This window comes from Streptomyces sp. NPDC090088 (assembly GCF_044747345.1).
Taxonomy (GTDB): Bacteria; Actinomycetota; Actinomycetes; order Streptomycetales; family Streptomycetaceae; genus Streptomyces.
On the sequence record NZ_JBIVDZ010000002.1, the window covers coordinates 389,824 to 504,402 of the forward strand.

Annotated in this window: 93 protein-coding genes, 2 pseudogenes and 1 riboswitch (1 of these 96 only partly in view); of the genes and pseudogenes, 61 read left to right on the forward strand and 34 right to left on the reverse strand. The window is 72.7% G+C overall.

The features are described from left to right. Nucleotides 1–19: 19 nt before the first annotated feature. Complete coding sequence (locus tag ACIPSJ_RS10525; RefSeq protein WP_401345030.1) at nt 20–418, forward strand: VOC family protein; 399 nt, start codon at nt 20–22, stop codon at nt 416–418. Nucleotides 419–461: 43 nt separating this feature from the next. Here ACIPSJ_RS10525 and ACIPSJ_RS10530 read toward each other — a convergent pair whose 3' ends face one another. After that, nucleotides 462–1,634: a methyltransferase domain-containing protein gene (locus ACIPSJ_RS10530; protein ID WP_401345031.1), complete on the reverse strand. Its 1,173-nt coding sequence runs from the start codon at nt 1,632–1,634 to the stop codon at nt 462–464. Between the two features lie 90 nt (nt 1,635–1,724). Here ACIPSJ_RS10530 and ACIPSJ_RS10535 point away from each other — a divergent pair, with 90 nt between their 5' ends. The 4 genes from ACIPSJ_RS10535 to groL all read left to right on the forward strand — a co-directional run bounded on the left by ACIPSJ_RS10535 (nt 1,725) and on the right by groL (nt 5,698). Then, nucleotides 1,725–2,606, forward strand: a complete 882-nt coding sequence (locus tag ACIPSJ_RS10535) for a polysaccharide deacetylase family protein (protein WP_401345033.1) — start codon at nt 1,725–1,727, stop codon at nt 2,604–2,606. After that, entirely contained in the window at nt 2,603–3,409 is an 807-nt protein-coding gene (locus ACIPSJ_RS10540; RefSeq protein ID WP_401345035.1) for a polysaccharide deacetylase family protein, read from the forward strand. Before ACIPSJ_RS10535 ends, ACIPSJ_RS10540 begins: the two co-directional genes overlap by 4 nt. Nucleotides 3,410–3,645: 236 nt before the next feature. Next, complete coding sequence (gene groES, locus ACIPSJ_RS10545) at nt 3,646–3,954, forward strand: co-chaperone GroES (RefSeq protein WP_330459340.1); 309 nt, start codon at nt 3,646–3,648, stop codon at nt 3,952–3,954. A 118-nt stretch (nt 3,955–4,072) separates the two neighbouring features. Then, nucleotides 4,073–5,698 carry a chaperonin GroEL gene (gene groL / locus ACIPSJ_RS10550; protein WP_355711237.1) on the forward strand — a complete coding sequence of 542 codons (1,626 nt, stop codon included), beginning with the start codon at nt 4,073–4,075 and terminating at the stop codon, nt 5,696–5,698. A gap of 87 nt (nt 5,699–5,785) precedes the next feature. On the opposite strand, the gene ACIPSJ_RS10555 is transcribed toward groL, so the two are convergent. From ACIPSJ_RS10555 to ACIPSJ_RS10565, 3 genes are all read right to left on the reverse strand, one after another. Beyond that, nucleotides 5,786–6,493 carry an ester cyclase gene (locus tag ACIPSJ_RS10555; RefSeq protein WP_401345037.1) on the reverse strand — a complete coding sequence of 236 codons (708 nt, stop codon included), beginning with the start codon at nt 6,491–6,493 and terminating at the stop codon, nt 5,786–5,788. Nucleotides 6,494–6,573: 80 nt separating this feature from the next. Then, a complete protein-coding gene (locus ACIPSJ_RS10560; RefSeq protein WP_359215151.1) occupies nt 6,574–7,347 on the reverse strand; it encodes an SDR family oxidoreductase in 774 nt (257 codons plus the stop codon). 97 nt (nt 7,348–7,444) lie between these two features. Beyond that, nucleotides 7,445–8,125 (reverse strand): MOSC domain-containing protein, encoded by a 681-nt coding sequence (locus tag ACIPSJ_RS10565; RefSeq protein ID WP_359215154.1) that lies wholly within the window; start codon nt 8,123–8,125, stop codon nt 7,445–7,447. 79 nt (nt 8,126–8,204) lie between these two features. Between ACIPSJ_RS10565 and ACIPSJ_RS10570 the strand changes: the two genes are divergently transcribed. Beyond that, nucleotides 8,205–9,104, forward strand: coding sequence for a LysR family transcriptional regulator (locus tag ACIPSJ_RS10570; RefSeq protein ID WP_359215157.1), 900 nt, complete (start codon nt 8,205–8,207; stop codon nt 9,102–9,104). A 68-nt stretch (nt 9,105–9,172) separates the two neighbouring features. Here ACIPSJ_RS10570 and ACIPSJ_RS10575 read toward each other — a convergent pair whose 3' ends face one another. Further along, nucleotides 9,173–9,502, reverse strand: coding sequence for a WhiB family transcriptional regulator (locus ACIPSJ_RS10575; protein ID WP_123974752.1), 330 nt, complete (start codon nt 9,500–9,502; stop codon nt 9,173–9,175). A 381-nt stretch (nt 9,503–9,883) separates the two neighbouring features. Between ACIPSJ_RS10575 and ACIPSJ_RS10580 the strand changes: the two genes are divergently transcribed. The 4 genes from ACIPSJ_RS10580 to ACIPSJ_RS10595 all read left to right on the forward strand — a co-directional run bounded on the left by ACIPSJ_RS10580 (nt 9,884) and on the right by ACIPSJ_RS10595 (nt 14,278). Further along, nucleotides 9,884–10,495, forward strand: a complete 612-nt coding sequence (locus ACIPSJ_RS10580) for a response regulator transcription factor (protein ID WP_003948568.1) — start codon at nt 9,884–9,886, stop codon at nt 10,493–10,495. 277 nt (nt 10,496–10,772) lie between these two features. Then, the gene (locus ACIPSJ_RS10585) at nt 10,773–11,360 is read left to right on the forward strand and encodes a sigma-70 family RNA polymerase sigma factor (RefSeq protein ID WP_355711232.1); all 588 of its coding nucleotides are present in this window, start codon (nt 10,773–10,775) and stop codon (nt 11,358–11,360) included. A 185-nt stretch (nt 11,361–11,545) separates the two neighbouring features. Beyond that, nucleotides 11,546–13,048, forward strand: a complete 1,503-nt coding sequence (guaB, locus tag ACIPSJ_RS10590; RefSeq protein WP_359215162.1) for an IMP dehydrogenase — start codon at nt 11,546–11,548, stop codon at nt 13,046–13,048. 105 nt (nt 13,049–13,153) lie between these two features. Further along, nucleotides 13,154–14,278, forward strand: coding sequence for a GuaB3 family IMP dehydrogenase-related protein (locus ACIPSJ_RS10595; RefSeq protein ID WP_359215165.1), 1,125 nt, complete (start codon nt 13,154–13,156; stop codon nt 14,276–14,278). Between the two features lie 67 nt (nt 14,279–14,345). On the opposite strand, the gene ACIPSJ_RS10600 is transcribed toward ACIPSJ_RS10595, so the two are convergent. Together ACIPSJ_RS10600 and ACIPSJ_RS10605 are read right to left on the reverse strand one after the other, a co-directional pair. Further along, a complete protein-coding gene (locus tag ACIPSJ_RS10600) occupies nt 14,346–14,870 on the reverse strand; it encodes a hypothetical protein (RefSeq protein WP_401345041.1) in 525 nt (174 codons plus the stop codon). A 137-nt stretch (nt 14,871–15,007) separates the two neighbouring features. Further along, nucleotides 15,008–16,216 (reverse strand): nucleotide sugar dehydrogenase, encoded by a 1,209-nt coding sequence (locus ACIPSJ_RS10605; RefSeq protein ID WP_359215171.1) that lies wholly within the window; start codon nt 16,214–16,216, stop codon nt 15,008–15,010. A 289-nt stretch (nt 16,217–16,505) separates the two neighbouring features. Between ACIPSJ_RS10605 and ACIPSJ_RS10610 the strand changes: the two genes are divergently transcribed. Beyond that, entirely contained in the window at nt 16,506–18,212 is a 1,707-nt protein-coding gene (locus ACIPSJ_RS10610; protein ID WP_359215174.1) for a glycerol-3-phosphate dehydrogenase/oxidase, read from the forward strand. Between the two features lie 54 nt (nt 18,213–18,266). Here ACIPSJ_RS10610 and ACIPSJ_RS10615 read toward each other — a convergent pair whose 3' ends face one another. Next, nucleotides 18,267–19,310, reverse strand: a complete 1,044-nt coding sequence (locus ACIPSJ_RS10615; RefSeq protein WP_401345044.1) for a serine hydrolase domain-containing protein — start codon at nt 19,308–19,310, stop codon at nt 18,267–18,269. A gap of 169 nt (nt 19,311–19,479) precedes the next feature. Between ACIPSJ_RS10615 and ACIPSJ_RS10620 the strand changes: the two genes are divergently transcribed. From ACIPSJ_RS10620 to ACIPSJ_RS10655, 8 genes are all read left to right on the forward strand, one after another. Further along, nucleotides 19,480–21,699, forward strand: a complete 2,220-nt coding sequence (locus ACIPSJ_RS10620; RefSeq protein ID WP_401345046.1) for a protein kinase — start codon at nt 19,480–19,482, stop codon at nt 21,697–21,699. Between the two features lie 136 nt (nt 21,700–21,835). Next, a complete protein-coding gene (locus ACIPSJ_RS10625) occupies nt 21,836–24,574 on the forward strand; it encodes a protein kinase (RefSeq protein WP_401345048.1) in 2,739 nt (912 codons plus the stop codon). A gap of 135 nt (nt 24,575–24,709) precedes the next feature. After that, nucleotides 24,710–26,356 (forward strand): serine/threonine-protein kinase, encoded by a 1,647-nt coding sequence (locus ACIPSJ_RS10630; protein ID WP_359215187.1) that lies wholly within the window; start codon nt 24,710–24,712, stop codon nt 26,354–26,356. A gap of 128 nt (nt 26,357–26,484) precedes the next feature. Then, nucleotides 26,485–28,089 (forward strand): serine/threonine-protein kinase, encoded by a 1,605-nt coding sequence (locus ACIPSJ_RS10635; RefSeq protein ID WP_401345050.1) that lies wholly within the window; start codon nt 26,485–26,487, stop codon nt 28,087–28,089. Between the two features lie 123 nt (nt 28,090–28,212). Further along, complete coding sequence (locus ACIPSJ_RS10640; RefSeq protein WP_401345052.1) at nt 28,213–29,922, forward strand: LamG-like jellyroll fold domain-containing protein; 1,710 nt, start codon at nt 28,213–28,215, stop codon at nt 29,920–29,922. 97 nt (nt 29,923–30,019) lie between these two features. Then, nucleotides 30,020–30,925 carry a serine/threonine-protein kinase gene (locus tag ACIPSJ_RS10645; protein WP_401345054.1) on the forward strand — a complete coding sequence of 302 codons (906 nt, stop codon included), beginning with the start codon at nt 30,020–30,022 and terminating at the stop codon, nt 30,923–30,925. A 136-nt stretch (nt 30,926–31,061) separates the two neighbouring features. Further along, nucleotides 31,062–32,690, forward strand: coding sequence for a succinic semialdehyde dehydrogenase (locus tag ACIPSJ_RS10650; RefSeq protein WP_401345056.1), 1,629 nt, complete (start codon nt 31,062–31,064; stop codon nt 32,688–32,690). Nucleotides 32,691–32,770: 80 nt separating this feature from the next. After that, entirely contained in the window at nt 32,771–34,549 is a 1,779-nt protein-coding gene (locus tag ACIPSJ_RS10655) for a GMC family oxidoreductase N-terminal domain-containing protein (protein ID WP_401345057.1), read from the forward strand. A 95-nt stretch (nt 34,550–34,644) separates the two neighbouring features. Here the strand turns inward: ACIPSJ_RS10655 and ACIPSJ_RS10660 are convergent, their stop codons facing one another. After that, entirely contained in the window at nt 34,645–35,676 is a 1,032-nt protein-coding gene (locus ACIPSJ_RS10660) for an LAETG motif-containing sortase-dependent surface protein (protein WP_401345059.1), read from the reverse strand. 217 nt (nt 35,677–35,893) lie between these two features. Here ACIPSJ_RS10660 and ACIPSJ_RS10665 point away from each other — a divergent pair, with 217 nt between their 5' ends. Then, entirely contained in the window at nt 35,894–37,045 is a 1,152-nt protein-coding gene (locus ACIPSJ_RS10665; protein WP_401345060.1) for a hypothetical protein, read from the forward strand. 601 nt (nt 37,046–37,646) lie between these two features. Here the strand turns inward: ACIPSJ_RS10665 and ACIPSJ_RS10670 are convergent. Continuing rightward, a complete protein-coding gene (locus ACIPSJ_RS10670) occupies nt 37,647–37,928 on the reverse strand; it encodes a chorismate mutase (RefSeq protein ID WP_355711214.1) in 282 nt (93 codons plus the stop codon). A 283-nt stretch (nt 37,929–38,211) separates the two neighbouring features. On the opposite strand from ACIPSJ_RS10670, the gene guaA reads away from it, so the two are divergent. Further along, complete coding sequence (gene guaA, locus ACIPSJ_RS10675; protein WP_359215215.1) at nt 38,212–39,792, forward strand: glutamine-hydrolyzing GMP synthase; 1,581 nt, start codon at nt 38,212–38,214, stop codon at nt 39,790–39,792. Nucleotides 39,793–39,817: 25 nt separating this feature from the next. Here the strand turns inward: guaA and ACIPSJ_RS10680 are convergent, their stop codons facing one another. Beyond that, a complete protein-coding gene (locus ACIPSJ_RS10680; RefSeq protein ID WP_359215218.1) occupies nt 39,818–40,327 on the reverse strand; it encodes a pyridoxamine 5'-phosphate oxidase family protein in 510 nt (169 codons plus the stop codon). A gap of 139 nt (nt 40,328–40,466) precedes the next feature. On the opposite strand from ACIPSJ_RS10680, the gene ACIPSJ_RS10685 reads away from it, so the two are divergent. After that, a complete protein-coding gene (locus ACIPSJ_RS10685; protein ID WP_355711211.1) occupies nt 40,467–41,261 on the forward strand; it encodes a class II aldolase/adducin family protein in 795 nt (264 codons plus the stop codon). A gap of 41 nt (nt 41,262–41,302) precedes the next feature. Here ACIPSJ_RS10685 and ACIPSJ_RS10690 read toward each other — a convergent pair whose 3' ends face one another. Beyond that, the gene (locus tag ACIPSJ_RS10690; RefSeq protein ID WP_401345063.1) at nt 41,303–42,190 is read right to left on the reverse strand and encodes a DUF4429 domain-containing protein; all 888 of its coding nucleotides are present in this window, start codon (nt 42,188–42,190) and stop codon (nt 41,303–41,305) included. Between the two features lie 188 nt (nt 42,191–42,378). Between ACIPSJ_RS10690 and ACIPSJ_RS10695 the strand changes: the two genes are divergently transcribed. Beyond that, the gene (locus ACIPSJ_RS10695; RefSeq protein WP_359215225.1) at nt 42,379–43,656 is read left to right on the forward strand and encodes a hypothetical protein; all 1,278 of its coding nucleotides are present in this window, start codon (nt 42,379–42,381) and stop codon (nt 43,654–43,656) included. 240 nt (nt 43,657–43,896) lie between these two features. After that, nucleotides 43,897–44,436 carry a DoxX family protein gene (locus ACIPSJ_RS10700; protein WP_355711208.1) on the forward strand — a complete coding sequence of 180 codons (540 nt, stop codon included), beginning with the start codon at nt 43,897–43,899 and terminating at the stop codon, nt 44,434–44,436. A 7-nt stretch (nt 44,437–44,443) separates the two neighbouring features. Here ACIPSJ_RS10700 and ACIPSJ_RS10705 read toward each other — a convergent pair whose 3' ends face one another. Both ACIPSJ_RS10705 and ACIPSJ_RS10710 read right to left on the reverse strand, forming a co-directional pair. After that, nucleotides 44,444–44,674, reverse strand: coding sequence for a hypothetical protein (locus ACIPSJ_RS10705; protein WP_401345065.1), 231 nt, complete (start codon nt 44,672–44,674; stop codon nt 44,444–44,446). Next, complete coding sequence (locus ACIPSJ_RS10710) at nt 44,661–46,070, reverse strand: PspC domain-containing protein (protein ID WP_401345067.1); 1,410 nt, start codon at nt 46,068–46,070, stop codon at nt 44,661–44,663. Before ACIPSJ_RS10710 ends, ACIPSJ_RS10705 begins: the two co-directional genes overlap by 14 nt. A gap of 384 nt (nt 46,071–46,454) precedes the next feature. On the opposite strand from ACIPSJ_RS10710, the gene ACIPSJ_RS10715 reads away from it, so the two are divergent. Both ACIPSJ_RS10715 and ACIPSJ_RS10720 read left to right on the forward strand, forming a co-directional pair. Beyond that, nucleotides 46,455–47,783: a PspC domain-containing protein gene (locus tag ACIPSJ_RS10715; RefSeq protein WP_401345069.1), complete on the forward strand. Its 1,329-nt coding sequence runs from the start codon at nt 46,455–46,457 to the stop codon at nt 47,781–47,783. Further along, the gene (locus ACIPSJ_RS10720; protein WP_401345071.1) at nt 47,780–48,493 is read left to right on the forward strand and encodes a LuxR C-terminal-related transcriptional regulator; all 714 of its coding nucleotides are present in this window, start codon (nt 47,780–47,782) and stop codon (nt 48,491–48,493) included. Before ACIPSJ_RS10715 ends, ACIPSJ_RS10720 begins: the two co-directional genes overlap by 4 nt. 31 nt (nt 48,494–48,524) lie before the next feature. On the opposite strand, the gene ACIPSJ_RS10725 is transcribed toward ACIPSJ_RS10720, so the two are convergent. Further along, nucleotides 48,525–49,583, reverse strand: a complete 1,059-nt coding sequence (locus ACIPSJ_RS10725) for an NlpC/P60 family protein (RefSeq protein WP_401346208.1) — start codon at nt 49,581–49,583, stop codon at nt 48,525–48,527. Between the two features lie 446 nt (nt 49,584–50,029). On the opposite strand from ACIPSJ_RS10725, the gene ACIPSJ_RS10730 reads away from it, so the two are divergent. Continuing rightward, a complete protein-coding gene (locus ACIPSJ_RS10730) occupies nt 50,030–50,383 on the forward strand; it encodes a hypothetical protein (RefSeq protein ID WP_359215238.1) in 354 nt (117 codons plus the stop codon). 23 nt (nt 50,384–50,406) lie between these two features. Here ACIPSJ_RS10730 and ACIPSJ_RS10735 read toward each other — a convergent pair whose 3' ends face one another. Next, nucleotides 50,407–51,375 (reverse strand): tellurite resistance/C4-dicarboxylate transporter family protein, encoded by a 969-nt coding sequence (locus ACIPSJ_RS10735; RefSeq protein WP_401345073.1) that lies wholly within the window; start codon nt 51,373–51,375, stop codon nt 50,407–50,409. A gap of 227 nt (nt 51,376–51,602) precedes the next feature. Further along, nucleotides 51,603–52,757 carry an NlpC/P60 family protein gene (locus ACIPSJ_RS10740; protein ID WP_401345074.1) on the reverse strand — a complete coding sequence of 385 codons (1,155 nt, stop codon included), beginning with the start codon at nt 52,755–52,757 and terminating at the stop codon, nt 51,603–51,605. Between the two features lie 8 nt (nt 52,758–52,765). Further along, nucleotides 52,766–52,938: riboswitch (cyclic di-AMP (ydaO/yuaA leader) on the reverse strand. Between the two features lie 333 nt (nt 52,939–53,271). Here ACIPSJ_RS10740 and pcrA point away from each other — a divergent pair. Continuing rightward, nucleotides 53,272–55,758: a DNA helicase PcrA gene (gene pcrA, locus ACIPSJ_RS10745; protein WP_359215247.1), complete on the forward strand. Its 2,487-nt coding sequence runs from the start codon at nt 53,272–53,274 to the stop codon at nt 55,756–55,758. Nucleotides 55,759–55,813: 55 nt separating this feature from the next. On the opposite strand, the gene ACIPSJ_RS10750 is transcribed toward pcrA, so the two are convergent. Both ACIPSJ_RS10750 and ACIPSJ_RS10755 read right to left on the reverse strand, forming a co-directional pair. Then, nucleotides 55,814–57,337 carry a M23 family metallopeptidase gene (locus ACIPSJ_RS10750; protein ID WP_401345076.1) on the reverse strand — a complete coding sequence of 508 codons (1,524 nt, stop codon included), beginning with the start codon at nt 57,335–57,337 and terminating at the stop codon, nt 55,814–55,816. Nucleotides 57,338–57,579: 242 nt separating this feature from the next. Next, nucleotides 57,580–58,443, reverse strand: coding sequence for an alpha/beta fold hydrolase (locus tag ACIPSJ_RS10755; RefSeq protein WP_355711198.1), 864 nt, complete (start codon nt 58,441–58,443; stop codon nt 57,580–57,582). A 316-nt stretch (nt 58,444–58,759) separates the two neighbouring features. On the opposite strand from ACIPSJ_RS10755, the gene ACIPSJ_RS10760 reads away from it, so the two are divergent. Continuing rightward, on the forward strand, nt 58,760–59,176 hold the full coding sequence (locus ACIPSJ_RS10760; RefSeq protein ID WP_355711197.1) for a cobalamin B12-binding domain-containing protein: 417 nt from the start codon (nt 58,760–58,762) through the stop codon (nt 59,174–59,176). A 190-nt stretch (nt 59,177–59,366) separates the two neighbouring features. Here ACIPSJ_RS10760 and ACIPSJ_RS10765 read toward each other — a convergent pair whose 3' ends face one another. Together ACIPSJ_RS10765 and ACIPSJ_RS10770 are read right to left on the reverse strand one after the other, a co-directional pair. After that, nucleotides 59,367–60,962 (reverse strand): DUF5691 domain-containing protein, encoded by a 1,596-nt coding sequence (locus ACIPSJ_RS10765; protein WP_401345078.1) that lies wholly within the window; start codon nt 60,960–60,962, stop codon nt 59,367–59,369. A gap of 38 nt (nt 60,963–61,000) precedes the next feature. After that, entirely contained in the window at nt 61,001–62,356 is a 1,356-nt protein-coding gene (locus ACIPSJ_RS10770; protein WP_401345080.1) for an SWIM zinc finger family protein, read from the reverse strand. A 132-nt stretch (nt 62,357–62,488) separates the two neighbouring features. Between ACIPSJ_RS10770 and ACIPSJ_RS10775 the strand changes: the two genes are divergently transcribed. The 7 genes from ACIPSJ_RS10775 to sucD all read left to right on the forward strand — a co-directional run bounded on the left by ACIPSJ_RS10775 (nt 62,489) and on the right by sucD (nt 73,221). Continuing rightward, nucleotides 62,489–63,607 (forward strand): AAA family ATPase, encoded by a 1,119-nt coding sequence (locus tag ACIPSJ_RS10775; RefSeq protein WP_355711194.1) that lies wholly within the window; start codon nt 62,489–62,491, stop codon nt 63,605–63,607. Beyond that, nucleotides 63,604–66,360 (forward strand): DUF5682 family protein, encoded by a 2,757-nt coding sequence (locus tag ACIPSJ_RS10780; protein ID WP_401345082.1) that lies wholly within the window; start codon nt 63,604–63,606, stop codon nt 66,358–66,360. Before ACIPSJ_RS10775 ends, ACIPSJ_RS10780 begins: the two co-directional genes overlap by 4 nt. After that, on the forward strand, nt 66,357–67,550 hold the full coding sequence (locus ACIPSJ_RS10785) for a VWA domain-containing protein (RefSeq protein ID WP_401345083.1): 1,194 nt from the start codon (nt 66,357–66,359) through the stop codon (nt 67,548–67,550). Before ACIPSJ_RS10780 ends, ACIPSJ_RS10785 begins: the two co-directional genes overlap by 4 nt. Before the next feature lie 202 nt (nt 67,551–67,752). Beyond that, nucleotides 67,753–68,703: a hypothetical protein gene (locus tag ACIPSJ_RS10790; RefSeq protein WP_401345084.1), complete on the forward strand. Its 951-nt coding sequence runs from the start codon at nt 67,753–67,755 to the stop codon at nt 68,701–68,703. A 215-nt stretch (nt 68,704–68,918) separates the two neighbouring features. After that, nucleotides 68,919–70,679, forward strand: a complete 1,761-nt coding sequence (locus ACIPSJ_RS10795; RefSeq protein ID WP_401345086.1) for a hypothetical protein — start codon at nt 68,919–68,921, stop codon at nt 70,677–70,679. A 458-nt stretch (nt 70,680–71,137) separates the two neighbouring features. Then, the gene (gene sucC / locus ACIPSJ_RS10800) at nt 71,138–72,316 is read left to right on the forward strand and encodes an ADP-forming succinate--CoA ligase subunit beta (protein WP_359215277.1); all 1,179 of its coding nucleotides are present in this window, start codon (nt 71,138–71,140) and stop codon (nt 72,314–72,316) included. Between the two features lie 20 nt (nt 72,317–72,336). Continuing rightward, the gene (gene sucD, locus ACIPSJ_RS10805; protein ID WP_401345088.1) at nt 72,337–73,221 is read left to right on the forward strand and encodes a succinate--CoA ligase subunit alpha; all 885 of its coding nucleotides are present in this window, start codon (nt 72,337–72,339) and stop codon (nt 73,219–73,221) included. Between the two features lie 120 nt (nt 73,222–73,341). Here the strand turns inward: sucD and ACIPSJ_RS10810 are convergent, their stop codons facing one another. After that, entirely contained in the window at nt 73,342–74,196 is an 855-nt protein-coding gene (locus ACIPSJ_RS10810; protein WP_401345090.1) for an RNA polymerase sigma factor, read from the reverse strand. Between the two features lie 69 nt (nt 74,197–74,265). Here ACIPSJ_RS10810 and ACIPSJ_RS10815 point away from each other — a divergent pair, with 69 nt between their 5' ends. After that, nucleotides 74,266–76,008: a DUF6350 family protein gene (locus tag ACIPSJ_RS10815; protein WP_401345092.1), complete on the forward strand. Its 1,743-nt coding sequence runs from the start codon at nt 74,266–74,268 to the stop codon at nt 76,006–76,008. A 12-nt stretch (nt 76,009–76,020) separates the two neighbouring features. Here the strand turns inward: ACIPSJ_RS10815 and ACIPSJ_RS10820 are convergent, their stop codons facing one another. Further along, the gene (locus ACIPSJ_RS10820; RefSeq protein WP_401345094.1) at nt 76,021–76,758 is read right to left on the reverse strand and encodes a hypothetical protein; all 738 of its coding nucleotides are present in this window, start codon (nt 76,756–76,758) and stop codon (nt 76,021–76,023) included. 352 nt (nt 76,759–77,110) lie between these two features. Here ACIPSJ_RS10820 and purN point away from each other — a divergent pair, with 352 nt between their 5' ends. Together purN and purH are read left to right on the forward strand one after the other, a co-directional pair. Further along, the gene (gene purN, locus ACIPSJ_RS10825; protein ID WP_355711184.1) at nt 77,111–77,740 is read left to right on the forward strand and encodes a phosphoribosylglycinamide formyltransferase; all 630 of its coding nucleotides are present in this window, start codon (nt 77,111–77,113) and stop codon (nt 77,738–77,740) included. Continuing rightward, nucleotides 77,737–79,308 carry a bifunctional phosphoribosylaminoimidazolecarboxamide formyltransferase/IMP cyclohydrolase gene (purH, locus tag ACIPSJ_RS10830; RefSeq protein ID WP_359215294.1) on the forward strand — a complete coding sequence of 524 codons (1,572 nt, stop codon included), beginning with the start codon at nt 77,737–77,739 and terminating at the stop codon, nt 79,306–79,308. The genes purN and purH overlap by 4 nt, the downstream gene beginning before the upstream one ends. A gap of 92 nt (nt 79,309–79,400) precedes the next feature. On the opposite strand, the gene ACIPSJ_RS10835 is transcribed toward purH, so the two are convergent. After that, nucleotides 79,401–80,006, reverse strand: a complete 606-nt coding sequence (locus ACIPSJ_RS10835) for an RDD family protein (protein WP_401345097.1) — start codon at nt 80,004–80,006, stop codon at nt 79,401–79,403. Nucleotides 80,007–80,235: 229 nt separating this feature from the next. Here ACIPSJ_RS10835 and ACIPSJ_RS10840 point away from each other — a divergent pair, with 229 nt between their 5' ends. The 8 genes from ACIPSJ_RS10840 to ACIPSJ_RS10875 all read left to right on the forward strand — a co-directional run bounded on the left by ACIPSJ_RS10840 (nt 80,236) and on the right by ACIPSJ_RS10875 (nt 88,438). Continuing rightward, nucleotides 80,236–81,090, forward strand: coding sequence for a bifunctional methylenetetrahydrofolate dehydrogenase/methenyltetrahydrofolate cyclohydrolase (locus tag ACIPSJ_RS10840; protein ID WP_359215298.1), 855 nt, complete (start codon nt 80,236–80,238; stop codon nt 81,088–81,090). Next, complete coding sequence (locus ACIPSJ_RS10845; RefSeq protein ID WP_355711180.1) at nt 81,080–81,487, forward strand: DUF3017 domain-containing protein; 408 nt, start codon at nt 81,080–81,082, stop codon at nt 81,485–81,487. The genes ACIPSJ_RS10840 and ACIPSJ_RS10845 overlap by 11 nt, the downstream gene beginning before the upstream one ends. 266 nt (nt 81,488–81,753) lie before the next feature. Beyond that, nucleotides 81,754–82,917, forward strand: coding sequence for a sensor histidine kinase (locus ACIPSJ_RS10850; protein WP_401345100.1), 1,164 nt, complete (start codon nt 81,754–81,756; stop codon nt 82,915–82,917). Beyond that, on the forward strand, nt 82,914–83,591 hold the full coding sequence (locus ACIPSJ_RS10855) for a response regulator transcription factor (RefSeq protein ID WP_355711178.1): 678 nt from the start codon (nt 82,914–82,916) through the stop codon (nt 83,589–83,591). Before ACIPSJ_RS10850 ends, ACIPSJ_RS10855 begins: the two co-directional genes overlap by 4 nt. A gap of 234 nt (nt 83,592–83,825) precedes the next feature. Beyond that, entirely contained in the window at nt 83,826–84,287 is a 462-nt protein-coding gene (locus ACIPSJ_RS10860) for a helix-turn-helix domain-containing protein (RefSeq protein ID WP_401345102.1), read from the forward strand. A gap of 331 nt (nt 84,288–84,618) precedes the next feature. Beyond that, nucleotides 84,619–85,659 carry a DUF2690 domain-containing protein gene (locus tag ACIPSJ_RS10865; RefSeq protein ID WP_401345104.1) on the forward strand — a complete coding sequence of 347 codons (1,041 nt, stop codon included), beginning with the start codon at nt 84,619–84,621 and terminating at the stop codon, nt 85,657–85,659. Nucleotides 85,660–85,976: 317 nt separating this feature from the next. Beyond that, a complete protein-coding gene (locus tag ACIPSJ_RS10870; protein ID WP_359215308.1) occupies nt 85,977–86,966 on the forward strand; it encodes a malate dehydrogenase in 990 nt (329 codons plus the stop codon). Between the two features lie 251 nt (nt 86,967–87,217). After that, nucleotides 87,218–88,438: a hypothetical protein gene (locus ACIPSJ_RS10875; RefSeq protein WP_401345106.1), complete on the forward strand. Its 1,221-nt coding sequence runs from the start codon at nt 87,218–87,220 to the stop codon at nt 88,436–88,438. A gap of 3 nt (nt 88,439–88,441) precedes the next feature. On the opposite strand, the gene ACIPSJ_RS10880 is transcribed toward ACIPSJ_RS10875, so the two are convergent. Further along, a complete protein-coding gene (locus ACIPSJ_RS10880; protein ID WP_398942851.1) occupies nt 88,442–89,128 on the reverse strand; it encodes a siderophore-interacting protein in 687 nt (228 codons plus the stop codon). A 38-nt stretch (nt 89,129–89,166) separates the two neighbouring features. Next, nucleotides 89,167–89,517 (reverse strand): annotated as a pseudogene (locus ACIPSJ_RS10885) (MFS transporter); the annotation flags it as partial. A 1-nt stretch (nt 89,518) separates the two neighbouring features. Here ACIPSJ_RS10885 and ACIPSJ_RS10890 point away from each other — a divergent pair. The 11 genes and pseudogenes from ACIPSJ_RS10890 to ACIPSJ_RS10940 all read left to right on the forward strand — a co-directional run. Continuing rightward, nucleotides 89,519–90,130, forward strand: a pseudogene (locus tag ACIPSJ_RS10890) (LysR substrate-binding domain-containing protein); the annotation flags it as partial. Nucleotides 90,131–90,140: 10 nt separating this feature from the next. Further along, the gene (locus tag ACIPSJ_RS10895; protein WP_401345108.1) at nt 90,141–90,701 is read left to right on the forward strand and encodes a DinB family protein; all 561 of its coding nucleotides are present in this window, start codon (nt 90,141–90,143) and stop codon (nt 90,699–90,701) included. A gap of 110 nt (nt 90,702–90,811) precedes the next feature. After that, nucleotides 90,812–92,566: a hypothetical protein gene (locus ACIPSJ_RS10900; RefSeq protein WP_401345110.1), complete on the forward strand. Its 1,755-nt coding sequence runs from the start codon at nt 90,812–90,814 to the stop codon at nt 92,564–92,566. Continuing rightward, nucleotides 92,556–92,906, forward strand: coding sequence for a hypothetical protein (locus ACIPSJ_RS10905; RefSeq protein ID WP_359215327.1), 351 nt, complete (start codon nt 92,556–92,558; stop codon nt 92,904–92,906). Before ACIPSJ_RS10900 ends, ACIPSJ_RS10905 begins: the two co-directional genes overlap by 11 nt. Before the next feature lie 565 nt (nt 92,907–93,471). Then, on the forward strand, nt 93,472–94,155 hold the full coding sequence (locus ACIPSJ_RS10910) for a hypothetical protein (protein ID WP_401345113.1): 684 nt from the start codon (nt 93,472–93,474) through the stop codon (nt 94,153–94,155). Between the two features lie 369 nt (nt 94,156–94,524). After that, nucleotides 94,525–95,247, forward strand: a complete 723-nt coding sequence (locus ACIPSJ_RS10915) for a DUF2637 domain-containing protein (RefSeq protein ID WP_398942844.1) — start codon at nt 94,525–94,527, stop codon at nt 95,245–95,247. Nucleotides 95,248–95,419: 172 nt separating this feature from the next. Then, nucleotides 95,420–96,931 carry an aldehyde dehydrogenase family protein gene (locus ACIPSJ_RS10920; protein WP_401345115.1) on the forward strand — a complete coding sequence of 504 codons (1,512 nt, stop codon included), beginning with the start codon at nt 95,420–95,422 and terminating at the stop codon, nt 96,929–96,931. A 60-nt stretch (nt 96,932–96,991) separates the two neighbouring features. Next, nucleotides 96,992–98,515 carry a GMC family oxidoreductase gene (locus ACIPSJ_RS10925; protein ID WP_401345117.1) on the forward strand — a complete coding sequence of 508 codons (1,524 nt, stop codon included), beginning with the start codon at nt 96,992–96,994 and terminating at the stop codon, nt 98,513–98,515. Beyond that, nucleotides 98,515–99,783 carry a glycine betaine/L-proline ABC transporter ATP-binding protein gene (locus ACIPSJ_RS10930; RefSeq protein WP_359215341.1) on the forward strand — a complete coding sequence of 423 codons (1,269 nt, stop codon included), beginning with the start codon at nt 98,515–98,517 and terminating at the stop codon, nt 99,781–99,783. Before ACIPSJ_RS10925 ends, ACIPSJ_RS10930 begins: the two co-directional genes overlap by 1 nt. Then, nucleotides 99,783–101,726 carry an ABC transporter permease gene (locus tag ACIPSJ_RS10935; RefSeq protein ID WP_401345120.1) on the forward strand — a complete coding sequence of 648 codons (1,944 nt, stop codon included), beginning with the start codon at nt 99,783–99,785 and terminating at the stop codon, nt 101,724–101,726. The genes ACIPSJ_RS10930 and ACIPSJ_RS10935 overlap by 1 nt, the downstream gene beginning before the upstream one ends. Nucleotides 101,727–101,728: 2 nt before the next feature. Beyond that, nucleotides 101,729–102,679 carry an ABC transporter substrate-binding protein gene (locus ACIPSJ_RS10940; RefSeq protein ID WP_401345122.1) on the forward strand — a complete coding sequence of 317 codons (951 nt, stop codon included), beginning with the start codon at nt 101,729–101,731 and terminating at the stop codon, nt 102,677–102,679. On the opposite strand, the gene ACIPSJ_RS10945 is transcribed toward ACIPSJ_RS10940, so the two are convergent. Further along, on the reverse strand, nt 102,676–103,410 hold the full coding sequence (locus tag ACIPSJ_RS10945; protein WP_401345124.1) for an isocitrate lyase/phosphoenolpyruvate mutase family protein: 735 nt from the start codon (nt 103,408–103,410) through the stop codon (nt 102,676–102,678). The genes ACIPSJ_RS10940 and ACIPSJ_RS10945 overlap by 4 nt on opposite strands. After that, complete coding sequence (locus ACIPSJ_RS10950; protein ID WP_401345126.1) at nt 103,407–103,904, reverse strand: carboxymuconolactone decarboxylase family protein; 498 nt, start codon at nt 103,902–103,904, stop codon at nt 103,407–103,409. The genes ACIPSJ_RS10945 and ACIPSJ_RS10950 overlap by 4 nt, the downstream gene beginning before the upstream one ends. Nucleotides 103,905–103,951: 47 nt before the next feature. On the opposite strand from ACIPSJ_RS10950, the gene ACIPSJ_RS10955 reads away from it, so the two are divergent. Further along, on the forward strand, nt 103,952–105,379 hold the full coding sequence (locus ACIPSJ_RS10955; RefSeq protein WP_401345128.1) for a PLP-dependent aminotransferase family protein: 1,428 nt from the start codon (nt 103,952–103,954) through the stop codon (nt 105,377–105,379). Nucleotides 105,380–105,430: 51 nt separating this feature from the next. Continuing rightward, the gene (locus ACIPSJ_RS10960; protein ID WP_401345129.1) at nt 105,431–105,916 is read left to right on the forward strand and encodes a carboxymuconolactone decarboxylase family protein; all 486 of its coding nucleotides are present in this window, start codon (nt 105,431–105,433) and stop codon (nt 105,914–105,916) included. A gap of 99 nt (nt 105,917–106,015) precedes the next feature. On the opposite strand, the gene ACIPSJ_RS10965 is transcribed toward ACIPSJ_RS10960, so the two are convergent. From ACIPSJ_RS10965 to ACIPSJ_RS10990, 6 genes are all read right to left on the reverse strand, one after another. Then, nucleotides 106,016–106,819: an aminotransferase class IV gene (locus tag ACIPSJ_RS10965; RefSeq protein WP_401345131.1), complete on the reverse strand. Its 804-nt coding sequence runs from the start codon at nt 106,817–106,819 to the stop codon at nt 106,016–106,018. A 76-nt stretch (nt 106,820–106,895) separates the two neighbouring features. Beyond that, nucleotides 106,896–108,071, reverse strand: a complete 1,176-nt coding sequence (locus tag ACIPSJ_RS10970; protein WP_401345133.1) for an FAD-dependent monooxygenase — start codon at nt 108,069–108,071, stop codon at nt 106,896–106,898. Further along, nucleotides 108,068–109,627, reverse strand: coding sequence for an AMP-binding protein (locus tag ACIPSJ_RS10975; protein ID WP_359215364.1), 1,560 nt, complete (start codon nt 109,625–109,627; stop codon nt 108,068–108,070). Before ACIPSJ_RS10975 ends, ACIPSJ_RS10970 begins: the two co-directional genes overlap by 4 nt. 29 nt (nt 109,628–109,656) lie before the next feature. After that, nucleotides 109,657–111,168, reverse strand: coding sequence for an AMP-binding protein (locus ACIPSJ_RS10980; protein WP_359215367.1), 1,512 nt, complete (start codon nt 111,166–111,168; stop codon nt 109,657–109,659). Continuing rightward, nucleotides 111,165–113,693 (reverse strand): aminodeoxychorismate synthase component I, encoded by a 2,529-nt coding sequence (gene pabB / locus ACIPSJ_RS10985; RefSeq protein ID WP_401345135.1) that lies wholly within the window; start codon nt 113,691–113,693, stop codon nt 111,165–111,167. Before pabB ends, ACIPSJ_RS10980 begins: the two co-directional genes overlap by 4 nt. 30 nt (nt 113,694–113,723) lie before the next feature. Continuing rightward, nucleotides 113,724–114,311, reverse strand: a complete 588-nt coding sequence (locus ACIPSJ_RS10990) for a hypothetical protein (protein ID WP_359215372.1) — start codon at nt 114,309–114,311, stop codon at nt 113,724–113,726. Between the two features lie 220 nt (nt 114,312–114,531). Here ACIPSJ_RS10990 and ACIPSJ_RS10995 point away from each other — a divergent pair, with 220 nt between their 5' ends. After that, nucleotides 114,532–114,579 carry the beginning of a DUF3050 domain-containing protein gene (locus ACIPSJ_RS10995; RefSeq protein ID WP_401345137.1) on the forward strand. 741 nt of this gene lie beyond the right edge of the window, so the window shows 48 of its 789 coding nt (coding positions 1–48); it begins with the start codon at nt 114,532–114,534; its stop codon lies off the right edge, out of view.

The following is a 114,579-nucleotide window of genomic DNA, read 5'->3' on the forward strand; positions in this document are numbered from 1 at the left end:
GGCACACCAGGGAGATCCCATGGACTTCGTCTCGATCCGCATCATCACCGGCGACGTGGCACGCCTCGTCGGGTTCTACGAGCGCGCCACGGGGGTGCGGGCGGCGTGGGCCACCGAGGACTTCGCCGAGTTCAGGACCGCCGGCGCCACCCTCGCGATCGCCGGCACCCGCACCGTCCCGCTGTTCGCCCCGGACTCGGCCCGCCCGGCGGCCAACCAGAGCGTGATCACGGAGTTCCTCGTCGACGACGTGGACCGCGTCCACCGCGACCTCGCCGAGTTCGTGACCGACTTCGTCGCCGGGCCCACCACGATGCCCTGGGGCAACCGTTCACTGCTCTTCCGCGACCCCGACGGCAACCTCGTCAACTTCTTCACCCCCGTCACCCCGGCGGCCGTCGAGAAGTTCGCCCGCTGAGCCCGCTGAGCCCGCTGAGCCCGCTGAGCCCGCTGACCGGTGGCTAGGGCCGGGCCGGATGGCCCACCAGCATCGTCGGTGCCCCCGCCACCCGGGTCAGGAACACGGTCGCCGAGTTCGGCCCCTGCGGCTTGACCTTGCGGCGCAGCTCCTCCGGCTCGACGGCCGAGCCCCGCTTCTTCACGGTCAGGATCCCGACCTCGCGCTCCCGCAGCAGCGCCTTCAGCTTCTTGACGTTGAACGGGAGCTGGTCGGTGATCTCGTACGACGTCGCGTAGGCGGTGGCGTGGAGCGCGTCGGCCGTGATGTAGGCGATCGTCGGGTCGATCAGGCCTCCGTCCAGTTCCTCGGCCACCTCGGCGACCAGGTGGGCGCGGATGGCGGCGCCGTCGGGTTCGTACAGGTAACGGCCCACGGCCCTGACGTGCGGATCGGGCAGGCCCCTGCCGAGCAGGGTGCGCGGGCCGGGGAGGAGGGTGGCGCGGACCGCCCCCGGTTCCGTCCCGAACCAGAGGACCGCCTCCTTCACGTCCCCCGCGTCCGAGATCCACTCCGCCTCGGCGTCCGCCGGGACCGTCTCGTGCGGGATACCGGGGGCGACCTTCAGCGCGGCGGTGTGCGTGGCCTTGCGCGCCGCCTCGACCGCCCAGGACAGCGGCGGCGAGTAGGCCTCCGGGTCGAAGACGCGGCCACGGCCGCCGCGCCGGGCCGGGTCGACGAACACGGCGTCCCAGCCCGCCGTGTCCACCTCCGTGACGTCCGCCTCCCGGACCTCGATCAGGTCGGCGAGCCCGAGCGCGTCGGCGTTCGCCCGCGCGGTCCGCGCCGTCACCGGGTCCCGGTCCACGGCGAGCACCCGGATCCCCGCCCGCGCGAGCGCGATCGCGTCGCCCCCGATCCCGCAGCACAGGTCGGCGACGGAGGAGACCCCCAGCGTCCTCAGCCGCTCGGCCCGGTAGGTGGCGACACTCGCCCGCGTCGACTGCTCGACCCCGTTCGGGGTGAAGAACATGCGGTCCGCGTCCGCCTCGCCGAACTTCGCCGCCGCCCGCTGCCGCAGCCGGGCCTGGGCGAGCGCCGCCGACACCAGCTCGGCGGGGTGGGTGCGGCGCAGCCGGGTGGCCACGGCGAGTTCGTCGGCGGGCGCGGTGCCGCGCACCTCGGCGAGGAGGGCGTGGCCCTCGGGGGTGAGGAGAGGGGCGAGGTGGTCGTTCACCGGGTCATTGTCGGCCAGTCGGTGGATGGTTCGCCTCCGGCCGAGGTGTCTGCCCCGGTTCCGGGGAGGGGCCTGGAAGGATCCGACGCCATGCGAGCAGTCGTACAAAATGACAAAAATGGGTTCAGAGCGGGTGTGGCGGGCCTGCTGGCCGTCGCCGCCCTGGTGTCCGGCTGCGCGGGACCCGACGGTTCCGCCGCCCGCCCCGCCGCCGGTCAGCAGCCGCACCGGAACGCCGCCGCCGACGCCCACGCCGCCCTGGTCGCCGCCGCCAAGCGCTGGGGGCTGAACGCGGTCCCCCTGCGGCCCCCGGCCCCGCCGACGCAGAAGCCGAGGATCACCGCTCGCGACGGGTTCGAGGTGGACGGGCAGGTGGAGGACGAGCTGCCCCCGGTCTTCACCACGGTCCCGACGAAGCAGAAGGTCGTCTTCCTGACCATCGACGACGGCTCGGAGAAGGACCCGGCGTTCCTCCGCATGATGAGCGACCTGCGGATCCCCTACACCGCGTTCCTCAGCAACTACCTGGTCAAGGACGACTACGGCTACTTCCGGAAGATGCAGGCCGAGGGCCACACCCTCAACAACCACACCCTGACCCACCCCTACCTGCCGGGCCTGACCTACGAGGAGCAGAAGCACGAGATCTGCGGCATGCAGGAGATCATGAAGAGGGAGTTCGGCAGGGCCCCGACCGTCTTCCGCCCGCCCTACGGCAACTACAACGGCGACACCCTGCGCGCCGCCAAGACCTGCGGCATCAAGTACGCGCCGATCTGGGACGAGGAGGTGTTCGTCGACCACTGGGAGTACCGCGAGTGGGACCGCGGTCTGCACCCCGGCGACATCGTGCTCACGCACTTCCGGGGCCGCAGCGACTGGGACGGCACGATGGTCGACGACATGCGCCGCTTTCTGAACAAGGTCACGCGCGAGGGCTACGCGGTGGCGCGCCTGGAGGACTACCTGTGAGCCGCGCGAGGGCGACGGCGGCGTTCCTGGCCGCCGTCGCCCTCCTGCTCGCGGGCTGCGCCCAGTCCGTGGACCCCATCGAACGGCTCGGCAGGAAGGCGGCCGCCGGGGTACGGCCGCACGGTCCGGCCGGCGAACAGGCCTACCGGCACTGGGGCCTGAGTGCGCCCCTGCCGGCCGCCCCGCGCCCGCCGTCCCACCCGCTCTCCTTCCGCTCGGCCCTCCCTCCGGTCGTCGACCACATCCCCACCGCCGACCGGGTGGTCTTCCTGACCTACGACGACGGCGCCGAGAAGGACCCCCGCTTCGTGGACATGGTCCGCGAGCTGCGCCTGCCCGTGACGATGTTCCTCACGGACAGCGTGGTCGGCCCCGGCTACGGCCACTTCGCCCGGCTCCAGGCGGTCGGCGCGAGCGTCCAGAACCACACCCTCGACCACCCGGCCATGCCCGGGCTGCCCTACGCCGGCCAGCGCGCCGAGATCTGCGGACAGCAGGAGAAGCTGAAGTCCCGCTTCGGCATCCGCCCGTACCTCTTCCGCCCGCCCTACGGCACCTACGACACCACCACGCTCCGCGCGGCGGCCGACTGCGGGGTGACGGCGGTGGTGCTCTGGCGGGCGGCGATGACGGCCGACACGCTCGCCTTCAGGAACGGCGAGAAACAGCTCCGCCCCGGCGACATCGTCCTGGTCGGCCCCGACGAGGCCATGGGCCCGGCCCTGCGGGAACGCACGGCCCGGCTGCTGCGCCGGGTACAGGCGGGCGGGCTGACGGTGGGGCGCCTCGAGGACTACCTGTAGGCAGGTCACCGGCGGGTTCTCCGGTCCGGCGACCCGGTTTTTTCGGCGCCGCGCCACGGGCAACTGGCACTCCGCTTGACCGAGTGCTAATCGCGGTCATAGTCTCGGCTCTGGCACTCGGCAGATGAGAGTGCCAACAACGCGACGGGCAGGTCCGGCACCCGCGACGACGGATCCACCTGGTCGCCACCTCAGACAGTTAACCCCGTGAGATCTCCGAAGGGGGAGGTCGGATCGTGACGACCACCAGCTCCAAGGTTGCCATCAAGCCGCTTGAGGACCGCATCGTGGTCCAGCCGCTCGACGCCGAGCAGACCACGGCCTCCGGCCTGGTCATCCCGGACACCGCGAAGGAGAAGCCCCAGGAGGGCGCCGTCCTCGCCGTGGGCCCGGGCCGGTTCGAGAACGGCGAGCGCCTGCCGCTCGACGTCAAGGTCGGCGACATCGTGCTCTACAGCAAGTACGGCGGCACCGAGGTGAAGTACAACGGCGACGAGTACCTCGTCCTCTCGGCCCGCGACGTGCTCGCGATCATCGAGAAGTAGTTCACTCGAAGCACATCCTGCTGTGAACTGCGCCCCTGGCCCCCGCGATCTCATGAAGCCGGGCGTCGGGGGCGCGGCTCGTTTCACTCACGTTTTCCGAGAGGGCTGAACCGCTCCCATGGCGAAGATCCTGAAGTTCGACGAGGACGCCCGTCGCGCCCTTGAGCGCGGCGTCAACAAGCTTGCCGACACGGTGAAGGTGACGATCGGCCCCAAGGGCCGCAACGTCGTCATCGACAAGAAGTTCGGCGCCCCCACCATCACCAACGACGGTGTCACGATCGCCCGTGAGGTCGAGATCGAGGACCCGTACGAGAACCTCGGCGCGCAGCTGGTGAAGGAGGTGGCGACCAAGACCAACGACATCGCGGGTGACGGTACGACCACCGCCACCGTGCTGGCCCAGGCGCTGGTCCGCGAGGGCCTGAAGAACGTCGCCGCGGGTGCCTCCCCGGCCGCCCTGAAGAAGGGCATCGACGCCGCCGTCGCCGCCATCTCCGAGGACCTGCTCGCCACGGCCCGCCCGATCGAGGAGAAGTCCGACATCGCCGCCGTCGCCGCGCTGTCCGCCCAGGACACGCAGGTCGGCGAGCTCATCGCCGAGGCGATGGACAAGGTCGGCAAGGACGGTGTCATCACCGTCGAGGAGTCCAACACCTTCGGTCTGGAGCTGGACTTCACCGAGGGCATGGCCTTCGACAAGGGCTACCTGTCGCCGTACTTCGTGACGGACCAGGAGCGCATGGAGGCGGTCCTGGAGGACCCCTACATCCTCATCAACCAGGGCAAGATCTCCTCCATCGCGGACCTGCTGCCGCTGCTGGAGAAGATCATCCAGGGCAACGCCTCGAAGCCGCTGCTGATCATCGCCGAGGACGTGGACGGCGAGGCCCTCTCCACCCTCGTGGTCAACAAGATCCGCGGCACCTTCAACGCGGTCGCGGTCAAGGCCCCCGGCTTCGGTGACCGCCGCAAGGCGATGCTGGAGGACCTGGCGATCCTCACCGGCGCCACGGTCATCTCCGAGGAGGTCGGCCTCAAGCTCGACCAGGTCGGCCTGGACGTGCTGGGCTCCGCCCGCCGCGTCACCGTCACCAAGGACGACACCACGGTCGTCGACGGCGCCGGTGACTCCGGTGCGGTCACCGGCCGCGTCGCCCAGATCAAGGCCGAGATCGAGAACACCGACTCCGACTGGGACCGCGAGAAGCTCCAGGAGCGCCTCGCGAAGCTGGCCGGCGGCGTGTGCGTGATCAAGGTCGGCGCCGCCACCGAGGTGGAGCTGAAGGAGAAGAAGCACCGTCTGGAGGACGCCATCTCCGCGACCCGCGCCGCGGTCGAGGAGGGCATCGTCTCCGGTGGTGGCTCCGCGCTGGTCCACGCCGCGAAGGTGCTGGAGGACGGCCTCGGCAAGACCGGCGACGAGGCGACCGGTGTCGCCGTCGTCCGCCGCGCCGTCGTCGAGCCGCTGCGCTGGATCGCCGAGAACGCCGGCCTGGAGGGTTACGTCATCACCTCCAAGGTCGCCGAGCTCGACAAGGGCCAGGGCTTCAACGCCGCCACCGGCGAGTACGGCGACCTGGTCAAGGCCGGCGTCATCGACCCGGTCAAGGTCACCCGCTCCGCCCTGGAGAACGCCGCCTCCATCGCCTCCCTCCTCCTGACGACCGAGACCCTGGTCGTCGAGAAGAAGGAAGAGGAGGAGCCCGCCGCGGCCGGCCACTCCCACGGCCACGCCCACTGAGCATCGCCTCGGCGTCGCACGAAGCCCCCGTCCCCGGTCGTCCGCCGGGTACGGGGGCTTCGCCCCTCGCGGGCTTTCACTGTGGGCTCAGTTCTCCAGCGCGTCCAGTGCGCCGAGCTGACCCATCAGGCCGAGCCGGTCGTACTCCCACCAGCCCTCGGCGATCCTTCCGCCGGAGTCGAAGCGGTGGATCGTGGTCCCGGTCATCCGCACCAGCCCCCGGGTGTTCGGCAGTCCGAGGAACTCCGCCTTCTGCCGCCCCTTCCAGATCCACCGGGTGCACACCCGGTCGTCCTGGGTGAACTGGTCCTCGACATGGAACGTGAAGTCGAAGGCGCCCCGCCACATCCCGATCTCGCGCCGTACCGCGTCCATGCCGATGGTGTCCTGCCCGTTGCCCGGGTCGTGGCCGTGGTAGTCCTCCGCGAGCAGACCGTCCAGCGGAGCCAGCGGGCCGGCCGCGCCGATCGTCTCGAAGAACCGCCGCGCGGTACCGGCGTACAACCGCTCGTCACGCACCACGTCCAGATCGGTGAACGTCGGCGTCCCGTCGCAGAGCGCGAGCAGGTCGTGGAAGACCTTGTCGGTCTCCGGGAGGGCCGAGTTCCGCATCGCCTCCTCGTACGACGGGAACTCCACGATCTCCACGACGTGCGACGCGTCGGAGCGGTCCCGGCCGACCACCGCGTGCGTCGCCGTCCGCTTCCCCTTGGTCTGCTCGACCCAGCTGTCCAGCAGCCGCTCCATCTCGGTCAGCCGGCTGGTCCTGCACTCGATGAGCTGCACGAACGTCATGACACCGCCTCCGGCCCCCCTGGGTCCGGTCCCGCCCGCCCATTTTCCCACCGGACCGGCCGCGGCTCCTGCTGTCGGGCCTACTGCGGCCCGTACTTGCGGCCCGTCTTCGAGCTGATGCCGCCCACCAGGCCGTGCGGCGCCATCTTCGCCAGGCCCGTCAGCACCTTGTAACGCGGATCCGGGATCGACAGCGTCTTGCCGCGCGCGAGGTCGGCCAGCGCGGCCGCCACCAGCTTGTCGGCGTCCAGCCACATCCAGCCCGGGATGTTGTCGGTGCCCATCCCGGCCCGCTCGTGGAACTCCGTACGGACGAACCCCGGAGCCAGCGCCATCAGCCGCACCCCGCTGTCCGCGAGATCGCGCGCCGCGCCCTGGGTGAACTGCACGACCCACGCCTTGGAGGCGCCGTACGTACCGCGCGGCACGAAGGCCGCCACCGAGGCCACGTTGACGACACCGCCGCGCCCGCGCTCCCGCATCGCCTCCGTCGCCGCCGCCGTCAGCCGCAGCACCGCCTCGCAGTGCACCTTGAGCATGCGCAGCTCGTCGGCCATCGGCACGTCGAGGAACCGGCCCTTGTTGCCGAAGCCCGCGTTGTTGATCAGCAGGTCGACCGGGTTCCTGCGGTCGCCGAGGCGGGTGGCGACCGCCTCGATGCCGGTGTCCTCGGCGAGGTCGGCGGTGAGCACCTCCGCCTCGATGCCGTGTCGGTCGTGCAGTTCGGTCGCCTGTTCGCGCAGCCGCTTGGTGTCCCGTGCCACCAGGACGAGGTTGTGCCCGTCGGCCGCCAGCCGCCGCGCGAACGCGGCACCGATCCCCGCGGTCGATCCCGTAATCAGAGCCGTTGTCATGGCCCAAGGGTAGTTACCCGGACTGACGGCGTCCGCTGTGCGCACCGGCTCTCCCGATGGGTGAAGCACGGGTGAACGGCGTGCGCGTGACGGCCGTTCAGTCCTCCGCGGTTGCCGATTGCGCCGCCACGTACTTGCGGGCCTGCGCCAGCGTCTCCGAGTGCAGCGCCTCGCCCGCCGCGAGCACCCGCGGCAGCAGCTCCCGCTCGGTGGTGACGGCGCGGAACTGCATCGCGGCGGTCACCCCGTGCTCCGGACGGCGCACGATCTCGATCGGGTCGCCGGCCCTGATCTCACCCGGTTCGATCACCCGGAGGTAGGCACCGGTCGCACCCTTCCGCGTGAACCTCTTCACCCATCCCCGTTCGCCCAGATGGCCCTGGAAAGTACGGCACGGGATGCGCCCGGAGGTGACCTCCAGTACGACCTCGGAACCGATCCGCCAGCGCTCGCCGATCAGCGCGTCCGACACGTTCAGCCCGTTTGTCGTGAGGTTCTCACCGAAACAGCCGTTCGGCAGCGGCCGGCCGAGCTCCTTCTCCCAGTCGTCGAGGTCCTCGCGCGCGTAGGCGTACACCGCCTGGTCGTAGCCGCCGTGGTGGCGCAGCTCGCACACCGTGTCCCCGGCCAGCCCGCTGCCCGCGGTCCCCTTCGGCCCGGGCGCCGCCACCCGCACCGGCCCGTCCACCGGGCGCTTGTCGATACCGGTCACGCCGTCGGCCTGGTCCGTGTGCGGTGACGGTGTCGGACGGCCGAGGTTCAGCGAGAGAAGCTCCATGCTCCGACGGTACGGGAGCGTGCTCAAAGCGTCGACGCGATATTGGGCGCCCTGTCCAAGTCCGCCTTATGCTCGGAAGATGATCGAGGCCCGTCATCTCCGCGTCCTGCGTGCCGTCGCCACCACCGGTTCCTTCTCGGCGGCGGGGCGCGAACTGGGCTGCACCCAGCCCGCCGTCAGCCAGCAGATGAAGGCACTGGAGGGCTCCGTGGGCACCCCGCTGCTGGTCCGCAACGGCCGCGAGATGCGCCTGACCCAGGCCGGCGAGGCCCTGGTCCGGCACGCCTCCGGGATCCTCGCCGGGCTCACCGCCGCCGAGGAGGAGGTCGCCGCGATCGCCGGGCTGCGCGCGGGCCGGGTCCGGCTGGTCTCCTTCCCGAGCGGCAGCTCCACCCTGGTCCCGACCGCCCTAGCCGCCCTGCGCGCGGCCCACCCCGGCACCCGGGTCTCCCTGGAGGAGGCCGAGCCGCCGAACTCCGTGGACCTGCTGCGCGCGGGCGACTGCGACATCGCGCTGGCCTTCCGGTACGAGGGCGCGGCGGACGCGGGGGAGTGGGACGACCTGGTGGTACGGCCGCTGCTGACGGACCGTCTGGTCGGCCTGGTACCGGAACGGCACCGGCTCGCCCGCGCGGAGTCCGTCGCCCTCGGCGAACTCGCCGACGAGCCCTGGATCGCGGGCTGCCCGCGCTGCCGGGGACAGCTCGTCCAGGCGTGCGAGAGCGCCGGCTTCACGCCCCGTATCGACTTCGCCACGGACGACTATCCGGCGGTGGTCGGCCTGGTCGGCGCCGGTCTGGGGGTGGCCGTGCTGCCCCGGCTGGCGATCGAGTCGGTACGCCCGAGGGGGGCCCGCACGGTGGCCCTGGAACCCGCGGTGCGCCGGGAGATCGTCGCCCTCACGCTGCCCGACCTGGCACAGGTGCCGGCCGTGGCGGCGACGCTGGAGCAGCTGGGCCGGGCCGCCCGGCGGGCGTAGGGGAGTGGCCGGGCACGCGCGCGTGCCCGATCGTCGGGGGATTGTCAACGATATGCAGAAACGTTCTTTCAGGTGTCGGAGGCGGAGCCGCCGCTGGTTGTCGATGCCGACACCAGCCTGTTGCGCGCCCGCCCCATGAGCTCTTCGCGCTCGTCCTCGGTCAGGCCGCCCCACACGCCGTACGGTTCACGGACCGCCAGCGCGTGCGCCGCGCACTCCGCGCGGACCGGGCACCTCATGCAGACCTCCTTGGCCGAGTTCTCACGGGCACTCCGAGCCGCCCCGCGCTCGCCCTCGGGATGGAAGAAGAGCGAGCTGTCGACCCCACGGCAGGCAGCCAGGAGCTGCCAGTCCCACAGGTCCGCGTTCGGTCCGGGAAGGCGGGAGAAATCTGCCATTACGTGACCCCTTGTAGCCGTTCTGGGCGGATACGGTGCCAACGACCGTACATCTCCGGTCTAGAGAGATGAAAATATGACTCATTGGCAATCTAGCCCCAGACACCGTGAAACGGGAAGAAAAAGGGCTAAATGGGGCATTGGATGTGATGAAAAGTTGAGGGTCTGACGTCCATGTCTGCACCGTGTCCGCGCCCTCACGTAGAGTGCCGAAGACGGCACGCAGCCCCGTAACTCTTTCGAGTGACCGTCGTTGAGAGTGCGGAGGCGGTTGAAACAACAAGCTCTCGGGCAGGCGTCCGAGACGGTCGACCGCACAGGTGACGATTCCGTACCAGCCTGGAGGCTCAAGGTGACGCGCATCAGCTGCGGAGGGCGGTCATGACATCCGTCCTCGTCTGCGACGACTCCCCGCTTGCCCGAGAGGCGCTGCGCCGCGCGGTCGCGACCGTGCCCGGCGTCGAGCGCGTGACGACGGCTGCCAACGGCGAGGAAGTCCTCCGCCGCTGGGGTGCCGACCGCTCCGACCTGATTCTGATGGACGTGCGCATGCCCGGACTGGGCGGCGTCGAGACCGTGCGCCGGCTGCTGTCCGCCGACCCCGGCGCGCGCATCATCATGCTCACGGTCGCCGAGGACCTGGACGGGGTGGCCCTGGCCGTCGCCGCCGGTGCCCGCGGCTACCTGCACAAGGACGCCTCGCGCGCGGAACTGCGCGCGACCGTCACCCAGGCGCTCGCCGACCCGACCTGGCGACTGGCGCCCCGCCGCCTGCGCTCGGCCGAGATGGGCGCCGCGCCCACCCTCACCGCGCGTGAGATCCAGGTGCTCGAAGGCATGAGCCACGGTCGCTCCAACGCCGAGATCGGCCGCGAGCTGTTCCTCTCCGAGGACACCGTCAAGACGCACGCCCGGCGCCTGTTCAAGAAGCTCGGCGCCTCCGACCGCGCCCACGCGGTGGCCCTCGGCTTCCGCTGGGGACTGGTTCGCTGATACGGCGGTGAGCTGCGCCGCAGCGGGGAAGCGGACCGACCGGACGCCCCCGCCTACCCCACGGTGGGCGGGGTCCGCAAGGCCGGCCGGCGCAGGCCCGCTGCTCGTTTCGGCGCCGATGCCGCATCCTTGAGGTGTGGAGTCTCTCGGGGACGAGTCGTTCGAGCGGAAGGGGAGGGCGCAGGAGATGAGTTCCGGCGCACCTGCTCATAACGCTTCGGTGCACAACGACGGACGCGGTGCCACGCAGCCGACGGCGGCAGGGCACCATGGACCGATGCGCGAGGACGAGGCGGTCACTGCCATAGGGACGATCGGTTCCCTTGTCCATCGCGCCGTAGACGGGGACGAGCAGGCCACGCACGACCTGCTCGCCCATGTCCACCCACTCGCGCTGCGCTACTGCCGCACGCGTCTGTCCCGGCTGCCGGGCGACGCCCGGCACTTCGTCGAGGACCTCGCGCAGGAGGTCTGCGTGGCGGTTCTCCTCGCGTTGCCCCGCTATCGCGACACGGGCCGCCCCTTCGAGGCCTTCGTCTTCGCCATCGCCTCCCACAAGGTCGCCGACCTGCAGCGGGCCGCGATGCGCCACCCGGGTTCCACGGTCGTCCCCTCGGACGAGATGCCGGAACGCCCCGACGACTCCCTCGGCCCCGAGGAGCGGGCGCTGCTCAGCAGCGACGCCGAATGGGCCAAGAAACTGCTGGCCAACCTCCCGGAGAACCAGCGCGAGCTGCTGCTCCTGCGGATCGCCGTGGGCCTCACGGCCGAGGAGACCGGCCAGATGTTGGGAATGTCACCGGGAGCGGTCCGGGTGGCCCAGCACCGGGCGCTGAGCCGGCTGCGGGCGCTGGCCGAGCAGTAGAGGGCAGCGGCGGAGCGGTAGACGGCAGTAGCCGAACGGGTTGCATCACCCCCGATGAACAGGCGCACGCCCAATTCCGTACGAACATACGAAGCCCGGAGCTGAGTCGTACCGTGGAATTTGGGACCCGTGCTTCCCGTTAGCATGGGCATCCGCACCGTTCAAGGCCATTTGGGGAAGGTGTCATGACTGCCAACGTCGACGGAGTGCCCGGAAAATTCGCGACACTCGGGCTGACCTACGACGACGTGCTGCTGCTGCCGGGCGCATCCGAGGTGCTCCCCAACGCGGTCGACACCTCGTCCCGCATCTCCCGCAACGTGCGGGTCAACATCCCGCTGCTCTCCGCGGCGATGGACAAGGTGACCGAGTCCCGCATGGCGATCGCGATGGCCCGGCTCGGCGGCGTCGGCGTGCTGCACCGCAACCTGTCCGTCGAGGACCAGGTCAACCAGGTCGACCTGGTCAAGCGGTCCGAGTCCGGCATGGTCACCGACCCCATCACGGTGCACCCGGAGGCGACCCTCGCCGAGGCCGACGCGCTGTGCGCCAAGTTCCGCATCAGCGGTGTGCCGGTCACCGACCCGGCCGGCAAGCTGCTCGGCATCGTCACCAACCGCGACATGGCCTTCGAGTCCGACCGCGGCCGCCAGGTGCGCGAGGTCATGACCCCGATGCCGCTGATCACCGGCAGGGTCGGCACCACCGGTGTCGAGGCCATGGAGCTGCTGCGCAAGCACAAGATCGAGAAGCTTCCGCTGGTCGACGACGCGGGTGTCCTCAAGGGCCTGATCACCGTCAAGGACTTCGTCAAGGCCGAGAAGTACCCGAACGCCGCGAAGGACTCCGAGGGCCGGCTGCTCGTCGGCGCCGCCGTGGGCGCCAGCCCCGAGGCGCTGGAGCGGGCCCAGGCGCTCGCCGACGCCGGGGTGGACTTCCTGGTCGTCGACACCTCGCACGGCCACAACAGCAACGCCCTCAGCTGGATGGCGAAGATCAAGTCCAGCGTGAACGTCGACGTGATCGGCGGCAACGTCGCCACCCGCGACGGCGCGCAGGCCCTGATCGACGCCGGTGTCGACGGCATCAAGGTCGGCGTGGGCCCCGGCTCGATCTGTACCACCCGCGTGGTCGCCGGTATCGGCGTCCCGCAGGTCACCGCCATCTACGAGGCGTCCCTCGCGGCCGGCCCGGCCGGTATCCCGCTGATCGGCGACGGCGGCCTGCAGTACTCCGGCGACATCGGCAAGGCCCTCGCGGCCGGCGCCGACACGGTGATGCTGGGCTCCCTCCTCGCGGGCTGCGAGGAGTCCCCGGGCGAGCTGCTCTTCATCAACGGCAAGCAGTTCAAGTCGTACCGCGGCATGGGCTCGCTCGGCGCCATGCAGTCGCGCGGCCAGGGCCGGTCGTACTCGAAGGACCGCTACTTCCAGGCCGAGGTCTCCTCCGACGACAAGCTCGTCCCCGAGGGCATCGAGGGCCAGGTGCCCTACCGGGGTCCGCTGGCCAACGTGCTGCACCAGCTGGTCGGCGGTCTGCGCCAGACCATGGGCTACGTGGGCGCGGCCACCGTGGACGAGATGGAGTCCAAGGGCCGCTTCGTGCGGATCACCGCCGCGGGCCTCAAGGAGAGCCACCCGCACGACATCCAGATGACGGTCGAGGCGCCGAACTACAGCCGCAAGTAGTCACCAGAGGCTTTCCAGGGCGGTCCCGGGCGCACCGGGGCCGCCCTCGCCGTACCCGTCGGCGATACTGGTAGACGCTGAAACGCAGAGGGAAAGGCCACAGACGTGACTGAGATCGAGATCGGGCGCGGCAAGCGCGGCCGCCGGGCGTACGCCTTCGACGACATCGCCGTCGTCCCCAGCCGCCGTACGCGGGACCCGAAGGAGGTCTCGATCGCCTGGCAGATCGACGCCTACCGCTTCGAGCTGCCGTTCCTGGCCGCACCCATGGACTCGGTCGTCTCGCCGGCCACCGCGATCCGCATCGGCGAGCTCGGCGGCCTGGGCGTGCTCAACCTCGAAGGCCTCTGGACGCGGTACGAGGACCCGCAGCCGCTGCTCGACGAGATCACCGGGCTGGACGCCGAGACCGCCACCCGCCGCCTCCAGGAGATCTACTCCGCCCCCATCAAGGAGGAGCTGATCGGCGCGCGCATCAAGGAGGTGCGCGACTCCGGCGTGGTCACGGCGGCCGCGCTCTCCCCGCAGCGCACCGCGCAGTTCTCCAAGGCGGTCGTGGACGCGGGCGTCGACATCTTCGTCATCCGCGGTACGACGGTCTCCGCGGAGCACGTCTCGTCCTCGCACGAGCCGCTGAACCTGAAGCAGTTCATCTACGAACTCGACGTCCCGGTGATCGTCGGCGGCTGCGCCACCTACACGGCGGCCCTGCACCTGATGCGCACCGGCGCGGCGGGCGTGCTCGTCGGCTTCGGCGGCGGCGCCGCGCACACCACGCGCAACGTGCTCGGCATCCAGGTCCCGATGGCCACCGCGGTCGCCGACGTGGCCGCCGCCCGCCGCGACTACATGGACGAGTCCGGCGGCCGCTACGTGCACGTGATCGCCGACGGCGGTGTCGGCTGGTCCGGCGACCTCCCCAAGGCGATCGCCTGCGGCGCCGACTCCGTGATGATGGGCTCCCCGCTGGCCCGCGCGACCGACGGCCCGGGCAAGGGCCACCACTGGGGCATGGAGGCGGTCAACGAGGAGCTTCCGCGCGGCAAGAAGGTCGACCTGGGCACGGTCGGCACCATCGAGGAGATCCTCACCGGCCCGTCCCACACCCCGGACGGCTCGATGAACCTCTTCGGCGCCCTGCGCCGCGCGATGGCCACCACCGGCTACAGCGAGCTGAAGGAATTCCAGCGCGTCGAGGTGACGGTGGCGGACTCGCAGCACAAGCGGTAGCCCGCGCCGTACGACGCACGGAGGGCCGGTCACCCCTGGCGGGGTCACCGGCCCTCTCGCATGTCCGTCAGCGCGCCGCCTTCTGGGCCCCCGAGAACGCCGCCCACGCCGCGATCGCGAAGAACACGAAGGTCAGCGGGTCGGCCTCTTCCTTCCACGCGTCCTGGACGACGCCGAAGTGCTGGAAGAAGACCTCGGAGAACGCCACGTCGAGCTGGTCGGCGCCGATCATCGCCTCGCCGACGAGCTGGCCGAGGTAGACCGAGCCGAGCGCGAGGACGGCCGCGGTGATCGCGAGCACCGGGTTGCGGCCGCCGAGCTTGCCGGCCGCGAGACCGATGACGAAGCCGACGCCGACGGCCGCCCAGCCGATCTCGTGCTTGGTGAGGCCGATGACCACGCCGTAGAGCGCGGCGGCGGCCACCGCCGCGACGAGCGCGGCGCCCAGGCCGAGGGCTATGTTGCCCTGCGGCGGCGCGGGCGGCGCCGGCGGCGGGGGCACGGCGCCGGGCGCCTGCTGCTGGGCGAACGGGTTGCCGTCGGCCGGCAGCGGCTGGGGCTGCGGTGGTGGTGGCGGCGCTGACTGGCTCATGACAGAAATCCCCCCTGGGAAAAGCACTGAAAGATCAGTGAAGTGAAGAGACGCGCGCACATCTGTGCGGCAGGTGAGGGGAGACTAACAGCCGCCTGTGACAACGCCCCCGGGGATTTCGCGCGGCCGGGACCCGCTCAGAGCCGGTGCGCCGCCCCCGTGGGCGTCGCGCCGCGCGTGTCCAGCAGCAGCTGCGCCTTCACCGACAGGCCCTGGAGGTCGTACGTCCGGTGCTGCTGGACCAGGATCGTCAGGTCGGCGTCGGCGGCCGCCTCGTAGAGGGAGTCCGCGCGGGGCACCGGGCGGTCCAGGACGTTCCAGGACGAGATGTGCGGGTCGTGGTAGCTGACCGAGGCGCCCAGCTCCATCAGCCGGACCGCGATCTCCCGTGCGGGGGTGCTCTGCTGGTCGGCGAGGTCGGGCTTGTAGGTGACGCCGAGCAGCAGCACGCGCGCGCCGCGCGCCGACTTGCCGTGCTCGTTGAGGAGGGCGGCGGCGCGCTGGACGACGTAACCGGGCATCCGGTCGTTGACCTGCTGGGCCAGCTCCACCATGCGCAGACCGCGGCCCGCGAGGCCGGACAGGTCCTGGGGGACGCCGTGGCCGCCGACACCGGGGCCCGGGCGGAAGGCCTGGAAGCCGAACGGCTTGGTCTCCGCGCAGCGGATCACGTCCCACAGGTCGACGCCCAGGTCGTGGCAGACGGCGGCCATCTCGTTGACCAGGGCGATGTTGACGTGCCGGAAGTTGGTCTCCAGGAGTTGCACGGTCTCGGCCTCGCGCGGTCCGCGCGCGCGGACCACCTTGTCGGTGAGCCGGCCGTAGAACGCGGCGGCCGACTCGGTGCACGCGGGCGTGAGGCCGCCGATGACCTTCGGGGTGTTGGCCGGGGTGAAGGCGCGGTTGCCGGGATCCACCCGGCTGGGGGAGTAGGCGAGGTGGAAGTCGCGGCCCGCGCGGAGGCCGGAGCCCTTCTCCAGCAGCGCGCGCAGGAAGTTCTCCGTCGTGCCCGGGTGGACCGGCGACTCCAGGATCACCGTCGTGTGCGGGCGCAGCCGCGCGGCCAGGGTGCGGGCGGCCGTCTCCACCTGGCTCAGGTCGAGTCCGCCGTCCGCGTCGCGCGGGGTGGGGGCGCAGATGACGGCCGTGCGGACCCGTCCCAGCTGTGCCGGGTCCTCGGTCGCCCGGAAGCCCCCCGAGAGCATCCGGCGCCGCTCGGCGGGGCTGAGCGAACCGGCCTCGGGGCCGGTCGCGTAGCCGATCGTGGAGATGCCGGCGGCCACCGCGGCCTGGGCGAGGGGCAGGCCGTAGGGACCGAGTCCGATGACGGCGAGGTCTGCGGGCATGGAGTGGGCCGTCCTTCCCAGTAACCGAAGCGGGACAGGTGCGCAAGCCCTGTGGACAGGACAGGTGAAGCGCACTGTCACACTAGGAGTAAATATGACCGTTATGCGGGATTGTGTTCATGTGTCTTCCGTGGGTTCGGTGACCGTTGTCCACAGGCTGGGGGCGAGTGGTGGCTGAACTCGGGCAAGCCGGTCAGAATTTGGGCAGGGACCTCGCCTGCCGGGCGCGGCCCCGCGACCGACGACGAGCGATGACCGATGACCGATGGCGGCAGAGCGGGAGGCAGCGGTGAGGACAGCGACACTGGGGCCGGAACAGCGTGCCCAGTCCCTGGCGGCGATGGCCGAGCGTGAGCTGGACGTGCTGGTCGTGGGCGGTGGGGTGGTCGGCGCGGGCACCGCGCTGGACGCGGCCACCCGGGGCCTGAACACCGGCATCGTCGAGGCCCGCGACTGGGCCTCGGGCACCTCCAGCAGGTCCAGCAAACTGATCCACGGCGGACTGCGCTATCTGGAGATGCTCGACTTCGCCCTGGTCCGCGAGGCACTCAAGGAACGCGGCCTGCTGCTGGAGCGGCTCGCCCCGCACCTGGTCAAGCCCGTCCCGTTCCTCTACCCGCTCCAGCACCAGGGCTGGGAGCGGCTGTACGCCGGTTCGGGCGTCGCGCTCTACGACGCGATGTCCATGGCCCGCGGGCACGGCCGGGGCCTGCCCCGGCACCGCCACCTGACCCGCGGTCACGCCCTGCGGGTGGCGCCCGCGCTGCGCAAGGACGCCCTGGTCGGCGCCATCCAGTACTACGACGCCCAGATGGACGACGCCCGCTATGTCGCGACCCTGGTGCGCACCGCGGTGTCCTACGGCGCGAAGGCCGCCAACCGGGCGCGGGTGACCGGCTTCCTGCGCGAGGGGGAGCGGGTCGTCGGGGCCCGGGTGCAGGACGTGGAGGGCGGCGGCGAGTACGAGATCCGCGCCCAGCAGGTCGTCAACGCGACCGGGGTGTGGACCGACGACACCCAGGCACTGGTCGGCGAGCGCGGCCAGTTCCACGTCCGCGCCTCCAAGGGCATCCACCTGGTCGTCCCCCGGGACCGGATCCACTCCACGACCGGCCTGATCCTGCGCACCGAGAAGTCGGTCCTGTTCGTCATCCCCTGGGGCCGGCACTGGATCGTCGGCACCACCGACACCGACTGGGACCTGGACAAGGCCCACCCGGCCGCCTCCAGCGCCGACATCGACTACCTGCTCAACCACGTCAACTCGGTGCTCGCGGTGCCGCTCTCGCGCGACGACGTCCAGGGCGTGTACGCGGGGCTGCGCCCGCTGCTGGCCGGCGAGTCCGACGCCACCAGCAAGCTGTCGCGCGAGCACACGGTCGCCCATCCGGTGCCGGGGCTCGTGGTCGTCGCGGGCGGCAAGTACACGACGTACCGGGTGATGGCCAAGGACGCCGTCGACGAGGCGGTGCACGGGCTCGACATGCGGGTCGCGGAGTGCGTCACCGAGGACGTCCCGCTGCTCGGCGCGGAGGGCTACCGGGCGATGTGGAACGCCCGGGCCCGGATCGCCGCCCGCACCGGCCTGCACGTGGTGCGCGTCGAGCACCTGCTCAACCGGTACGGCTCGCTGGCGGAGGAGGTGCTCGACCTCATCGCCGCCGACCCGGCCCTGGGCGAGCCGCTCTCGGCCGCCGACGACTACCTGCGCGCCGAGGTCGTCTACGCCGCCTCGCACGAGGGCGCCCGCCACCTCGACGACGTCCTCACCCGCCGTACCCGCATCTCCATCGAGACCTTCGACCGCGGCACCCGCAGCGCCCGCGAGGCCGCCGAGCTGATGGCACCGGTGCTGGGCTGGGACAAGGACCAGATCGAGCGGGAGGTCGAGCACTACGAGAAGCGGGTGGAGGCGGAACGCGAGTCCCAGCTCCAGCCGGACGACCTGACGGCGGACGCCGCACGGCTGGGGGCGCCGGACATCGTGCCGCTGTAGACGTCCGGGCCGGGTGCCGGGCAGCTGCCAGTGCCGGGCGCCCCGGCACTGGCTCTACCCGTCGCTGGGGCAGAACTCGGCGGCGAGCAGCGCGGGTTCGAGGTGCGGGTCGGTGATCGTCGTCGTGTTCACGCGGAACGTGAGGACATGCCGGCCGCCGAGCGTGGCGGCGCTGCGCACGTAGCTGCCCGCGATCCGGCCGTTGTGCCCCCACACCGTGATCCCGCACGGCAGCTTCGCCGGAAAGATCCCCAGACCGTACGCGCCGTGCGTGGCCCGGGTGTTGAGCATCGCGCGCAGCAGGCGCGGGGACAGCAGCTCGCCGCTCAGCAGCGCCGCGTAGAAGCGGTCCAGGTCGTCGAGCGTGGTCACCAGCTCACCCGCGGCGCCGGCCACGCGCGGGTCGAGGTCGGTGACGTCGGTGCCGTCGGCCGTGTAGGCGTGGCCGTGCGGGGCGGGCAGCGTGGTGCGGGCGCCCGGGAAGGACGTGCCGGTGAGCCGGAGGGGGGTGATGATGCGGCGCCGGGCCTCGGCGGCGTACGAGTGGCCGGTGACCCGCCGGACGACCATGCCGAGCACGGTGTAGTCGGTGCTGGAGTACGCGTACCGGCCCAGGCCGGTGGAAGGGAGGGCGAGCGAGACGCGCACGGCCTGAAGCGGGGTCAGGGGGACGGCGCCCCGGGTGACCCGGGTGAAGTCGGCGAGCCCGCTGGTGTGGTCGAGCAGGGCGCGCAGGGTGATCCGGCGTCCGTCGGTGCCGGGTCCGCGCAGCAGTCCCGGCAGATACCGCTCCACGGAGTCGGACAGGGACAGCCGGTGCTCCGCGGCCAGTTGCAGGACGACGGTGGCGATGAAGGTCTTGGTGACGCTGCCGGCGCGGAAGCGGTCGGCGCGGGTGATGTCCGGGCCGGCGGCCGCGTAGCGGATGTCGTCGCCGTCGTGGTCCAGGAGGGCGGCGGCCGGTGCTCCGCCTTTGGCGACGAACTGTGACAGAAGCGGGTCGGTGGACTCCGTCGAGGACGCGGAACCGGCCATCAGCGGGGCGAACAGCAGCGCGAGAGATACCGGTATGGCCACCAGTGTCCGAAGCGACGGCATCCGGGATCCTCCCTTGTCGCCGCTCATCATCCCGCTCGTGTGACGCCCTCGTCACCGGGGGTTCCGGTCGGCCGGCCCCGATGCGCGGTCAGGGGCCCCCTGGGCGTCGGGCACTTGTCGGGTGAGGGACAATGAAGGCTCTGTCAGGGCGGGTTGCATGAGGGGACGCATGTCGGAGGCGGAGCGGGCGGGGACTTCTCGTCAGGAGACTCGTCAGGACAACAGTGAGCGTCTTCTCGCCGGGCGGTACCGGCTGGGAGGTGTGCTCGGCCGCGGCGGCATGGGCACGGTGTGGCGAGCCCAGGACGAGACCCTCGGCCGGACGGTGGCGGTCAAGGAGTTGCGGTTCCCGTCGAACATCGACGAGGAGGAGAAACGGCGCCTGATCACGCGCACCCTGCGCGAGGCCAAGGCGATCGCCCGGATCCGCAACAACAGCGCGGTGACGGTCTTCGACGTGGTCGAGGAGGACGACCGGCCCTGGATCGTGATGGAGCTGGTCGAGGGCAAGTCGCTGGCCGAGGTCATCCGTGAGGACGGCCTGCTGAAGCCGAAGCGCGCGGCCGAGGTCGGGCTCGCGATCCTGGACGTGCTGCGGTCGGCGCACCGCGAGGGCATCCTGCACCGGGACGTGAAGCCGTCCAACGTGCTGATCTCCGAGGGCGACGGCCGGGTGGTGCTCACCGACTTCGGTATCGCCCAGGTCGAGGGCGACCCGTCCATCACCTCCACCGGCATGCTCGTCGGCGCCCCCTCCTACATCTCCCCGGAGCGGGCCCGCGGTCACAAGCCCGGCCCGGCGGCCGACCTGTGGTCGCTCGGCGGCCTGCTGTACGCGGCCGTCGAGGGTGCTCCGCCGTACGACAAGGGATCGGCGATCGCCACGCTCACCGCGGTGATGACCGAGCAGCTGGAGGAGCCCAAGAACGCGGGACCGCTCAAGGACGTCATCTACGGGCTGCTCACCAAGGACCCGGCCCAGCGGCTGGACGACGCGGGCGCGCGGGCGATGCTCAACGCGGTCATCGACCTGCCGGCGGAGGCGCCGCTGGACGCCACCCGCGTCGTACCGCTGCCGCCGCAGCCGGACGCTCCGCTGCCGGAGCAGGGCGCGGGGGCCAAGCGGGGCGAGGCGGCCGGGGAGAAGCGGCGGGGCGCGCTGCGGTCCGTGCGGAAGGCCGCCGCGGCGGCGGGTGTCGCGGCCGTGGCCCGGACGAAGAACGCCGAGGCGAAGAGTGCCGAGGCGAAGAACGCGGAGCTGAAGAGCGCGGAGCTGAAGAACGCCGAGGCGAAGAACGCCGAGGCGAAGAACGCCGAGGTGAAGAGCACCGAGGCGAAGAACGTGCCGCCGAAGAACGTGCCGTCGAAGGGTGCCGCGGGTCCGGTCGCCTCCGGTTCGGGCGGTTCAGGCAGTTCGGGCGGTTCGGGGTCGGCCCCGGGGCCGGTCGCGGGTGCGCGTCCGGCCGCCGCCGGTGGATCCGCTGCCGCCGCCTCGGCGGGGACCAAGCCCGCTGCCGGGAAGGCGAGTTCGGGGTGGCCCGTGGTGCCGCCGCCGGATCTGGACCTGGCGCCGCGCCCGGTGCCCCGGGCGCCGATCACCGACGTGGTCCCGAAGCGGACCCTCGTGATCATCGCCGTGGTGGTGGTGCTCGCGGTGCTCGGCACCGTGCTCGCCCTCACCCTCGGCGGCGGCGATGACGACGACAGCAAGGGAAGCGGCAAGAGCGGCGGTTCCAAGGCGGTGGCGACCTCGGGGGCGAGCGCGAGCGCCAGTGCCGGTTCGGGGTCCGGCTCCGGCGCCACCACCAAGGAGGACACGAGCGGCGACACGAAGGCGGACGGGGGTACCTCGGCGAGCGCGACCTCCGGGAGCGGCGACGACTCGGACACCTCGGGCGACGACGACGCCTCCACGTCGAACTCCAGTGGCAGCGGCAGCGGCAGTACCGGCGACAGCGCCCCGGTGGTGAAGACGTACAACGGGAGCCAGGGGTACTCGATCGGGCTGCCCAAGGGCTGGAAGTTCCAGACCAGCAGCTCCGCCGGTGACCGTTTCGTCGGCCCCGACGGGCAGAAGCTGCTGGTGGCGTGGACGAGTTCGCCCAAGGGCGATCCGGTGGCGGACTGGGAGAACCAGGAGCAGTACATGACGCGCTCCCAGTACCAGAAGATCCGCATAGCCAAGGTGAGCTACCGCGGTTGGAACACGGCCGACTGGGAGTTCACCTACGCGGAGAGCGGCACCGGGTACCGGACGATCGACCGGGGGTTCGTCGTCAGCTCGACCCAGGGCTACGCGCTGATGTACACCGCGAAGGCCGCCGACTGGAGCAGTGAGCTGCGCAAGGACACGTGGAAGACGCTGACGGGGTCCTTCGAGCCGAAGTGACAAATTCGCATCCCCACAATGCGAATTGCCTCCGGCACGTATCGTGAGTGGTTGCGGACCGTACGCATCCAGGTATGCATACAGAACGGGCCGCTCAGCGAACGGATTTGACCAACCGGCGGCCGGGGGAGGCTACGTGGACGACTATGCGGGTCGGGTACTCGCCGACCGCTACCGCCTGCCGCTGCCCCCCTCCGACGAGTACGAACTCCGGGAGACCCGGGCCTTCGACACCTACAGCGGGCAGGAGGTGTTCGTCCGGCAGGTGCCGCTGCCGGAGGTCGTCGAGGCGGAGGTGCTCGACGCGGAGGGGCTGCCCGAGGGGTTCACAGCCCGTGACGGAGGCGCGCGCCGGCCGCCGTCGGCAAGGACCGCGACACGCCGGCCCAGCGATCCCGTGGTGCGGCGCGCCGTCGAGGCCGCGCAGTCCGCCGCGCGGATACCCGACCATCCCCGCCTCGACCAGGTCTTCGACGTGTTCGCCGAGGGCGGTTCGCTGTGGATCGTCAGCGAGTCGGTCGCCGCACGGCCGCTGTCCGCGCTGCTCCTCGAACAGCCGCTGAGCCCCTACCGCGCCGCCGAGGTCGCCTCCGACGTGCTGATGGCGCTCCGGGTGCTGCACGCCCACGGCTGGGTGCACCGCAACATCACCGCCCGCACGGTCCTCGTCTGCGACGACGGCCGGGTGCTGCTGACCGGCCTCGCGGTCGGCGCGGCGGAGGAGGCGCTCTGCGGCTACGACCCGGTGCCTGCGCCGGAGGGCGAGGGCGGCGGGCAGACCGGCGGCGGGCGGCCGGGCGGGCAGGCGGAAGGTTCCGCCGCCGCGGGCACCTCGGCCCCCTCGGCCACTCCCGGCGGACAGGGCGGTTCCGGGGGCCCGGGCGGTCCGGGAGGTGTTCCCGCCGGGGGCATCGGGAGCGTTGGTGGTGCGCAGGGTGGTACACCCGGCGCGCCGGGGGCGCCCGGAGCCATGGAGGCGGACCCCGAGGCCGCCCGGCGTGCCGCCATCCAGGCGCGGGCGGCCGGCGGGCTGCCGGCGGCCGGTGCCGAGGAGGGCCAGGGCGGTGCCGGTACGGGCGCCGTGGAGCGGCGGGCGCTGGAGACCGGTGGGGACATCCGGGCCGCGCGGGCCGGGGCGATCGCCGCGTACCGGGCGGGGGCCAGGGCGGCCGCGCGGGTCCAGGAGGCCCAGCAGAACGGCCGGGCCGCGCTGCCCGGCGCCCGCCGCCCGGCCGAGCCGGACAGCACCGGGCCGACCGCCCCGCAGCAGCCGTACGGACCGGGACACGCCAACGGAGCCGCACCACCGCCGTACGCCAACGGAGCGGCACAACCGCCGTACGCCAACGGGCAGGCGCAGACACAGGCTCCCGGTGGGGATCAGCGCGCCGCCCCCGGCGGGCCGCCCGGTCAGATCGCCGATCCGTACGGGGTGCGCGGCGCGCCCTCGCCCTGGCACGGGGCCGTGCCCAGGACCCAGCCCGGGGTGCCGCCCGTACCGGCCGGCGGCCAGGAGCGCACCGCGCTGCCGGCCGCCGGGCCCGGCACCGACGCTCCGCAGGCCGTCGTGCCCGCGCAGGCGGCCGGTTCCCCCGCCCGCTGGGGCGAGCCCGCCGTCGTACCCGGGCGGCGGGGGCCCGCCACCGCGCTGGCCGCCGAGCGGGCGCGGCAGGTGCGGATGACCGTGGTGGGGCCGGTGACCGAGCGCTGGGCGCCGGAGCAGGCCGTTCCGGTGCACGAGAACTGGCAGTTGGCGGCGCCCATCGGACCGGCCACCGACCTGTGGGCGCTCGGCGCCCTGCTGTTCCGGTCGGTGCAGGGGCACGCGCCGTACCCGGAGGAGTCGACGGCCGAGCTGGTGCAGCTGGTGTGCTCGGAGCCGCCCGCCTTCGCGGAGGAGTGCGGCTCGCTGCGGCCGGTCGTGGAGTCGCTGCTGCGCCAGGACCCCACCGAGCGGCTGGACTTCGAGGAACTGCGCGGCTGGCTGCGCTCGCTGGTGCGGTCCGCGCCCGAGCCGGACGCCGGCACGCATGTCGTCGCCGCCCCGCCCACCGATCCCAAGCGGCTGCCGATCGTCCGGCGGCGCGGGCAGCTGGTGCGCTGGCGGCGGGCCGGACTCCCGGCGACCAGCCCGCACGGGCGGCACAAGCGGGCCCGGGAGCAGACCAGGTCGCCGCGCAGACTGGGCCGTACGCTGCTGTTGCTGGTGCTGCTCCTGCTGGCCGGGGCGGTCGTGTACGCCATGCTGTTCCTGCCGAAGAAGGGCAGCGCGGACGACGGCGGCGCGGGGACCGGCGACCGGACGGGCGCGGCGGGCGAGGTCAGCACCGCGCCGAGCCCGACGCCCACTCCGACCCCGTCCCCGACGTCGACCCCGTCCACCGAGACCCAGACCACCGCCGGTTCGACCGGTGGCACGGCCGCCGACGGGTTCACCCTGCGCGACGATCCCAACGGCTTCCGGATCGCCGTCGCCGACGGCTGGACCCGTACGCCGAAGAACGGCAGCGGCCAGGTGATCTACTCGCACGGGAAGTTCGAGCTGATCGTGGTGGCCGGGCGGGACAGCGCGGCGACCTACGGCGACGACCCGATGACGTACCAGCGGGACAAGGAGCCGGAGCTGCAGCCGTACCGGGACTCCAGCTGGGCCACGGCCGGCGGGCTGCGCACCATCACGGTGGGCCAGCAGGTGTCCGCCGAGGGGCAGTTCACCTGGACGGACGGCCAGGAGGGCGACCTGTTCGTGCGGAACATGGTCTTCCTGATCGACGGGCGGTACCACATCGTGCAGGTCCGCGGCCCGGAGTCACAGCGGGACGAGGTCACCGCGCTGTACGAGCAGGCGTCGACTACGTACAAGTACACGGGCTGAGCGGCGGTAAGCGGCGGTAACGCGTTCCGCGAGAACCGTCACAGTGCTGTCTCCGTGGGACCCCACCCGTTCCATGACCCGAGGCCGGTCCTTAGTCTGGCCCTGACAAGAGCATTGCGGGGCAACGTGAATCAGATGCAGGGCCTGCTCATCGCGGGCCGCTACCGGATCGCCGACACCATCGGCAGCGGCGGCATGGGCCGGGTGTGGCGTGCCCACGACGAGGTGCTGCACCGGGCGGTCGCCATCAAGGAGTTGACGGCCGCGCTCTACGTCTCCGAGAGCGAACAGTCCGTCCTGCTGGCCCGCACCCGGGCCGAGGCGCGCGCCGCCGCGCGCATCAACCACTCCGCCGTCGTCACGGTCCACGACGTCCTCGAACACGACGGCCGCCCGTGGATCGTCATGGAGCTGGTCGAGGGCCACTCGCTGGCCGACGCGGTCAAGGAGCAGGGGCGCATCGACCCGCGGGAGGCCGCGCGGATCGGGCTGTGGGTGCTGCGCGCGCTGCGTGCCGCGCACAGCGCCGGGGTGCTGCACCGGGACGTCAAGCCGGGCAACGTGCTGCTCGGCCGTGACGGCCGGGTCCTGCTCACCGACTTCGGCATCGCGCAGATCGAGGGCGACACGACCATCACCCGTACCGGGGAGGTCGTGGGATCCGTCGACTACCTCGCGCCGGAGCGCGTGCGCGGGCACGATCCGGGCCCCTCCTCCGACCTGTGGGCGCTGGGCGCCACGCTGTACACGGCGGTGGAGGGGCGCTCGCCGTTCCGCCGCACCTCACCGCTGACCACCATGCAGGCGGTCGTCGAGGACGAGGTCGGCGAGCCGCTCAACGCGGGCCCGCTGGCACCGGTCATCACCGGACTGCTCCGCAAGGAGCCGGCCGAGCGGCCCGGCCCCGAGGAACTGGAGCACATGCTCGCCGAGGCGGCGGAGGGCCGGCGGCCCAGCTCGGCGCAGGCGTATGTGCCGACGGGGCGGTCGGGGTACGACATCACGGGGATCGGGTCCGGCACCGGTACCCGGGTGCAGTCGGCCACCGGTACGCCGTATCCGCCGGTGACGATCGGGCCCGCGCCGGTGCCCGCGCCCGCACCGGCGAAGCGGTTCCGGCTGCGGACGTTCGCCCTGGTCGTCGCGCTGGCGGCGGTCGTCGGCGGGGGCGTCGCGGTGGCGCTGCAGCAGTTCGGCACGGACAGCCCCGGCGGCTCCGTCGACTCCTCGTCGACTCCGGCCGGCGGTTCCGGCGACGGCGCCAGTGCCTCGCCGAGCGGCGGGGGCGGTCAGGGGACGGCGACGGTGCCCGCCGGCTGGGAGCGGCGCAAGGACCCGGTGGGCTTCAGCATCTCCCTGCCCAAGGGGTGGAAGCGGTCCGTCTCCATCGACCAGGACGGCCTCCAGCAGGTCGACTACTCGCCCGACAAGGGCAAGCACCTCGTGCGGGTCGCCGTCGACACCGCGCCGGACTACAGCACCTCGTACGCGCACATGAAGAACCTGCAGGGGCAGGTCTCCAAGCGGCTGATCGACTACAACGAGCTGAGCCTCAAGGAGGAGCTCTTCCGCGACCAGCCGGGCGTCCGCTGGGAGTACACCTGGAACGCGCGGGCCCAGGACGCGCCCCACTACTTCCCGGGTCCGTACCACGCGATCGACGTCGGGTACATGAACAGCGCCGGCACCGAGTACGCCCTCTACGAGGCCTCGCCCGCCGACGACTGGGACACCACCAGCAAGCAGTTCGACGTGATCCTGCGGGGCTTCCAGGAAGGCTGACCCGCACGCCGAGAACGGCCGCGCCCGAAGCCGGGCGGTGGCGGGCGGTGGCGGAGGGCGGCGGAGGGCGGCGCAGTTGGCCGGTCGCCGCGCCGGAAGGGGTGCGTCCGGTGCGGCATCATGGGGCCATGGGGACCGACGGGGAAGCCGTACGTCTGGTCGCGGGGCGTTATCGCCTGGACGCGCGGCTCGGGCGGGGCGGGATGGGTGTCGTATGGCGGGCGACCGACCAGTTGCTGGGACGGCAGGTCGCCGTCAAGGAACTCACCGTCGACGACTCGCTGCCGGAGGACGACGCCCGGCTGCGCCGCGACCGCACCCTGCGTGAGGCGCAGGCCGTCGCGCAACTCCACCACCCGCACATCATCGTCGTGCACGACGTGGTGGAGGACGGCGAACGCCCGTACATCGTGATGGAGTTGATCGACGGCGGCTCGCTCGCCGACCGGATCTCCCGGAACGGGCCCGTGGACGTCGGCGAGGCCGCGCGGATCGGGATCGCCCTGCTGAGCGCCTTGGCGACCGCGCACCGGGCCGGGGTGCTGCACCGGGACATCAAGCCGGCGAACGTGCTCGTCGAGGCGGCGACCGGGCGTGTCGTGCTCACCGACTTCGGCATCGCCCAGGTCGCGGGCGCCACCACGCTCACCGAGACCGGTTCCTTCGTCGGCTCGCCCGAGTACACCGCGCCCGAGCGGATGTCCGGCACCCGGGCCGGTCCCGCGTCCGACCTGTGGTCGCTGGGCGCGCTGCTGTGCGCGGCGCTCAGCGGCGAGTCGCCGTTCCGGCGCGACTCGCTCGGCGGGATCCTGCATGCCGTGGTCTCCGACGAGATCCGGCCACCCGCCCAGGCGGAGCCGCTGCTGCCCGTCGTACGCGGGCTGCTGGAGCGGGACCCCGAGCGGCGGCTGGACGCGGCGGAGGCCGAGCGGATGCTCCGCGGGTTCCTGGAGACCGGGGCGGTGGCGGTCGTCACCACGACGGAGAGCGTCGGCGCCGCGCCGTACACGCCGACCCAGCGGGACGTGCCGCGCCCGCCGGCACCGGACCCGGCCGGACCGGCCCGGTACTCCCCGCGCGGTGTGCTGGTCGCCGCGCTGCTGGTCGCGGCGATGGCCGGGGCCGGCGTGTCGGCGGCGACGCTCCTGTTCAACGGGGGCGGGGGAGGGGGCGGCGCCCCGGGCCCCGGGAGCACCACGGCCGTCTCCGCGTCGCACACGGCGCCCTCCGCGGTCCCTTCCTCCACCGCGTCCTCCACCGCGCCGTCGGTCTCGCCCACCCGCTCTCCCACGGTCCCCTCCGGATACCGTCACGCGCAGGACCCGGCCGGCTTCTCCCTCGCCGTACCGGAGGACTTCACCCGCGACCCGCAAGGGGAACGCGTCTTCTACCTGTCGCCGGGGCAGACCTTCCGGCTCGGCATCAAGGTCTCCGACCCGCAGACCGGGGGACCGGGGGCGGTGATGCGGCGGGCGGCGGCCGAGGGGCCGAGCACCAACCCCGGCTACCACGACGGCGTGGTCAGCGACACCACGCACGCCGGACACCCGGCCGCCTTCTGGGAGTTCACCTGGAAGGGCTTCAGCGCGACGGAGGGCCCCCGGCACACCTACGACCTGTGCTGGGAGGAGGGCGGGCGGATGTACGACGTGTGGGTGTCGGCGCCGGTCGGGAAGGTGCGGGAGGCGCGCGAGTACTTCGACGTCGCCATCGACACGTTCACGGCGGGCTGAGGTCCGGCCCGGCCTCGCGTGGATCAAATGCCTTGCCCGGCGGACGAGTTGCGGTCATCCTCCTCATGATCCGATGTTGGTCCGGTATTGACCCGGACATGGGACGGACTTGGGGGAGAGACCTTGAGCAGGGCGAGACAGTACGTTCTCGGGCGGGCCGCGGGGCCGTGCGTCCTCGCGGCGCTGGCGGTGGGCGCCCTCGCGCCGACGGCGGTCGCGGCGGACGACACCGAGGCGCCGCAGGCACCGGTCGTCTCGTCGGCCGAGTACCCGGACGACGGCGACTGGCACGACGGGGTGGGGCGGTACGGGACCTTCGTGATCGACTCGGCCTCGGACGACGTTGTGTCGTACCGCTACAACTGGCTCGGTACCGCGACGAAGACCCTCGTCCCGGCGGAGCCCGGCGGCGCGGTCTCGCTGCGCTGGATGCCGGAGCGCGAGGGGGCCACGTATCTGCAGGTCCAGGCCCTCGACGCGGCGGGCCACCTCAGCGCCCGCACCACCTACGACGTCAAGGTCCGCGAGGGGCGGCCCGCGGTCACCCACTGGGACCCGGAGCAGCCGTCGGGCGCGGTCGCCGGCACCGGCACGACCCTCGACGCGTCCGGCCCGTCCGGGACCCGCCTGGCCTCCGCCGCCGCCCTGGACGGGACCGACGAGGGATACCTGAGCCTCGACACGGCCCTCGACACGAGCGACACCTTCTCCCTCGACGCGTGGGTACGGCCCGACACGCTCACCGGCGGCGCCACCGCCGTCAGCCGGTCCTCCGGGCTCGCCCTCGCGGCGGTGACCGACCCCGCCTCCGGAGCCCCCGTCTGGTCCTTCACCGTGCCCACCCGGGACGGCGGCACCGCACAGGTCACCGGCGGCGCCCCCGAACCGGGAGAGTGGGCCCACCTCGCCGGGGTGTACGACGCCGAGCAGCGGACCGTACGGCTGTACGTGAACGGCACGTCGGTCGGCACCGCGGAGAACGTCCGGGCGGCCGGCGGCACCGGGGCCCTGCGGCTCGGCGCCGACGGCAACGGCGGGCACTGGCACGGGCTGCTCACCGACGTGAACGTCTGGGACCGCGTCCTCGTCGCCCAGGAGGCCGGTGAGGCGGCCCAGCGGTCGGCGCAACGCCTCGGCTACTGGGACCTGGAGACCGCCACCGACGGCAGCAGCCCCGCCTACGCGGGCGGCGAGCCGCTCACCCTCGCCGGGGACGCGACGATCCACACCGACAGCGACGACTGCGCCTGGAACCCCGACTGCACCCCGGCCACCTACCCCCTGTGGGGAGCCGGAGACCTCCTCCTCGACGGTGACGGCGACTACGCGAGCACCCCGACCGCGGTCGTCCCGACCGACGCCGGTTTCTCCGTCACCGCGCACGCCCGCATCGACACCGCCACCGCCGACCACGACATGACCGTGCTGTCCCAGCCCGGCGCCCACACCAGCCTGTTCACCCTGCGCTATGTGGCCGCCTCGCGGACCTGGGAGGCCGTGGTGGCCCACGGGGACCGGGCCGACGCGCCGACCACGACGGTCAGCGCGCCCGCCGACTGGGCCGCGTCCAGTGACGAGTACCTCGCGCTGGTCTACGACGAGAAGGCCGACGAACTCCGGCTCTACGTGGGGTCGAGCTACCCCGCCGCCACGGCCGGCGTCGCCGGTGCGAACACCTGGACGCCCACCGGCGCCCTCCAGGTCGGCCGCACCCTCACCCCGGACGGCGGGAGGGACCACCTGGCCGGCGCGATCGACGAGGTGCACACCTACGCGGGCGTCCTGAACGCGACCCAGCTCGCCCAACTCTCCCTCGGAGGCGTCGACATCTGAGGTGCGCGCGCCCCTTCCGCCGGGAGGGGCGCGCGCTCCGCACACCGCTGACCGCGCCGCTTCGACAAGTCTGTGGTGTGCAAGGTACTCATGGGGCATGAGTGAAGACGGCGAACAGCCGGTCGAGGGACGTCTGATCGGCGGGCGCTACCGGCTCACGGAGCGCATCGGCTCCGGGCCGACCGGGACCGTGTGGCGCGCCCGCGACGAACAGGACGGGCGGCAGGTCGCCGTCAAGGAGCCGCGCCTGGCCGGCGAGCCGGACGACGAGGAACGCCGGCGCGCCGCACACCGCCTGCTGCACGAGGCCCGCGCCGCCGCCCGCGTCGACCACCCGGCCGCCGTCGCCATTCACGACGTCTGCGTCGAGGACGAACTTCCCTGGGTCGTCATGGAGTTGGTGGAGGGGGAGGCGCTGGACGCGGCCCTCGCCGCCCGTGGGCCGCTGCCCGCCCCCGAGGCCGCCCGCATCGGGCTCGCCGTCCTCGGCGCGCTGCACGCCGCGCACGGCGTCGGCATCGTGCACCGTGACCTCAAGCCCTCCAACGTCCTCCTGGCGGCCGACGGCGAGCGGGTCGTCGTCACCGACTTCGGTATCGGGGCCGGGCCGCAGGGGCAGGGCGACGGTGACTTCGCGGCGCCCGAGTGCGGTGCGGGGCACGGGGCCGGTCCCGCCTCCGACCTGTGGTCGCTGGGCGCGTTGCTCCGGGCCGCGGCCGACGGCGCGGAGGGCCCGCTCGGCCCGCTCCTCGAAGAACTCCTCGCCCCCGAACCGGAGGCCCGGCCGACGGCCCCGGAAGCCGCCGAGGCCCTCGCCGAGGCCGCCGGGGTGAGCCTGCCGGCGTGGGTGACCGAACCCCCCGCGGTCCCGGTCCCGGCCCCGGCCTCGGACTCGGCTCCGGACTCGGTCCGCACCCCGGCCGCACCGGACCCCGAACCCCGCCGCCTCACCCCCTTCGCCGCCCTCGGCCTGCTTCTCGCCAAAAAACCGGAACGCGGCTGACCGGCGCTGATCGTCCCCGTCCAACCCCCTGATCAGCGCATTCCCTGCCAGTGATCACTGGCGCCGTGTGTGCACTCGGTGAAACCGGGTTACCCACGGGTACCCAAAGGCTCCGCTCCCGAATACCCTGCGGCTCATGACGGACTCGCAGGCCACGGAGAAGACCGGTACGGACACGACCGGCACGAACCCCCTTGCCCCCGCACCCGCAGGGGCCCGAACCGCCGCCGACGTGGTCACGCCCGAGCTGGTCGCCCAGCTCACCAAGGGCGTCGCCGGCTCCGGCCGGACGGCCAACCACACGCCGTTCACCGGCGAGAAGCTGGCCGACCTGCCCGAGTCCACCCCCGAGGACGTGGCCAAGGCCTTCGACGCGGCCCGCGCCGCCCAGGCCGTGTGGGCGAAGGTGCCGGTACGGCAGCGCGCCGCCGTCCTGCTCCGCTTCCACGACCTGATCCTGGCCCGCCAGGCCGAGGTCCTCGACCTCATCCAGCTGGAGACCGGCAAGGCCCGCCTGCACGCCCACGAAGAGGTGCAGGCCGTCGCCGTCGCCGCCCGCCACTACGGCCGCAAGGCCCCCGCCTACCTCCGCCCCAAGCGGCACGCGGGCGCCATGCCCACCCTCACCAAGGTCACCGAACTGCGCCACCCGCGCGGTGTCGTCGGCCAGATCGCCCCCTGGAACTACCCCCTCGAACTCTCCGTCGGCGACGCGCTCCCCGCCTTCGTCGCGGGCAACGCGGTCGTCATGAAGCCGGACACCGAGACCTGCCTGACCGCCCTGTGGGCCCGCGACCTCCTCATCGAGGCCGGGCTCCCCGCCGAGGTCTTCCAGGTCGTCATCGGCGACGGCCCGGTGGTCGGCCCCGAGGTGGTCCGGCACGCCGACTACGTCTCCTTCACCGGCTCCACCCGCACGGGGCGCGAGGTCGCCCAGGGCGCCGCCGCCCGCCTGGTCGGCGTCTCCCTCGAACTCGGCGGCAAGAACGCCATGCTGGTCCTGGCGGACGCCGACATCGAGAAGGCGGCGGCCGGCGCGGTCCGCGCCTGCTTCTCCTCCGCCGGCCAGCTCTGCATCTCCATCGAGCGGCTCTACGTCCACGAGTCCATCGCCGGCGCCTTCGTCGAGCGCTTCGCCGCCCGCACCAAGGCCATGCGCCTGGGCCGCTCCCTCGCCTACGGCGCCGACATGGGCTCCCTGGTCGGCGAACGGCAGCTGGAGACGGTCACCCGCCACGTCGACGAGGCCGTCGAGAAGGGCGCCACCGTCGTCGCCGGCGGCACCGCCCGCCCCGACATCGGCCCCTACTTCTACGAGCCGACCATCCTCGACGGCGTCGAGGACGCGATGTCCGTCTGCACCGAGGAGACCTTCGGCCCGGTCGTCTCGATCTACCGCTTCAAGACCGAGGACGAGGCCGTCGAGCACGCCAACGGCACGCCGTACGGCCTCAACTCGTCGGTCTGGACGAAGAACGGCGCCAAGGGGCGGGAGGTCGCCGCCCGCCTGCGCACCGGCACCGTGAACGTCAACGAGGGCTACGCCCCCGCCTACGGCAGCGTCCAGTCCCCGATGGGCGGCATGAAGGACTCCGGCCTCGGCCGCCGCCACGGCTCGGAGGGCATCCTCAAGTACACCGAGGCCCAGACCGTCGCCCAGCAGCGCCTCCTGCCCATGGCCCCCTCCCTGGGCATGGACGACGAGAAGTACGCCGCCTTCATGAGCACGAGCCTGAAGGTGATGAAGGCACTGAGGCTGCGCTAGCCGACCTGCTTCTAGGGGCGCGGGGAACTGCGCGAGCAACCACGACTCACCCGCACGCGAAACTCAACGAGGAGCCCCCCGTGCCCCAGGACACCTACGATTACGACGTCATAGTCGTCGGCTCCGGCTTCGGTGGCTCGGTGACCGCCCTCCGCCTCACGGAGAAGGGCTACCGCGTCGGCGTCCTGGAAGCCGGCCGCCGCTTCACCCGCGCATCCCTCCCCAAGAACTCCTGGGACATCAAGAACTACCTCTGGGCCCCGCAGCTCGGCTGCTACGGCATCCAGCGCATCCACCTCCTCGGCAACGTCATGGTCCTGGCCGGCGCGGGCGTCGGCGGCGGCTCGCTCAACTACGCCAACACCCTCTACATCCCGCCGAAGCCCTTCTTCGACGATCCCCAGTGGCGTGACATCACGGACTGGCAGGAGGAGCTGAAGCCGTACTACGACCAGGCACAGCGCATGCTCGGCGTCCGGCTCAACCCGACCATGACCCCCTCCGACGTCCACCTGAAGGCGGCGGCGGAGAAGCTCGGCGTCGGCGACACCTTCCACCTCGCCCCGGTCGGCGTCTTCTTCGGCGACGGCAAGGACGCCGACGGCGGGTCGAAGGCGGCGCCCGGGGACCCGGTGGAGGACCCCTACTTCGGCGGCGCGGGCCCCGCCCGCAACGCCTGCACCGAGTGCGGCGAGTGCATGACCGGCTGCCGGCACGGCGCGAAGAACACCCTCAACGAGAACTACCTCCACCTCGCCGAGAAGGCGGGCGCCGAGGTGCACCCCATGACCACCGTCGTCTCCGTCACCGACGACTCCCGGGGCGGCTACGCGATCGCGACCCTCCCCACGGACGACAAGAAGAAGGCGGAGGGCCGGATCTTCACGGCCCGCCGCGTCGTCGTCGCCGCCGGCACCTACGGCACCCAGACCCTGCTGCACCGGATGAAGGCGGGCGGCCAGCTGCCGTACCTCTCCGACCGGCTCGGCGACCTCACCCGTACCAACTCCGAGGCCCTGGTAGGCGCCCAGACCGACGACCGGCGCTACCGCAAGGCCCACGGCACCCCGAAGGCCGACTTCACCCGGGGCGTCGCGATCACCTCGTCCATCCACCCGGACGCGAACACGCACATCGAGCCGGTCCGCTACGGCAAGGGCTCCAACGCGATGGGCGGCCTGTCGATCCTCCAGGTGCCGTACACGGAGGGCTCCTCCCGGGTCCTCGGCTGGCTGGCGAACGCCGCCCGCCACCCCCTCCTGGTCCTCCGCTCGCTCTCCAACCGGCGCTGGTCGGAGCGGACCATCATCGGCCTGGTGATGCAGTCGCTGGACAACTCCCTGACGACGTACCTGAAACCGGACGGCGTGGGCAAGGGCCTGCTCACCGCCCGGCAGGGGCACGGCGCCCCCAACCCCAAGCAGATCAAGGCCGCCTCGGAGGCCGCCACCGTGCTCGCCGCCGAGATCAACGGCTTCGCCGGCAGCAACGTCGGCGAGCTGATGGGCACCCCGCTCACCGCCCACTTCCTCGGCGGCTGCCCGATCGGCGACTCCCGCGAGACGGGGGTCATCGACCCGTACCACCGGGTCTACGGCCACCCGGGCATCTCGGTGGTCGACGGCGCCGCCGTCTCCGCGAACCTCGGCGTGAACCCGTCCCTCACCATCACGGCACAGGCCGAGCGCGCGATGTCGTACTGGCCGAACAAGGGCGAGGCGGACCCGCGGCCGCGGCAGGGCGAGGCGTACGCGCGGATCGAGCCGGTCGAGCCGCACAGCCCGGCGGTCCCGGCGGACGCCTTCGGCGCGCTGCGGCTGCCGTTCCTGGGCATCCCGGCCGTACCTCCCAAGAAGTAGCCGCACATCGAAGAGGGACCTGAGCCCCCCTCCGAGCCCAGGTCCCTCTTCATCCGGTGCGCGACCGCCGTGTCCCGGCGGTCGCGCGACCTTGTCTAGGAGTCCGCGCCCGCCTTCCGGCGGCGTACGACGAACACCGCGCCGGCGCCCGCCACGACCGCGGCCCCGCCGACGAGCCCGATGACCGGGAGCGCCGAGCTGGAGCCGGTGTCGGCGAGGTTGCCGGTCGGCAGGTCGGAGACGTCGCCCTGCGGCTTCTTCACGGAGTCCTTGCCGCCGTCGTCGCTCGGCGTGGCCTCGCCCGGGTCGGGGTTGGACGAACCGGCCTTGAGGACCGTGAAGTCGTACTGGGCCCAGCCCTCGGCGATGCAGTCCTGGCCGTCGACCTTGTCGAGGTAGGCGCCGGAGCCGAAGGAGTAGGCGTCCCCGGCGGGTGCCTTGGCGTCGATGGAGACCCGCAGGTCGACGGACTTGCTCGCGCCGGCCTTCAGCTTCTCCATGTAGAAGAAGTAGTCGCCGGCCCAGTCGTCGCTGCCGATCCGGTCCCAGGAGCCGGTGTCGGGGTTCTTGAACTCCAGGTCGACGTACGGGCTGAGGTACTTCGACTCGTCGAGTTCGTAGTTCTCGATCTCGGCGTAGAAGGCGACACCGTCGACGGTGGTCTTCGAGTCGTTCGTCACGACCAGCTCGAACCGGTGGAAGCCGTCGCCCGCGACGATCTTGCCGGGCAGGCCCTTGATGTCGGCGGACACCCGGGCGTTGCCGAAGTCCTCGTCGAGGTCCTCGCAGTACGGCACGTCCGGGTCGGACGGGTCCTCGCTGGGCTCGGCCGAATCGGACGGCTCCGCCGAGGTGGACGCGGAGGCGGACGCGCTCGCGCTGTCGCTGGGGGAGACGGAGGCCGACGCGGACGCCGAACCGCTGTCGCTGGGCGAGGCGGACTCGGAGGCCGACGCGGAGTCCGACGGGGAGGCCGAGGCCGTGTCGCTCGGGATCTCGCTCTGCGCGCTCTCGGACGTGGACGGCGACGCCGTGTCCTCCGCGAACGCGGCCGGCGCGGACAGCAGGGCGAGTGGCGCGATGACAGCCGTGGCGGCTGCCGCGGCCATGGCGCGACGAAGCTTCATCAGGACCCCCGTGACTCAAGGCGCGGTGAATGGATGTAACCGCTGGTTCCGCTGATGTGACCGGCGAATCCGGTGAATGGTTGCCTCCGCATTCACAGAATTCCCATGTGACGTGGGTCACTCGAATCCGAGGGTGCTGTGGCGCTTATGTGGATTGCCTGAGTAGGCATGGTCATGGCTATTCTCGGCGCGTCGAACGGCCGAACGAGAGAGTGTCATGTCTGACAGAGGGTCCGAGCAGTCGTCGGGGGACGACCCGTCCTCCATATCCGACGAGGTATGGGAGCAGTTTCTCCGCGACAGCGAGCGCGACATCCGCAAGTCCGCCCCCAAGGAGCCCTCCGCCCGGGCCCGTGAGGTGACCGAACGGCTCAAGCGGCAGCAGGGGGAGCCCGCGGGGTGGCGGGCCGGGCCCTCCCTGCGTGAGCAGGAGGGGCGGGTGGCCCGGCGCCGCAAGGTGTGGGCGGTCGTCGGGCTGCCGCTGGCGATCGCCGTGGCGGTCGTGGCGATGCGGCCCTCCCTGATCCCCGGCGACCCGTTCGGTTCGTCCTCCGGGACGGACACCGCCGCCTCGCCGCTGCCCGACGAGACCGCCGCCCCGACCGCACCGCCCTCCGCGGTCGCCGCCGACATTCCCACCCTGGCGCACCCGTTCGCCGGCTCCCCGGCGCTGCGCTGGGCCGACGGCGCGGCCGGCATCGTGCTGCCCAAGGCCACCGCGCTCGGCGCCATCCCGAAGGACCGGGTGGAGCTGGCCCTCCAGCAGACCAAGAAGCTGCTGGTCGAGGCCAATCTGAACCCCGAGGTCGTGGTCGGCGCCCACCCGGACGCCGCGCTCGCGGTGCTCGACCCGAAGCAGCCCGGCCTGCTCGACGAGCTCAACACCGGGCTGCACAAGCCGAGCAAGGCCCACGATCCGCTGTCCCTCTTCAGCCGGTTCGACCCCGAGGACGTGAAGCTGGCGGGCAAGGTCATCAAGCTCCGCGGCCGGATCACCTTCGCGAAGGGCAAGTTCGAGGGCGTGGCCGTGCACGCGGACTACACCTTCGTCTACCCGCTCGTCCGCAACGACGGCTCCACCGAGGTCGCCCGCACCATCGTGCGCCGGGTCATCGACACCGAACTCCCCGACCCCGCCCACTACCAGGTCACCCCCGGCAGGCTGACCCTCGTGAGCTACGACGAGGACGCCGGCAACTCGGCCTGCGACATCAACGACGGCTACTTCCACCCCCAGTTCCCGTCCGACGCCGCGTCCGAGGCCGCGACGGGCAGCGCCTCCCCGACCGGCCCCGCGATCGACCCGTACGACCGCAGCCGCGAACTCCGCAAGGGGCCGCAGGGCTGCGGCACGGTGAGCCGTACGTAACTCCGCGCCGGAAAAGGCGAAGGGCCCCGCGGGACGGAGCCGCGGGGCCCTTCTTCCGTCAGCACCGACGTCAGGGCAGCGCCGGTGCCTGGAAGCGGCGCCGGGGGGTTGCGCCGCTGGTCTCTGTGCCCTGTACCGCCGTCCGTGCCCCGGGTCGGCGCCCCGGCGCGCTCGGGGCGTACAGCTGGTCTCGACCTTTGGCGGACGGTCGGTACACGGCAATACCGTTGCCTGAACTGGGACTTGGGAGCTCTGAAGGCTTTACGGGCCTTCTACGCATCGTGCTGGATGTCCGCGGCCTCCGCAACCGTTTGACCCAGCCCTTGTGCATTTTTGCAATTTTCCGCCGGTCGGCCCCGGGCGTCCCCGGAGCCGGCCGTCTCTTGGGTGACCGGGCTGCTGTCCCCTGCCGTCCGGTCACTTGACTGGAGCGAGGTCCCACGACGCACGGCACGTTCCGTACGCCTCATCGCCCCAGCGAGCCACGCGTGGTTCTTCGGGCCCGCCCCTGGCTGGCACGGACACCCCACCAACGAAGCGGTTCGCGTGCCGGTCACGCGCCGTACGGGTGAGAGCCGCACCGAACTCAGGTCCGCCCGACTCAGATGCGACCCCGGCACAGCTCCAGGAGCGTCATGGCGAGGGCGGTGCCGGGCTTGCCGAGGGCCTCGCTGTAGTGGCCGAGGATCTCCATCTCCCGGGAGAGGTTCACGCGCCGGCCGCCGGAGGCGATCCGGGCCTCCTGGACGACGGCGGAGACGGCCATCCGTTCCTGGATCAGACCGATGATCCGGTCGTCGAGCGCGTCGATGCGCTCCCGCGCACCGGAGATCACATCGGCGGCCTCGGCGGTACGGGCACCGGTCACATCGAGGGCGGTCATATCGGGGCTCCTCAGCTGAAGGGAGGTGCCCCGGAGCGGCAGGATCCGGAGAAACACCAGGCGCCCCGGACCTTGTCGGCCCGGGGCGCCTGGGGAAGTCGCTTGTCAGTAGCTCAAGCAGCACGACCATGGCAGCCGGTGGGCCGGTCGCCATAGGTAAACAGGAACGTCGTCTGCGTGAGCATGGGGGCGAGTATGCCACACCCCGTCACGGAGGTGCCCCGCGCCCGCCCCGTTAGAATCGGAGGCACAGACCCCCGCCCAGACCGCCGGAAGGCACCCCGTGTCATCAGCGACTCCCGCTGCCGCCGCTCCCGACACCGTCCTGGTCGTCGACTTCGGCGCGCAGTACGCCCAGCTCATCGCCCGTCGCGTCCGCGAGGCCCGGGTCTACAGCGAGATCGTGCCCAGCACCATGCCGGTCGCCGAGATGCTCGCCAAGAACCCGGCGGCGATCATCCTCTCCGGCGGCCCCTCGTCCGTGTACGAGGAGGGCGCCCCCCGCCTGGACCGCGAGCTCTTCGAGGCCGGTGTCCCCGTCTTCGGCATGTGCTACGGCTTCCAGCTGATGGCGCAGGTCCTCGGCGGCACCGTCGACAACACCGGCGCCCGCGAGTACGGCCGTACCGACCTGCACGTCTCCAAGTCGTCCTCCACCCTCTTCGAGGGCACCCCCGCCGAGCAGCACGTGTGGATGTCGCACGGCGACGCCTGCTCCGCCGCCCCCGAGGGCTTCACCGTCAGCGCGTCCACGGACGTCGTCCCGGTCGCCGCCTTCGAGAACGACGAGAAGAAGCTCTACGGCGTCCAGTACCACCCCGAGGTCATGCACTCCACGCACGGCCAGCAGGTCCTGGAGCACTTCCTGTACCGGGGTGCGGGCCTCAAGCCGACCTGGACCACGGGCAACGTCATCGACGAGCAGGTCGCCGCGATCCGCGAGCAGGTCGGCGACAGGCGCGCCATCTGCGGCCTGTCCGGCGGCGTCGACTCCGCGGTGGCGGCGGCCCTCGTCGCACGGGCCATCGGTGACCAGCTGACCTGCGTCTACGTCGACCACGGTCTGATGCGCAAGGGCGAGACCGAGCAGGTCGAGAAGGACTTCGTGGCCGCGACCGGCGTCAAGCTGGTCGTCGTCGACGCGGAGGCCCGCTTCCTCGACGCGCTGGCCGGTGTCTCGGACCCCGAGCAGAAGCGGAAGATCATCGGCCGCGAGTTCATCCGCGTCTTCGAGCAGGCCCAGGCCGAGATCATCGCCGACGCGGGCCCGGCTGTGGAGTTCCTGGTCCAGGGCACGCTCTACCCGGACGTCGTCGAGTCCGGCGGCGGCACCGGCACCGCGAACATCAAGTCCCACCACAACGTGGGCGGGCTGCCCGAGGACCTCGAGTTCCAGCTGATCGAGCCGCTCCGCAAGCTCTTCAAGGACGAGGTCCGGATGGTCGGCCAGGAACTCGGCCTGCCGGAGGAGATCGTCCAGCGCCAGCCGTTCCCCGGCCCCGGCCTCGGCATCCGCATCGTCGGCGAGGTCACCAAGGAACGCCTCGACCTGCTCCGCGACGCCGACGCCATCGCCCGCGAGGAGCTGACCGCGGCCGGCCTCGACCGCTCCATCTGGCAGTGCCCGGTGGTCCTGCTCGCGGACGTCCGCTCCGTCGGCGTCCAGGGCGACGGCCGCACCTACGGCCACCCGATCGTGCTGCGCCCGGTCTCCTCCGAGGACGCCATGACGGCCGACTGGTCCCGCCTGCCGTACGAGGTCCTCGCGAAGATCTCCACCCGGATCACCAACGAGGTCCGTGACGTCAACCGCGTCGTCCTCGACGTCACCTCCAAGCCGCCGGGCACCATCGAGTGGGAGTAGGCCCCCTTCCCGGGGTTCTCGGGCCTCAGGTGCGCTTGACCGTGCGCACCGGCCCACCCGGCCGCCAGGCCTCGACGACCAGGTACGTGTCGTCCTCGACGTAGGTCCTCACAACCTCCGTCAGCTCGGTCCGGAAGAGGTGGAACGGCCCCTCGGGTGCCTCCACCTCTTCCCGGTACGCCCCGTGCACCGCCGGGTCCGTCACCTCGTGCGCCCGTCCGGCGATCCGTACGTCCCCGCTGCCGCCCATCCCGGTGCCGTCCCCGGGATTCGCCTGGAGCGCGAACCGCGCGTCGCGCAGCAGGTCCCGCGCCTTCAGCGAGTCCGGCATCATGCCGAGCCAGAGCTCGCCGTGCACGATGCGCACCTCCAGGCCGGAGGTGCGGGGGGAGCCGTCCTTGCGGAGGGTGGCCAGGACATGGTGGCGGTGGGCGGCGAAGCGCTCCTCGACGGTTTTCGCGAGGTCGGGCGCGGCGGCGGCGAAGGCCGCCCAGCCGGCGGCGGCTGTTCCGGTCGTACGGGTTGTGCGTGTCATACAAGCCAGTCTGGTGCCGATACCCGACATCTCCTGTCGTGTTTTGCTCGCGTGCGTCATCTTTACAGAACAGCTCTGTTTTCCTGCACTGACCGGCGGTAACTTCCGCCCGTAACACACACCCAGTGCTGGAGGACCTATGCACGGGCCGACTCCGCCCCTGCCGCTGCCCACCGATCAGCTCCAGTTCGCGATGCCGCCGATGTACGACTCGCTCGACGACGAGCGCCGGCATCGCAAGGAGCGGCTCGCGGGCGCGCTGCGGATCTTCGGCCGGTCCGGACTCGAGGACGGGGTGTCCGGCCACATCACCGCCCGCGACCCCGAGTACTCGAACTGCTTCTGGGTCAACCCCTTCGGCATGCCCTTCAAGCACGTCACCGTCAGCGACCTCGTCCTGGCCAACCAGGACGGCCAGGTGATCGAGGGCCGCTACCACGTCAACCAGGCCGCCTTCACCGTGCACGCCCAGGTGCACGCGGCCCGCCCGGACGTCGTCGCCGTCGCCCACTGCCACTCCGTGCACGGCCGCGCCCTCTCCGCCCTCGGCGACCTGCTCGACCCGATCAGCCAGGAGAGCTGCGCCTTCTACGAGGACCACGCCCTCTACGACGCCTACACCGGCGTCGCCGTCGACGCCGAGGAGGGCCGTCGCATCGCGAACGCCCTCGGCTCCCGCAAGGCGCTGGTGCTGCGCAACCACGGGCTGCTGACCGTCGGCGACTCGGTGGACGCGGCCGCCTGGTGGTTCCTGTCGATGGAGAAGTCCGCGCAGGTCCAGCTCACCGCCAGGGCCGCCGGCCGCCCGCTGCTGATCGACCACAAACTGGCCGTCGCCACCCGGGAGCAGCTCGGCGGCGACCTGGTGGCCTGGATCAACTACCAGCCCCTGTGGCAGGACATCAGCCGCAGCGAACCGGACCTGCTGAGCTAGCCCTTCGAAAGGCTCCGGAAGCCCCGGATGCTCCGGACGCTTCAGAAGCTGCGCAGCACGGCGGCCTTCGTCATCGTGAACTCCTCGTCCGTGAGCACCCCGTCCCGGTGCAGCTCGCCCAGCTCCCGCAGCCTGCGCAGCAGCACGTCGTGGTGGTCGGCCGACTGGCGCGGCACGGACGCCGGCGGCCGCTCCCGGTCGGCGTACTCCGTGTCCGCCCGGGACGACGGATGCGGCAGCCGGGCCGTGACCGCCGCCGCGACCAGCGCCGTCAGCAGGTCGCGGCGGACGCTGCCCCACAGGTCGAGGGCGTAGGGGTCGCGCTCGGCCGGCAGCTTCGAGAACACCGTCTCCCGGGTCACGAACCGCAGGAAACCGTCCTCGTAGCCGGAGTTGGGCAGCCACTCCACCTGCACCAGCTCGCCGACGCCGATGATCCGCGGCCCGGTCGCCCGCTTCACCCGGTCCGAGGTGTCCGCCCAGTCGATCCGCACCCGCGTACCGTCGAAGGACACCGTGCCGTCCGAGGACCGTACCGACACCGGCACCGGCGGCCCCGGCAGCAGATACGCCTTCGTCGGCTCCGCGGGGATCTGGTCCAGCAGCAGCGCGTGCCGGATCTCCTCCGCGACGTACTCGGCCACCCCGGACCGGTCCCCGTCCACCGTCAGCCGATACGGATCCGCCGCCTCCGGTAACCGCCCGCCCGTCGCCTGCAGCAACGGGTCCGCCCCCTCGCGCAGCCGCATCCGGAGCCGCCCCCGCCTGCGCTCCGGCTCGTACACCACCCCCGCCACCGCCTCCAGCGGTACGGCGATCTCCCCGTAGGTCTGCCGGAACAGCGGAACGGAACGGTGGCGTCCCGGCGTGATCCGGACCGTGCTGCCGTCGAAGGCCCAGGTCCCGTCCCGCTGGATGATCTCGGCCATGGGGAAATTCTCGCAGCCGGGTCAACATGTCGGCCGTACCTTCACCCGTCGTGACCAACCCACTGAACGCGAAGGGCGTGGCGTAGGGCACAATTCGCTGTCGACACAAGGGAGTTGCATGACGCCGTCCGGCCCCGGGGAGGGCCCCGCGCGTCGTGCCCCGGGCGTGGGGAAGGCAGGCGTCGGGCGTGGCGGTGCAGGAGGCGAGGCAGGGCGCCGGTTCGGGTGTCCACGGCGGCGGCTGCGCGTGCGGGGACTGCCCGCACGGGGCACGCGAGGGACACCGGCGGGCGGTCGCCGAATTCCTCCTCAAACGGGACGAGTTCGCGGCCGGGCAGGGGCTGCCCGCGGCGGTGGCCCACTCCGTCTCCGCCTCCCGCCAGTGGGTCTCCGAGGAACTGACCCAGTCCGCCGAGGTCGTCGCCGAACGCGGCCGCGCCGAGGGCGATGCCTGGCTCGCCCGCCTCTGGCTGCGCACCGTGTGCACCGTGTGGGCAGCCGTCGTGATCATGCTTCTCACCCAGGCCCTCACCGCGATCGGCACCGGCTGGACCAGCGCCCGCACCGCCGGCCTGCTCGCCGCCCTGATCATGGCCCTCACGCTCACCGCCGCCTCCTGGTTCCACCGCTCGCGCGGCGGGGTACTCGCTCCCGTCATCGGCGAGGACAACCGCATGTCCACCTCCCGCACCGTCGCCGCCTCCTGGGTTCTCCTCGTCGCCTACGCCGTCCTCGTCCTGGCCGGCCGGCTGGCCGCCGCCTCCTCTCCCGCCGAACGCGACGCCCTCATCTCCGGCCTCGACCTCGCCCGCGGCGCCGGGGTGGTGACCGTCCTCGCCGTGGTCAGCGGCATCGCCGTCCTGGTCCGCCGGGTGGTCGGCCTGCGCATCCTCGGCCAGCGCCTGCAGAAGGTGCGCGCCCACCGCCCCCGCGCCGCCGACCTGCTCACCGACGACGCCGGCCGCGGCACCTTCGCCGACATCCAGTACGTCGTCATCAGCGCCGTCGCCCTCGTCTTCGCCGCGGTACGGCTCGCCCGCCGCCCCGACCAGCTCCCCGACCTGCCCTGGGGCCTCGCGACGGTGGTCCTGATCTCCGCCGCGACCTATCTCGCCGGCAAGTACGCCGACGGCGGCCGCCCGGTGATCCTCTCCGTCGTCCGGGCCCGGGAGGCCGGCGACCTGGACGCCCCCATCCGCACCGGCGACGACATCGAGATCCGCGGCACCGGCTTCGTCCCGCCCGGCGCCCAGACCGCCGACCGCCTCTCCCGCATGGTCGTCCGCATCGGCGCCGTCAACGTCCACGTCCCCCTGGTCCCCGTCAGCGGCGGCTTCAGCAACCCCACCGACACCGTCCTCAAGGTCCCCGTCCCGGCCGACGTGGAACCCGGCTGGGTCGAGGTCCAGGTGGTGACGGCGGCCGGGGTGGCGACCAACCGGTGCGTGGTCGAGGTCACGGAGTGAGGGGACCCTCGGGAGGGTGAAGGGCCCGCTCTGTCCGCCTTCACCTCTTCGGGTCTCCCGGACCGCTGTCGGACGGCGCCCCTCCCGCCCCTGCTCCCCCTCCCGCCTCCGCCGTTCCGGGGGACGAAGACCGGCAGAAAATCGGAAAAACTTCCGGAGGAGGGTTGAGCGGGTCGCCGTTGTCGTACGTATGGTCTGTTGAGGGGCCCTGGGCACAGCGGCGAGAGGCGGCTACTGGCGATGACTCACGGCATTCGTTCGGACACGCACACCCCGTATCTCGACGGCGACCGCGGTCTGCGGGACACCGCCACCCGATACGCCCTCCTTCCTTTGCGGATCTTCCTGGGCGTCACCTTCATCTACGCCGGTCTGGACAAGCTGACCAGCAGCTCCTTCCTGAAATCCGGCGGCTCCGGGTCCATCGGCGACACCATGCGCGCCGTCCGTGACTCCGCCGCGATCCCGGCCATGATCGACCTGGCCCTGAAGAACCCCGTCGGCTTCGGCACCGCGATCGCCATCGGTGAACTCGCCGTCGGCCTCGGCACCCTCTTCGGCCTGCTGGCCCGCCTGGCCGCGCTCGGCGGCGCGCTGATCTCACTCAGCCTCTGGCTGACCATCAGCTGGGCCAACTCCCCCTACTACTACGGCAACGACCTCGCCTACCTGATGGCCTGGCTGCCCCTGGTCCTCGCGGGTGCCCCCTATCTCTCCCTGGACGCGATGCTCCGCGCCAGGCGCCGACACCGCTCCGCACGGGCCTCGCTGGGCCTCTGAGCCCGCCTTAGCTCTCCTGGCCCCGGCCCTGGTTCTCCGGTACGCGGCGGCGCCTGCGTATCGCCCGGGTCAGGGCCGCGGTCACTCCTGCCAGGAAGAGGCCCGCCACCATCACCGGGATGACCGCGAACCACTCGGTGTCCCACCAGCCGCCCGCGTCGCCGGCGTAGGCGATGCCCGCCGCCGTCAGGAAGACGCCGACGATCAGCCGTCCGGGCTGGAACTCATGCCGCAGCACGGGTCACCTCCACCTGTCCCGCGCCGACCTGGAGGTCCAGGTCGAGCGTCCCCGCGTTCTTCGTGCCGCTCGCCGGCGACAGCGTCACGTCCTTGTGCCTGCCCGGCTGCACGTCCACGTCCTTCTTGTCGTCACCGGGCAACTGGATGTCGCCCACCCCCACGTCGATGCTCATCCGCACGGTCACGTCCGCCGGCACCACGATCTTCAGCTGGCCGGCGCCCACCTCGGCCGACGTCGACACCGTCTGCCCGTGGGCGAGGCGTATGTGCGTCAGGTCCAGCGTGGCCACGCCCGTGCCGAGGTCGTACGCCGGCGCCAGCTCCGCCGCCGTGGCCGGGGTCCAGTCCGCGCGCGTCCAGTGGGTGCTGATGTCGGACGGCATCGCCGTCGCTCCCGCCAGCAGGGCCGCCGTGACGAGCGCCAGGAACAGCGAGCCGGCGCCGGTGCGCCCCAGGAACGAGCTGACCGCCGTCCCCAGGCCGAACACGATCAGCGCGCAGGCCAGACCCGTCTGGAGACTGGTGCCCAGCGGGTGCGTGTCCCAGGTCAGGCCGGTGCCCAGGCCGCCCGCCAGCAGCGCGAACAGGAAGATCCAGCCGCCGATCCAGCGCGGTCCGCGCGGCCTGGGCGGCGCGCTGCTCCGGGCGCGGACGTCCTGGCCGTGGACCCAGGGAGTGCTCAGCCGGAAGTCGAATCCGGGGGCGGTCCGGCCGCGGGCCTCGGCGGGGCCCCACAGGTAGCCGGTGCCCCCGACATGCGTGCCGTCCTTGACGATCGGGTCCCGCCACCAGGAGGGGAACGAGACGGCGACCGGCGGTGCCTGCGCCTCGGGCGGGGCGTCGGCGACGGCCTGGGCGGCCAGCGGGTCGGGGTCGGGGGCACCGCGCCGCCGCGACCAGTACCCGGCGCCCGCCAGCAGCAGGGAGAGGACGACCGCGAACGCCAGCACCTGGCCGTTCCTGATCATCGTCAGCAGCACTCCGCAGCCGACCAGCGCGAAGAGCACGGCCGCCAGGGCCTGGCCGTCGACCCGGCCGGTCAGCAGCTTGCGGACCTCGTTCTCCTCCTCGTCCTCGTACGGCACGAAGAGCCAGGCGAAGCCGTAGAAGAGGAGGCCGATGCCGCCGGTCGCGGCCAGCACGGCCAGGGTGATGCGGAAGATCACGGGGTCCAGGTCGGTGTGGCGTCCGAGTCCCGCGCACACGCCCGCGATCATCTTGTGCCGGCGATCGCGCCGGAAGCGCGGGGACGCCTCGTCGACCGTGGCCGCGTCCACGCCGGTGGCGTCGGCCCCCGCCGCGGCGGGCGCGGCATCCGACGGCCCGGTGCCCGGGGCGGGCCGCGGGCCGGGGCCGGGTCCCGGACCCGTCGCGGCGTGCTCGTGATCAGTCATGAGTCAATGGTGACGGCCGGGACGCCCCGGCGGCAGTCGGGATGACCCTGGCCCAACCCTGAAATCGGCCCCGAGTCCACGCCGGGAACCGTTCGAACGGCTCCCCGGGGGCCGGTCGCGGGGAAACAGGGGCGGCCGACCGCAGGGGAGATCCGGGTGGCCGCCGCGGGGAAACCGGGAGCCAACTGCGGGAGACCGAGGCGTGCCTCGGGAGCCCGGGGGGTGCCTCGGCACACCGAGGGAGCCGGCTGCGGGAGACCGGGGGCTTGCCACGAGAGACCGGGAGGCGTGCTCCTGGAAACCGGGCGGCTTGCCGCGGGAGGCGGCCGGGGGCCTGCTGCGGGGGAAATCCGAAGATCAGGGGAGTCTCCGGGGTCGACCCTGATGCCTCGGGACCCTGTGCGTGTGAACATCGATGGCATGCCGGAAGCCGCAGCAGTGCCTCTCGACGACCCGCGGCCACCGCGCAAGCTCTACCGCAGCAGCGACGGCCGCTGGCTCGGCGGAGTGGCGCGGGGCCTCGCCGGGCATCTCGGCCTGCCCGTGGTCTGGGTCCGGCTCGCCTTCGTCGGCCTGTTCATGGCCAACGGCCTCGGCGCGCTGCTGTACGCCGCGTTCTGGTTCTTCGTGCCGCTCGGCGTCGGCGGGGTCGGCGGCCAGAAGTCGCCCTCCCTGGTCGCCACCGAGACCTCGGCGGACGGCCGGCGCCGACTGGTCGCGCGCAAACCGGACAAGGGACAGATCGTCGCGCTGCTCCTCATGGTCGTCGTGTCCATGGTGTTCGTGGGCAGCGTCAACCTGACCAGCGGCGCCAAGGCCTACCTCCTGCCCCTGGTCCTGGTCGCCGCCGGTGTCGCCCTCGTCTGGCGCCAGGCGGACAACGCCCGTCGGGCCCGCTGGGTCGAGGTCGGCAGCCGGCGCCGTACGCTCTCGCTGCTGCGCGCGGGCTTCGGCGTGCTGCTGGTCACCGCGGGCGTCTCGGGCGTCTTCGTCATGCAGGGCTCCGCCGCCCACATCGGAGCGGTCCTGCAGGCCGCGCTCGCCGTGGTCGTCGGCATCACGCTGCTCGCCGGTCCGTACCTGGTGCGGATGACCCAGGACCTCTCCGAGGAGCGGCTGATGCGCATCCGCGCCCAGGAGCGCGCCGAGGTCGCCGCCCATGTCCACGACTCCGTGCTGCACACCCTCACCCTGATCCAGCGCAACGCGGAGAACGCGAACGAGGTGCGCCGCCTGGCCCGTGCCCAGGAGCGCGATCTGCGCACCTGGCTCTACAAACCCGAGGGCACCGGCAAGGACGAGGCCGACGAGCCCGACACCCTCGCCGACGCGGTCCGGCGCAGCGCGGCGGAGGTGGAGGACAAGCACGGTGTCCCCATCGAGGTCGTGGTGGTCGGGGACTGCCCGCTCGACGAGCGGACGGCCGCGCAGATGCAGGCCGCGCGCGAGGCGATGGTCAACGCCGCCAAGTACGGTGGCGAGGGCGGCGCCGTCCAGGTCTACGCCGAAGTCGAGGGAAAGACGGTCTTCGTGTCCGTCCGCGACCGCGGTCCCGGCTTCGACCTCGACTCGATACCCGCCGACCGCATGGGTGTCAGAGAATCGATCATCGGCCGTATGGAGCGCAACGGCGGCACGGCACGGCTGCGGTCCGTACCGGGCGGCGGCACAGAGGTCGAGCTGGAGATGGAGAGGGCGGAGAAGACGTCATGAGCGACGCGACCGAGGCGAACGGCCCGGCGGAAGGCACGGAGAACCCCGGGCGCCGGGTGCGCGTGGTCCTCGTCGACGACCACCGGATGTTCCGGACGGGCGTCCAGGCCGAGATCGGGCGGACCGAGCAGACCGGCGTCGAGGTGGTCGGGGAGGCCGCCGACGTCGACCAGGCGGTCACGGTGATCACCGCGACCCGCCCCGAGGTGGTCCTCCTCGATGTGCACCTGCCGGGCGGCGGCGGGGTCGAAGTGCTGCGCCGGTGCGCCCCGTTGATGGCGGACGCCGAGCAGCCGGTGCGCTTCCTCGCGCTGTCCGTGTCGGACGCGGCGGAGGACGTGATCGGCGTGATCCGCGGCGGCGCCCGCGGCTACGTCACCAAGACGATCACCGGCATCGACCTGGTCGACTCGGTCTTCCGGGTCCAAGAGGGCGACGCCGTCTTCTCGCCGCGGCTGGCCGGGTTCGTCCTGGACGCCTTCGCCTCCACCGACGCCCCGCCGGTCGACGAGGACCTCGACCGCCTCACCCAGCGCGAGCGCGAGGTCCTGCGCCTGATCGCGCGCGGCTACGCCTACAAGGAGATCGCCAAGCAGCTGTTCATCTCGGTGAAGACGGTCGAGTCCCATGTGTCGGCGGTGCTGCGGAAGCTGCAGCTGTCCAACCGGCACGAGCTGACCCGCTGGGCGACGGCGCGCCGCCTGGTCTGAGGCAGGAGGACGTCCGGCCGGGTGCGGTCGCTCAGACCACCCGCGTCGCCCCCGCGAACGGCATCTCGTCGATGGGGGCGATCCGCACCGGCGCCGACGGGTTGGGCGCGTGGATCATCTGGCCGTTGCCGATGTAGATGCCGACGTGGCTGATGCCCGAGTAGAAGAACACCAGGTCGCCCGGCTGGAGTTCGGAGCGCGAGACCCGACGGCCGGCGTTGATCTGGGCGTAGGTGGTGCGGGGGATGGAGACGCCGGCGGAGCGGTAGGCGGCCTGGGCGAGGCCCGAGCAGTCGAAGGCGTCGGGGCCGGTCGCCCCCCAGACGTAGGGGCTGCCGAGCTTGGCGTAGGCGTAGGAGACGGCGGCCGCGGCACGGGAGTCGGGGGCGGCGACGCTGCCCTGGCTCAGGGGGGCGCGGGCGTCCGGGGCCGAGCGGGAGGCGCGTCCGGTGCCGTCCGAGGAGGTGACCGCCGCCCGCTGCTGCGGCGACAGCCGGTCCAGCAGCTGCCGGGCCTCGCCCAGCTTGCCGTTGATGGCGGTCTTCTGCCGCTTCAGCTCGGCCTGCCGGGACCGCAGCGAGGTCAGTTCGACATGGGCCGCGCCGCGCAGCCGCTCGATCTCCCGCAGCTGCCCGCGTACCCGGGTCACCGCACCGGCCTGCCGGTCCCCGGCCCGTTCGGCGAGGGCGGCGTTCTCCAGGTACTGGTCGGGATCGCTGGACAGCGCCAGCTGCCAGGCCGGATCGATACCACCGTCGCGGTACTGCGCGGCCGCTATCGAGCCGAGGGCGTCCCGCGCGGAGTTGAGCTTCTCCTGTTTGCGGGCGGTCTCGTCCTGCAGCGACTTCAGCCGCCGCTGGGCGGCGTCGGCCTTCTCCTTGGTCCCGTCGTACTTCTCGGTGGCCACCTCGGCCTCCTGGTACAGCTGGTCCACCTTGGCCTTCACCTGCGCCGGTGTCAGTTGCGGCTCGGCGTGTCCGGTCCCTTCGAAGCCCGTCGCGGTGGCCGCGCCCGCCAGGGCGAGGGTGGCGGCCGTGCGGGCCGTATGGCCGCTGAGCGAGCGCTGTCGGGGCTTGCGGTGCACTGCCACCTGGACAGTCACGTCCTTTCGTACGACCGCCGTCTCGTCCGTGAGCACGCCAGGGGGAGCGTGCGGGGCCGCGGGGGAGCGGAGGACGCGTCCGGCGGCGGCCCGCACAGGGGGAGCGGACCGCCGCCGGACCTTCTCGGCGGTGGTGTCCGACTGCCGCCCCTGGCCCGGGCGGCGGTGGGGAGTCGGTCACCTGGGGGAGGACGCTAGGCCCGGATGTGTCGGCTTGGTAACGCGATGCGCGGAATTGGCGTGACAGGATCGTTACCGACCGGTATGTGACGGGGATTCCGGTCCGGAGCCGTCGGCTTCACGGGGCGGGATGACCGAAGCGGCGGTTCCGGGGCTGGCGGGGGCGGCGGGGTGCTATGGGGTGCATATATGCGGTCCCGGGAGAGGGGGCCGGTGGCCGGGGTGCCAGGGGGCCCTGATTAGGCTCCGGGGCCATGGACGTACTCATCCATCTCTTCGTCGGCCTGCACATCATCGGCATCGCCGCGCTGCTCGGCGGTTTCCTCACCCAGATGAAGGCGATGGGCCAGGGCACGGCCCGGTTCGTCCCCGGGATGCTGCACGGCGCGTTCACCATGCTCGCGACCGGGGTGATCCTGGTCGGCCTCAACGAGGCCGACGACCACCACGTCAACACGGTCAAGATCGGCGTCAAGCTCGCGCTGCTGATCGTGATCCTCGGCCTCGTCTACGTGAAGCGGGACGACGAGAAGGTGGAGAAGGGCGCGTTCGGCCTGGTGGGCCTGCTGACCATGGCGAACATCTTCATCGCCGTGCTGTGGACCTGATCGACGTGCTGGGGTCCTGACGGTCAGGAGCCCTTCCCGAGGGCGGCGCGCTCGGCTGCCGCCGCCCCTGCCGCCACCGTCAGCCATGCCGCCACCGCGACCCAGACCAGCACCTGTCCCGGCCCCTTCAGCCAGGGGATGTCGAGAGCGGCCTCGGTGGACAGCATCGCCACGGCCGTCATCCCCATCGGGAACACCGTCGCCCAGCGGCGCACGTCGTAACGCGGCCGGGGCCGTACCGCCTCCGCGACCAGCAGCACGGCGTACCAGGCGAGGTCCAGGACCAGCAGCGCCACCGTCACCGTGCGCAGCACGCCCCGGTCGTCGTCGTTCCACAGGTACAGCCGGGCGCTGTCGGCGGCCAGCAGCTTCGCCCCGGCCAGCGCGGAGATCGCGAGCGCCCCGCCCGCGATCCACTGGTCGCCCGGCCCCTCCAGGACCTGCCGCCGGTCGAAGCGGGCCAGCGCGAACCCGTACAGCACCAGCCCCAGCCAGAACAGCACCAGCGCGGTGTGCGCGAGCCAGGCCGCCGTCAGGGCCGCCGCCAGCGTCGCGGCCAGGACGGCCAGCCCCTGCGTGGCCACACAGTCCAGGAACACCGCACCGGGCATGCGCCGCGTCCAGTGCCGTACGACGAGGATCAGCAGCGGCGGCCACAGCACCGCCGACAGCGCCAGCAGGGCCTCGGCGAGGGTCTGCCGGCCGAGTGCCGAGAAGCGCGTCCCGAGCACCGTCGTGGCCGCCACCGCGGTGAGCGCGCCCGGCGTCCGCGCGTCCGTCAGCCAGCGTCCGCGGTCCAGCAGCAGGCGCGCGACGAAGTCCACGGCCAGCCCCGCCCACGCCACACACGCCAGCACCAGCGCGATCCGGGACAGGGTCTCGGCCCCCGTGAGATGCAGACCGACCGACACGATGCCGGTGGCCATCACGGCGGCCCCGGCCGCCGGCGGGCGCTGCGCCCACCAGGCGCGGAAGGGAGAATTGCCGGACATGTCGCCGATGCTAAGGAGCATCACCCGTGGCGTGGCCGGGGCACGCGCGCGGGGAGCGCGAAAACCGCGCGGGCGCGGGACAGAGGAACGGGCGCGGGGCGTCCGGGGGTGGTGGGGTGCGGGCGGGTGTGGAGGAGTGGTCGGGGGCGCCCGAGACCAGGCGATGTGCGCCCCCGCCCCGGCCCGGCGACATGTGCCCCCGCTCCCGGCCCCCTGCCTCCGTCACCTCAAGCCGGTCGCACCACGCTGTGGATGATCGACTCGCCGCCGTAGTAGATCGACTCCTCCCGGACGTACGCGCCGGGCTTCGGGGCGTGGATCATCATGCCGTTGCCGATGTAGATGCCGACGTGGCTGACGTCGTCGTAGAAGAAGACCAGGTCGCCGGGCCGGGCGTCGGCGAGGGAGACGGTGGTGCCGGCGTTCACCTGGTCGTAGGTGGTGCGGGGCAGGGAGACGCCCGCGGCCTTCCAGGCGGCCTGCGAGAGCCCGGAGCAGTCGTAGGAGCCGGGGCCGGTCGCTCCCCAGACGTACGGCTTGCCGATCTGCGCGCGGGCGAAGGCGATGGCCTTGTCGGCCTTCGTGGCGTAGGAGGAGTCGGAGGACGAGGAGCCGCTGGAGGACGATGTCGACGAGGAGGACGACGAGGTGTCCTGCTCGGCCGCGGCAGCGGCGGCCGCCTGCTGCTTCGCGAGTTCCGCGGCCTTGCGCGCCGCCGCCTCCTGCTTCTGCTTCTCGATCTGGGCCAGCCGCGCCTTCTCCTGCGCCGTCAGCTTGGAGAGCAGCTCCCGCGCGGAGGCCAGTTTCGTCTGGACGGTGGTCTTGGCGGTCTTGAGGTCGTCCTGCGTCTCGGTGAGCGTCTCGAGGCTCTTGGCGGCTTCCTGCCGCTTCTTCATGGTCGCGGACTGCTGGGTGGCGTAGTCGTCGACCGCGTCCTTCTGGCGCGAGGTCAGCCGGCTCATCAGCTGCGTCTGGTCGAAGTAGTCCTGCGGACTGTCCGCGAGCAGGAAGGTCGCCGTGTCGGGGGCGCTGGCGCCGGTCCGGTACTGGGCCGCGGCGAACGACCCCAGCTCCTCACGCGCCTTGTTCAGCCGGTCCGTGCGCCGGGCGACGTCGTCGAGCAGGGTGTCGACCTGCTTGCGCTGCGTGCCGGTCTTCTCCTTGGCCGCGTTGTACTTCTCGGTCGCCGACTCGGCCTGCCGGTAGAGGTCGTCGACCTTCTTCTCCACCTCCTCCATGCTCGGCTTGCCGTCCGCGGAGGGCGCGGCGTTGGCCGTCTGCGAGAGCAGGGCGACGGAGGTGAGGGCGGCGGTGGCCAGGGCGGGGGTGCGTATGCCTGCTACGCGCGTTCCCGAGGGGCGGGACTTGCGGTGCGACGCCAACGGAGGCGACTCCTTCCATGTTCCGCCTACCGAGTTAGCTGTCGGGTTCGGGCGGGTGGTTCGGAAGGGTTGCCCTACGGTCCCTCCCCGGGAGGGGAGTCGGGACCGATTCACCCCAAGGTCGGTGTGGGTCCCCGGCTCCGGACGCGCGAGGGCGTCCCGGACTCGGCGGAGGCCGTACGGCCCGGCGACGTTCGCCGGTGGGTGTCGTACGGCCTGACCGGCACGCTAGCCAACTCGTGTGGCCCGTGTGAAGGTTGATGTGCGATATGCCCGATACATTTTCGTGACCTTGGCGTTCGGGCGAGTTCGACCAGGGCGGTTCGGGGCGTTGTGGGTCATTTGCCGGGTGTTCGGTGTGGTGGCTTCCGGTCGCTCGTGGCCGCCCTTGGCCGCTCGCGGCCGCTCGTGACGTGCGCCGACCGGCCGTGACGGAGGGAAATCGTGCGGTCACCCGGGCGAGTTCTCGGGGTGGCGGCCGGTTGTCAGTGGGGCGGCCTAGACTCGGAGAGCGATGAGCAGCCTCTTTGACGACAGCTTCCTGGCGAGCCTCCAGCCCCCGCGCGGCCACGAGGAGGAACCCCCGCCGCCGCCCGAGGACGAGCACGTACCGGAGCCGATTCCGGACGACCTGTTCGGCGGGAAGTTCGACGCGCCCCCGGACCGGGACGCCCACTACCGCGACGGCGCCCCCCGCCCCGCCCTGGACGCGGCGGCGCTCCTGGACGGGCTGAACGACAACCAGCGGGCGGCGGTCGTGCACGCCGGCTCCCCGCTGCTCATCGTGGCCGGCGCCGGTTCCGGCAAGACGCGCGTGCTCACCCACCGCATCGCCCACCTCCTCGGCGAGCGCCATGTCCACCCGGGCCAGATCCTCGCGATCACCTTCACCAACAAGGCCGCGGGCGAGATGAAGGAGCGCGTCGAGCAGCTCGTCGGCCCGCGCGCGAACGCGATGTGGGTGATGACCTTCCACAGCGCGTGCGTGCGGATCCTGCGCAGGGAGAGCAAGAAGCTCGGCTTCACCTCCTCCTTCTCGATCTACGACGCGGCCGACTCCAAGCGGCTGATGGCCCTGGTCTGCCGCGACCTGGACCTCGACCCCAAGCGCTACCCGCCGAAGTCGTTCAGCGCCCAGGTCAGCAACCTGAAGAACGAGCTGGTCGACGAGGAGGACTTCGCCGCCCGCGCGAGCGACGGCTTCGAGAAGACCCTCGCCCAGGCCTACGCCCTCTACCAGTCGCGGCTGCGCGAGGCGAACGCCCTCGACTTCGACGACCTGATCATGACCACGGTCAACCTGCTGCGCGCCTTCCCGGACGTCGCCGAGCACTACCGCCGCCGCTTCCGGCACGTCCTGGTCGACGAGTACCAGGACACCAACCACGCCCAGTACACGCTCGTGCGCGAGCTGGTCGGCACCGGCGCGCCCGAGGAGACCACCCCGCCCGCCGAGCACGACCTGCCCCCGGCGGAGCTCTGCGTCGTCGGCGACGCCGACCAGTCGATCTACGCCTTCCGGGGCGCGACGATCCGCAACATCCTCCAGTTCGAGGAGGACTACCCGAACGCGACGACGATCCTCCTGGAGCAGAACTACCGCTCCACGCAGACGATCCTCTCCGCCGCCAACGCGGTCATCGAGCGCAACGAGTCCCGCCGCCCCAAGAACCTGTGGACCAACGCGGGCGCGGGCGCGCAGATCACCGGCTACGTCGCCGACACCGAGCACGACGAGGCGCAGTTCGTCGCCGACGAGATAGACCGTCTGACGGACGCGGGCGAGGCGAAGGCCGGCGATGTCGCCGTCTTCTACCGGACCAACGCCCAGTCCCGTGTCTTCGAGGAGATCTTCATCCGCGTCGGCCTGCCGTACAAGGTCGTCGGCGGTGTCCGCTTCTACGAGCGCAAGGAGGTCCGGGACGTCCTCGCCTATCTGCGGGTGCTGGCCAACCCGGAGGACTCCGTCCCGCTGCGGCGCATCCTCAACGTCCCCAAGCGCGGCATCGGCGACCGCGCGGAGGCGATGATCGACGCCCTCTCCCAGCGCGAGAAGATCAGCTTCCCGCAGGCGCTCAAGCGCGTCGACGAGGCGTACGGCATGGCCGCGCGGTCGACCAACGCGGTCAAGCGGTTCAACACGCTGATGGAGGACCTCCGTACGATCGTGGAGTCCGGCGCCGGACCGGCCACCGTCCTCGAAGCCGTCCTCGAACGCACCGGTTACCTCGCCGAGTTGCAGGCCTCCACCGACCCGCAGGACGAGACCCGGATCGAGAACCTCCAGGAACTCGCCGCCGTGGCCCTGGAGTTCGAGCAGGAGTCCGGCGAGGGCGAGCAGTCCGCCGGGCTCGCCGCCTTCCTGGAGCGGGTGGCCCTGGTCGCCGACTCCGACCAGATCCCCGACGACGACGAGAACGGCGACGGCGTCATCACCCTGATGACCCTGCACACCGCCAAGGGCCTCGAGTTCCCGGTGGTCTTCCTGACCGGTATGGAGGACGGCGTCTTCCCGCACATGCGCGCCCTCGGCCAGACCAAGGAACTGGAGGAGGAGCGGCGCCTCGCGTACGTCGGCATCACGCGCGCGCGGGAGCGGCTGTACCTCACCCGGTCGTCGATGCGCAGCGCCTGGGGCCAGCCGTCGTACAACCCGCCCTCCCGCTTCCTGGAGGAGATCCCGGGCGCGTATCTGGAGTGGAAGCGGACCGGGGCGATGGCGCCGGTGTCCTCGGGGCCCGCGTCGGGCGTGGCCGCCTCGCTCTCCTCGTCCCGTTCGCGCTCCTCGGCGTCGGGGGCGTCCGGCTTCGCCACCCGGCGGACCTCGGAGAAGCCGGTGGTCTCGCTGGCCGTCGGCGACCGGGTCACCCACGATCAGTTCGGCCTCGGCACGGTCGTCGGGGTGAAGGGCACCGGCGGGAACGCGGAGGCGACGATCGACTTCGGGGACGACAAGCCGAAGCGGCTGCTGCTGCGGTACGCGCCGGTGGAGAAGCTGTAGCCGCAGACGAATGAGCCCCGCTTCCGGGAAGCGGGGCTCATCGATCGGATCGGCATCAGGTCGGGTCGAGCCCGTGGCTCCGCAGCCACGGCAGCGGGTCTATGGCGGAGCCGCCCGCCGGCCGGACCTCGAAGTGCAGGTGCGGGCCGGTCGAGTTGCCGGAGTTGCCGGAGTACGCGATCGGGTCGCCGGCCTTCACGGTCGTACCGGAGGCGACGCGGTACGACGAGAGGTGGCAGTACCAGGTCTCCGTGCCGTCCTTCGCCGTCACGATCATCATGTTGCCGTAGGCGCTGTTCCACTTGGTGGAGACGACGCCGTCGGTCGCGGCCATGACCGTGGTGCCGTAGGAGACGGGGAAGTCGATGCCCGTGTGGACGGACATCCAGTTCACGCCGGCCTGGCCGAAGTAGGCGCTGAGCCCCCGCTGGGTGACCGGGAGGGCGTACTTGGGGCGCAGCCGCTCCTTGCGGGCCGCCTCCGCCGCCGCCTTCTTCTTCTCGGCGTTCTGCTGGGCCTTGAGGTCGATGCGCTCCTGGGTCCGGCTGGCCCGGTCGGCGAAGTCGTCGGCACCCGCGGAGAGCGTCTTCAGCTGGGCGTCCAGCTTGCTGTTGGCGGCGGACGGTTTCACCGACTGCGCGTCCGAGGCGGAGGCCGTGGTGTCCTTGCCCTCGCCGGTCAGGCTGCCCACGGAAGCGGCCGCGATCCCGGCCACGCCCATCACGCACGCGGAGGGCACGGCGATGGTCAGCAGCGCGGAGCGCTTGGGAGGCGTACGACGGCGGGAACGCGCCCCCGCGCGGGAGCCGGCGCGTGTCGTCGAGGCCGAAGCGCCCGGGGCGACCTCTTCCTGATCCTCCAGCAGTGGCGTTACTGCAGGTAGCTCACCGGTCGCGGACAACTCGCCCTCGGCCGGGAGATCCTCCGCGAACTCCTCGTGCTCCGGATGCCCCTCGTACAGCTCGTGCGCTTCGTACTGGTCGTGCTGTTCGTACTGCTCGTGCGCCTCGTACTGCTCGTGTCCCTCGTACTGCTCGTGCTGCTCCTGCGGCTCGTGGTCGGCGGGCTGCGCCGGGGTGCCGTCGGAGTTCCACTGCGTGGCGTCGTACGCGCCGGTGTCGAAGGCCTGGGTGCCCCACTCCCACTGCTGGGTGGCGCCGGCCGCGGCCGGCTGGTCGGGCTGGAGCCAGGCGTTGGCGTCCCAGTGGCCGCTGGTGTCGGCGACCGTCGGGTGGGCCGGGTGCGCGGCCTGTGCCGGGACGGTCCAGGCGGTGCTGTCGTAGGCGCCGGAGTCGTAGGCGGCGTGGTGCTGGGCCGCGTACGGGTCGTAGTTCAGCGTCTGGTCGCCGACCGTCTGCCACTGCGTGGCGTCGTACGCGCCGGTGGTCTGGGTCTGGCCCGGCAGGCTGCCGAAGAGCGGGTCGCTGTGGAACGAGGCGCCGGTAGCGGCCTGGTCGCCGTACGTGGTGAAGTCGCCGTACTGGGCTTCCTGGGTGCCGTACGGCGCGTAGTGCGCCTGGCCGGCGTCGGAAGCCGGGGCCGGGGTGGTCATGGTCCCCGACGGGTGACGGTCGTTCACCAACTTCTCTTTCGCCTCGACAACAGGGGCTGCCAGAGCAGTGCGGCGACTGTACCCGGCGGTATGCGGGCGCGACAATCTTCGGCAGGTTTCGTGGTTTCGGGAAACGGGCATTCGGCCGTGTTTCGGGGGACGGCGGGCGCGGGTTTGGCCTTGTGTTCGAGGATTGTTCGATGGCTGGGCGGTCCCACGCCCGCTCCGCCGGCCGGTCCTTGCCCGCTCCGGTCCGCCCGGACCGACCGTCAGGCCACCGTCAGACCGCCCGCCGTCCGCTCCTCCGCGTGTGTTTCGTCCAGGGCCTGTCGTATACCGGTGGCGACCGCAGGGTGGACGGGCAGGGCGAGATGGCCGATGCCGGTCACCTGGACATTGGTCGCGTCGAGGTCCGGATGGTCGATACGGGCCGTCTCCACCGGTTCCATCAGCGCGTCGAGGTCGCTCCAGAAGCTCACGAACCGGGTGCGGCAGCCGGGCGCGGGCCGGGTCAGCTCCTCGATCACCTCCGAGCCGGGGCGCATCTGGCGCACGATCGGGTGCGCGTCCGCGAGTGGCGCGACCCGTGTGCCGGCGTGCGGGGTGCCGAGCGTCACCAGGGTGCCGACGCGGAGGTCGCCGCCGAGCCGCTGCACGTAGTAACGCGCGATCAGTCCGCCGAGGCTGTGCCCGACGATGTCGACCCGGTCGCTGCCCGTGCGCTCGCAGATCTCCTCTATGTGCCGGCCGAGCAGTTCGGCGGCGGTGCGGATGTCGCAGGTCAGCGGCGAGTAGTTGAGGGACTCGACGCGCTGGCCGCCGTGCTGGGCGAGGGCGCGGCGCAGCAGGACGAAGACCGAGCGGTTGTCGATGAAACCGTGCAGCAGCACGACCGGCGGGGCCGCCCGGACCGGCAGCCGGGCCGCGCCGTCACGCCCGGTGGGCTGCGCGGGCGGCGCGGGCGGGCGGCGCTCCGGGGTGAGGCCGGTCGGGTAGAGCAGCAGATGCCCGGCGAGGATCGCGGCCTCCAGGGCGGTCGCCTTCAGGAGGGCCAGCGACAGGTCGGCGAGCCTGCCGGGCAGGAGGCGGCGGCAGAGCGGGAGAAAGGGCTCCAGTGCCCCGGTGACCTTCATCGGCCGACCTCCTGTCGGCACGCGGAGAGCGGCTCCGTCCCCCGTGTGCCCTCATGGGGGGCCGGGCGGAGACGGCGAGGGTACGACGACGGGCCGCATCGCATGCCCGTGTCGCCCCCGCGGACCACGCTGCGGCTCCCTGACGTGTCCCACTGTCTGTGATTTCCCCCTCGGTAACCTCCGTGAAACTGCCGGTTGCGGGATGCTGTAGATAACGTTCGTTCACTCGCGGCGGGTGGTAGAACGCGCCGAATGTGCGGTACTTGTCGGTACGGATGGATGTCGGCACGTTCGTTTCATGGTCATGGAGGCAGCGATGGGTGTGGCAGCCGGTCCGATCCGTGTGGTGGTGGCCAAACCGGGGCTCGACGGCCATGACCGCGGGGCCAAGGTCATCGCGCGGGCGCTGCGCGACGCCGGCATGGAGGTCATCTACACCGGGCTCCACCAGACGCCCGAGCAGATCGTCGACACGGCCATCCAGGAGGACGCCGACGCGATCGGCCTCTCCATCCTCTCCGGCGCCCACAACACCCTGTTCGCCGCGGTCATCGACCTCCTCAAGGAGCGGGACGCCGAGGACATCCTCGTCTTCGGCGGCGGCATCATCCCCGAGGACGACATCGCCCCCCTCAAGGAGAAGGGCGTCGCCGCGATCTTCACTCCGGGGGCGACGACGGGGTCGATCGTGGAGTGGGTACGGGAGAACGTCCGGCAGCCGACGGAGGCGTAGGCCGCGGTGCGGTGGGCCGACATCGGTGGTGCGGGGCGTGCGAGGTGCCGTATGCGGTGCCGCGGGTCGTGGTGGACCCGCGGCGCCGTCGTGGCTTGCCGCGCAGTTCCTCCCCCAGCCTTCGGCCGGGGGTACCCCCAGCGCCCCTGACGGGGCGCGTATTACGGGGCCGCGTATTACGGTGCGCGGTCTACGGGGCGTGTTCCAGTTCCGTCAGCATCGCCGCACGGAGTCTCAGTGTCGTCATCAGGCGCTGGAACGCTTCCGCCCAGTAGCCGCCGGCTCCCGGTGACGCGTCCTCCCGTTCGTCCGGTACCGCCAGCAGGGCGTCCAGCCGGGACGCCTCCGCCGGGTCCAGGCAGCGCTCGGCCAGGCCCATCACCCCGCTGAAGCTCCAGGGATAACTCCCCGCGTCGCGCGCGATGTCGAGGGCGTCCACCACGGCCCGGCCGAGGGGCGCGGACCACGGTACGGCGCACACGCCGAGCAGCTGGAACGCCTCCGACAGGCCGTGCGCCGCGATGAACCCGGCCACCCAGTCGGCCCGCGCCCCGCCCTCCAGCGTGCCCAGCAGCTTGGCCCGCTCGGCCAGCGACACCGCCCCCGGACCGCCCGCCTCCGGCGCCGCCGGGACCCCGAGCAGCGCCCTCGCCCACGCGGCGTCCCGCTGCCGCACGGCGGCCCGGCACCAGGCCGCGTGCAACTCGCCCTGCCAGCCGTCCGCCACCGGCAGCGCCACGATCTCCCGGGGCGTACGGCCGCCGAGCCGCGCCGGCCAGGTGGTGAGCGGGGCCGCCTCCACCAACTGGCCCAGCCACCAGGACCGTTCGCCACGGCCGGTCGGCGGCTTGGCCACCACCCCGTCGCGCTCCATGCCCGCGTCGCACTCGGGCGGCGCCTCCACCGCGATCACCGGCCCGTCCCCGGTGTGGTCGACCGCCACACACGCCGCTGCCCGCACCGCCATCCGTCCCGCCAGCGCCGAACCCGGCAGCGCGGACAGCAACTCGGCCGCCGTCGTCCGCACGTTACGGCTGCGGTCCGACAACGCCTGCTCCAGGAACGGCTCGTCCCCGGCGGCCAGGCCCATGCGCAGCGAGTCGAGGAACATCAGCCGGTCCTCGGCCCGTTCCGTGGCCCAGGTCCCGGCCAGCAACTCGCGCGCCGCCCCGGGCGTACGGGCGCGCAGCGCGGCCAGCAGCGCGACCCGTTCGGCGAACAGCCCCTCCTGCCACAGCCTCCCTGTCGCCTCGGCGTCCTCGGGATCGGGCAGGGCCGTGCCGCCGCCGGGGGCCGCGCGCAGGGCGAACCGCCAGTCCTGGTTGAGCCGGGCCAGCCACAGCGCGCGCGGTCCGGCGAAGGCCAGCGCGGCGGGCCGCAGATCGGTACGGCCCCGGGCCGCGTCCAGCAGCGCGGGCAACGTCTGCGGGGGTGCGGCGAACCCGTGCGCGTTGGCCGCCGCCAGCCACTGCGGCAGCAGTTCCATCAGGTCGGGCGAGGTGCCCCGACGGCCGCCGGTCCCGGTGCCGGGGCGGTCGGACAGCAGCATCGCCAGCCTGCGCGCCGCGGCGGCGGGCAGCGCGGGGCGCGGGTCCGCGGGCGCCGGTTCCGGGCGGCGAGCCGTCGGTGCCGTCGCCGGCCGCAGCCCGGCCCGTCGCCGTACGGTCGCCACGGCCGCCTCGTCCAGCAGGGCCGGCGGCGCCTCCCGGCCGGACCCGCCGGCCGCGGGCGGCCGCCGGTCGGTGCCCAGCAGCGCCGTGGTGACGAGCTCCTCCCAAGCGGTCACGGGGTTCCCCTCCTGTGGGTCGGTTCGGTCGCCGATGGTCAGCACAGCGGCACCGCCTGGCCCGCTGCCTGCGGCCAGGCAGCCAGCGGGGTGAAGCCGAGGTGGCCGCACTCGCCGAAGACCGTGACCGGGGCGCCGCCGGACAGCGCGACCAGCCGCCACAGACCCGGCCGGGAACGGGCGACGGGAGACAGCGGCAGCGCGCACTCGGCCGCCGCGTCGGCCAGTTGCCAGGAGTCGCCGTCCGGGACGGGCACGACCCGGTCCAGGGTCACCGGCACCGACTCCAGCCACGGGTCCTCGCGCAGCTCCTCCCCGTAACGGGCCGCCGCCTGCTCCGTCGTCAGACCCGGCGGCCGTATCGAGAGGGGAGCGGGCGCGGCGAACCGCTCGCCCAGCGCCGCCCGGTGGCCGACCGCGCCGGGGTAGTAGGACAACTCCGCCTCCAGGGCCAGGCCGATCGGCAGCGCCAGCTCGGGGGCGCGGCCGGCCGCGCCGAAGGAGAGGAGCAGCGCCGTACGGCCCGAGTCGGCGCCGTGCAGCCAGATCCGGCGGGTCGTCAGTTTCGCGTCCACCGTGTCGTACTGGGCGAGGACCAGCCAGCGGTCGCGCACCGGCGGGCCGTCCGCCGAGGCGGGCAGGCCGATTCGGGAGCGGACCGTGGCGGCGAGCGCCGCCGGCAGCCGGTCGCGGCGCAGCCAGCCCTGGTCGAGGAGGTGCAGCAGCGCGCACTCCTCAAGCAGCCGCACCGGCCAGCCCGGTCCGGAGGCCGGTATCGCCCCCAACTCGCGCACCCTGGCGGCCAGTCCGGGCGCCTGGGCGTCGACCATCCGGGCCGCCGTCTCCTCCCACAGCCCGTACCCCGCCTGCTCGGCCGCGGCCAGGCCGCCGCGCAGCAGGTCGGTCAGGCGCTGCTCCAGCTCCGTGGCTCCCGCGGTGACCCGCTCGGCCCGCTTCTCCGCCCGGCGCCGGGCCGCCTCGGGGTCGGCGGCCGCCGGGGAACTCCCGCCGCCCGCCGCCCGTTTGTTCTCCGCACGCCCGCGCCGGCCCGCGATCCACTGCTCGGCCCAGTCCGGCGGCCGGTCCGCCGCCGGCACCGTGTCGTCCTCGCCCGCCCAGAGCAGGAGCAGCCCGAGGGCGTGCTTGCAGGGGAACTTCCGGCTAGGACAGCTGCACTTGTACGCGGGCCCCGCCGGGTCCGCGATGTCCACGACCGTCTGGTACGGCTTGCTTCCGCTGCCCTTGCACAGTCCCCATACCGTCCCCTCCTCGCTGCTCCCCGCCCCGGACCACGGCCCCGCCGCTCCGAGCTTGCTTCCCGCTTTGCGTGACGCGGCGTCAGGCGCCAGTGCCAGCACCTGGTCCGCACTCCAGCGCACCCCCTGCTGAGTCATGTCATCGAAGGTAGATCCCCCCACTGACAATCGGTCCTGCGAGCGTGTTTGTGCAGGTCAGGGCGATTGTCAGTGGCGTGGTGCACGGTGGACACCAGATCCGAACCGGCCGAGCTGGAGGGGGCCTCAGCCATGACTGTGTCCGTGGAACCGACCGACCCGACGACCGTCGACAGCGCGTTGCGACCGCACGCCGAGCACGCCTTCGCCGCCGAACTCGCGGCGCTGGCCGCGCAGGACGACCGGCCGCGCCCGGCGCGCTGGAGGATGTCGCCGTGGGCGGTGGCCACCTATCTGCTCGGCGGCACCCTGCCGGACGGCACGGTGATCACACCGAAGTACGTCGGCCCGCGCCGCATCGTCGAGGTCGCCGTCACCACCCTCGCCACCGACCGCGCCCTGCTCCTGCTCGGCGTGCCCGGCACCGCCAAGACCTGGGTCTCCGAGCACCTGGCCGCCGCCGTCAGCGGCGACTCGACGCTGCTGGTGCAGGGCACGGCCGGCACCCCTGAGGAGGCGATCCGCTACGGCTGGAACTACGCGCAGCTGCTGGCCAACGGCCCGAGCCGGGACGCCCTCGTGCCCAGCCCGGTCATGCGGGCCATGGCGGAGGGCATGACGGCGCGGGTCGAGGAGCTGACCCGGATCCCGGCCGACGTCCAGGACACCCTGATCACGATCCTGTCCGAGAAGACCCTGCCGATCCCAGAGCTGGGCCAGGAGGTGCAGGCGGTCCGCGGCTTCAACCTGATCGCCACCGCCAACGACCGCGACCGGGGCGTCAACGACCTCTCCAGCGCCCTGCGCCGCCGCTTCAACACCGTGGTGCTGCCCCTGCCGGAGAGCCCGGACGCCGAGGTCGACATCGTGGCCCGCCGCGTCGACCAGATCGGCCGCTCCCTGGAACTGCCCGCCGCGCCCGACGGCATCGAGGAGATCCGCCGGGTGGTCACCGTCTTCCGCGAGCTGCGCGACGGCGTCACGGCCGACGGCCGCACCAAGCTGAAGTCGCCGAGCGGCACGCTCTCCACGGCCGAGGCGATCTCCGTCGTCACCAACGGCCTCGCCCTGGCAGCCCACTTCGGGGACGGCGTGCTGCGGGCGGGCGACGTCGCGGCCGGCATCCTCGGGGCCGTCGTCCGCGATCCGGCCGCCGACCGGGTCATCTGGCAGGAGTACCTGGAGACCGTCGTCCGTGAGCGGGACGGCTGGAAGGACTTCTACCGCGCCTGCCGGGAGGTGAGCGCGTGAGCGAGACCGAGTGGCGGTGGACCGGGCCGCTGCTGCTGGGGGTACGGCACCACGGGCCCGGCTCCGCGCGGGCGGTGCGGGCCGCCCTGGAGGCCGCCCGGCCGCGGGTGGTGCTGATCGAGGGGCCGCCCGAGGCGGACGCGCTGATCCCGCTCGCCGCCGACCCGGAGATGCGGCCGCCGGTCGCCCTCCTCGCACACGCCGTGGACGAACCCGGCCGCTCGGCCTTCTGGCCGCTGGCCGACTTCAGCCCCGAGTGGGTGGCCGTCCGCTGGGCCCTGGAACACCAGGTCCCGGCCCGCTTCATCGACCTGCCGGCCACGCACACCCTGGCGTGGGGGAAGGCGGAGGAAGCGGCGGAGGAGGCGAACGAGGGCGCGGAGGCGGGTGCGGACGCCGGAGCCGAGGAACCCGGCACCGCGCGGCAGTTGCGCGTCGATCCTCTCGCCGCCCTCGCCGAGGCCGCCGGGTACGACGACCCCGAGCGGTGGTGGGAGGACGTCGTCGAGCACCGGGGCGCGGTCGGCGAGCGGGACGTGTTCGCACCCTTCGCCGCGGTCGCGGAGGCGATGGGGGCGCTGCGGGAGACGTACGGGACCGGCGGACGCGACCGGGACCCCGTGCGGGAGGCGTACATGCGGCTCCAGCTGCGTGCCGCGCGGCGGGAGTTCGGCGAGCGGGTCGCGGTGGTGTGCGGGGCGTGGCATGTGCCGGCACTGAGCGCGAGAAGCACCGTCGCGGCCGACAAGGAGCTGCTGAAGGGGCTGCCCAAGGTCAGGACGGACATGACCTGGGTGCCGTGGACGAACCGGCGGCTGGCCCGGGCGAGCGGGTACGGCGCGGGCATCGACTCGCCGGGCTGGTACGGGCACCTGTTCCGTACCCCGGACCGGCCGGTCGAGCGGTGGCTCGTCAAGGTGGCCGGGCTGCTCCGCGAGGAGGACCGGATCGTGTCCTCGGCCCATGTCATCGAGGCGGTACGGCTGGCGGAGACCCTCGCGGTGATGCGCGGCCGCCCGCTGCCCGGCCTGGGCGAGACGACCGACGCGGTGCGCGCGGTGCTCTGCGAGGGCTCGGACGTCCCGCTGGCGCTGGTGCACGACCGGCTGGTGGTCGGGGACGTGCTGGGGGAGGTCCCGGAGGCGGCGCCCGCGGTTCCTCTGCAGCGGGACCTGGCCCGGGAGCAGCGCCGGCTCCGGCTCAAGCCGGAGGCGCTGGAGCGCGAGCTGGAGCTCGACCTGCGCAAGGACACGGACACCGGGCGCAGCCGGCTGCTGCACCGGCTGCGGCTGCTCGGCATCGGCTGGGGCGAACCGGTGCAGTCCCGGGGGAGCACCGGCACGTTCCGGGAGACCTGGCGGCTGCGCTGGGAACCGGAGCTGTCGGTGCGGGTGGCCGAGGCCGGGGTGTGGGGGACGACCGTGGAGGGTGCGGCGACGTCCAGGGCCGCCGCCGACGCGGCCGACGCCGGCGCCCTCGCCGATGTCACCGCGCTCGCCGAGCACTGCCTGCTCGCCGGGCTGCCCGACGCGCTGCCGGTGGTCATGCGGGCGCTCGCCGACCGGGCCGCGCTGGACACGGACGTCGGCCGGCTCGCCCAGGCCCTCCCGGCCCTGGTCCGTTCGCTGCGCTACGGCGACGTACGGGGCACCGACACCCGGGCGCTCGCGGAGGTCGCCGGCGGACTCGCCGAGCGCGTCTTCGTCGGACTCCCCCCGGCCTGCGCCGCACTCGACGCGGACGCGGCCGAGGAGATGCGCGGCCACGTGGACGCGGTGCACACGGCGGTGGCGTTGCTCGGGGAGACCGGGAGCGGGGCGGCGGCCGAATTCAGTGGAGCGGTGGCCGACGCCAGCCGGGTGGAGACCGACGTCAGCGGGGCGGGGGCCGACGTCAGCGGGGCGGGGGCCGACGTCAGCGGGGTGGCGGCCGACGTCAGCGGGGTGGCGGCCGACGTCGGCGGGGCGGGGGCCGACGTCGGCGGGGTGGCGGCCGACGTCGGCGGGGCGGGGGCCGACGTCGGCGGGGTGGCGGCCGACGTCGGCGGGGCGGGGGCCGACGTCAGCGGGGTGGCGGCCGACGTCAGCGGGGCGGGGGCCGACGTCGGCGGGGCGGGGGCCGACGCCACTGAGGCGGGGACCGAAGACGCAGAGACGGAGACGGCGCAGGCGTCGCAGGCGGCTGACTCCGGTCACCTCGGCCGGCGCGGCCTCCGTGGTCGCTGGCGGGCCGTGCTGCGCAGGCTGGCCGGGCGGGACACCGTGGCCGGGGTGCTGCGGGGGCGGGCCGTGCGGATCCTGCTGGACGAGGGGGAGCTGGGGGCGGAGGAGGCGGCCCGGCTGATGGGGCTGGTGCTCTCGCCGGGCACCCCGCCGGCGGACGCGGCGGCCTGGATCGAGGGGTTCGTCGGGGGGAGCGGTGGCGGCGGGATGCTGCTGGTGCACGACGAGCGGCTGCTCGGCCTGGTCGACGCCTGGCTGACCGGGGTGCCCGCGGAGGCGTTCACGGACGTACTGCCGCTGCTGCGGCGGACGTTCTCGGCGTACGAGCCGGGGGTGCGCAGAACGCTCGGCGAGCTGGTGCGGCGCGGCCCGGGGGAGCGGACGCGGGGCCCCGGGCGGACCGCCGGGACACCGGGCTTCGGCGCGGAGGCGGACGAGGAGCGGGCGGACGCCGTACTGCCGGTGCTGCGGCTGCTGCTCGGACTCGACGAGACGGAACCGGACAACGACCTTGTGGGGGCGGGGAGATGACCACGGACGTGACGGAGACAGGCACGGGAGTCGGCCCCGGCGATCCCGCGTGGGAGCGCCTGCGGCGGTGGCGGCTGGTGCTCGGGGGCGAGGCCGCCGACGGCACCGGGTGCGCGCTGTCGGGGCGGGACGCGGCGATGGACGGGACGCTGGCCGCGCTCTACGGAAAGGGGGACCGGGCGGCGCAGCCGGGGCGGGAGCGTTCGGCGGGGCTGGGAGCGTCGGCGCCGTCGGTGGCGCGCTGGCTCGGGGACATCCGGACGTACTTCCCGTCCTCCGTCGTCCAGGTCATGCAGCGGGACGCCATCGACCGGCTCGGTCTGGCCGCGCTGCTGCTCGAACCGGAGATGCTGGAGGCGGTGGAGGCCGACGTGCACCTGGTCGGCACCCTGCTCTCGCTCAACAAGGCGATGCCGGAGACGACGAAGGAGACGGCGCGGGCGGTGGTCCGCAAGGTCGTCGAGGACCTGGAGAAGCGGCTGGCCACCCGCACCCGCGCCACCCTCACCGGCGCCCTCGACCGCAGCGCCCGGATCAGCCGGCCGCGCCACCACGACGTCGACTGGAACCGCACCATCGCGGCCAACCTCAAGCACTACCTCCCGGAGTACCGGACGATCGTGCCCGAGCGGCTCATCGGGTACGGGCGGGCGTCGCAGTCGGTGAAGAAGGAAGTGGTGCTCTGCATCGACCAGTCGGGGTCGATGGCCGCGTCGGTGGTGTACGCCTCGGTGTTCGGGGCGGTGCTGGCGTCCATGCGGTCGATCGACACCCGGCTCGTCGTCTTCGACACGGCCGTGGTGGACCTCACCGACCAGCTCGACGACCCGGTGGACGTGCTGTTCGGCACCCAGCTCGGCGGCGGTACGGACATCAACAGGGCGCTGGCGTACTGCCAGTCGCAGATCACCCGGCCGGCCGAGACCGTCGTCGTCCTCATCAGTGACCTCTACGAGGGCGGGATCCGGAACGAGATGCTCAAGCGGGTCGCGGCGATGAAGGCGTCGGGGGTGCAGTTCGTGGCGCTGCTGGCGCTGTCGGACGAGGGGGCGCCGGCCTACGACCGGGAGCACGCGGCGGCGCTCGCGGCACTGGGGGCACCGGCGTTCGCGTGCACGCCGGATCTCTTCCCGGAGGTGATGGCGGCGGCGATCGAGAGGCGGCCGATACCGGTTCCGGACACCGTGTGAGGCCGGAACCAGAGGGTGACTTGTCGACTCAGTGATCCGACTTCCGCCGTCAAAACGGACATGACTACCCATCGGTAACGGGGGGCTTGCGCGACCTCGGGAGGCCCGTGCAAGGATCGAGGTCTCCACCGGTCGTTCACCGGTCTTCACGCCGTCGCGTTGCCTCTGCTCCGTTCCGCCGCACGGGAGGGTCCTCCCCGTCTTGACCTCGCCAGCAGTTCTGCCCGGTACCGCCGTGCGCGCCCCGCGCACGGCGACGGGACGACGTGCGCTGCAACTGGCGCTGCTGGTCGGCGGACTGCTGGCGCTCGGCCTGCTCTGCGGGGCACGGGCGCAGGCGGCCGAAGGGGTGTCCCCGACGCCGTCGCTGACGTCGGTCGTGGCCCAGAAGCTCCCGCTGCGGGACGTGCTGACGCCGCACAAGGCGCACAAGGCACACAAGACGCCCGAACCGCAGACGCCTGCACCGGCGCCGCGCAAGGCGACAGTGGCGGGGAAGTCCGTCACCGAGGCCGTGCCCGTGGTTCCGTCCGTGGTTCCGGTGGTCGACGAGGCGCTGAAGGCGGAGCAGGTCCACAAGGTCGTCCGGTCGGTGACCGATTCCGTGACCGCCGTGACCGAGTCGCTCGACGAGACCGTGCGGCAGGTGTCGGAGCTTCCGTCGAAGGTGTCCGTGCTGCCCGCCGTGCCGGTGGTGCAGCTGCCGGAGCTGCCGGTCGTCTCCGAGCTGCCGGGTGAGTTGCTCCCGGCGCCGGTCGTCACGGTGCCGCGCCCCGCGCAGCCCCAGCCGCGGTCGCCGGTGACGCCCGGCACCGGGCACGAGAAGTCCGGTACGCGGGCGTCGGTGACGGCGGCCGTGTCGTACGGGCCGCGGCTCACCGTCGTCACCCTCACGTCGGACAGGGCGGCGCAGGCCGGTGGCCGCGGTGCCGCCCGGCCCGTCGGCGCTCCCAGCCGTCCCGCGCCCGCCGGTGATCCGGACGGTGTGCTGGGCAAGTCGGCGGTCGACGGCGCCGCCTCCCGGCACGGTGACGCGCACGCCGTGACCTTCGTCGACCGGGCGCCGCTGCGGCTGGTGTCCGGTGCCGCCGCGCGTGTCGACGCGGCCGGGACCCGGGACAGGTACCGGGACATCCCCGTCTTCCCCGGCTAGGACCGGCGGCCACCTTCCCCGCCACAGACCTGTCGCGCGGGGGCGGAACAGGTCTGCCCGTCCGTCCGGACCCCTGCGGATCCCTCCCCCGGATCCCCCTCCGAACCTTCCGGACGGCGATGTCCCCAGCCGCGCTTCCGGCACCCACCGGAAGCCCTCCCGGCTCCGTGTCCGCGTCCTGAACGCACCGGGGCCCCGAAGGATCTGACGCACGCATGAACAAGAACATCCGCCGCTCCATCGTCATAGCCGCCGGCGTCTCCGGCGCGTGGGCGCTCGGCTCCGCCGCGGCCAGCGCCGACGAACTGTCCACCACGTCCGTCTCCGCGCCGGACGCCACCACCCCCTCCCTCACCGGCGCCCTCACCGACACGGTCGACGGAGTCGTGTCCGATGTCACCGGCACCGTCGCCTCGACGGCCGCGAACACGACGACCGACACGACGACGAAGGCGACGAGCACCGTGCAGGACGCCGAGCAGTCGACCAACACCAACACCAACACCAACACCAAGGCCAAGGCCAAGGCCAAGGCCAAGTCCGCGACCGCCGCGACCAAGATCAGGGGCGGCGAGGCCATCAAGGGCGCCCAGGCGGCCCGCGCGGCGAAGGCGAAGGCCAAGACCGAGGCCGAGACCGTGTCCCGGGCGGTGGCCGCCCACACCGCGCAGGCCGCGCACACCGCCCACCACACGGCCGCTGCGGCCACCGAGACCGTCGCCACCGCCGCGCACACCGGCTCCCCGGCCGTCCCCCGGGACGACATCGACTACCTCTTCGGTCCGCTCGCCTCCTTCGCCCCGGAGGTCGAGCAGGCGCTGGCCGCCGCCCAGACCAAGATCCAGGCGACCCAGGCCGCCCAGGCGGCCGTGCGCACGCAGGTGCGGCACACGGTGGCCGGCGCGGGCCGTACCGCAGGCCCGGTGACCGCCACGGCCGACCGGGCGACGGCCACGGCCGCCACCACCGTCTCCGACGTTCCCGGGCACGTCACCGGCACGGTCGGCGGGGTCGGGCAGCAGGTGGTCGGCACCGTGGCGGTCGTTCCGGGCGCTGTGACGCCGGTGGTCACCGGCACGGTCGCCGGGGTCGGGCAGCAGGTGGTCGGCACTGTGACTGCCGTTCCGGGTGTCGTGACGCCGGTGGTCACCGGCACGGTCGCCGGGCTTGGGCAGCAGGTGGTCGGCACTGTGACTGCCGTTCCGGGTGTCGTGACGCCGGTTGTCACGGGGACCGTCGACGGGGCGGTCCCGCCGGTTGTTGCCGACGCGGTGGACGGGGTCGGACCGGTCGTCGCGGGTGTGGCCGGAGGTGTGCACGGTGCGGCGGCCGGAGCGGTCGCGGGGGTGGTGCCGGTCGCCCGGGATGCGGTGGCCGGTGTCGGCGGTGCCGCCACCGGCACCGTCGCCGCGGTGCTGCCGGTCGCCGGGGACGCGGTGGCCGGCGTGCACGGCACCGCCACGGGGGCCGTGGACGGTGTCCGGGGTGTCGCCGCGGGTGCCGTCGGCGAGGTGTACCCGGCCGTCGCGGACGTGCCGCCGTACGCCACCGGGCTGGTCGGGGAGGTCACCCGGGACGCCGTCGGCGCCGTGCTGCCGCCCGTCGCGGCGACCGCCGTGCACGGGGTGGTGCCGGTCGCCGGGCAGGCCGTGGTGGACGCGCGGGCGCTGGCGTACGGCGTGGTCGGCGACGTCCGGCCCGTCGTCGGTGCCGTGCCGCCGCTCGCGTACGGGGTGACCGGGGAGGTCGCCACCTATGCGGAGGACCTGGTCGGACCGGTCGTCGACGGCGCCGAGGCGCTCGGGTACGGCGTGGCCGGCGACGTCCGGCCGGTCGTGGCGGCCACCGGCCCGCTCGCCCAGGACGTGACCGGCACCCCGCTGGCCGCGCACGCGGTCACCGGGGTCCAGCAGCTCGCGGAGTCGGTCACCCCGGGCCACCTGCACGGCCCGCAGGCGGCGACCTACTCCGTCTGACCCCAGATGTCCCGAGGACTCCGAGGGGTGGCCGCGCCCGGACCGACCGAACACCGTCGGTCGGTCCGGCCGGCGCCCCGCGGAAGCGGCCGGCAGATCCCCACTGGGGAGGTGATCGCCGGCCAGGATTCCAGAGCCGTTCCTTAAGGCCGGCTCAGGAGTCCGAGAGGCCTCACCGGGCCAACCCCAGCCCGGTGAGGCCTCGCACATCACCGCCAAGACGGCACGCCGTGCCAGGAAAACCAGGGATACCCGGCATCATGTGACAGGTATCACCGCTCAGGTGTGACCCTCGATTTAGGGTGCCCCCGCAACCGGCGATAACCTGCGAGACGGACATGCCGCGCGCTCGGACACCGTGTGCGCTTCCCCTGTGACCCATGCGGACGTCACGTTGCCCTTCGCGGCACGCCCACGCATCCAACGAACCGCGAGATCACTGATAGGGACGGAAGCGCGTGGACCTGTTCGAGTACCAGGCGAGGGACCTCTTCGCCAAGCACGATGTACCGGTGCTGGCCGGTGAAGTCATCGACACGCCTGAGGCGGCGCGCGAGATCACCGAGCGTCTGGGCGGCAAGTCCGTCGTCAAGGCGCAGGTGAAGGTCGGTGGTCGTGGCAAGGCCGGTGGCGTCAAGCTGGCCGCCTCCGCGGACGAGGCCGTCGCCCGTGCGACGGACATCCTCGGCATGGACATCAAGGGCCACACGGTCCACAAGGTGATGATCGCCGAGACCGCCCCGGAGATCGTCGAGGAGTACTACGTCTCCTTCCTCCTCGACCGTGCCAACCGCACCTTCCTCTCCATCGCCTCCGTCGAGGGCGGCATGGAGATCGAGGAGGTGGCGGCCACCCGCCCCGAGGCCGTCGCCAAGACGCCGATCGATGCCAACGAGGGTGTCACCGAGGAGAAGGCCCGCGAGATCGTCGCGGCCGCGAAGTTCCCGGCCGAGGTCGCGGACAAGGTCGTGAACGTCCTCGTCACCCTGTGGAAGACGTTCGTCGCGGAGGACGCCCTTCTCGTCGAGGTCAACCCGCTCGCGAAGGTCGCCTCCGGTGAGGTCATCGCCCTCGACGGCAAGGTGACCCTGGACGAGAACGCCGAGTTCCGTCACCCCGACTTCGAGGAACTCCACGACAAGGACTCGGCGAACCCGCTCGAGGCCGCGGCGAAGGCGAAGAACCTCAACTACGTCAAGCTCGACGGCGAGGTCGGCATCATCGGCAACGGCGCCGGTCTCGTGATGAGCACCCTGGACGTCGTCGCGTACGCCGGCGAGGCGCACGGCGGCGTCAAGCCCGCCAACTTCCTCGACATCGGTGGCGGCGCCTCCGCGCAGGTCATGGCGAACGGCCTGGAGATCATCCTGGGCGACCCGGACGTGAAGTCCGTCTTCGTCAACGTCTTCGGCGGCATCACCGCGTGCGACGAGGTCGCCAACGGCATCGTGCAGGCGCTGAAGCTCCTGGAGGACCGCGGCGAGGACGTCACCAAGCCGCTCGTCGTCCGTCTCGACGGCAACAACGCCGAGCTGGGCCGGCAGATCCTCACCGACGCGAACCACCCGCTGGTCCAGCGCGTCGACACCATGGACGGCGCGGCCGACAAGGCCGCCGAGCTCGCGGCTGCGAAGTAAGGGACGAGGGACACACAGCCATGGCTATCTTCCTCAACAAGGACTCCAAGGTCATCGTCCAGGGCATGACCGGCTCCACGGGCATGAAGCACACCAAGCTCATGCTCGCCGACGGCACCAACATCGTCGGTGGCGTCAACCCGCGCAAGGCGGGCACGACGGTCGACATCGACGGGACCGAGATCCCGGTGTTCGGCACGGTCGCCGAGGCGATCGAGAAGACGGGCGCGAACGTGTCCGTCCTCTTCGTGCCGCCGGCCTTCGCCAAGGCCGCCGTGGTCGAGGCGATCGACGCCGAGATCCCGCTCGCCGTGGTCATCACCGAGGGCATCGCCGTCCACGACTCGGCCGCGTTCTACGCGTACGCCGTGTCCAAGGGCAACAAGACCCGGATCATCGGCCCGAACTGCCCCGGTCTCATCACCCCGGGCCAGTCGAACGCCGGCATCATCCCGGGCGACATCACCAAGCCGGGCCGCATCGGCCTGGTCTCGAAGTCCGGCACGCTGACGTACCAGATGATGTACGAGCTGCGTGACATCGGCTTCTCCTCCGCCGTCGGCATCGGTGGCGACCCGGTCATCGGCACCACCCACATCGACGCGCTCGCCGCGTTCGAGGCGGACCCCGACACCGACCTGATCGTGATGATCGGTGAGATCGGTGGCGACGCCGAGGAGCGCGCCGCGGCCTACATCAAGGAGAACGTGACGAAGCCGGTCGTCGGCTACGTCGCGGGCTTCACCGCGCCCGAGGGCAAGACCATGGGCCACGCCGGCGCCATCGTCTCCGGCTCCTCCGGCACGGCCGCCGCGAAGAAGGAGGCCCTGGAGGCCGCGGGCGTCAAGGTCGGCAAGACCCCGACCGAGACGGCGAAGCTGGCCCGCGCCATTCTCGGCAATTAAGTACAGCCTGGCCGGCTGAACAACGCCGTAGCGGTACAGCAATACGACGGCAGGCCCGTTCCCCGAGGTGGGGACGGGCCTGCCGTCGTCGCAGGACTCCTCCGGTCCGTACCCGGCGGTCTATCTCGCCGCCGGTACCAACCGCTCCGGGCCGCTCGCGGGCTTCGTCCGCAGCTTCGTCCGCAGCGCCCGCTCACCCGCCGACAGCGGCCCCATCCCCACCTTCGCCGGCACCCCGCTGATCGCCTGCGCCGGGCCGACGGGCGCTTCGTAGTGCGTCGGCGCCGTCCGCAGGGTGAGGGTCGTGGCGGCGATGATCGCCGCCGTGAAGGCGAGCGCGGACCGGGTCCAGAAACGGGTCCGGCGTTCGGCGTACGTGCGGACCGTCGGCGGCTGGGCGGCGTGCATCCGCTCCGCCGAGGCCAGTTCGGTGAGCCGCCGGTGCAGCGCGGCGGGGTCGGCCAGCTCGGGGACGCCGGCCGCGACCGCCCGCCGCGCCTGGGTGAGCCGGCCGGCCGCGGCGGGGGTGCTGGCCTCCGTCTCCGCGGCCGTCTCCGGCAGGTCGAGGCCGACTCCGTCGTAGAGGAGGAGCGTGCGGCGGTAGGTCGGCGGGAGTGCGAGGAGCGCGTCCAGGAGGGCGCGGTCGGCCGCGTCGGCCGGCGGGGGTTCGGGGTGGCGGTGGCGCAGGCGGAACCGGTGCCAGGGGGAGAGCGCGCACTCGTGCGCCACCGCCCGGACCCAGCCGGCCGGGTCCCGGTCGCGGGCCACCTGCGGCCAGTTCTGCCAGGCGAGTTGAAAGGCTTGCTCCACGGCTTCCCGCGCCAGTTCCCGGCGCCCGGTGAGCAGATAGGTCTGCCGTACCAGGGCCGGGGCGCAGAAGGCGTAGAGCGCGTCGAAGGCCTGAGTGGGCGTCAGTGCCTCGTCGGTGCGGGCAGGGCTCTGCGTCACCGGGCGTACCTCCCTACGAAAAAGCACATAAACATATATTGGGCGACACTTCGGCGGTTGGCCTGTTACGACGGGAAAGCGCGTGTCGTTGGGAGCATGGCGGTCGTGATCCGGATGCCCGCCCGCCGACCGTCGCTGTCCCGCCGCCGACCGTCCCTGTCCCGCCGCCGACCGTCGTCACCGTCCCGACGACTGCCGTTGTCGTCCCGCCGACGGTCGTTGTCGTCCCGCCGACCGTCCCTGTCGCCGCTGTTCGACCGGGTGCGCGACCGTTCCCCAGGACTGGCCGCGAGCCTGGCGGCCGGTGCGCTCGCGGCCGGGCTCGGACTGGCCGCGTTCACCGTGCCGACGATCGCGCTGTGGGTCAGTTCGCCGTATCCCGACAGCGGGCCGGGCGGCGCGCTGCACATCGCGGTGGCGCTGTGGCTGCTCGCCCACGGGGTCGAACTGATCCGCACCGACACGCTGTCCGGGGTGCCGGCGCCGGTCGGGGTGACGCCGTTGCTGCTGCTCGTGGTGCCGGCGCTGCTGCTGTACCGGGGCACACGGGAAGCGGTGGACGCCCGGGACGGCCGCGCCGCCGACCCACCGCCGCCGGTCCGGGCCGGTACCGCCTGGACCGGGGTCGTCGCCGGCTACCTGGGCGTCGGCGGCTGTGCCGCGCTCTACGCGTCCGGCGGCCAACTGCGGCCCGCATGGGGGTGGGTGGCGGTGTGTCTGCCGCTGCTCGCCGGACTCGCGGCGGGCGCCGGGGTCTGGACGGCGTACGGCCGTCCGCGCGAACCGGTGCTGGATCTGGTGGTGGTGCTGCCCCGTGCGGTACGGCGGCTGCTGCTCGGGCGGGACACCCGGGTGCGGTGGGGTACGGCCCTGCGCGCGTCCCTGGCCGGGGTGGCCGTCTTCTTCGGGGGCGGCACGCTGCTGCTCGCGGTGTCGCTGGTCGGGCACGGCGACGCCACGCGCGCGTCGTTCCTGCAGCTGACGGAGAGCTGGACGGGCCGGTTCGCGGTGCTGCTGCTCTGTGTCTCGCTCGTCCCCAACGCGGCGGTGTGGTCCGCGTCGTACGCCGTCGGCCCCGGCTTCGCACTCGGCGCCGGACATGTCGTGAGCCCCCTGGCCTCGGACCCGGCACCCCTGCTGCCGCCCTTCCCGCTGCTGGCGGCCGTGCCGGCGCCCGGGCCGGGCACGCCGGTGACCTGGCTGGCCGGGCTGGTGCCGGTGGCGGCCGGGGTGACGGTGGCCTGGTTCGTGGTGGGCCGGGCGGTCGGGCGGGGCTGGCCGGCGGGGCGGACGGCCGGGGTGGTGACGCTGGCGGCGCTGCTCTGCGCGCTGCTGCTCGCGGCGCTCGCCGAGCTGGCCGGCGGACCCCTGGGCGTCTCGGCGCTCCACCGCTTCGGCCCGGTCTGGTGGCAGGCGGGCGCGGCGGCCGCCGCCTGGCTGCTCGGGGTGGGCGTACCGGCGGCCCTGGCGCTCAGGGCGTGGCGGACGGAGGGCGCCGCCTCGCTCGCGGCCTGGCTGGGCTTCGGGAAGAGCCCGGCCGCGGGGGAGCGGCGGGCCCCGGGCAGGCCGGGCGCGGCGCCGTGGGCCCGAGCCCGGGCCAAGGCCCCCGCTTCGGCACCCGCACCGGCCCGGGGCCCGGTCGTGGTGCTGCCCGACCAGGGCGACGGCTACACCTTCGAACCGTACGAGGCGCTGCCGCCCGAGCTCCCCGACCCCTATGGGCCGCTGCTCCCCGATCCGCCGTCCAGTCCCTGGAAGGACACGGCGGCGCGCAAGGCCCGCTGGGCCGCGCTGCGGAAGATGTCCGAGCCGCCACCGGAGGGCCCGGACGGCCTCTGACCGCCCCGGCCGCTAGCTGTTCGAGGTGCCCAGGACGGTGCGCAGTTCCTGCGGCAGCAGGTGGTCGCAGGACTGCTTCGCCTCGTTGGTGAGGGCGTCCGTGACGCAGGTGTAGTAGTCGCGGTAGACCAGCTGGGCCGTGAAGGTCGCCGCGACCAGGGCCAGCGCCAGGGAGGCCGTGACCAGACCGCTGATCGCCGCCGTCGTCTGGGGGCGGCCGGTGGTGGCCTCCTCGGGGCCGCGCGGCTTCATGCGGAGCGCGCTGACACCCCAGTAGACGGCCAGCACACCCAGCAGCAGCGCCACGTACGGCCAGCTGAACAGGGCGAAGAAGAAGGCCCACATGCCGCACAGCAGGGCGTACCGCGCCCGGCGCTGGGCCGGGTCGGTCGGGTCCCAGCGCATCCCGGGGCCGCCGGGGCCACCCTGTCCGCCGCCGCCCGGGCCGCCGTCGGGGCGCTGGCCGAAGCCGCCGCCCTCCCGGCCGGGCTGACGGTCGCTCCACTGGTTGCCCCAGGGTGAGGATCCCTGGTCACCGTCCCCGGAGGGGCGGCGCGGCCGCCACGGGCTGTCCGGCGCGCCCTCCGGCGGCGGGGCGAAGGGGTTGTCGTCCTGCTGGTCGCTCTCAGGACGGTCCGAGGGCGCGTCCGGCGGCGAGGCCGGCCGCTCCCGCAACAGCACGGCAGAACGCGGCCCTCCCTGTACCGACTGCGGGGGGAGCATGCGAAGTCCCAGGCTGCGGTCCGGCATCAAGTGAGCGTCTTCCCCTAGATGTGTACGACTAGATGTGTACGGCTGATACGTGCGACTGGTGTGTACGGCTGATACGTAGGGCCGGGTTGCGAATACGGCCGGCGAAGCGGCTGGTTACCTCGTGAACGCGTCGTGTCCCGGACGCGTTCCCGCCCCGGTACCTCCCAGACGCTACCTTCCGGCCACGCCCCCGTCCCGTGGGGGCCGCCCGGTGTGCCGGTATCGTTGCTGACGGTCGGCCGCTTCGTAGACTTCCCCGTATCCCGGGGCGCGAAGCACTCGTACGAATGTACAAGCACCGTGCGGGGCCGGCCGCCGTACCGACGCTCCCCCGAGAAAGGGCCCCGCCGTGGCCGCCAAGCCCGTGGCCAAGCGCCTCGTCGTGCTGGTCTCCGGATCCGGCACCAACCTCCAGGCGCTCCTCGACGCGATCGCCGAGCACGGCGTCGAGGCCTACGGCGCCGAGGTCGTCGCGGTCGGCGCCGACCGCGAGGGCATCGAGGGGCTCGCGCGTGCCGAGCGTGCCGGGATCCCGACCTTCGTGACCCGGGTGAAGGACTTCGGGACCCGGGAGGAGTGGGACCGCGCGCTGGCCGACGCGGTGTCGGCCCACGAGCCGGACCTCGTCGTCTCCGCCGGGTTCATGAAGATCGTGGGCAAGGAGTTCCTGGCGCGGTTCGGGGGGCGGACCGTCAACACGCACCCCGCCCTGCTGCCCAGTTTCCCCGGGGCGCACGGCGTCCGGGACGCGCTCGCGTACGGCGCCAGGGTCACCGGTTGCACCGTCCACTTCGTCGACGACGGCGTCGACACCGGGCCGATCATCGCTCAGGGCGTGGTGGAGGTCCGGGACGAGGACGACGAGAGCGCTCTGCACGAGCGCATCAAGGACGTCGAGCGAAGGCTGCTCGTCGAGGTCGTGGGGCGGATCGCCCGCAACGGCTATCGCATTGAGGGACGAAAGGTAGTTATCCAGTGACCGCCACCGCCGAGAGCAACAAGCGGCCCATCCGGCGCGCGCTCGTCAGCGTCTACGACAAGACCGGGCTCGAGGAGCTCGCGCGCGGGCTGCACGAAGCCGGTGTCGAACTCGTCTCCACCGGCTCCACCGCCGCCCGGATCGCCGCCGCCGGCGTCCCCGTCACCAAGGTCGAGGAGCTGACCGGCTTCCCGGAGTGCCTGGACGGCCGGGTCAAGACCCTGCACCCCAAGGTCCACGCCGGCATCCTCGCCGACCTGCGCCTGGACAGCCACCGCAAGCAGCTCGACGAGCTGGGCGTGGCCCCCTTCGACCTCGTCGTCGTCAACCTCTACCCGTTCCGCGAGACCGTCGCCTCGGGTGCCTCGCCCGACGAGTGCGTCGAGCAGATCGACATCGGCGGTCCCTCGATGGTGCGCGCCGCCGCCAAGAACCACCCCTCGGTCGCCGTCGTCACCAGCCCCGCGCGGTACGCCGACGTCCTCGCCGCCGTCACCGACGGCGGCTTCGACCTCGCCACCCGCAAGCGGCTCGCCGCCGAGGCCTTCCAGCACACCGCGTCGTACGACGTGGCGGTGGCCTCCTGGTTCGCCTCGGAGTACGCCCCGGTCGACGAGTCGCGGTTCCCCGACTTCCTGGGCGCCACCTGGGAGCGCGAGAACACCCTGCGCTACGGCGAGAACCCGCACCAGCCGGCCGCGCTCTACGTCGACGCCGGCGGCGCCGGCCTCGCCAAGGCCGAGCAGCTGCACGGCAAGGAGATGTCGTACAACAACTACACGGACACGGACGCCGCGCGCCGTGCCGCGTACGACCACGACGAGCCGTGCGTCGCGATCATCAAGCACGCCAACCCGTGTGGCATCGCGGTCGGCGCGGACGTCGCCGAGGCGCACCGCAAGGCGCACGCCTGTGACCCGCTGTCCGCGTTCGGCGGGGTCATCGCCGTCAACCGGCCGGTGAGCAAGGAACTGGCGGAGCAGGTCGCGGAGATCTTCACCGAGGTCATCGTCGCGCCCGACTACGAGGAGGGGGCGCTCGAAGCCCTCGCCAAGAAGAAGAACATCCGCGTCCTGAAGGCGCCGGGCGCCCCGGCCAACCCGGTCGAGGTCAAGCCCGTCGACGGCGGTGTGCTGCTCCAGGTCACCGACCGGCTGCAGGCCGACGGCGACGACCCGGCGAACTGGACCCTCGCGACCGGCGAGGCGCTGGACGCGGCGGAGCTGGCGGACCTCGCGTTCGCCTGGAAGGCCTGCCGGGCCGTGAAGTCCAACGCCATCCTGCTCGCCAAGGACGGCGCCTCGGTCGGCGTCGGCATGGGCCAGGTCAACCGCGTCGACTCCGCCAAGCTCGCCGTCGAGCGGGCGGGGGAGGAGCGGGCGCGCGGCTCGTACGCCGCCTCCGACGCGTTCTTCCCCTTCCCCGACGGCCTGGAGATCCTCACCGCGGCCGGCGTGAAGGCGGTCGTGCAGCCGGGCGGTTCGGTCCGTGACGAGCTCGTCGTCGAGGCCGCGAAGAAGGCCGGCGTGACCATGTACTTCACCGGGACGCGGCACTTCTTCCACTGAGCCGCGGACGCTCGGGCGTCCAGGTGAGAACACCAGGGCCGTGTCCCCCAGCGCGGGGGACACGGCCCTTGGAATGCGGGTGACGCGTTCGCTCAGTTGCTGCGGATGACGATGGTGCTGCAGACCTTGTCGGCGAACGTCTGGCGCTTGGCGTCCCACGCCGGCCACAGCCAGCCCAGGTAGCAGGCGATGCTGTCCAGGAAGTGGGCGATACGGCGCACGAAGGCCATGCCGACGCCGATCGGCTGGCCGGTGGCCTCCTTGACCAGGCGGATGCCCAGCGCCTTCTTGCCGACCGTCTGACCGGTGCGGCCCTCCATGATCAGCTGCCAGATCGCGAGGCCGAGCAGTGCGATACCGCCGATGGCCACCAGAGCGGGGGTGTCCTTGCCGGCGATCACCAGGATGTACGGCACCAGGAAGACGAGGCCGTCGACGAGGGTGCCGAGGACGCGCTGACCCCAGTTCGCGTACGGCGGCGTCGCGCCGTAGCCCTGGGGCGGGTAGCCGTAGCCGGGCTGGCCCTGCTGCGGGTAGCCCGGCTGCTGCGGGTAGCCGTAGCCCTGCTGCGGGGGCACGCCCTGCGGGGCCTGCTGGTAGCCGGGCTGGCCCTGCTGCGGGTAGCCGTAGCCGGGCTGGCCCTGCTGCGGGTTCTGCGGCTGCTGACCGTAGGGGTTGTTGGGCGAGCCGAAACTCATGGCGGTCTTCCTCCGTTGGACCTGCGGGGACGACGCGGACAAGCACGGAGGTACGTCATGATCTGAGCGGTTTGCCCCCCACCGGACCGCGATACTGCGCCGTTCATCGTCAAGTACGGGCGAGGTGTTGTCCAGTCCGATTAGCGAGGTGTTGTGCAAGTGCAACATCATTGATCATGACCGCACACCCGACTGGAACCGGGAGACCGGGATCCGCGAGGATGGAGCCATGACCGCCCAGATTCTCGATGGCAAGGCCACCGCAGCCGCGATCAAGTCCGATCTGACCGTCCGCGTGGCGGCGCTGAAGGAGAAGGGCGTCACGCCCGGCCTCGGCACGATCCTCGTCGGGGACGACCCCGGCAGCCAGAAGTACGTCGCGGGCAAGCACCGCGACTGCGCACAGGTCGGCATCGCCTCCATCCAGCGCGAGCTCCCGGCCACCGCGACCCAGGAGGAGATCGAGGCCGTCGTCCGCGAACTCAACGACGACCCCGCCTGCACCGGCTACATCGTCCAGCTCCCGCTGCCCAAGGGCATCGACGAGAACCGCATCCTGGAGCTGATGGACCCGCACAAGGACGCGGACGGGCTGCACCCGACGAACCTCGGCCGGCTGGTCCTCGGCGAGCCCGCGCCGCTGCCCTGCACCCCCAACGGCGTGCTCACCCTGCTGCGCCGCCACGGCGTGGAGATCAAGGGCGCCGAGGTCGTGGTCGTCGGCCGCGGTGTGACCATCGGCCGCCCGATGCCGCTGCTGCTCACCCGGCGCAGCGAGAACGCGACGGTCACGCAGTGCCACACCGGCACCCGCGACCTCGCCTCGCACCTCAAGCGCGCCGACATCATCGTCGCCGCCGCCGGCTCCCCGCACCTGATCCGCCCCGAGGACGTCAAGCCGGGCGCCGCCGTCCTCGACGTCGGTGTCTCCCGCAACGCCGACGGCAAGATCGTCGGCGACGTGCACCCCGGGGTCGCCGAGGTCGCCGGGTGGATCTCCCCGAACCCCGGCGGTGTCGGGCCGATGACCCGGGCCCAGCTGCTCGTCAACGTGGTCGAGGCGGCGGAGCGCAGTGTCGGCTGACGGGCGTCGTACGACGCGACGGTTCCCGCTGTTCACCCGGGACACGGCACGGCCCGAGGGCGGCGGCCGGGCCGCGTCCGGGGACCTCCCGGCGCCGGCGCGGCAGTGGCCCATCCTGGTGGTGCTGGGGACCGTCGCGGTGGGGTTGCTGCTGACCTCCCTGGACCAGTTCCGGGTGGGGGCGCTGCTGATCGGGGCGGCGCTGCTCGCCGGGGCGGTGATGCGGTGGATACTGCCGAGCGTGGGCATGCTGGCGGTCCGGTCGCGGTTCACGGACATCGCGACGTACGGGGTGCTGGGGCTGGCGATCGTGCTGCTGGCGTTGATGGCGCAGCCGAAGCCGTGGCTGGTGATCCCCTACTTGAAGGACACGCTGCACTTCACGATGAAGAGCTAGGGGTTCGTGGTCGGCTGCGGGCCGGTGGGGGCTGGTCGCGCCCACGCGGCGGTAGCCGCACATCAGATACAGCCCCGCGCCCCTTCGGGGCGCTGAAGATGGCGTGGCCCGCACCTCCCCCGGTGGGTGCGGGCCTGCTTCCCCCGGATCGAAGGTAGGGGGTCGGGCGCGGGGGTGAATCCCACCCGAGGTGGAAACCCGTACAACTTCCGCAGTACTCCCGGCGGTTGACTCGGTGGTCCGGAGCCCGGCGTTACGCTGCGGCGATGCGACCGCGCACTCCGCCCCCGCTCGTCGTCGACACGTTGATCGCGTGCGCGACGCTCGTGACGGCCGTGCTGCTGGGGCGGGAGTCGGCCGCGCAGGGCTGGCCGCCGCTCGACGCCCGCGGGTACGCACTGGTCGGAGTGGCGCAGCTGCCGGTGGCCCTGCGCGGGCGGTGGCCGCTCGGGGTGTTCGCCGTCGTGCAGGGGGCCGCGATCGTCTATGTCGGACTCGGCTACTGGCCCGTGGTGAGCACCTTCGGCTCCATGCTGGCGCTGTACACGGTCGCCTCGGTGCGGCCGGTACGGGTCGCCGTCGGCTGCGCGGTGTGCATGACCGGGGTGTGGGTGTACGCCGGGATCGTCACCGACCACTCCTCGATGGCGTCCGTCGTCATGCAGGCGCTGCTGTACTCCTCGGTGCTGCTCTGGTTCGGGCATCTCGCGCAGCGGTCCGCCACGCTCACCCGGCATCTGCGGGCCGAGCAGGCCGAGCGGGCACGGCGGGCGGTCGCCGAGGAACGCGGGCGGATAGCACGGGAGTTGCACGATGTCGTCGCCCACCACATGTCGGTGATCTCCGTGCAGGCGGGGCTCGCCCGGTTCGTCTTCGAGTCGGATCCGGGCAAGGCGCGCGGGGCGCTCGGCACCATCGCCGGCACCAGCGGCGAGGCACTGGAGGAGCTGCGGCGCATGCTCCAGGTGCTCAGGGACGAGGATCCGCAGGCCGCCGAGCGGGCCCCGATGCCGACCCTGGAGCGGCTGGCCGAACTCGTCGAGAGGGTGCGGTCCGGCGGACTGTCCGTGGACCTCGCGGTCGAGGGGGAGCCGCGGCCCCTGCCGCCCGGTGTCGAACTGTGCGCCTACCGCGTCGCCCAGGAGGCGCTCACCAACGTCCTCAAGCACGCCGGTCCCGCGCACGCGCGCGTGCTGCTGCGGTACGGGGCCGGCGAGCTGACCGTGTCCGTCCTCGACGACGGAGAGGGGGTGAATCCGGACAGAGTGCGAACGGGCGCCGGACACGGCTTGATTGGCATGCGGGAGCGGGCCAAGCTCTACGGCGGGACGATCAGCGTCGGCCCACGCCCCGAGGGCGGCTTCGCGGTCCAGCTGACCCTGCCGACCTCGGCCACACTCGCACGGCGGGGGGACGACCGTACCGGATGACCAGAGTGCTCGTGGTCGACGACCAGTTCCTCATCCGCGCGGGCCTGGTGGGGCTGCTGGAGGCCGCGCCCGGGTTCGAGGTGGCCGGTGAGGCCGGGGACGGGGCACAGGCCGTGCGGCTGGCCGCCGAGACCCGGCCCGACGTCGTCCTCATGGACATCCGGATGCCCGGCCTGAACGGCATCGAGGCCACCGAACGCATCCTCGCGCAGGCCGTCGCCCCCGCGCCCCGCATCCTGGTGCTCACCACCTTCGACCTCGACGAGTACGTGTACGGGGCGCTGCGCGCCGGCGCCTCGGGGTTCCTGCTCAAGGACTCCGGGCCGGAGCGGCTGCTGGCCGCCGTCAGAGCGGTGGACGGCGGTGACGCCCTGTTCGCGCCCAGTGTCACCCGGCGCCTGGTCGAGGCCTACGCCCGGCAGCGCGGCTCCCGCCCCGGCACCGGCCCGCCGCCCGACCTGGAGGTGCTGACCTCCCGCGAGGTCGAGGTCCTCAAGCTCACCGCGCGCGGACTGTCCAACCTGGAGATCGCCGACCGCCTCTACATCAGCGAGGCGACCGTGAAGACCCACCTCAACCGCACCATGACCAAGCTCGACCTGGGCAGCCGGGCCCAGGCGGTGGTGGTGGCCTACGAGACGGGGCTGGTGACCCCGGGCGGCCCGGCGGGCTGAACCGTACGGCGGCCCATCCCCTCCCCCGAGCAGGACGGACCGCCGTCGGGATTCAGCCTTCCCACCGGGCGGGACCTGTTCAACGGCTGTCCGACGGCTGTGGCACAGAGGTGACAGTTCCGCTACGGACCGCCCGCACTGCCACAACCTGCGGGAACCGTCCACCCGCCGCCCGTCGTCACCCGCTCTGAACTGGCAACGAACTGGCAACGGGCAACGCCGTGGAGGTGCGCGATGGGCGGCTGGCAGCCGCTGCCGGAGGAACTCCCGGCGGAGGTGCGGCACTTCGTGGAGCAGCTGCGGCTCCTCAAGGACGACACCGGACTCAGCCTGGTCTCGCTGGGCGCCCGGACCGCGTACAGCAAGTCCTCCTGGCAGCGCTACCTCAACGCCGTGCAGCCGCCGCCGCGCCAGGCCGTCGTCGCGCTGTGCCGGGTCGCGGGCCTGGCCGGCGCGGACGCCGAACGGCACGCGGTGCGCTGGGAACTGGCCGTCCAGGCCTGGCCGCGCCCGGCGAGCGCGGCGGAGCGGCCGCCGGGCGCGGAGGAGTACGAGGACGATCCGACCCTGCCCTGGTGGGACCGCCCGGAGCAGGAACCGGCCGCCCGCCCGCACGGGCGTCTGCTGCTCTCCGCGGTCCTGCTGCTGCTCGTGCTGCTCCTGGTGACGGTTGTCGGAGCTGTGCTTCTGGGGTGAGCTGTGCACCCTGTGACCTGCGAGGTCACGGCTCGATGACCGGTGTGTCGATGTGTTGACAAGTTCGCGGATATGTCACGAAGCCGACCCACAAGCGGGCTAACGTGTCCAATCGGGACGAGCTGAGGGCCTGTTGGACCGCACGGCGGTCGGCGTGCGACGGTGCACGCGGGCGGGTCAATGCTCCAGTGCGCCCCCTGTCCGGGGACTGGGTTCCGGGGTCGCCGCATCCCGGTGGGTAGCCAGACGGGGACCCGCGCGGGGGCACCACGCGCAAGGGGAAACGCGGGGGAACACACGGCACCGAACCGGGGGAATGAGGGGGGAAGCAATGCCTCGTTGGAAAGCCCTGCCGGACGAACTCGATCCGCAGGTCAAGGAGTTCACGACGCAGCTGCGGCGGCTCGTGGACCGCAGCGGGCTGAGCGTCGCGGCACTGTCCGACCGCACGGGCTACAGCAGGACGTCCTGGGAGCGGTACCTGGGCGGCCGCCTGCTGGCACCCAAGGGCGCGATCGTGGCGCTCGCCGAGGTCACCGGCACCGATCCCGTCCATCTGACGACCATGTGGGAGCTGGCCGAACGGGCCTGGAGCCGTTCGGAACAGCGCCACGACATGACCATGGAGGCGATCCGGATCTCCCAGGCGCGGGCCGCGCTGGGCGAGTTCGGGGCGCCGCCGGCCGCCACCGCGGCCCCCGCGGGCGGCAAGGCGCCGCGCCGGGCGGGCAGCGCCGTGGCGACACCGGGGATCGCCGGGCCCGCGGGCGTCTCGCCCACCATCCCGCCGCAGCCGACCGCGCCCGACGCGAACCGCCGGGAGGGGACGGGCTCCCGGGGGCCGGCCGCGCCCCCGCCGCCCGCCGCGCCCGGCGGCGGCAGGCGACGGCTCACCATGTTCCTCGCGGGGGTCGTCGGCGTGGCCGTCGTCGTCGCCGCGGTCTTCTTCCTCACCGGCAACGACGGCGGCGGGAAGAAGAACCAGGGCAACGGCGCCTCGGCCACCCCCTCCACCAGCGTCAGCAGCGACCTCCCGGCCGGGGTGAAGTGCGCGGGCGCCGGCTGCACCGGCAAGGACGCGGAGGCCATGGGGTGCAGCGGCGACCTCGTGACCACCGCGAAGACCGTCACGGTCGGCGCGACCACCCTGGAGGTCCGCTACAGCAGGACCTGCGGTGCCGCCTGGGGCCGGATCACCGGCGCCGCCCGGGGCGACGCGGTCCGGGTCACCGCCGGCACCACCACGGAACGCGGCGACATCACCGCCGTCGGCGACACGATCGCCTACACGCCGATGGTCGCGGTCAAGGACGCGGCGGAGGCGAAGGCCTGCGCGACGCTGGCCTCGGGACAGACGGGCTGCACGACGTAGGGACGAGAAAGTCGCGGTGTCCGGGGAATGCCGTCCCGTTTCCCGGGCACGCGAAACGTATCCCCCCACGGGAGTCCGGATACCGGCACCCCCGAGCGGCGGCCGCCTCGTCCCACCTCTCCCGGACAGGCGGCCGCCCCTTGTCCGGGGCGCGTTTGTGGGGTGAGCCACACCCACCCCTCCACATCCGGCCTCCGGAATGCGCGATAGCCTGACCGGTGGATCTCTTGATGCCAAGAGATCGATCATTTGTACGTCCGCACCCCAGGGCACCCAGGGCAAGGACGCCCACCGCCAGCTGTCATACGGAGAACGCCATGACCCGCACTCCCGTGAACGTCACCGTCACCGGCGCGGCCGGCCAGATCGGTTACGCCCTGCTCTTCCGCATCGCCTCCGGCCAGCTGCTCGGCGCGGACGTGCCGGTCCGGCTCCGCCTCCTGGAGATCACCCCCGCGCTCAAGGCCGCCGAGGGCACCGCCATGGAGCTCGACGACTGCGCCTTCCCGCTCCTGGCGGGCATCGACATCTCCGACGACCCGAACGTCGCGTTCGACGGCGCCAACGTGGCCCTCCTGGTCGGCGCCCGCCCCCGCACCAAGGGCATGGAGCGCGGTGACCTCCTGGAGGCCAACGGCGGCATCTTCAAGCCCCAGGGCAAGGCCATCAACGACCACGCCGCGGACGACATCAAGGTCCTGGTCGTCGGCAACCCCGCCAACACCAACGCGCTGATCGCCCAGGCCGCCGCGCCGGACGTACCGGCCGAGCGCTTCACCGCGATGACCCGCCTCGACCACAACCGCGCGCTGACCCAGCTCGCGAAGAAGACGGGCTCGACGGTCGCCGACATCAAGCGCCTGACCATCTGGGGCAACCACTCCGCCACCCAGTACCCCGACATCTTCCACGCGACCGTCGCCGGCAAGAACGCCGCCGAGGTCGTCAGCGACGAGAAGTGGCTGGCCGAGGAGTTCATCCCGACCGTCGCCAAGCGCGGCGCGGCCATCATCGAGGCCCGCGGCGCCTCCTCCGCGGCCTCCGCCGCCAACGCCGCCATCGACCACGTCCACACCTGGGTCAACGGCACCGCCGACGGCGACTGGACCTCCATGGGCATCCCCTCGGACGGCTCCTACGGCGTCCCGGAGGGCCTGATCTCCTCCTTCCCGGTCACCACCAAGGACGGCGTCTACGAGATCGTCCAGGGCCTGGAGATCAGCGAGTTCTCCCGCGCCCGCATCGACGCCTCGGTGCAGGAGCTGGCGGAGGAGCGCGACGCGGTCCGCGCCCTCGGCCTCATCTGAGCCACCCCGCGGCTCACGGGCCCCGATCCGGTTTCGTCCGGAACGGGGCCCGTTCCCGTTTCCGCCGCTACCGTCGAAAGAGCCATACGGTGCGGTGGATCGGGGGATTCGCGATGAGCGGACGCGGCGACGGGAACGGCGGGGAAGGCCCGGAGGGCCAAGGGCGCCCGGAGGCCACGGCGGTCCCGGGAGAACCGGAATCGGCGGGGCGCCGACAAGCCCCGGGGTCACAGGACCGGGACCGGGGCCGGGTGGATTTCTCGAAGCGGCCGGAGCCGGCGGACCACCCCGAGACGGCCCACCACCGGGAAGTCCCGCGTGGGCCGGAGGGGGCGGAGCGCCGGGAGTTCGGGAACGGGGCGGAGATGCCGGAGCCGGCGGACCGGCCCGGGGCGGACTGGCGCCGGGAGGCCGCGCGTGGGCCGGAGGGGGCGGAGGGGCGGCCGGGTGTCCCCGAGTGGCCGAGACCGTTTGAGTGGCCGAGACCGCAGGGGCGGCCGGAGATCTCCGGGGGCGGTCAGGAGGGGTACGGCGCCGGGCGTGAGCCCAGTGTGGAGGGCGGGCGGCCGGTCTGGTCGCCGACCCCGACCGAGCCCGCCGCGCTGCCGCCGCTGCCGGCCGGGTTCTCGACGCCGGCGGCGCCGGAGCGGCCGCACGGCTACACCCCGCCGCCCTGGTCGTCGGCCCCCACCTCGCCGGGCCACCGCCTCGCGCCGACGCCTCCGCCGGCCGGGCATGTTCCGGGCCGCCGCCGGACCGGTGGTCGTACGGCCGCCGCCGTACTCGCCTTCGTGCTGGTCGCCGTGGGCGCCGGGGCGGGGGTCTGGTATCTCGGCCGGGACCACGGCAGCAAGGGCAGCGGCGCCGGGGCCGTCCCGTCCGCGAGTGTCAGTGCGAAGTCCTCGGCCTCGACGGCGAGTTCGTCACCCTCGGCCTCCTCGGCCTCCTCGGCCTCCTCGTCTCCCGGGGCCACGCCGACGCCCACCACGGCCGGTTCCTCCGCCGCCGCCTCCGCCCCCTCCGGCTACCGCGTCGCGCACGACCCCGTCGGCTACACCCTCGACGTCCCCCAGGGCTGGACCCGGCGGCAGAAGCAGGGCGAGAAGGCGCCGGTGGTGTACTACGACTCCCCGTCAGACGGACGGCAGTTGCAGATCTTCGCGCTCTCGGAGGCCACCCCCGCCGAGTCCCTCGACCTCGCCGAGAACGACCCGGGGTACGGGTACGCGAAGCAGCCCGGCTACCGAGCCGAGGACCGCGCCTCGGGCGACACCTGGGCCGAGCTGTCGTATCGCTACGACGACTCGGACCGGGGCGCCCGCCAGGTCATCGACCATCGCTTCAGGGCCGCTGACGGCACGCTGTACGCGATCCGCTCCAGCGGCCCCGAGAGCCTCGCGGCCGGTCTGGTGCGGGGGCCGTCGACCATCGCGGTCGAGTCCTTCTGCCCGACGGACGCCGGGTGTTCCTGAGCGTCATTCCATCCCCTTCTTCCCCGGTGTCCAGAACGGCTTGGTGAGCACCGCCCGGCGGTCCCACCCCGCCTCCTGGACCAGTACCTTCCGTACCGCCTGCACGTCCCGGGCCTCCCCGGCGACATACGCGATCCCGCCGGGTTCGGGGGCGAGCCGTCGTACCGCCTCCGGCAGCGAGGTCTCGCCCCGGAGCACCCAGTCGAGGCGCTCGGCGTGGGCGAGGGGGAGGCGGTCCGCGGCGGTCGCCGTCTCCACGCAGCCGGAGACCGCGGCCTCCTCGGGCAGGGCCGCCAGCATCGCGCCGAAGGCGGCCGAGGCCGTCTCGTCGCCGACGAAGACATGGTGGGAGGCCTCGGGGCGGAGCGTGAAGCCGCCCTCCGGCCTGCGCAGCCGGACCTGCTCGCCCGGCCCGACGGTACGGCCCCACCGGGCGCCCGGCCCGTCCTCGGAGTGGTCCAGCACGCACAACTCGACGACACCGGACGGGTCGTAGTGCCAGACGGAGTACGTACGCAGGGTCAGCCCGGTCACCAGGACCCGGACCTGCTGGCCCGGCCGGACGTCGAGGCCGGCGAGCTGGTCGCCGTCGACGCGCAGGCGGCGCATCCGGGCGGTGATCTGTTCGGCCTCGGTGACCGTGCCGCGCAGGGTCAGCAGATCGAGGACGGGGGTCAGCAGTGCGGGCATGGGGGCTCCTCGACGGGCCGTACGGTGGAGGGAGTTGCTCAGTCGCCGATGGAACGCGATAGTACGCGTTTCTTGCCGGACGCGATAGTGCGCGTTCGGGTGTCACGACCGTATCCGGCCACCACGAGCGCCGTCGCCGCGAGCACCAGCAGCGCGACCGTGCGCAGCGCCGGGCCCATGCCGGAGGCGAGGCCGGTGTGGGCGGACAGGATGGTGCCGGTGACCGCGACCCCGAGGGCCGCGCCGGTCTCCCGGGCGGTGGTGCCGAGTCCGGAGCCGAGGCCCGCCCGGTGCGGCGGCAGCGAGGTGACCACGCCGAGAGTCAGGGCCGGCATGGACAGGCCGGTGCCGGCCGAGATGACCAGCAGCCAGCAGGCGTACGCCCAGTACGACGCGATCGCCGCCCCGCTGGGCGCCCCGCTGTTCGCGCGGGCCGCCGAGGAGGCGCCCGGCATCCGCGTCCGCTTCCTCGCCGAGAGCCACGTCGACGCGCCGTTCCTGCGGCAGGGCACCGCCGACCTGGAGATCGGGGTGATCGACACCTCCTTGCCCGAGGTGCGGGTCGAGCACCTCAAGGAGGACCTCATGCGCGGGGTCGTACGGGCCGGACACCCGCTCCTGGAAGGCGCGTTGACGCCCGAGCGGTTCGCGACCGCGGGCGGTCACCTGACCGTCTCGCGGCGCGGCAAGCTGCGCGGCCCGGTGGACGACGCCCTGGCCGGACTCGGCCTGGAACGACGGGTGGTGGGCAGCGTCGGCACCTTCCCCGCCTCCCTCTTCGTGCTCCGCGACTCCGACCTGATCGGCCTGATCAGCTCCTGGAGCGTGCCGCTGGCCACCGCGCTCGGCCTGGTCACCTTCGAGGTGCCGCTCGACCTCCCGCCGCTCCCCCTCGGCCTGGCCTGGCACCCGCGCCACGACGCCGACCCGGCGCACGCCTGGCTGCGGCGCCGCGTCCGGGAGTTGCTGCTGGGCGAGGGCGTTGTCAGTGGCGGGTCGTAGCCTTCGGGGCATGACTGACGACACCCGATCCGCCGTGTGGTGGGAACCGCCCGTCGCGGGCAGCGAGCTCGACACCCTGATCGGCTCCCTGGAGCGGCAGCGGCGCACCTTCGCCTGGAAGAGCGAGGGCCTGGACGCGGCGGCGCTCGGCCGGCGGCTGGCGCCCTCCGCCCTCACCCTCGGCGGGCTGCTGAAGCACCTCGCCCTGGTGGAGGACCAGTACTTCACCGTGCGGCTGACCGGGGAGCGACTCCCCGCGCCGTGGGACGCGGTGGACTGGGACGCCGAGCCGGACTGGGAGTGGAGGTCGGCCGCCGCCGACGGCGCCGAGGAGCTGTACGGGCTGTGGGAGGCGGCGGTGGCCCGGTCCCGCGCGCACATACGCGCCGCGGCCGCCGAGGGGGACGGCGGACTCCTGATCGCGTACACGTCCCGCAGCGGTGCGCGGCCCAGCCTGCGCCGGCTGCTGACCGACATGATCGAGGAGTACGCCCGGCACGTCGGGCAGGCCGACCTGATCCGGGAGTCGATCGACGGGCGCGTGGGGGAGGACCCGCCGGCCGACTTCTGACCAGCGGCGGCTTCGGTGAATTCCGTATCGCCGGTCACGGCCGTCCCCCTATGCTGATGGTTTGTCAACTCGACGTCCAACAACGCACTTCACACGCATCGGGGGATGGCGTGAGCACTGCTTACGTGCCGCAACAGCCACAGCCGGGGGTGCCCGCCGGGGCACCGCCCGCACAGCCGCCCACCCCGCCGTGGGCCAGCGAGGCGACCCGGCTGCTGTGCGCGGGTACCTATCTGGACTCCGGTTACCGGGACCGGGTCATCGAGGAACTCCACCTCAACGAACAGCGGATCGCGGCGCCCTCGCTGGGCTTCGACGCGGCCCGGGTCCTCGCCCACGCCCTGCGCGCCCGCCGCCAGGAGCTGCTCTGGGCCGCCGCGATCGTCGGGCTGTGGCTGGTCGGGCTGCCGCTCAGCGGCTGGCTGCTCGGGTTCTTCCTGCTGCCCGGCATCGCGCTCGCCGTCGCCCCCTGGATCCGGGGGTTCACCGTCCTTCCGCCGATGTACCGGATGATCGGCGCCTTCCTGGTCCGCTGGTGGGGCCGGGTGTTCTTCACGGCCGCCCTGGCCCTCACCCTGGTCCTCGCGTTCGGCGGCGGCTCGGACGACAGCTCGTCCTACGACCCGTACAGCTCCTCCTACGGCTCCGGCTACTCCTCCGGCTCGACCGGCGTCGGCGATCTGCTGGCCCCGGGCCTCGGCGACGTCGGCGGCCTGGCGAAGCCCTGGCACGCCTGGTTCGCGCTCGCCGTGCTGGCCGGTATAGCCCTGTGCGGACACGCGCAGCGCACCCAGTTCAGCCGGGCGCTGGCCGCCGAACTCTCATCGCAGCGCTTCCCGGACGCGGCGAACGACCCCGCCGAGAAGGTCGAGAACCCGCGCTTCCAGCGGCTCAAGCAGCGCATCCGGATCGAGCAGCACGCCCCGCTGATCATGTACAACGAGGCGGATCCGTTCTGCGGGGCCGGGGCCGCGTACAGCACCTGGGTGCTCGCCGTCGAGCTCAAGCGCGACGAGCTGAGGAAGGAGCAGCAGCCGATCGGCAACCGGGCGGTCCTGGAGAAGGTCCGCCCCCTGCTGGAACAGCTGCGCGTCCCCGCCGAGTACGCCGGACCCGGTGTCCGGGACCGGCTGCGCCAGCTGGAGATCGACGAGTGCGTGTTCCTGCCGGCCGAGGGGCTGCCCGCCCGCGACCAGGCGCCGTACACCCCGCAGGCCTTCGAGGAGCACCGGGCGCGGGCGGTGGAGGAGGGCGCCGAGAAGCGCCGGCACTTCCTGCGCATCCGCGTCGGCGGCTGGGAGGAGGAGGTCGTCGTCACGGTGTTCGTGCGGATCCACACCCAGGGCCGGATGCTCGTGCTGGAGATCGCGCCGCACGTGCTGACGCCGGTCCGCGCGGACTTCAAGGAGGCCGACCGCACCGCCCACCGCTACCGGAACAACAACTGGGCCGGGAAGACGGCCGCCGCGATCGTCCTGGTCCCCGGCTCCGTGGGCCGTTCGCTGGCCCAGCTCGGCCGGGGCGCGGTGTACCTGTGGCGGCTGCTGACCGGCGGCCACGCGGGCGCGCTGCCGGAGGGGCCGGCGCTGTCCGTGCGCGAGCTGGGCTCGGTGGAGGTCGGCTCGCACTTCCAGGAGATGGACGTCGCCCGCTATCTGCGCAGCGTCCAGGACCGGGTGGGGAACGGCGTGCGGGCCGCGCTCGCCGAAGCCGGTTACGAGACCGGCGAGTTCGTCCAGAAGATCGTCAACGTCAGCAACGACGTGAGCATCGGCCGGGTCGAGGGTTCCACGTTCGCGATCGGTACCCAGGCCTCCGCCACCAGCGTCTCGCAGCAGAAGGGGTCCGACAGCAATGGCAAGTGACGAGCCGCAGGTCACCTTGGGGAACGTCTCCGGGAGCACGTTCGCCATCGGCAGCCACGCGCACGCCGAGAGCCACCACCACGGCGCCTCCGGCTCCCAGGCCGACGCCGAACTCCTCGCCGCCGTACGGGAGTTGCGCGCCGACCTGGCGCGGGTGCGGGGCACCGAGCAGACGGCCGCGCTGGACACGGCGCTCGCCGAGACCGAGGACGAGATCACCGGCACCGGCCAGGCGGGCCCCACCCGCCGGCAACGCCTGCGCGAACTCCTCACCGACTCCCAGGCCCTGCTGAGCGTCCTCGCCTCGGCGGGCGCCCTGGCCGGCCTGCTGGGCATGTGAGAGGCAGACCATGACCAACGGGGGACCACACCACTGGAACGAGGACACCCAACGCTGGGAAACCACCACCCACCCCACCCCACGACCCCCCTCCTCCCCACAGCCTCCGCCGGACACGAGGGCTTGGCCGACACCGCCACCGGCACCGAGCGCGCCCGCTGTCCCGACCTCGGATCCGGGGTCGGCTGAGCCCGTGGCGACAGCTTCGGCCCCTGCCCCTGTGCCGGTCCCTGCCCCCTCGCCGCCCTCCGCCCCCGCATCGGGTTCGGGTTCGGGGCGGGAGTGGTGGGCGGATGCGGGGAGTGGCTGGGCGGGGGGTGGGCAGTCGGGGGCGGTGCCGATGCCTGCGGCCGGGGGATCGGTGGACGCTTCGGTGCCCGGGGCGTTCGTGCCCGCTCAGTCGGCCGGGGGAGTGTCCATAGGCCATTCGGCCGGGGTGGCGCCCATGGGGCCGGGTTGGACTCCGCCGCCCGGTGAGGCGTCTCGGGTGGTGGGGGCCGGGTGGTGGGCCGGGCGTCGGTTGTTGTGGTCCGGGGTGGTGGGGGTCGCTGTTGTCGGTGTGGCGGTGAGTCTGGTGCTGACGCTGGTGGTCGGGGACGGGGGAGACGGGGACAAGCCCGCGAGGGCTGCCGCCACCGTCAGCCCGAGTTCCAGCTCCGGCTCCGGGGCCGGCCCCGGTTCCAGTACTGGTTCGGGCTCCGGTGGGAGTTCCTCCGCGCAGCCCACGGAGAGCGGATCGCCGTCGGCCTCCGCGCCCCCTGCCGGGTACGGGCTGCGGGAGGACATCGAGGGGTTCCGGATCGCGGTTCCCGAGGGCTGGTCGCGTTCCGCGGTGAAGTCCCAGTTCGGCATGGCCGTGGTCAGTTACCGCAGCCCCGACCGGGAGCACCGGCTGCAGGTCTACCAGGTCGCGGAGGAGTCCCCGGAGGCGTCCTTCGAGCTCTACCTCTCCGACGGGACCCCCAAGCCGGACGGGTTCCAGGAGCTCGGCCTGACCCGCCTCGACGACGGCCCGTTCACCGGCTCCCGGCTGGAGTACCTGGCCGACCGGATCGACGGCGAGCCGGACGTCGGCACCTGGCATGTGATCGACGAGCGGTTCGTCGCGCAGGACGGCAGGATCTACGCCGTCGCCTCCTACGGCCCCGACGCCGACGGCCGCGACGACGAGCTGGCCCAGGTCACGACCGCGGTGGACTGGTTCTGCCCGCCGGACACGCAGTGTGACGACGATCCCGCCGTCGACTGAGTGCGGTCACATCGTCATTCCTTTAGTTTCGATATTCACGGAATGTAACCGCCCGCATATTCACAATTTCCTCAATTGTGCCCCGCCGGGTATTCAATAGCTTCTCGTGTGGGTGACCTGAATTCCCCCGAACGCCCCAAATCCTGACCCGTGTGGCCGTCGTTAGGTGACCGTGACGCGATTGGACTGGCACCCGACGGAAGATCACCCGACGACCGTGCTCCGCTGGTCCGGAAGTATGGATATCACCTCATGCTCGGACCTGCTCGATGATTTCCTGAAGAGAATCAACGTGATGGAAAATGAATATCGACGGACGCTGGCGGATCTGTACAGGGCGTTCTGAGGCGGGCTGCGGAGGTTTTACCGATGGACGGGATTCAGCATGACACCGGTCTCTACGACCCCACTGGTCTCTATGACCACACCGGTCGGTACGACCACGGCGGCCTCTACGAGCACCCGGGTCTCTACGACCACGCCTGGGGAGCCCCCGAGCCGGATGTCACGCCGAGTGACTGGGATCCGGTCGAGGAACTGGCCCAGATACTGTCCGCACCGACCGGAGTGACCGCGGCCACCACCCTGCTGGACGTGCCGGCCCGGCGCAGGAGCAACCGCCGCCGGGTCCGCCACGACTCCCATCTGCTCGACGGGGGCCGGCGCGTCACGCACATCACGCTGCTGATCGCGGCGGTCTCGCTGTGCGCGGTGTCCATGCTCGGCTGGTCCGTCTGCTACTCGTACGGGCAGCTGCGCGGGATCGCCTCGTCGATCCTGCCCCCGGGGCTGGCGCAGTACTGGCCGCTGACGGTGTACGGGCCGTGGTTCGTGGCGGCGCTCTCCGTCGTGCGGGCCACCGCTCAGCGCCGGAGCGCGCGGCGGTCCTGGTGTGTGGTGCTGGCCGCCTCCGTGATGGCGGTGGTGCTGTGCGTCAGCCACTCCGCGCATGCGCTGATCTCGTTAGTGATCTTCGGGATTCCGCCGGTCACCGCCCTGGTGTGCTTCTGGGAGCTCGTCGGCCAGATCTCGGCCAAGAGCCGCCCCCGGCACGCCACGCAGGCCGAGCCCTCGAGCGCCCCGACGCCGTGACGACCTTTCCCGAGCCTTTTGTCCTGCTTTGACCGACTGTTCAGTGATGCAGCGCACTTTCGGCCATCGATTGCGCATGCAATCCGCGGCCGAGGGCAGGCGGTGACGGTCCCCGAGTGTGACCTCAAGGTCACACAGGGGCACCGAACAGGAACGGAAGGCAATACCGATCATGGCGGACAGAGCGGAACGAGCGACCATCCATGCCGGAGGAGAGTGGCTGGCAGCCGCCTCCGGCGCGACGCGCGAGATCATCGACCCCGCGGACGGCCTGCCCTTCGCCGTGGTCGCCGAGGGCGACGAGAAGGACGCCGAGACGGCGGTGGCCGCCGCCCGGCGCGCCTTCGACACCGGTGACTGGCCCCGCACCCCCGTCGCCGAGCGCGCCGCCCTGCTCCGCCGACTGGCCGGCCTGCTCGTACGCGACCGCGAAGAGCTGGGGCTCCTGGAGAGCCGGGACGCGGGCAAGACCGCCGAGGAGGGCCGTGTCGACATCGACTGCGTCGCCGACGCCTTCCGCTACTTCGCCGACCTGGTGGCGGCGGAGGGCGCGGGCCGCGTGGTCGACGCGGGCTCGGCCGACGTCCACAGCGTCGTCGTACAGGAGCCGGTCGGTGTGTGCGCGCTCATCACGCCCTGGAACTACCCGCTGCTCCAGGCGAGCTGGAAGATCGCTCCGGCGCTCGCGGCCGGCAACACCTTCGTGGTCAAGCCGAGCGAGATCACCCCGCTGACGACGATCGCGCTGATCGAGCTGCTGGCGGAGGCCGGACTGCCCGCCGGGGTGGCGAACCTCGTCACCGGCCCCGGGCACACCGTGGGCGCCCGGCTCGCCGAACACCCCGACGTCGACCTGGTCTCCTTCACCGGCGGCCTGGTCAGCGGCGTCAAGGTCGCCCAGGCCGCCGCGCCCACCGTCAAGAAGGTCGCCCTCGAACTCGGCGGCAAGAACCCCAACGTCGTCTTCGCCGACGCCTGCGCCACCCCGGAGGGCTTCGACACCGCCGTCGACCAGGCCCTCAACGCCGCGTTCATCCACAGCGGCCAGGTCTGCTCGGCCGGTGCCCGGCTGATCGTCGAGGAGCCGCTGCGGGAGCGGTTCGTGGCCGAACTGGCCCGCCGGGCGGCGCGGATCCGCCTCGGCCGGGGCACGGCGGACGGCGTCGAGTGCGGCCCGCTGGTCTCCGAGCAGCAGCGCGCGAAGGTCGAGGCGTACGTCGCGTCGGCGCTGGCGGAGGGCGCGGTGCTGCGCTCCGGCGGCAGGCGCCCCGAGCCGTCCGCCGACCGCCCGTCCGGCGGCTACTTCTACGAGCCGACCGTCCTCGACCAGTGCCACCGGGAGATGAGGGTCGTCCGCGAGGAGGTCTTCGGCCCGGTCCTCACCGTCGAGACCTTCCGCACCGAGGACGAGGCGGTCGCCCTCGCCAACGACACCGAGTACGGCCTCGCGGGCGCGGTCTGGAGCGCCGACGCGGGACGCGCCCGCCGGGTGGCCGGCCGACTGCGGCACGGCACGGTCTGGATCAACGACTTCCACCCCTACCTCCCGCAGGCGGAGTGGGGCGGCTTCGGGAAGAGCGGGACCGGCCGCGAGCTGGGCCCCGCCGGACTCGCCGAGTACCGCGAGACCAAGCACGTCTACCAGAACCTCGCGCCGAGTCCGGTGCGCTGGTTCGCCGGCTGACCGACCGAGCCCACGCCGATCGCCGTACCCGGCAAGCCTTACGCCTTTGGAGCACCCCCCATGTCCCACCACACCTACGACTACGTCGTGATAGGCGGCGGAACCGCCGGTTCCGTCATCGCCTCCCGTCTCACCGAGAACCCCGATGTCACGGTCGCCGTCATCGAGGGCGGCCCCAGCGACGTCGGCCGCGACGACGTCCTCACCCTGCGCCGCTGGATGGGCCTGCTCGGCGGCGAGCTGGACTACGACTACCCGACCACCGAGCAGCCCCGCGGCAACTCGCACATCCGGCACAGCCGCGCCCGGGTGCTGGGCGGCTGCTCCTCGCACAACACCCTCATCTCCTTCAAGCCGCTCCCGTCCGACTGGGACGAGTGGGAGGAGGCGGGGGCCAAGGGCTGGGGCGCGGTCCCGATGGAGGCGTACTACGCCCGTCTCCTCAACAACATCGTCCCGGTCGACGAGCAGGACCGGAACGCCATCGCCCGTGACTTCGTCGACGCGGCGCGGCAGGCGCTGGGCGTGCCGCGCGTGGAGGGCTTCAACCGCAAGCCGTTCACCGAGGGCACCGGCTTCTTCGACCTCGCCTACCACCCCGAGAACAACAAGCGCTCCAGCGCCTCGGTGGCCTACCTCCACCCCGTGATGGACGAGCGCCCGAACCTGACGATCCTGCTGGAGACCTGGGCGTTCCGGCTGGAGCTGGACGGCACCCGCGCCGAGGGCGTGCACGTGCGCACCAAGGACGGCGCGGAACTGCTGATACGGGCCCGGAACGAGGTCGTCCTGTGCGCCGGCGCCGTCGACTCCCCGCGCCTGCTGCTGCACTCCGGCATCGGCCGCCGGGAGGACCTCGAAGCGCTCGGCATCCCGGTCGTCCACGACCTCCCGGGCGTCGGCGAGAACCTCCTCGACCACCCCGAGTCGGTGATCGTCTGGGAGACCCACGGCCCGATCCCCGAGAACTCCGCGATGGACTCCGACGCCGGCCTGTTCGTCCGCCGAGACCCCGAACACGCGGGCCCGGACCTGATGTTCCACTTCTACCAGGTGCCCTTCACCGACAACCCCGAGCGGCTGGGCTACGAACGCCCCGCGCACGGCGTCTCGATGACCCCGAACATCCCCAAGCCCCGCAGCCGCGGCCGCCTCCACCTCACCAGCGCCGACCCGGCCGTCAAGCCCGCGCTGGACTTCCGCTACTTCACCGACGAGGACGACTACGACGGCCGCACCCTCGTCGACGGCATCCGGATCGCCCGCGAGGTCGCGAGGACCGAGCCGCTGGCCGGCTGGCTGAAGCGCGAGGTGTGCCCCGGCCCCGAGGTCCAGGGCGACGCCGAGCTGAGCGAGTACGCCCGCAAGGTCGCGCACACCGTGTACCACCCGGCGGGCACCTGCCGGATGGGACCGTCCGACGACCGACTGGCCGTCGTCGACCCCGAGTTGCGGATCCGGGGCCTGGACGGCATCCGGATCGCCGACGCGTCCGTCTTCCCGACCATGCCGGCCGTGAACCCGATGATCGGGGTGCTGATGGTCGGTGAGCGGGCCGTGGACCTGATGAAGGGCGGTGCGTGATGAGTACGACCCCTGCCCCGGTGTTCTCCGTCGACGGCCTGTGGAAGGTGTTCGGCCCCAAGGCCGACCGCGTCCCCGCGGACCCCGAGCTGACCGCGCTCCCGCCCGCCGACCTCCGCGCCCGCACCGGCTGCACGGCCGCCGTCCGCGACGTCTCCTTCGACGTGCGCAAGGGCGAGGTCTTCGTGGTGATGGGTCTGTCGGGGTCCGGGAAGTCGACGCTGGTGCGCTGCCTCACCCGGCTCATCGAACCGACGGCCGGCACGATCGCCATCGACGGCGAGGACGTCCGGGCGATGGACAAGGGCCGGCTGCGTGAGCTGCGCCGGCACCGGGCCGCGATGGTCTTCCAGCACTTCGGGCTCCTTCCGCACCGGTCCGTGCTCGACAACGTGGCCTACGGCCTGGAGATCCAGGGCGTCGGGAAGTCCGAGCGGCGCGAGCGGGCCGCCGAGGTCGTCGCCAAGGTCGGCCTGGACGGCATGGAGCAGCGCCGCCCCGCCCAGCTCTCCGGCGGTCAGCGCCAACGCGTCGGCCTCGCACGGGCGTTGGCCGTCGACCCCGAGGTCCTGCTCTTCGACGAGCCGTTCAGCGCGCTCGATCCGCTGATCCGGCGGGACATGCAGGAGGAGGTCGTCCGCCTGCACCAGGAGGAGGGCCGCACGATGGTCTTCATCACCCACGACCTGTCGGAGGCGCTCAAGCTCGGCGACCGCATCGCGCTCATGCGCGACGGCCGGGTGGTCCAGCTGGGCACCCCGGAGGAGATCGTGGGCTCGCCCGCCGACGACTACGTCCGCGAGTTCGTGCGGGACGTGCCGCGCGAGCAGGTGATGACGGTCCGCACCGCGATGAGGCCGACGGAGGGCGGGGAGGCCGTGGCGTGGCCGGTGGTGAGCCCGGGCGCGACGGTTGCCGAAGCGATCGACGTGGTGGCGGGGGCCGGTGTCCCGGCGCGGGTCGTGGAGGGGGACCGGTGCGTCGGGGTCGTGGACGCGGACGCGTTGCTCGGCGTCGTGTCGAAGACAGATGCGGGTGGTGGTTCGGCTGCGGGCAGTCGTGGGCCGGTCGCGCCCACGCGGCGGAGCCGCATATGTCCCAGCCCCGCGCCCCTGGGTGGGGATCCGGAGCGCTCGTCGGAAAGTGCCCCGGCCGTTCCGGCTGCGGGCAGTCGTGCCGCTGGGGCGGCACGGGTGGGCGCAGCGGTACCCCGCCGGCGCGGGCGAGTGACACCCCCCGCCGCCGGCACCGACCCGGAGGGCGTCTGATGGCGACGATCACTCTCCCCACGCCGCGAGCGATGCGCACGGTTCATCCCGCCGTACGCAAGCTGCTCGTCCTCGCCGTGGTCGCCGCCGTCCTCGTCCCGCTCGCCGACTCCCGTTGGACGTCCGCCGCCTGGCCGCACGAGCTGACCGTCAGTCTCTCCGCGCCCCTGACCTCGGCCAGTGACTGGGTGATCGACAACCGGGACACGCACCCTCTGTTCCTCTACTTCTTCGGCTACATCAGCAACGCCGTCGTCCTGACCGTGCGCGCCGTCTACCTCACGCTGCTCGCGGCCGGCTGGCCCGGTGTCACCGTGCTCGCCGCCGCGGTCGCGCACCGGGTGGCCGGGGTCAGGCTGGCCGCCGGTACGGCTGTCGCGTTTCTGGCCTGTGGTGTGCTCGGTATGTGGGTGCCGACGATGCAGACGCTCGCGCTGATGGTGGTGGCCGTGGTGGCGTCCGTCGTGGTCGGGTTCGTGCTCGGGCTCGGGGCCGGGCTCTCGGAGCGGCTGCACCGCGCGCTGCGCCCGGTGCTGGACACGATGCAGGTGCTGCCCGCCTTCGCGTACCTCCTGCCCGTCGTCCTGGTCTTCGGCATCGGCGTGCCCGCGGCCGTGCTCGCCACCGTCGTCTACGCCGCACCGCCGATGGCCCGGCTCACCGCGCTCGGCCTGCGCGGCGCCGACCCCGAGGTCCTGGAGGCCGTGGAGTCGCTGGGCGCCACCGGCAGGCAGCGGCTGCTGACCGCCCGGGTCCCGCTGGCCCGCAAGGAGCTGCTCCTCGGCCTCAACCAGACGATCATGATGGCGTTGTCGATGGCGGTCATCGCCTCCGTCATCGGCGCCGGCGGCCTCGGTGACCGCGTCTACCAGGCCCTCGCGTCGGTCGACGTCGGCGCGGCCCTCGCCGCCGGGATTCCGATCGTGCTGCTCGCGGTCGTACTGGACCGGATCACTGCGGCCGCGGGCGAGCGCACCGACGCCCGGCCCCGGCCCCGGCCCCGGCCCCGCGCCTGGGCGTACGCCCTCGGCGCGACCGTGGTGGTGGCTGTGGCGGCCCGCCTCGTCGGTGTTCTGGACTGGCCCACCGCCTGGACCCTGAACTTCACCGGACCGGTCAACCGTGCCGTCGACTGGATGACCGCCCATCTGTACTCGGGCGTCCCGGTCGTCGGCGGCACCGCCGACTGGGCGGGGCACTTCACCACCTGGGTCCTCGACCCCGTCCGCGACGGGCTGCAGTGGCTGCCCTGGTGGGCGGTGCTGCTGATCGTGGCCGCCCTGGCCTGGCTGATCGGCACCTGGCGCACCGCGCTCACCGCCGTCCTCGCGATGGCCGCGATCGGGGTGCTGGGGGTGTGGGAGCCGTCGTTGGACACGCTCTCGCAGGTGCTCGCGGCCGTCGCCGTGACGCTCGTCCTCGGCTTCGTCATCGGGGTCGCGGCCGCCCGCAGCGACCGGGCGGAGCGCGGGCTCCGTCCCGTGCTGGACGTCTTCCAGACCATGCCGCAGTTCGTGTACCTGATCCCGGTCGTCGCGCTGTTCGGTGTCGGCCGCGCGCCCGCCGTGGCCGCCGCCGTGGTCTACGCGCTGCCCGCCGTCGTACGGATCACCGCGCAGGGGCTGCGCCAGGTGGACCCGGCCGCCCTGGAGTCCGCGCGGTCGCTCGGCGCTACCGGCCGGCAGCAGCTGTGGCAGGTGCAACTCCCGCTCGCAAGGCCCGCGTTGCTGCTCGCCGTGAACCAGGGTGTGGTGCTCGTCCTCGCCGTCGTCATCATCGGCGGTCTGGTCGGCGGCGGGGCGCTCGGTTACGACGTCGCCTTCGGGCTCGCGCAGGGCGACCTGGCGACCGGGCTGGTGGCCGGTGCCGCCATCGTCTGCCTGGGGCTGATGCTCGACCGGGTCACCCAGCCCACGGAGCGCCGTACGGAGAAGGGAGCGTGACCATGCGTCGTACGACACTCGTCGCCGCCGCCTCCGTGCTGGTGCTCGCCACCGGGTGCGGTGCCGCCGACATGACCAGGCAGGCCTCGCCGTTCGCCAACGCGCAGGGGGCGAAGACCCTGACGCTGTCCGTGCAGTCCTGGGTCGGCGCGCAGTCGAACGTGGCCGTCGCCCAGTACCTCCTTGAGCACAAGCTCGGCTACCGCGTCGACACCGTGCAGGTCGACGAGGTCCCGGCCTGGGACGCGCTCAGCCAGGGGCGGGTCGACGCGATCCTGGAGGACTGGGGGCACCCGGACCAGGAGAAGCGGTACGTCCAGGACAAGAAGACCATCAGCGGTGCCGGGGACCTCGGGGTCACCGGGCACATCGGGTGGTTCGTGCCGACCTATCTGGTCAAGCAGCATCCCGACATCACCGACTGGAGGAACCTGGACAAGTACGCCTCGCTGTTCCGCACCGCGGAGAGCGGCGGCAAGGGGCAGCTGCTGGACGGCTCGCCGTCGTACGTCACCAACGACAAGGCGCTGGTCAGCAACCTGAAGCTGGACTACCAGGTCGTCTTCGCCGGGTCCGAGGCCGCCCAGATCACCCAGATCAAGCAGTTCGCCAAGGAGAAGAAGCCCTTCCTGACCTACTGGTACGCACCCCAGTGGCTGTTCAAGAAGGTGCCGATGACCGAGGTGCGACTGCCGGCGTACAAGGCCGGGTGCGACGCCGACGCGGCGAAGGTCGCCTGCGCCTATCCGCACACCCCGCTGCGGAAGTACCTCAACGCGGACTTCGCGCGGACCGGCGGCAGGGCGGCGGCCTTCCTGAAGAAGTTCAGGTGGACGACCGAGGACCAGGACCAGGTCTCCCTGATGATCGCCGACCAGAAGCTGAGCCCCGAGGAGGCCGCGAAGAAGTGGGTGGACAGCCATCCCTCCGTGTGGAAGGAGTGGCTGTCCTAGGCCGACGCCTCTTGGACCACCTCTTGGACCACCTCTTGGACCGACCGCAGCGCCAGCCGCAGCAGCCCCGGTCCGAACGTGACGCGCGTGGCCCCGAGTCCGCCCAGTTCGGCGGGCGAGGGGCCCGTGCCGTCCAGGCGGGCGTACAGGTTCAGCGGGCCCTCGATGCCGGAGCGCAGGAGGGGGAGCAGGGCGGTCGGCGCCTTGATCGGGTACACGCAGTCGGCGCCGGCCGCGACGTAGAGCGCGGCCCGTTCGATGACCCGGTCGGGGTCGGTGACCCCGAGGACGAACGTGTCCACGCGGGCGTTGAGGAAGAGTTCGCCGCCTGCCGCCGAGCGGAACTCGGCCAGCCAGTCGGCGTGTCGGCGCGGGTCCTTGAGGGCGCCCCCGCTGGAGTCCTCCAGATTGCAGCCGACCGCGCCCGCCTCCAGCAGGCGTTCGGCCAGCTCCTTCGGCGCGAGGCCGTAGCCGTCCTCCACGTCCGCCGACACCGGCACGTCCACCGCCCGGGCGATCCGCGCGACCGCCGCGAACATCTCCCCGGCCGGGGTGTGCCCGTCCGGGTACCCGAGCGAGGCCGCGACCCCCGCGCTGGGCGTCGCCAGCGCCGGGAACCCGGCCGCCGCCAGGACCCGGGCGCTCGCCGCGTCCCAGGGGCCGGGCAGGAGCAGCGGGTCGCCCTGCGGGCGCCCGTGGTGCAGCGCCCGGAAGGCCTCGGCCTTGGTCACCCGTGCTGCCCCGGGGTGTAGTGCCCGGGGACCATCCGGGTGGTCACGGCGAACCGGTTCCAGGAGTTGATCACGATGATCGAGGCGATCAGCTGGGTCAGCTGCGTCTCGTCGAAGTGCTTGGCGGCCCGCTCGTAGACCTCGTCCGGCACGAAGCCGTCGGTCAGCACGGTGATGGCCTCGGTCAGCTCGATCGCGGCGAGCTCCTGAGCGGTGTAGAAGTGCTTCGACTCCTCCCACGCGCTGAGCTGGACGATCCGCTCGACGCTCTCGCCCGCCGCGAGCGCGTCCTTGGTGTGCATGTCGAGGCAGTACGCGCAGTGGTTGAGCTGCGAGGCACGGATCTTCACCAGTTCGAACAGCTTGGCGTTCAGGCCCTTACGGGCGGCTCCGTCCAGCCGGACCATCGCCTTGTACACCTCGGGGGCGTGCTGCGCCCAGGCGAGGCGGGGGGTGTGCTCCGGGACGTACTCGGCGTTCTCCTGATTGCTCATGATGTCGACTCTAGGTGTCGGGCAGCCCAGGAGTATGGTCCATTTCCATGGCAGAATCATGGGCCACTCTGGGTGTGGACCTCCATCTCGAACCGGCCGGTCCAGGGCTGCGCAGGGGGCTGACCGACGCCCTGCGCGAGGCCGTCCGCAGCGGCCGGCTGGTCCCCGGCACCCGGCTGCCCTCGTCCCGTTCCCTCGCCGCCGACCTGGGCATCGCCCGCAACACCGTCGCCGACGCCTTCGCCGACCTGGTCGCCGAGGGCTGGCTCACCGCCCGGCAGGGCTCCGGCACCAGGGTGGCGACCGGGGTACCGGCCCTGCCGCCGGGGCCGCGCCCCACGGCCCCGGCCGCCGGTACGACCGTCCACCGCCCCGCCTACGACCTGCGGGCCGGGTTCCCCGACGTCTCCGCCTTCCCGCGCGCCGAGTGGCTCAAGGCGGCCCGCCGCGCCCTCACCGCCGCCCCCCACGACGCCTTCGGCTACGGCGACCCCCGCGGCCGCGTCGAACTGCGCACCGCGCTCGCCGCCTACCTCGCCCGCGCCCGGGGGGTGCGCGCCGACCCCGAACGCATCGTGATCTGCGCCGGGTTCTCGCACGGCCTGAGCCTGCTCGGCCGGATGCTGCGGGCGCGCGGGGCGGACACGGTCGCCGTGGAGTCGTACGGCCTCGACGAGCACTGGCAGCTGCTGGCGGCGGCCGGATTCCGCATGCGCGCCCTGCCCCTGGACGAACTCGGCACGGACACCGGCAAGTTGACCCCGGGACCGGCCGCGGTGCTGCTCACCCCCTCCCACCAGTTCCCGATGGGGGTGGCGCTGCGCCACGACCGGCGGGCGGCCGTCGTGGACTGGGCGCGGCGCACCGGCGGCCTGGTCCTGGAGGACGACTACGACGGCGAGTTCCGCTACGACCGCCGGCCCGTCGGCGCCCTCCAGGGCCTCGCCCCCGACGAGGTGGTCTACCTCGGCACGGCCAGCAAGTCCCTCGCCCCCGGGCTGCGGCTGGGCTGGATGGTGCTGCCGCCGGCCGTCGCCGAAGAGGTGACGGCGGTCAAGGGCGAGGTGGACACCTGCGGGACGCCGGACCAGCTGACGCTCGCCGAGTTCCTCACCTCCGGCGCCTACGACCGTCATGTGCGCGCCTCCCGCTCCCGTTACCGGCGGCGCCGGGACGCGCTGGTCGCGGCCCTCGCCGCGCGCGCCCCGGCGATCCGGGTCACCGGCATCGCGGCCGGTCTGCACGTCGTCCTGCGGCTGCCGCCCGGCAGCCAGCACCGGGTGATCCGGGCCGCCGCCGAACGCGGCCTCGCCATCGAGGGCCTCACCCCCCGCCACCGCCACCCCGACGCCGCCGTCCAGGCGCCGGACGCCCTCGTCCTCGGCTACGGCACCCCCGCCGACCACGCCTGGTCGGGAGCGCTGGACATCCTGTGCACGGTCCTCGCGGACCCGGCCGTGACCGACGCCCGGTGAATTCCCCGGCAATGGTCCCCGAATTGAATTCCGGAGGCTAGAGTCTCCCTCATGAGCAATGGCGATCAGATATCCCGCGTGGCCCTCAAGAAAATCACCCCGGACGTCTCCTCGGCGATGGGTTCGCTGCATGCCGCCGCGGTCACCGCGGCCCAGGACGCCAAGGTCGAACCGGAAATCCTGGAACTGGTCAGAATCCGTGCCTCCCAGCTGAACGGCTGCGCGTTCTGCCTCGACATGCACACCAAGGACGCCCGGGCGCAGGGCGAGACCGAGCAGCGGATCTACGCGCTCAACGCCTGGCGGGAGACCCCCTTCTTCACCGAACGGGAGCGCGCCGCACTGGCGTTGGCGGAGGCCGTGACCTTCGTCGCCGACGGCCGGGTCCCGGACGCGGTGTACGCCGAGGCCGCCGGGGTCTTCGACGAGGCGCAGGTCGCGGCCCTCGTCTGGGCGGCCACCGTCATCAACGCCTACAACCGGATCGCGATCGCCACCCGGATGGTGCCGGGCGCTTATCAGCCCAAGCAGAAGTAGGCAGGCAGAATAATCAGGCGGAATTAATCAGGGCAGCGGAGAATGCGCCGGGTCGGATTCGATCCGGCGCATTCTCTTTCGGTCGATTTTCCGGTCGGTTCAGTTTCCCGGCAGCGGCTCCATCGCGTCGTCCAGCCAGGTCCGCCATTCCCCGGCGTGCGCCGCCCGCGGCGCCCGCAGCGGTTCGCCGATCCACTCCGTGACCGGCCGGATCCCGTGCAGCGCGTTGACCAGCCACACCTCACGGCCGTCCAGCTCGGCCAGGGTCCGCTCCCGGTGGGCCAGCCGGATCCCGGCCCGCTGGGCCCGCTCCTGGATCAGGGCGACGGTCACCCCGGGCAGGACGGGCAGCTGCGGCGAGGGCAGGCACAGGGTGCCGTCCTCCCACCACAGCACGCTGGCGGTGGCCGCCTCCAGCACGATCCCGGTGGGCGCGACCAGCACCGCCTCGTCCGCACCGGCCCCGGTGGCCCGGCCGCGCACCCGGGCCAGGACGTCCAGGTCCGGCCCCTTGCGGCGGGGGACGGTCCGCGGGTCGGACTGGCCGGCCGCCCACACCCGCACCCCGGACCCCAGCGGCGGAGCGTGCCGCAGCCGCAGCCTCAACTCATGGGAGCCGGGGGCGAGTTCGACCCGGGGGAACCACGCACCGGTGCGGGGCAGCGCGGCCGTCATGTCCTGCCAGAACTCCAGCAGCCGGCGCAGCGGCGGCCCGTCGCACGCGCCGCAGGACCGCAGGAAGCGCTCCCGGTGCCGGCCGAGGCCGCGCACCCTGCCGTCCCGGACCAGCCAGGAGTCCGCCACGAGCAGCCGCCCGCCGGGACCCGGGTCCTCGGCGGGCCGCAGCCCTCCCGCCGGCGACCAGGCCAGCAGCCCTTCCCCGAACGTCACTTGTGAGCCCACGCCCGCCTCCTCCGCAGTACGTCCGCCGTACGTCCTCGGTACTTCCTCAGCACTTCTCGGTACTTCTCGGCACTCCTCAGTACTTCCGGCCCGCCAGCGCCGGCGCCCCGTGCCGGGGACCGTAGGGCGCGTGCTCCAGCCAGGACCCGCAGGACGGCAGGACCGGCGCCAGCGCCGCCGCCGCGCGCTGCCGCAGCCGGACGATCCGGCGCCGGGGCCGCAGATGGTCCAGGGCGACCCCGGCCGCCTCGCTGTTGAACAGGCCCGCGGCCCGCCGTACCGCCGCGAACTCGGCCACCGTCCCGGTCGCGACGGCCTCCGCCGCCGCCGCCGCGTCGGCGATCCCGCTGTTCATGCCCCGCGCCCCGAACGGCGGGAACAGATGCGCGGCCTCCCCGACGAGCAGCACCCGCTCGTGCGGGTCGGTGAAGGAGGCCGCGACCTTGCGCAGGAAGCGGTACGTCGACACCCACAGGACGCGGTCCGCGTAGCCGTCGCCGACCACCCCGGGGAGCCACCCGCGGACCGCCTCCTCCGTGCCGTAATCCTCCGCCCGGTCCCCGGCATGGCACTGGAGGTCCACCTGGAAGCCCCCGGTGAAGGGCACCCGCATGACGCTGCGGCCGCCGACGCCCGGATGCTCGTAGTGGAAGACCCGCTCCAGCGGCAGCTCTGCGCCCGGCCGGTCGGCGACGTCGACGACGACATGGAAGCCCTCGCCGTGGGTGCCCTCCATGGGGATGCCGAGCCCGGCCCGGACGGCCGAGCGGGCGCCGTCCGCGGCGATCACGTACCCGGACGCCACCTCCCGCCCGTCCGCGCAGCTCAGCGAGGCGCCCGAGGCGGTGGTACGGATGCCGATCACCCGCGCGTTCCAGGCGAACTCCACCCCCGCCCGCTCGCACGCGTCCCGCAGGAAGCGTTCGGTGTCCACCTGGCGCAGGCTGGTGAAGGGCGGCCGGCCGGAAGGGGGCGGGAAGGTGCGGGAGTACACCTCCCGCCCCCGGTACAGGGTGCGCCGGGTGTGCCAGGTCCGGCCGTACGAGGTGATCTCCGCGGCCAGTCCCGGCCGCATGGCGTCGAGCAGCGCGAGGGTCTCGCGGTGCACGAACAGGGCCCGGCTGCCCGGCCGTTCGCGGTTCTCCGGGTCCGCTTCGAGGAGCAGCACCGGCAGCTCCCGCGCGCGCAGCGCCAGGGCCGCCGACAGGCCCACCGGACCGGCGCCGACCACCACGACCGGGGTCGCGGTCATGCGCGGACCCCCTCCGCGAGCATCCGGGTGATCTCCACCCGCTTCACCTTCCAGGTCGCCGTCATCGGCAGCTCCTCGAACCGCCACTGCCGGGGCTCCGCCATCGCGGGCAGGTCGGCGGTCGCCTCCTTCCACCGCCGCGGATCCAGCGGCCGTTCGCCGCGGACGCACACCACCGGCACCGGCTCGCGGTCCGCGCCCGGCACGATGACCACCTCGCGCAGCTCCTCCAGCCGGTCCATCAGGGTGTCCTCGACCTCCAGGTTGCTGTGCACCGAGTCGATCTGGTCGATCTCGCGGTCGATCAGGTACAGCGCGCCCAGCCGGCTCCGGTACCCCATGTCGCCCATCTGCCACCACTCGCCGTCCAGTTGACGCTCGTACTGGTCGCGGGCACCGAGGTAGGTGAGGATCCGGCCCCGGGTGCGGGCCTCGATCCGGCCGGGCCTCCCGGGCGCGGCGGGCAGCCCGTCGGGGCCGGTGACCCGGACGCGCGTGAACCCCGGTATCCCGATGCCGACCCGCCGCCCGTCCGCCCGGGCCACGCTCCGGCGCGTGAACCACTGGAAGGCCACCGGACCGGTCTCGCTCTGCCCGTACAGCTGGATCAGCCAGGGCGTACGGCGCTTCGAGGCGCCCAGCAGCCGCCGTACCGTGCGCGGGTGGATCGCGTCGAACGTCGAGCCGTACGACTTCACGCGCGACAGCGGGGCGCCGGGCGCGTCCGCCAGCTCCTCCCACAGGACGAAGGTGTTGGGGTGGGTCTCGACGATGCCGGGGCGGTGCCGGGCCAGCATCGGGCCGACCTTCGCCGGGTCCGGGTCGGTGATGAGCAGCAGGGGGCTGCCGAAGTGCAGCAGGACGCCCAGCAGATGGTAGAAGCGCGAGTGCACGAAGGACATGTGCAGCGCGGCCACCTCGCCGCGGGTGGGCCAGCCCATCGCCTGCTGCGGGACCAGCCGGTTCCACATGGTCTGCGGGCAGTGCACGGCGAGCTTGGGGACGCCGGTGGTGCCGGAGCTGTGGGTGATCAGGGCGGGTTCGCGCGGGTGCAGCCGGATCGGCGCCGGGACCTCGGCACCGGAGTGCTCCGCCAGGGAGACCGTGCCGGGGGCCGTGTCGACGGTCAGCGTCTGCCGTACAAGGCCCTTGACGTCCAACCCCTGGAGCTTCGCCGCGTCCGTGACCAGCCACGGCTCCCGGAGTCTGGTGAGCAGCTTGCCGACCACCTCGCCGGCCAGCATCGGGGAGAGCAGCACCGGTACCGCGCCGATCCGGGAGATCGCGCAGGTCAGCAGCACGATGTCGACGTTGTCGGTCTTGTGGACGACGACCTGCTCGGCGGGCCGTACCCCGGCCGCCCACAGCCGCCCCGACAACTCGTCGACGGCGTCGGCGAGTTCCGCGTAGCTCAGCCGCACACCGAGGTCGGGGTGGGTGTCCAGCGGCCGGTCGAGGGTGACGAACACCCCGCCGTGCCGCTGGGCCGCCCGCCGGAAGAGCGGGCCGAGGTAGAACCCGCGGTCGCCGATCAGGGACACCTGCGACTCCTGCATGGAGACGTTCCTTTCCGAAGCGGTCATGGTCACCAGGCGCCCTGGCGGACCAGATGGCGGCGCAGCTTCCCGGTCGGGGTGCGGGGCAGCGAGGACAGGAGGCTGACACTGCGCGGCACCTTGAAGGCGGCCAGGCGTTCCCGGGCCAGCCGCAGCAGCTCCTCCTGGAGCCCCTCCGGCGCCGGGGTGACGGCGGGCACCACGAAGGCGCGCAGCCGGGTGGAGCCGGTCCCGTCCGGCACCGCCGCCACCGCGACCTCCCGCACCGCCGGATGGGTGCGCAGCACGGCCTCCACCTCCAGCGGGGAGACGGTGATCCCGCCGACCATCTCCATGTCGTCGGTGCGGCCCAGGTGCCGGTAGCTGCCATCGGGTTCGCGGACCGCCCGGTCGTGGGTGGCCAGCCAGCCGCCGACCAGGGTCCGTGCGGTCTCCTCGGGCCGGTGGAGATAGCCCGGTGTCACCGTGGGCCCGCGCACCCACAGCTCGCCCTCGTGGCCGTCCGGCACCGGCCGTCCGTCGCGGTCGCGCAGCTCCACCTCGAAGCCGGGCACCGGACGGCCCACGGTGCCCGGGTGGTTGTGGTCCAGGCTGTTGGCGCAGAAGGCGTGCCCGGCCTCGGTGGAGCCGATCTGCTCCAGCACCGGCGCGCCCAGCAGCTCCGTGACCCGCGCCCCGAGCCCGGCCGGCAGTCCCTCACCGGCCGACACGGCGGCCCGTACGGAGGCGAAGCAGGCCTGGTGCTGCCCGGTGCCCCGGTCCGCGACCAGCGCCGCGTACGCCGACGGCACCGAGTACAGCAGCGTCACCCGGTGCCGGGCGATCAGCTCGTCCACGGCGGCGGGCGCCGGGCGCCGGTCCACCAGGACCGCGCTCGACCCCGAGAAGAGCGGGAAGACGAAGGCGTTGCCGAAGCCGTAGGCGAAGTACAGCTTGGACACCGACAGGGTGACGTCGTTCGGGCCGATGCCGAGCAGTGGCCAGCCGATGAGGTCGTGGTACGCGGCCGGGTGGGCGTGGGTGTGCACGACACCCTTGGGCCTGCCCGTCGTCCCCGAGGTGTACTGCACATACAGCGGGCCGTCCGCGTCGACCGGGTGGACGGGCGCCGGCTCGGCGGCGGGCGCGAGCGCGAGCAGCTGGTCGGCGCCGAAGCGGGGGTGGCCGATGAAACGATCCTCCAGGCCCGGTCCCGTCAGACACAGCGCGGCCCCGGTGTCGGCGGCCATGAACGCGTGGTCACCGGCGGGCAGTTCGGGGTTGACCAGGACGGCGACGGCCCCGAGCCGGGCGACCGCGAGAAAGGCCACCACCCAGGCGATCCCGTCCGGCAGCGCCAGCACCACCCGGTCGCCGGGGCCGACCCCCTGCGCGGCGAGGACGGTCGCGGCCCGCGCCCCGAGGTCGTGCACCTCGCCATGGGTCCAGGCGCGATGGCCCTGGTGGAAGGCGGGCCGGCCGGTCCAGCCGCTGCGCTCGGAGAGGTCCGCCAGCCGGCCGGCCAGGTTCACGGTGTCCGTGCGGTACAGGGGCAGCGTCATCGGGCCGCCTCCTGCACGGCGTCCGCCGCGGCCGTCGCGGTGTGCTCCCGCAGCGCCCGCATCTGCGCGGCCGTCTTCAGCAGCATCTCGTCGTACTCGGCGGCCGGGTCGGAGTCGAGGACGATCGCCCCGCCCGCGCCCAGCCGCAGCCGCCCGTCCGCGATCACGGCCGTACGGATCACGATGTTCAGGTCCGCGCCGCCGCTGCACCCGAGGTAGCCGAGCGCCCCGGAGTACACGCCCCGGGCCTCGGTCTCCAGCGAGTCGATGATCTCCATCGTGCGCAGCTTCGGCGCGCCCGTCATCGAGCCGCCCGGGAAGCAGGCCCGCACACAGTCCACGGCGTCCGTCCCGGCCCGCAGCCGCCCGGTCACCGTCGACACCAGCTGGTGCACGGTCGCGTACGTCTCGGTGGCCATCAGCCGGGGCACCCGGACGGATCCGGTACGGCAGACCCGGCCCAGGTCGTTGCGGAGCAGGTCGACGATCATCAGGTTCTCGGCGCGGGTCTTGGCGTCCGCCGCCAGCGCGTCCCGCAGCCGGTCGTCCTCGTACGGGGTCGCCCCGCGCGGTGCCGTCCCCTTGATGGGCCTGGCCTCGGCCACCCCGTCCCGGGTGATCCGCAGGAACCGCTCCGGCGAGGAACCGGCCACGTCCAGGTCGCCGAAGCGCAGGAAGGCCGCGTACGGCGCCGGGTTGACGCGGCGCAGCTCCCGGTAGAAGGCGTAGGGGTCGGCCGGGGCGGGCAGATGGGCCGCGTCGGTCAGACAGACCTCGTAGCTGGTGCCGGCCCGCAGCTCCCGCTGGCAGGACTCGATGTCCGCGAGGTAGGTCGCCCGGTCCCGTACCAGCCAGGGCTCGGCGGCCTCCAGGTCCGATCCCCCGGCGGCGGAGGCGGCGGGCGGGGCCGGGCGGCCGCCCGGGGCCAGGAAGGTCAGCTGGGCCAGGGTGGCCTCCAGCCACTCCTCGGCCTCCCGGGCGGCCTGCGGGGTGTCCTCCGCCAGGCAGACCGCGTAGGTGACGTCCTCCTCGTGGTCCACGGCGAGCAGCCGGTCCGCGAACAGCCAGCAGGCGTCCGGGGTCTCGGCACGGTGCCGGTTCGGGGAGCCGCAGTCGGCCTTGGTCTCGTACCCGAAGTAGCCCACATAGCCGCCGGTGAAGTCGAAGGGCAGCCCGTCGGCGTCCACCCGGCGGCTGGTCAGCTGCCGCTTCAGGTAGTCGAAGACGCTCGCCGACACCTTGCGCGCCGGCCTTCCCGCCCGCTCCACCTCGCACCGCCCGGCCGTCACGTCGTACCGCACGAACTCGGCGAGCGGACCGCTGTCGTCCCCGAGGAACGAGAACCGCGACCGGCTCCGCTCCACCAGCGAACTGTCCAGCCAGAAGGAGCGGGCCGAGCCGGCGAAGAGGCGGCTGAACGCCGCCTCCGTGTCCACGGCACCGGCGATCTGGCGGGTGTGGAGGCGGTGAGCGGGGCGGGGGCGGTCGCCTCGGAGGGGGTGGGTTCCCTGCCGGGGGCGGCCGTCCTGCCGGGAGTCCGTCCCCTGGGGGAGGTCCCCTCGGGGGCGGTCGCCCTTGCGGGGGCGCGGGATGGCCGCGGTGGGTGTGGCGTCGGGGCCGGCGGGTGCGGGTGCGGCTACGGGTGCTGCTGCGGTGGGCGGGGCCGCGGGCTCGGCGGGCACGGTCGGTGCGGCGGATGTGGCGGGTGCGGATCCCGCCCCCGGCATGGCCGCTGCGGAGCCGGAGTCGAGCGCACCGGTCCCTGCACCGACTGCACCTGTCCCTGAGTCGACTGCACCTGTCCCTGAGTCGAGCGCACCTGTCCCTGCACCGACCGCGCCTGTCCCCGGCTCGGGCCTGCCCGTCGCAGACCTGGGCCTCGGTATCACCGCCGAGGTCGGGGGGACGGCGGTGTTCTTGGTGCGGGCGCGGCGGGCTCGGCGGGCCGTGAGGTTGCGGAAGTTGACCAGCATGCGGTGGCCGTACTCGGTGAGCACCGACTCGGGGTGGAACTGCACGCCCCACAGCGGCCGTTCGCGGTGGCGCAGGCCCATCAGGACGCCGTCCTCGGCCCAGGCGGTGGCCTCCAGGGCGGCGGGCAGCGGCTCGTGCACGGCGAGGGAGTGGTAGCGCACCGCGGTGAAGTCCTGGGTCAGCCCCTCGAACAGGTCCCGCCCGTCGTGCCGGACCCGGGTCAGATGACCGTGTCTCGGCTGCGGTGCGGGCGCCACCCGGGCCTGCTCGCCGAGCGCGATGCCCTGGTGGCCCAGGCACACCCCGAGCACCGGGACGGCGGCCTCGGCGATCACCCGGGCGGCGATGCCGAAGTCACGGCCGTTTCCCGGATGCCCGGGCCCCGGGGACACCACCACGTTGTCGAACCCCGCGAGACCGGGGAGACCGGGGAGTGTGCCGGCCCCCTCGTCATTGCGGATCACCACCGGTTCCTCGCCGTTCACCTCGGCGATCAGCTGGAACAGGTTGTAGGTGTACGAGTCGTAATTGTCGATGAGCAGGGTCTTCACCCGCCCACCTCCCTCGGGTAGTTCCCGGGCCTATGCGGCCCGGCGTTTGTGCCGTCCACGCAGCGCCTGGAGCGGCGGATACAGCCATTTCTTGAAGAAACGCTGAAGCCGCGGCATGAGAATCCAGGTGACAAGCGCGGTCACGCAGAGGCAGAGCACCAGAGTGCGAATGAGTGGATTGAGGCCGCCGAGATGGGGAATCACGATGATATTGAAGAGCAGAACCGGTGGGAAAACCGCGCTCATGTTGATGAACCACAGTTTCCATTTCGCCGGAGGGGTGGGCGGCGGAGGCGGGGGAGTCGGCCCGGTCAGCGAGTCGAACCACACCTTCGAGCCGCGTACGCTACGGCGACCGGTGGGCCGGGCGATGCCGTCCGTCCGGGTCTCCCACGCTCCGCGGTCCAGGGAGTTCTCCCAGGCCAGTGCGGAGTCCTCGGTGGCGAAGCGATACACGACATGCCATTCCGCCTCCTGGTCTACAAGGACGCCACCGCCGAGGAACCCCGGCTGTCGGGCGCTCGCGCCCAGCATGGCCCACCCCCACGAGTGGAAGTCGCCCTCACGGCCCGGCATCACGTGATAGGCCACGGTGACGGTGACGGGATTACTGGTCACGGTGTCCTTTACGGAATGGACACACATGGCGTTCAAAGGTTCAACGAGATTTTTTGGCGCCGGGGACGTGTCCGGAACGTAACTTTTTATAGCGCTTTCTATGGTGTTGACGCCTTCTGTCGTCCACTACTTCGGGTAACTCTCGTGGAATTCCAGAAAGTGCTTGCCCGGGGGTCGTGAAAGTTGCACGATCGCCGTCCCGGAACAAAGGAGAGCCGTCATGTCGAGGTACGACTGGAATCTGACCCGAGAAGGCAGCGAGGCAATC

Excerpts from the sequence above, each read along its gene's own strand:
- ACIPSJ_RS10525 (WP_401345030.1), top strand. The coding sequence starts at position 20 with ATGGACTTCGTCTCGATCCGCATCATCACCGGCGACGTGGCACGCCTC.
- ACIPSJ_RS10535 (WP_401345033.1), top strand. The coding sequence starts at position 1,725 with ATGCGAGCAGTCGTACAAAATGACAAAAATGGGTTCAGAGCGGGTGTG.
- groL (WP_355711237.1), top strand. The coding sequence starts at position 4,073 with ATGGCGAAGATCCTGAAGTTCGACGAGGACGCCCGTCGCGCCCTTGAG.
- ACIPSJ_RS10555 (WP_401345037.1), bottom strand. The coding sequence starts at position 6,493 with ATGACGTTCGTGCAGCTCATCGAGTGCAGGACCAGCCGGCTGACCGAG.
- ACIPSJ_RS10560 (WP_359215151.1), bottom strand. The coding sequence starts at position 7,347 with ATGACAACGGCTCTGATTACGGGATCGACCGCGGGGATCGGTGCCGCG.
- ACIPSJ_RS10565 (WP_359215154.1), bottom strand. The coding sequence starts at position 8,125 with ATGGAGCTTCTCTCGCTGAACCTCGGCCGTCCGACACCGTCACCGCAC.
- ACIPSJ_RS10570 (WP_359215157.1), top strand. The coding sequence starts at position 8,205 with ATGATCGAGGCCCGTCATCTCCGCGTCCTGCGTGCCGTCGCCACCACC.
- ACIPSJ_RS10575 (WP_123974752.1), bottom strand. The coding sequence starts at position 9,502 with ATGGCAGATTTCTCCCGCCTTCCCGGACCGAACGCGGACCTGTGGGAC.
- ACIPSJ_RS10580 (WP_003948568.1), top strand. The coding sequence starts at position 9,884 with ATGACATCCGTCCTCGTCTGCGACGACTCCCCGCTTGCCCGAGAGGCG.
- ACIPSJ_RS10585 (WP_355711232.1), top strand. The coding sequence starts at position 10,773 with ATGCGCGAGGACGAGGCGGTCACTGCCATAGGGACGATCGGTTCCCTT.
- guaB (WP_359215162.1), top strand. The coding sequence starts at position 11,546 with ATGACTGCCAACGTCGACGGAGTGCCCGGAAAATTCGCGACACTCGGG.
- ACIPSJ_RS10600 (WP_401345041.1), bottom strand. The coding sequence starts at position 14,870 with ATGAGCCAGTCAGCGCCGCCACCACCACCGCAGCCCCAGCCGCTGCCG.
- ACIPSJ_RS10605 (WP_359215171.1), bottom strand. The coding sequence starts at position 16,216 with ATGCCCGCAGACCTCGCCGTCATCGGACTCGGTCCCTACGGCCTGCCC.
- ACIPSJ_RS10615 (WP_401345044.1), bottom strand. The coding sequence starts at position 19,310 with ATGCCGTCGCTTCGGACACTGGTGGCCATACCGGTATCTCTCGCGCTG.
- ACIPSJ_RS10620 (WP_401345046.1), top strand. The coding sequence starts at position 19,480 with ATGTCGGAGGCGGAGCGGGCGGGGACTTCTCGTCAGGAGACTCGTCAG.
- ACIPSJ_RS10630 (WP_359215187.1), top strand. The coding sequence starts at position 24,710 with ATGCAGGGCCTGCTCATCGCGGGCCGCTACCGGATCGCCGACACCATC.
- ACIPSJ_RS10635 (WP_401345050.1), top strand. The coding sequence starts at position 26,485 with ATGGGGACCGACGGGGAAGCCGTACGTCTGGTCGCGGGGCGTTATCGC.
- ACIPSJ_RS10645 (WP_401345054.1), top strand. The coding sequence starts at position 30,020 with ATGAGTGAAGACGGCGAACAGCCGGTCGAGGGACGTCTGATCGGCGGG.
- ACIPSJ_RS10650 (WP_401345056.1), top strand. The coding sequence starts at position 31,062 with ATGACGGACTCGCAGGCCACGGAGAAGACCGGTACGGACACGACCGGC.
- ACIPSJ_RS10660 (WP_401345059.1), bottom strand. The coding sequence starts at position 35,676 with ATGAAGCTTCGTCGCGCCATGGCCGCGGCAGCCGCCACGGCTGTCATC.
- ACIPSJ_RS10665 (WP_401345060.1), top strand. The coding sequence starts at position 35,894 with ATGTCTGACAGAGGGTCCGAGCAGTCGTCGGGGGACGACCCGTCCTCC.
- ACIPSJ_RS10670 (WP_355711214.1), bottom strand. The coding sequence starts at position 37,928 with ATGACCGCCCTCGATGTGACCGGTGCCCGTACCGCCGAGGCCGCCGAT.
- ACIPSJ_RS10680 (WP_359215218.1), bottom strand. The coding sequence starts at position 40,327 with ATGACACGCACAACCCGTACGACCGGAACAGCCGCCGCCGGCTGGGCG.
- ACIPSJ_RS10685 (WP_355711211.1), top strand. The coding sequence starts at position 40,467 with ATGCACGGGCCGACTCCGCCCCTGCCGCTGCCCACCGATCAGCTCCAG.
- ACIPSJ_RS10690 (WP_401345063.1), bottom strand. The coding sequence starts at position 42,190 with ATGGCCGAGATCATCCAGCGGGACGGGACCTGGGCCTTCGACGGCAGC.
- ACIPSJ_RS10700 (WP_355711208.1), top strand. The coding sequence starts at position 43,897 with ATGACTCACGGCATTCGTTCGGACACGCACACCCCGTATCTCGACGGC.
- ACIPSJ_RS10710 (WP_401345067.1), bottom strand. The coding sequence starts at position 46,070 with ATGACTGATCACGAGCACGCCGCGACGGGTCCGGGACCCGGCCCCGGC.
- ACIPSJ_RS10715 (WP_401345069.1), top strand. The coding sequence starts at position 46,455 with ATGCCTCGGGACCCTGTGCGTGTGAACATCGATGGCATGCCGGAAGCC.
- ACIPSJ_RS10720 (WP_401345071.1), top strand. The coding sequence starts at position 47,780 with ATGAGCGACGCGACCGAGGCGAACGGCCCGGCGGAAGGCACGGAGAAC.
- ACIPSJ_RS10730 (WP_359215238.1), top strand. The coding sequence starts at position 50,030 with ATGGACGTACTCATCCATCTCTTCGTCGGCCTGCACATCATCGGCATC.
- ACIPSJ_RS10735 (WP_401345073.1), bottom strand. The coding sequence starts at position 51,375 with ATGTCCGGCAATTCTCCCTTCCGCGCCTGGTGGGCGCAGCGCCCGCCG.
- pcrA (WP_359215247.1), top strand. The coding sequence starts at position 53,272 with ATGAGCAGCCTCTTTGACGACAGCTTCCTGGCGAGCCTCCAGCCCCCG.
- ACIPSJ_RS10755 (WP_355711198.1), bottom strand. The coding sequence starts at position 58,443 with ATGAAGGTCACCGGGGCACTGGAGCCCTTTCTCCCGCTCTGCCGCCGC.
- ACIPSJ_RS10760 (WP_355711197.1), top strand. The coding sequence starts at position 58,760 with ATGGGTGTGGCAGCCGGTCCGATCCGTGTGGTGGTGGCCAAACCGGGG.
- ACIPSJ_RS10770 (WP_401345080.1), bottom strand. The coding sequence starts at position 62,356 with ATGACTCAGCAGGGGGTGCGCTGGAGTGCGGACCAGGTGCTGGCACTG.
- ACIPSJ_RS10775 (WP_355711194.1), top strand. The coding sequence starts at position 62,489 with ATGACTGTGTCCGTGGAACCGACCGACCCGACGACCGTCGACAGCGCG.
- ACIPSJ_RS10785 (WP_401345083.1), top strand. The coding sequence starts at position 66,357 with ATGACCACGGACGTGACGGAGACAGGCACGGGAGTCGGCCCCGGCGAT.
- ACIPSJ_RS10795 (WP_401345086.1), top strand. The coding sequence starts at position 68,919 with ATGAACAAGAACATCCGCCGCTCCATCGTCATAGCCGCCGGCGTCTCC.
- sucD (WP_401345088.1), top strand. The coding sequence starts at position 72,337 with ATGGCTATCTTCCTCAACAAGGACTCCAAGGTCATCGTCCAGGGCATG.
- ACIPSJ_RS10815 (WP_401345092.1), top strand. The coding sequence starts at position 74,266 with ATGGCGGTCGTGATCCGGATGCCCGCCCGCCGACCGTCGCTGTCCCGC.
- ACIPSJ_RS10820 (WP_401345094.1), bottom strand. The coding sequence starts at position 76,758 with ATGCCGGACCGCAGCCTGGGACTTCGCATGCTCCCCCCGCAGTCGGTA.
- ACIPSJ_RS10835 (WP_401345097.1), bottom strand. The coding sequence starts at position 80,006 with ATGAGTTTCGGCTCGCCCAACAACCCCTACGGTCAGCAGCCGCAGAAC.
- ACIPSJ_RS10840 (WP_359215298.1), top strand. The coding sequence starts at position 80,236 with ATGACCGCCCAGATTCTCGATGGCAAGGCCACCGCAGCCGCGATCAAG.
- ACIPSJ_RS10850 (WP_401345100.1), top strand. The coding sequence starts at position 81,754 with ATGCGACCGCGCACTCCGCCCCCGCTCGTCGTCGACACGTTGATCGCG.
- ACIPSJ_RS10855 (WP_355711178.1), top strand. The coding sequence starts at position 82,914 with ATGACCAGAGTGCTCGTGGTCGACGACCAGTTCCTCATCCGCGCGGGC.
- ACIPSJ_RS10860 (WP_401345102.1), top strand. The coding sequence starts at position 83,826 with ATGGGCGGCTGGCAGCCGCTGCCGGAGGAACTCCCGGCGGAGGTGCGG.
- ACIPSJ_RS10865 (WP_401345104.1), top strand. The coding sequence starts at position 84,619 with ATGCCTCGTTGGAAAGCCCTGCCGGACGAACTCGATCCGCAGGTCAAG.
- ACIPSJ_RS10870 (WP_359215308.1), top strand. The coding sequence starts at position 85,977 with ATGACCCGCACTCCCGTGAACGTCACCGTCACCGGCGCGGCCGGCCAG.
- ACIPSJ_RS10880 (WP_398942851.1), bottom strand. The coding sequence starts at position 89,128 with ATGCCCGCACTGCTGACCCCCGTCCTCGATCTGCTGACCCTGCGCGGC.
- ACIPSJ_RS10895 (WP_401345108.1), top strand. The coding sequence starts at position 90,141 with ATGACTGACGACACCCGATCCGCCGTGTGGTGGGAACCGCCCGTCGCG.
- ACIPSJ_RS10905 (WP_359215327.1), top strand. The coding sequence starts at position 92,556 with ATGGCAAGTGACGAGCCGCAGGTCACCTTGGGGAACGTCTCCGGGAGC.
- ACIPSJ_RS10915 (WP_398942844.1), top strand. The coding sequence starts at position 94,525 with ATGGACGGGATTCAGCATGACACCGGTCTCTACGACCCCACTGGTCTC.
- ACIPSJ_RS10920 (WP_401345115.1), top strand. The coding sequence starts at position 95,420 with ATGGCGGACAGAGCGGAACGAGCGACCATCCATGCCGGAGGAGAGTGG.
- ACIPSJ_RS10925 (WP_401345117.1), top strand. The coding sequence starts at position 96,992 with ATGTCCCACCACACCTACGACTACGTCGTGATAGGCGGCGGAACCGCC.
- ACIPSJ_RS10930 (WP_359215341.1), top strand. The coding sequence starts at position 98,515 with ATGAGTACGACCCCTGCCCCGGTGTTCTCCGTCGACGGCCTGTGGAAG.
- ACIPSJ_RS10935 (WP_401345120.1), top strand. The coding sequence starts at position 99,783 with ATGGCGACGATCACTCTCCCCACGCCGCGAGCGATGCGCACGGTTCAT.
- ACIPSJ_RS10940 (WP_401345122.1), top strand. The coding sequence starts at position 101,729 with ATGCGTCGTACGACACTCGTCGCCGCCGCCTCCGTGCTGGTGCTCGCC.
- ACIPSJ_RS10950 (WP_401345126.1), bottom strand. The coding sequence starts at position 103,904 with ATGAGCAATCAGGAGAACGCCGAGTACGTCCCGGAGCACACCCCCCGC.
- ACIPSJ_RS10955 (WP_401345128.1), top strand. The coding sequence starts at position 103,952 with ATGGCAGAATCATGGGCCACTCTGGGTGTGGACCTCCATCTCGAACCG.
- ACIPSJ_RS10960 (WP_401345129.1), top strand. The coding sequence starts at position 105,431 with ATGAGCAATGGCGATCAGATATCCCGCGTGGCCCTCAAGAAAATCACC.
- ACIPSJ_RS10970 (WP_401345133.1), bottom strand. The coding sequence starts at position 108,071 with ATGACCGCGACCCCGGTCGTGGTGGTCGGCGCCGGTCCGGTGGGCCTG.
- ACIPSJ_RS10975 (WP_359215364.1), bottom strand. The coding sequence starts at position 109,627 with ATGCAGGAGTCGCAGGTGTCCCTGATCGGCGACCGCGGGTTCTACCTC.
- ACIPSJ_RS10980 (WP_359215367.1), bottom strand. The coding sequence starts at position 111,168 with ATGACGCTGCCCCTGTACCGCACGGACACCGTGAACCTGGCCGGCCGG.